Annotated in this window: 88 protein-coding genes and 2 riboswitches (2 of these 90 running past the window's edge); of the genes, 46 read left to right on the top strand and 42 right to left on the bottom strand. The window is 52.1% G+C overall.

Annotation, left to right across the window (positions count from 1 at the left end):
• Together ACKU4E_RS09505 and ACKU4E_RS09500 are read right to left on the bottom strand one after the other, a co-directional pair.
• Positions 1-816, bottom strand: partial view of a bifunctional 3-deoxy-7-phosphoheptulonate synthase/chorismate mutase type II gene (locus tag ACKU4E_RS09505; protein ID WP_320170837.1) — the 5' portion only. 276 nt of this gene lie to the left of the window's left edge; the window shows 816 of its 1,092 coding nt (coding positions 1-816); its start codon is at positions 814-816; its stop codon lies off the left edge, out of view.
• Positions 817-1,329: 513 nt separating this feature from the next.
• Positions 1,330-1,731, bottom strand: a complete 402-nt coding sequence (locus tag ACKU4E_RS09500; protein ID WP_320170836.1) for an Hpt domain-containing protein — start codon at positions 1,729-1,731, stop codon at positions 1,330-1,332.
• A 253-nt stretch (positions 1,732-1,984) separates the two neighbouring features.
• Here ACKU4E_RS09500 and ACKU4E_RS09495 point away from each other — a divergent pair, with 253 nt between their 5' ends.
• The 3 genes from ACKU4E_RS09495 to ACKU4E_RS09485 are packed head-to-tail and all read left to right on the top strand — an operon-like array spanning position 1,985 to position 6,018.
• On the top strand, positions 1,985-3,910 hold the full coding sequence (locus ACKU4E_RS09495) for an ATP-binding cassette domain-containing protein (RefSeq protein ID WP_320170835.1): 1,926 nt from the start codon (positions 1,985-1,987) through the stop codon (positions 3,908-3,910).
• A 39-nt stretch (positions 3,911-3,949) separates the two neighbouring features.
• The gene (locus ACKU4E_RS09490) at positions 3,950-5,311 is read left to right on the top strand and encodes a potassium transporter TrkG (RefSeq protein ID WP_320170834.1); all 1,362 of its coding nucleotides are present in this window, start codon (positions 3,950-3,952) and stop codon (positions 5,309-5,311) included.
• Positions 5,312-5,361: 50 nt separating this feature from the next.
• Complete coding sequence (locus ACKU4E_RS09485) at positions 5,362-6,018, top strand: TrkA family potassium uptake protein (RefSeq protein ID WP_320170833.1); 657 nt, start codon at positions 5,362-5,364, stop codon at positions 6,016-6,018.
• 5 nt (positions 6,019-6,023) lie between these two features.
• Here ACKU4E_RS09485 and ACKU4E_RS09480 read toward each other — a convergent pair whose 3' ends face one another.
• Positions 6,024-7,004 carry a tetratricopeptide repeat protein gene (locus ACKU4E_RS09480; protein WP_320170832.1) on the bottom strand — a complete coding sequence of 327 codons (981 nt, stop codon included), beginning with the start codon at positions 7,002-7,004 and terminating at the stop codon, positions 6,024-6,026.
• A gap of 109 nt (positions 7,005-7,113) precedes the next feature.
• Between ACKU4E_RS09480 and ACKU4E_RS09475 the strand changes: the two genes are divergently transcribed.
• The 4 genes from ACKU4E_RS09475 to traT all read left to right on the top strand — a co-directional run bounded on the left by ACKU4E_RS09475 (position 7,114) and on the right by traT (position 15,586).
• A complete protein-coding gene (locus ACKU4E_RS09475; protein ID WP_320170831.1) occupies positions 7,114-7,968 on the top strand; it encodes a glutaminyl-peptide cyclotransferase in 855 nt (284 codons plus the stop codon).
• Positions 7,961-12,265 carry a BadF/BadG/BcrA/BcrD ATPase family protein gene (locus tag ACKU4E_RS09470; protein ID WP_320170830.1) on the top strand — a complete coding sequence of 1,435 codons (4,305 nt, stop codon included), beginning with the start codon at positions 7,961-7,963 and terminating at the stop codon, positions 12,263-12,265. Before ACKU4E_RS09475 ends, ACKU4E_RS09470 begins: the two co-directional genes overlap by 8 nt.
• A gap of 335 nt (positions 12,266-12,600) precedes the next feature.
• The gene (locus ACKU4E_RS09465; protein WP_320170829.1) at positions 12,601-14,838 is read left to right on the top strand and encodes a S1C family serine protease; all 2,238 of its coding nucleotides are present in this window, start codon (positions 12,601-12,603) and stop codon (positions 14,836-14,838) included.
• Between the two features lie 10 nt (positions 14,839-14,848).
• Complete coding sequence (traT, locus tag ACKU4E_RS09460; protein ID WP_320170828.1) at positions 14,849-15,586, top strand: complement resistance protein TraT; 738 nt, start codon at positions 14,849-14,851, stop codon at positions 15,584-15,586.
• Positions 15,587-15,629: 43 nt separating this feature from the next.
• On the opposite strand, the gene ACKU4E_RS09455 is transcribed toward traT, so the two are convergent.
• Positions 15,630-16,625, bottom strand: coding sequence for a glycosyltransferase (locus ACKU4E_RS09455; RefSeq protein WP_320170827.1), 996 nt, complete (start codon positions 16,623-16,625; stop codon positions 15,630-15,632).
• A gap of 77 nt (positions 16,626-16,702) precedes the next feature.
• The gene (locus ACKU4E_RS09450) at positions 16,703-17,053 is read right to left on the bottom strand and encodes a pilus assembly protein PilZ (RefSeq protein WP_320170826.1); all 351 of its coding nucleotides are present in this window, start codon (positions 17,051-17,053) and stop codon (positions 16,703-16,705) included.
• A gap of 199 nt (positions 17,054-17,252) precedes the next feature.
• Between ACKU4E_RS09450 and ACKU4E_RS09445 the strand changes: the two genes are divergently transcribed.
• From ACKU4E_RS09445 to ACKU4E_RS09435, 3 genes are all read left to right on the top strand, one after another.
• Positions 17,253-17,813, top strand: coding sequence for a DUF4136 domain-containing protein (locus ACKU4E_RS09445; protein WP_320170825.1), 561 nt, complete (start codon positions 17,253-17,255; stop codon positions 17,811-17,813).
• Positions 17,814-18,086: 273 nt separating this feature from the next.
• Positions 18,087-18,264, top strand: a riboswitch (cobalamin riboswitch).
• A 75-nt stretch (positions 18,265-18,339) separates the two neighbouring features.
• The gene (metE, locus tag ACKU4E_RS09440) at positions 18,340-20,613 is read left to right on the top strand and encodes a 5-methyltetrahydropteroyltriglutamate--homocysteine S-methyltransferase (protein ID WP_320170824.1); all 2,274 of its coding nucleotides are present in this window, start codon (positions 18,340-18,342) and stop codon (positions 20,611-20,613) included.
• Positions 20,614-20,743: 130 nt separating this feature from the next.
• Positions 20,744-21,619 carry a methylenetetrahydrofolate reductase gene (locus tag ACKU4E_RS09435; protein WP_320170823.1) on the top strand — a complete coding sequence of 292 codons (876 nt, stop codon included), beginning with the start codon at positions 20,744-20,746 and terminating at the stop codon, positions 21,617-21,619.
• A gap of 222 nt (positions 21,620-21,841) precedes the next feature.
• Here the strand turns inward: ACKU4E_RS09435 and ACKU4E_RS09430 are convergent, their stop codons facing one another.
• Together ACKU4E_RS09430 and ACKU4E_RS09425 are read right to left on the bottom strand one after the other, a co-directional pair.
• Complete coding sequence (locus ACKU4E_RS09430) at positions 21,842-22,504, bottom strand: hypothetical protein (RefSeq protein WP_320170822.1); 663 nt, start codon at positions 22,502-22,504, stop codon at positions 21,842-21,844.
• A gap of 89 nt (positions 22,505-22,593) precedes the next feature.
• Positions 22,594-23,910 (bottom strand): M48 family metalloprotease, encoded by a 1,317-nt coding sequence (locus ACKU4E_RS09425; RefSeq protein ID WP_320170821.1) that lies wholly within the window; start codon positions 23,908-23,910, stop codon positions 22,594-22,596.
• A 139-nt stretch (positions 23,911-24,049) separates the two neighbouring features.
• Here ACKU4E_RS09425 and ACKU4E_RS09420 point away from each other — a divergent pair, with 139 nt between their 5' ends.
• A complete protein-coding gene (locus tag ACKU4E_RS09420) occupies positions 24,050-26,353 on the top strand; it encodes a hypothetical protein (RefSeq protein ID WP_320170820.1) in 2,304 nt (767 codons plus the stop codon).
• A gap of 10 nt (positions 26,354-26,363) precedes the next feature.
• On the opposite strand, the gene ACKU4E_RS09415 is transcribed toward ACKU4E_RS09420, so the two are convergent.
• The gene (locus tag ACKU4E_RS09415) at positions 26,364-27,008 is read right to left on the bottom strand and encodes a LysE family transporter (RefSeq protein ID WP_320170819.1); all 645 of its coding nucleotides are present in this window, start codon (positions 27,006-27,008) and stop codon (positions 26,364-26,366) included.
• Between the two features lie 285 nt (positions 27,009-27,293).
• On the opposite strand from ACKU4E_RS09415, the gene ACKU4E_RS09410 reads away from it, so the two are divergent.
• The gene (locus ACKU4E_RS09410) at positions 27,294-27,947 is read left to right on the top strand and encodes a trimeric intracellular cation channel family protein (RefSeq protein ID WP_320170818.1); all 654 of its coding nucleotides are present in this window, start codon (positions 27,294-27,296) and stop codon (positions 27,945-27,947) included.
• A gap of 214 nt (positions 27,948-28,161) precedes the next feature.
• Here ACKU4E_RS09410 and ACKU4E_RS09405 read toward each other — a convergent pair whose 3' ends face one another.
• Positions 28,162-29,892, bottom strand: coding sequence for a bacteriohemerythrin (locus ACKU4E_RS09405; protein ID WP_320170817.1), 1,731 nt, complete (start codon positions 29,890-29,892; stop codon positions 28,162-28,164).
• Positions 29,893-30,118: 226 nt separating this feature from the next.
• Complete coding sequence (locus tag ACKU4E_RS09400) at positions 30,119-32,800, bottom strand: response regulator (RefSeq protein ID WP_320170816.1); 2,682 nt, start codon at positions 32,798-32,800, stop codon at positions 30,119-30,121.
• A 332-nt stretch (positions 32,801-33,132) separates the two neighbouring features.
• Here ACKU4E_RS09400 and ACKU4E_RS09395 point away from each other — a divergent pair, with 332 nt between their 5' ends.
• From ACKU4E_RS09395 to ACKU4E_RS09385, 3 genes are read left to right on the top strand one after another with little or no spacing between them, the layout of a single operon-like run.
• Positions 33,133-33,684 carry a TlpA disulfide reductase family protein gene (locus ACKU4E_RS09395; RefSeq protein WP_320170815.1) on the top strand — a complete coding sequence of 184 codons (552 nt, stop codon included), beginning with the start codon at positions 33,133-33,135 and terminating at the stop codon, positions 33,682-33,684.
• Positions 33,685-33,704: 20 nt separating this feature from the next.
• The gene (locus tag ACKU4E_RS09390) at positions 33,705-34,274 is read left to right on the top strand and encodes a peroxiredoxin (protein ID WP_320170814.1); all 570 of its coding nucleotides are present in this window, start codon (positions 33,705-33,707) and stop codon (positions 34,272-34,274) included.
• A 55-nt stretch (positions 34,275-34,329) separates the two neighbouring features.
• Complete coding sequence (locus ACKU4E_RS09385) at positions 34,330-36,015, top strand: EAL domain-containing protein (protein ID WP_320170813.1); 1,686 nt, start codon at positions 34,330-34,332, stop codon at positions 36,013-36,015.
• A gap of 218 nt (positions 36,016-36,233) precedes the next feature.
• Here the strand turns inward: ACKU4E_RS09385 and ACKU4E_RS09380 are convergent, their stop codons facing one another.
• The 11 genes from ACKU4E_RS09380 to ACKU4E_RS09330 form a co-directional block, all read right to left on the bottom strand.
• On the bottom strand, positions 36,234-37,208 hold the full coding sequence (locus ACKU4E_RS09380; protein ID WP_320170812.1) for an FAD:protein FMN transferase: 975 nt from the start codon (positions 37,206-37,208) through the stop codon (positions 36,234-36,236).
• Positions 37,201-39,315 (bottom strand): FAD-dependent oxidoreductase, encoded by a 2,115-nt coding sequence (locus tag ACKU4E_RS09375; RefSeq protein WP_320170811.1) that lies wholly within the window; start codon positions 39,313-39,315, stop codon positions 37,201-37,203. Before ACKU4E_RS09375 ends, ACKU4E_RS09380 begins: the two co-directional genes overlap by 8 nt.
• A gap of 25 nt (positions 39,316-39,340) precedes the next feature.
• Positions 39,341-39,916, bottom strand: coding sequence for an RnfABCDGE type electron transport complex subunit A (locus ACKU4E_RS09370; RefSeq protein WP_320170810.1), 576 nt, complete (start codon positions 39,914-39,916; stop codon positions 39,341-39,343).
• A gap of 15 nt (positions 39,917-39,931) precedes the next feature.
• Positions 39,932-40,618, bottom strand: coding sequence for an electron transport complex subunit E (locus tag ACKU4E_RS09365; RefSeq protein ID WP_320170809.1), 687 nt, complete (start codon positions 40,616-40,618; stop codon positions 39,932-39,934).
• A 9-nt stretch (positions 40,619-40,627) separates the two neighbouring features.
• Positions 40,628-41,197 carry an RnfABCDGE type electron transport complex subunit G gene (rnfG, locus tag ACKU4E_RS09360; RefSeq protein ID WP_320170808.1) on the bottom strand — a complete coding sequence of 190 codons (570 nt, stop codon included), beginning with the start codon at positions 41,195-41,197 and terminating at the stop codon, positions 40,628-40,630.
• Between the two features lie 3 nt (positions 41,198-41,200).
• Positions 41,201-42,172 (bottom strand): RnfABCDGE type electron transport complex subunit D, encoded by a 972-nt coding sequence (locus tag ACKU4E_RS09355; protein WP_320170807.1) that lies wholly within the window; start codon positions 42,170-42,172, stop codon positions 41,201-41,203.
• 184 nt (positions 42,173-42,356) lie between these two features.
• A complete protein-coding gene (locus tag ACKU4E_RS09350) occupies positions 42,357-43,496 on the bottom strand; it encodes a 4Fe-4S dicluster domain-containing protein (protein ID WP_320170806.1) in 1,140 nt (379 codons plus the stop codon).
• Positions 43,497-43,501: 5 nt separating this feature from the next.
• Positions 43,502-43,978, bottom strand: a complete 477-nt coding sequence (locus ACKU4E_RS09345; protein ID WP_320170805.1) for a cytochrome c3 family protein — start codon at positions 43,976-43,978, stop codon at positions 43,502-43,504.
• Positions 43,979-44,805: 827 nt separating this feature from the next.
• Positions 44,806-47,814, bottom strand: a complete 3,009-nt coding sequence (locus tag ACKU4E_RS09340) for a PAS domain S-box protein (RefSeq protein WP_320172628.1) — start codon at positions 47,812-47,814, stop codon at positions 44,806-44,808.
• Between the two features lie 155 nt (positions 47,815-47,969).
• Positions 47,970-48,758 carry an ABC transporter permease gene (locus ACKU4E_RS09335; RefSeq protein WP_320170804.1) on the bottom strand — a complete coding sequence of 263 codons (789 nt, stop codon included), beginning with the start codon at positions 48,756-48,758 and terminating at the stop codon, positions 47,970-47,972.
• Positions 48,759-49,448: an ATP-binding cassette domain-containing protein gene (locus tag ACKU4E_RS09330; RefSeq protein ID WP_320170803.1), complete on the bottom strand. Its 690-nt coding sequence runs from the start codon at positions 49,446-49,448 to the stop codon at positions 48,759-48,761.
• A gap of 345 nt (positions 49,449-49,793) precedes the next feature.
• Between ACKU4E_RS09330 and ACKU4E_RS09325 the strand changes: the two genes are divergently transcribed.
• The 4 genes from ACKU4E_RS09325 to ACKU4E_RS09310 all read left to right on the top strand — a co-directional run bounded on the left by ACKU4E_RS09325 (position 49,794) and on the right by ACKU4E_RS09310 (position 54,929).
• On the top strand, positions 49,794-50,153 hold the full coding sequence (locus ACKU4E_RS09325) for a DUF805 domain-containing protein (protein WP_320170802.1): 360 nt from the start codon (positions 49,794-49,796) through the stop codon (positions 50,151-50,153).
• A gap of 180 nt (positions 50,154-50,333) precedes the next feature.
• Positions 50,334-51,383 (top strand): ion channel, encoded by a 1,050-nt coding sequence (locus ACKU4E_RS09320; RefSeq protein WP_320170801.1) that lies wholly within the window; start codon positions 50,334-50,336, stop codon positions 51,381-51,383.
• Positions 51,384-51,608: 225 nt separating this feature from the next.
• Entirely contained in the window at positions 51,609-53,537 is a 1,929-nt protein-coding gene (locus ACKU4E_RS09315; RefSeq protein ID WP_320170800.1) for a DUF3365 domain-containing protein, read from the top strand.
• Between the two features lie 219 nt (positions 53,538-53,756).
• Positions 53,757-54,929: a multidrug effflux MFS transporter gene (locus ACKU4E_RS09310; RefSeq protein ID WP_320170799.1), complete on the top strand. Its 1,173-nt coding sequence runs from the start codon at positions 53,757-53,759 to the stop codon at positions 54,927-54,929.
• Positions 54,930-54,974: 45 nt separating this feature from the next.
• Here ACKU4E_RS09310 and ACKU4E_RS09305 read toward each other — a convergent pair whose 3' ends face one another.
• Positions 54,975-55,283: a putative quinol monooxygenase gene (locus tag ACKU4E_RS09305; RefSeq protein ID WP_320170798.1), complete on the bottom strand. Its 309-nt coding sequence runs from the start codon at positions 55,281-55,283 to the stop codon at positions 54,975-54,977.
• A gap of 141 nt (positions 55,284-55,424) precedes the next feature.
• On the opposite strand from ACKU4E_RS09305, the gene ACKU4E_RS09300 reads away from it, so the two are divergent.
• Positions 55,425-55,919, top strand: a complete 495-nt coding sequence (locus ACKU4E_RS09300) for a methylated-DNA--[protein]-cysteine S-methyltransferase (protein ID WP_320170797.1) — start codon at positions 55,425-55,427, stop codon at positions 55,917-55,919.
• 12 nt (positions 55,920-55,931) lie between these two features.
• Here the strand turns inward: ACKU4E_RS09300 and ACKU4E_RS09295 are convergent, their stop codons facing one another.
• The 3 genes from ACKU4E_RS09295 to ACKU4E_RS09285 form a co-directional block, all read right to left on the bottom strand.
• Entirely contained in the window at positions 55,932-57,023 is a 1,092-nt protein-coding gene (locus ACKU4E_RS09295) for a tetratricopeptide repeat protein (protein WP_320170796.1), read from the bottom strand.
• A 194-nt stretch (positions 57,024-57,217) separates the two neighbouring features.
• Positions 57,218-57,601, bottom strand: a complete 384-nt coding sequence (locus tag ACKU4E_RS09290) for a pancreas/duodenum homeobox protein 1 (RefSeq protein ID WP_320170795.1) — start codon at positions 57,599-57,601, stop codon at positions 57,218-57,220.
• A gap of 97 nt (positions 57,602-57,698) precedes the next feature.
• Positions 57,699-60,632 carry a PAS domain S-box protein gene (locus ACKU4E_RS09285; protein WP_320170794.1) on the bottom strand — a complete coding sequence of 978 codons (2,934 nt, stop codon included), beginning with the start codon at positions 60,630-60,632 and terminating at the stop codon, positions 57,699-57,701.
• Positions 60,633-60,808: 176 nt separating this feature from the next.
• On the opposite strand from ACKU4E_RS09285, the gene ACKU4E_RS09280 reads away from it, so the two are divergent.
• Together ACKU4E_RS09280 and ACKU4E_RS09275 are read left to right on the top strand one after the other, a co-directional pair.
• Positions 60,809-61,801, top strand: coding sequence for a DUF523 and DUF1722 domain-containing protein (locus ACKU4E_RS09280; RefSeq protein WP_320170793.1), 993 nt, complete (start codon positions 60,809-60,811; stop codon positions 61,799-61,801).
• 44 nt (positions 61,802-61,845) lie between these two features.
• On the top strand, positions 61,846-63,186 hold the full coding sequence (locus ACKU4E_RS09275) for a deoxyribodipyrimidine photo-lyase (protein WP_320170792.1): 1,341 nt from the start codon (positions 61,846-61,848) through the stop codon (positions 63,184-63,186).
• Between the two features lies 1 nt (position 63,187).
• On the opposite strand, the gene ACKU4E_RS09270 is transcribed toward ACKU4E_RS09275, so the two are convergent.
• Positions 63,188-64,084, bottom strand: coding sequence for a substrate-binding domain-containing protein (locus ACKU4E_RS09270; RefSeq protein ID WP_320170791.1), 897 nt, complete (start codon positions 64,082-64,084; stop codon positions 63,188-63,190).
• A gap of 607 nt (positions 64,085-64,691) precedes the next feature.
• Here ACKU4E_RS09270 and msrB point away from each other — a divergent pair.
• The 7 genes from msrB (at position 64,692) to ACKU4E_RS09235 (ending at position 72,131) form a co-directional block, all read left to right on the top strand.
• Positions 64,692-65,699, top strand: coding sequence for a peptide-methionine (R)-S-oxide reductase MsrB (gene msrB, locus ACKU4E_RS09265; protein WP_320170790.1), 1,008 nt, complete (start codon positions 64,692-64,694; stop codon positions 65,697-65,699).
• Between the two features lie 205 nt (positions 65,700-65,904).
• Positions 65,905-66,750 carry a glycosyltransferase family A protein gene (locus ACKU4E_RS09260; RefSeq protein WP_320170789.1) on the top strand — a complete coding sequence of 282 codons (846 nt, stop codon included), beginning with the start codon at positions 65,905-65,907 and terminating at the stop codon, positions 66,748-66,750.
• Positions 66,751-67,076: 326 nt separating this feature from the next.
• Positions 67,077-68,360, top strand: a complete 1,284-nt coding sequence (locus ACKU4E_RS09255; protein ID WP_320170788.1) for a hypothetical protein — start codon at positions 67,077-67,079, stop codon at positions 68,358-68,360.
• Positions 68,361-68,539: 179 nt separating this feature from the next.
• Positions 68,540-69,340, top strand: coding sequence for a DUF3100 domain-containing protein (locus ACKU4E_RS09250; protein ID WP_320170787.1), 801 nt, complete (start codon positions 68,540-68,542; stop codon positions 69,338-69,340).
• Positions 69,340-69,798 carry a hypothetical protein gene (locus ACKU4E_RS09245; RefSeq protein ID WP_320170786.1) on the top strand — a complete coding sequence of 153 codons (459 nt, stop codon included), beginning with the start codon at positions 69,340-69,342 and terminating at the stop codon, positions 69,796-69,798. The genes ACKU4E_RS09250 and ACKU4E_RS09245 overlap by 1 nt, the downstream gene beginning before the upstream one ends.
• Positions 69,799-70,944 carry an amidohydrolase gene (locus ACKU4E_RS09240; protein ID WP_320170785.1) on the top strand — a complete coding sequence of 382 codons (1,146 nt, stop codon included), beginning with the start codon at positions 69,799-69,801 and terminating at the stop codon, positions 70,942-70,944. It abuts the gene before it with no gap.
• A gap of 254 nt (positions 70,945-71,198) precedes the next feature.
• Positions 71,199-72,131 carry a multidrug resistance efflux transporter family protein gene (locus tag ACKU4E_RS09235; RefSeq protein ID WP_320170784.1) on the top strand — a complete coding sequence of 311 codons (933 nt, stop codon included), beginning with the start codon at positions 71,199-71,201 and terminating at the stop codon, positions 72,129-72,131.
• Between the two features lie 103 nt (positions 72,132-72,234).
• Here ACKU4E_RS09235 and ACKU4E_RS09230 read toward each other — a convergent pair whose 3' ends face one another.
• Together ACKU4E_RS09230 and upp are read right to left on the bottom strand one after the other, a co-directional pair.
• Positions 72,235-73,488: a uracil-xanthine permease family protein gene (locus tag ACKU4E_RS09230; RefSeq protein ID WP_320170783.1), complete on the bottom strand. Its 1,254-nt coding sequence runs from the start codon at positions 73,486-73,488 to the stop codon at positions 72,235-72,237.
• A gap of 124 nt (positions 73,489-73,612) precedes the next feature.
• Positions 73,613-74,239 (bottom strand): uracil phosphoribosyltransferase, encoded by a 627-nt coding sequence (gene upp, locus ACKU4E_RS09225; protein WP_320170782.1) that lies wholly within the window; start codon positions 74,237-74,239, stop codon positions 73,613-73,615.
• A 329-nt stretch (positions 74,240-74,568) separates the two neighbouring features.
• On the opposite strand from upp, the gene coaE reads away from it, so the two are divergent.
• From coaE to cobI, 11 genes are all read left to right on the top strand, one after another.
• Complete coding sequence (coaE, locus tag ACKU4E_RS09220; RefSeq protein WP_320170781.1) at positions 74,569-76,236, top strand: dephospho-CoA kinase; 1,668 nt, start codon at positions 74,569-74,571, stop codon at positions 76,234-76,236.
• Positions 76,237-76,854: 618 nt separating this feature from the next.
• Positions 76,855-77,586: a rhomboid family intramembrane serine protease gene (locus ACKU4E_RS09215; RefSeq protein WP_320170780.1), complete on the top strand. Its 732-nt coding sequence runs from the start codon at positions 76,855-76,857 to the stop codon at positions 77,584-77,586.
• 191 nt (positions 77,587-77,777) lie between these two features.
• Positions 77,778-78,779, top strand: a complete 1,002-nt coding sequence (locus tag ACKU4E_RS09210) for a J domain-containing protein (protein ID WP_320170779.1) — start codon at positions 77,778-77,780, stop codon at positions 78,777-78,779.
• A gap of 12 nt (positions 78,780-78,791) precedes the next feature.
• Positions 78,792-79,106 (top strand): chaperone modulator CbpM, encoded by a 315-nt coding sequence (locus tag ACKU4E_RS09205; protein ID WP_320170778.1) that lies wholly within the window; start codon positions 78,792-78,794, stop codon positions 79,104-79,106.
• A 473-nt stretch (positions 79,107-79,579) separates the two neighbouring features.
• Positions 79,580-82,198, top strand: coding sequence for an ATP-dependent chaperone ClpB (gene clpB, locus ACKU4E_RS09200; RefSeq protein WP_320170777.1), 2,619 nt, complete (start codon positions 79,580-79,582; stop codon positions 82,196-82,198).
• A gap of 377 nt (positions 82,199-82,575) precedes the next feature.
• On the top strand, positions 82,576-83,658 hold the full coding sequence (gene mnmA / locus ACKU4E_RS09195) for a tRNA 2-thiouridine(34) synthase MnmA (protein ID WP_320170776.1): 1,083 nt from the start codon (positions 82,576-82,578) through the stop codon (positions 83,656-83,658).
• Between the two features lie 80 nt (positions 83,659-83,738).
• Positions 83,739-83,940, top strand: a riboswitch (cobalamin riboswitch).
• A gap of 101 nt (positions 83,941-84,041) precedes the next feature.
• Complete coding sequence (locus tag ACKU4E_RS09190) at positions 84,042-84,944, top strand: sirohydrochlorin cobaltochelatase (protein WP_320170775.1); 903 nt, start codon at positions 84,042-84,044, stop codon at positions 84,942-84,944.
• Positions 84,945-85,004: 60 nt separating this feature from the next.
• Positions 85,005-86,027, top strand: coding sequence for an iron ABC transporter permease (locus ACKU4E_RS09185; protein WP_320170774.1), 1,023 nt, complete (start codon positions 85,005-85,007; stop codon positions 86,025-86,027).
• The gene (locus ACKU4E_RS09180) at positions 86,024-86,800 is read left to right on the top strand and encodes an ABC transporter ATP-binding protein (RefSeq protein ID WP_320170773.1); all 777 of its coding nucleotides are present in this window, start codon (positions 86,024-86,026) and stop codon (positions 86,798-86,800) included. The genes ACKU4E_RS09185 and ACKU4E_RS09180 overlap by 4 nt, the downstream gene beginning before the upstream one ends.
• Positions 86,801-86,864: 64 nt before the next feature.
• Positions 86,865-87,653: an ABC transporter substrate-binding protein gene (locus ACKU4E_RS09175; protein WP_320170772.1), complete on the top strand. Its 789-nt coding sequence runs from the start codon at positions 86,865-86,867 to the stop codon at positions 87,651-87,653.
• A complete protein-coding gene (cobI, locus tag ACKU4E_RS09170) occupies positions 87,654-88,364 on the top strand; it encodes a precorrin-2 C(20)-methyltransferase (protein ID WP_320170771.1) in 711 nt (236 codons plus the stop codon).
• Positions 88,365-88,517: 153 nt separating this feature from the next.
• On the opposite strand, the gene ACKU4E_RS09165 is transcribed toward cobI, so the two are convergent.
• The 13 genes from ACKU4E_RS09165 to ACKU4E_RS09105 form a co-directional block, all read right to left on the bottom strand.
• Positions 88,518-91,469, bottom strand: a complete 2,952-nt coding sequence (locus ACKU4E_RS09165) for a PAS domain-containing protein (protein ID WP_320170770.1) — start codon at positions 91,467-91,469, stop codon at positions 88,518-88,520.
• Between the two features lie 396 nt (positions 91,470-91,865).
• Positions 91,866-92,810: an aminotransferase class IV gene (locus ACKU4E_RS09160; protein ID WP_320170769.1), complete on the bottom strand. Its 945-nt coding sequence runs from the start codon at positions 92,808-92,810 to the stop codon at positions 91,866-91,868.
• A gap of 161 nt (positions 92,811-92,971) precedes the next feature.
• Positions 92,972-94,321, bottom strand: coding sequence for an MATE family efflux transporter (locus tag ACKU4E_RS09155; RefSeq protein WP_320170768.1), 1,350 nt, complete (start codon positions 94,319-94,321; stop codon positions 92,972-92,974).
• Positions 94,322-94,479: 158 nt separating this feature from the next.
• The gene (locus ACKU4E_RS09150; RefSeq protein ID WP_320170767.1) at positions 94,480-94,857 is read right to left on the bottom strand and encodes a CGGC domain-containing protein; all 378 of its coding nucleotides are present in this window, start codon (positions 94,855-94,857) and stop codon (positions 94,480-94,482) included.
• A gap of 164 nt (positions 94,858-95,021) precedes the next feature.
• Positions 95,022-95,537, bottom strand: coding sequence for a NifB/NifX family molybdenum-iron cluster-binding protein (locus ACKU4E_RS09145; RefSeq protein ID WP_320170766.1), 516 nt, complete (start codon positions 95,535-95,537; stop codon positions 95,022-95,024).
• A gap of 343 nt (positions 95,538-95,880) precedes the next feature.
• Positions 95,881-96,948 (bottom strand): 3-isopropylmalate dehydrogenase, encoded by a 1,068-nt coding sequence (leuB, locus tag ACKU4E_RS09140; protein WP_320170765.1) that lies wholly within the window; start codon positions 96,946-96,948, stop codon positions 95,881-95,883.
• A gap of 87 nt (positions 96,949-97,035) precedes the next feature.
• Positions 97,036-97,530, bottom strand: coding sequence for a 3-isopropylmalate dehydratase small subunit (gene leuD, locus ACKU4E_RS09135; protein ID WP_320170764.1), 495 nt, complete (start codon positions 97,528-97,530; stop codon positions 97,036-97,038).
• 59 nt (positions 97,531-97,589) lie between these two features.
• On the bottom strand, positions 97,590-98,849 hold the full coding sequence (gene leuC / locus ACKU4E_RS09130) for a 3-isopropylmalate dehydratase large subunit (RefSeq protein WP_320170763.1): 1,260 nt from the start codon (positions 98,847-98,849) through the stop codon (positions 97,590-97,592).
• Positions 98,842-100,389 (bottom strand): 2-isopropylmalate synthase, encoded by a 1,548-nt coding sequence (locus ACKU4E_RS09125; RefSeq protein WP_320170762.1) that lies wholly within the window; start codon positions 100,387-100,389, stop codon positions 98,842-98,844. Before ACKU4E_RS09125 ends, leuC begins: the two co-directional genes overlap by 8 nt.
• 168 nt (positions 100,390-100,557) lie before the next feature.
• The gene (pssA, locus tag ACKU4E_RS09120) at positions 100,558-101,325 is read right to left on the bottom strand and encodes a CDP-diacylglycerol--serine O-phosphatidyltransferase (protein ID WP_320170761.1); all 768 of its coding nucleotides are present in this window, start codon (positions 101,323-101,325) and stop codon (positions 100,558-100,560) included.
• Between the two features lie 415 nt (positions 101,326-101,740).
• Entirely contained in the window at positions 101,741-102,625 is an 885-nt protein-coding gene (locus ACKU4E_RS09115) for a VacJ family lipoprotein (protein WP_320170760.1), read from the bottom strand.
• Positions 102,622-103,953 carry an alpha/beta fold hydrolase gene (locus ACKU4E_RS09110; RefSeq protein ID WP_320170759.1) on the bottom strand — a complete coding sequence of 444 codons (1,332 nt, stop codon included), beginning with the start codon at positions 103,951-103,953 and terminating at the stop codon, positions 102,622-102,624. Before ACKU4E_RS09110 ends, ACKU4E_RS09115 begins: the two co-directional genes overlap by 4 nt.
• Positions 103,954-104,035: 82 nt before the next feature.
• On the bottom strand, positions 104,036-104,464 hold the full coding sequence (locus ACKU4E_RS09105; protein ID WP_320170758.1) for a hypothetical protein: 429 nt from the start codon (positions 104,462-104,464) through the stop codon (positions 104,036-104,038).
• Positions 104,465-104,802: 338 nt separating this feature from the next.
• Between ACKU4E_RS09105 and ACKU4E_RS09100 the strand changes: the two genes are divergently transcribed.
• The 3 genes from ACKU4E_RS09100 (at position 104,803) to ACKU4E_RS09090 (ending at position 107,622) form a co-directional block, all read left to right on the top strand.
• Positions 104,803-105,564 (top strand): transporter substrate-binding domain-containing protein, encoded by a 762-nt coding sequence (locus tag ACKU4E_RS09100; RefSeq protein WP_320170757.1) that lies wholly within the window; start codon positions 104,803-104,805, stop codon positions 105,562-105,564.
• A 142-nt stretch (positions 105,565-105,706) separates the two neighbouring features.
• Positions 105,707-106,333, top strand: coding sequence for a hypothetical protein (locus ACKU4E_RS09095; RefSeq protein WP_320170756.1), 627 nt, complete (start codon positions 105,707-105,709; stop codon positions 106,331-106,333).
• Between the two features lie 152 nt (positions 106,334-106,485).
• A complete protein-coding gene (locus ACKU4E_RS09090) occupies positions 106,486-107,622 on the top strand; it encodes a GGDEF domain-containing protein (protein ID WP_320170755.1) in 1,137 nt (378 codons plus the stop codon).
• A gap of 203 nt (positions 107,623-107,825) precedes the next feature.
• On the opposite strand, the gene ettA is transcribed toward ACKU4E_RS09090, so the two are convergent.
• Entirely contained in the window at positions 107,826-109,508 is a 1,683-nt protein-coding gene (gene ettA, locus ACKU4E_RS09085) for an energy-dependent translational throttle protein EttA (RefSeq protein WP_320170754.1), read from the bottom strand.
• Positions 109,509-109,759: 251 nt separating this feature from the next.
• Here ettA and ACKU4E_RS09080 point away from each other — a divergent pair, with 251 nt between their 5' ends.
• The 3 genes from ACKU4E_RS09080 to zupT form a co-directional block, all read left to right on the top strand.
• The gene (locus ACKU4E_RS09080; protein ID WP_320170753.1) at positions 109,760-112,078 is read left to right on the top strand and encodes a methyl-accepting chemotaxis protein; all 2,319 of its coding nucleotides are present in this window, start codon (positions 109,760-109,762) and stop codon (positions 112,076-112,078) included.
• A gap of 409 nt (positions 112,079-112,487) precedes the next feature.
• Positions 112,488-114,458 (top strand): cation:proton antiporter, encoded by a 1,971-nt coding sequence (locus ACKU4E_RS09075; protein WP_320170752.1) that lies wholly within the window; start codon positions 112,488-112,490, stop codon positions 114,456-114,458.
• 76 nt (positions 114,459-114,534) lie between these two features.
• A protein-coding gene (gene zupT / locus ACKU4E_RS09070) for a zinc transporter ZupT (protein ID WP_320170751.1) crosses the window boundary here: on the top strand, positions 114,535-115,343 show its 5' portion. It continues 58 nt past the right edge of the window; 809 of the gene's 867 nt are visible here — the first part of the coding sequence; the start codon lies at positions 114,535-114,537; its stop codon lies beyond the right edge, outside the window.

Below are 115,343 nucleotides of genomic sequence, written 5' to 3'. Positions count from 1 at the left end.
GTGGACGAATTCTTCATCTTCCACAGAGGCATGTTTGGGCTTGAGTCCGGCCAGCACCTTGCCGAGATCTTCGGGGGTGAACTGCTGCTTGCTGTCGCTGAGTGCTACATCAGGGTTGATGTGTGACTCGATCATCAGGCCGTCAAAGAGCAGGTCGAGTGCTTTCTGAGCAACGCCGGGGATAAGCTCCCTTTTTCCGCAGAGATGGCTCGGGTCGCAGATAATGGGCAGAGTTTCACAGCGGCGGCGCAGTTCAATGAAAATTCTCCAGTTGGGGGCATTGCGGTATTCGCTGGGACGGGCGGAAGAGAAACCGCGATGAATGGCACCGAGTTTTTTCACCCCGGCCTTGTTCAGGCGTTCCAGGGCGCCGATCCAGAGCTCAACGTCCGGGTTGATGGGGTTTTTGACCAGCACGGGAATATCGGTTCCTTTGAGGCTGTCGGCAAGGGCCTGGACCGCAAACGGGTTTACGGTGGTTCTTGCGCCGACCCAGATCATGTCCACACCGTATTTGAGGCAGAGTTCCACGTGTTCGGGATTGGCGGTTTCGCAGGAGATGGGCAGCCCGGTCGCTTCCTTGGCTTCAACAAGCCACTTGAGACCTTCTTCGCCCATGCCTTCAAAGCAGTTGGGGCGGGTGCGCGGTTTCCATATACCGGCGCGCAGGATGTGTACGCCTTTGTCGGCAATACCTTTTGCGGTTTCAAGAAGCTGTTCGCGGGATTCGGCGCTGCATGGACCGGCTATGATCAGCGGGCCGTCGTTGTTGAATCCCCAAGAATCCAAACCTGTTATATCGAGTTGAACGCTCATGACTCTGACCTCCATGAAGTTTGAATGTTGATGGAAAGTCCGGACCGGATTGATTTTGAATCGGGAAAAACTGCAATGGTGTAATCCGGAACTGCCGGATTATGCAGAAAACAGCATGGGTAAAATCGGCCGGAATGAAAAGATGTGTGCCGGGCCAAAGCTCGGCCTGACAGGAGCAATCAAAACAAATTGTTAATGAATAAGAAATCCGTAAACCTGCCGGGGAGGCGGTGTCGGCACAGGTTTGCTGTCCGGCCTGACGTAATCAGGAGCACAGAACCTTGAATCTGCCTGGATATCTTGGAAGGTCCATAACACCGTAACGCCCTAAGGTAAACACCAACTAACCCGTTTTTGCGTATTTTAACCGCATTTGCGCTTTGAGGGAATACTTGAAATAAAAAGAGAGCTCAAAAAGGAGTTGGCGCCGTACAGCGAAAACAGATCGGACGCCGGTATGAAGGCTGAGAGATCCTGCGGTGTATTATTGTGAAGCTTGTGGTCCGGCTAAATTCAGCTTTCGTTGGAGAGGGCGCGCTGGACCGAAACCTCAAGCATTGTCTTTTGCAGGCGGATGCTTTTTTCGTTGCTGTTGAGGACGTCTTCGGTTAAAGACCGCAGCTTGTCCACGGATTCCAGTGAAGCGGTGATGATCAGTTCTGTGGGGATAAGCCCTTCGGAGCGGATCATTTCAAGAACGTTTTCAAGCTTGTGGGAAAGTTCTTCAATGCGGTAGAGTTTAAGCAGGTTGGACCCTGCCTTTACGGAATGGGCATCCCTGAAAATGGAATTTATCAATTCCGGAGGGCAGCCGTCGGAATAGTTCTCCAATTCGAGCAGGCCGGATTCGATATTGTCCAGCCGTTCCAGTGTTTCTTCCTGGAATATGTCAAGCAGCCTGTCGCCTGTGCTCATTTCCTTACCAACTCCGGTTCATCTATCGTATTTGTCCGGATGCGCTCAACCGGACAACGCTTAACTGCCTCATGCAGGTGGTTTCGTCAACAGCTTGTAACAGATAAGGCGGGAGAACCGAACCTGAAAGCTTTTCTTTTCGGCGACAAAATTCTACACTGCCGCCCTCTTTGTAATGAATACTATATAATATGATTATGCATGTCTTCAATAATATAATGGTTTTTACCAATTAGTGAGCGGAGTTGTCCAGATGGCTTTAATCAGCGTAAACGATGTTTCCATGTCTTTCGGCGGGCCTTTGCTGCTGGACGGAGTTTCCTTTCAGGTGGAGGAAGGTCAGCGGATTTGTATTGTGGGGCGTAACGGAGAGGGCAAATCCACCCTGCTGCGGCTCATGAGCGGAGATCTGGTCCCGGACGCCGGTACCATTGCCTGCCAGAAGGGAACTTCGGTCGCCCGGCTTTCACAAAAGGTCCCGGAAGTTCTTAAAGGAACCGTTTTCGAGGTTGTCGCCGGAGGACTCGGTGAACTCGGTCAGGCCTTGTCCCGTTATCACACGGTAAGCCTTGAGGTGGCGAACGGAGGAGATGTTTCCAGACTTTCCGAGATTGAGGAAGTCATGGAAAAGCATGGAGGGTGGGAAGCTCTGACCACTATTGAAATGGTCATTTCCCGGTTGTCGCTCAGTGCCGAAATGCGCTTCGAGAACCTGTCCGGCGGACTCAAGCGTCGGGCGCTGCTGGCCCGTGCGCTGGCCAGCGCTCCGGATGTTCTGCTGCTTGACGAGCCCACCAACCATCTGGACATAGATTCCATTGCCTGGCTGGAAGAGTTTATCCTCAAGAATATCAAGACCCTGATTTTCATTACTCACGACCGTATGTTCCTGCGCCGTATAGCAACCCGTATAATCGAGCTGGACCGCGGGAACCTTGCCGACTGGGCCTGCGATTACGATACCTTTTTGAAGCGCAAGGAGGATCTGCTCGCAGCCGAAGAGAAGAACTGGTCCGAGTTCGACAAGAAGCTGGCCCGCGAGGAAGTCTGGATACGGCAGGGCATAAAGGCCCGGCGTACCAGAAACGAGGGCAGGGTGCGTGCGCTGAAGAAAATGCGCGATGAACGCAACGTCCGGCGTGAACGCACCGGCAGTGTCAGCATGGAAATTCAGGAAGCCGATCGTTCCGGCAAGATGGTCGCGGAGGTTGTCGGCGCGACCTATTCGTGGGACGGGAATCCCGTTTTCAAGGGCCTGACGACAACCATAATGCGCGGTGACCGCGTAGGTATAATCGGACCCAACGGTGCGGGCAAGACAACGCTTATAAACGTGCTGCTGGGCAGGCTCAATCCGGATAGCGGGAGTGTCCGGCTCGGTACCAAGCTTGAAATTTCGTATTTTGACCAGCACCGCGAGCAGCTTGACCCGGACAGGTCCGTTCGCGACAGCGTGGCTGACGGAAACGACACCGTGACCATTAACGGCCGGGCCAAGCACGTCATGGGCTATCTCAAGGATTTTCTGTTTTCGCCGGACCGGGCCAATTATCCGGTCAGCGTTCTTTCCGGCGGAGAGAGGAACAGGCTGCTGCTGGCGAGACTGTTCACCAGACCGTCCAACCTGCTGATAATGGACGAACCTACCAACGATCTGGATGCCGAAACCCTTGAACTGCTTGAGGACCGGCTGATGGAATATCCCGGAACCGTGATTATCGTCAGCCACGACAGGGCGTTTCTGAACAACGTGGTCACCGGGACACTGGCGTTCGAGGGGAACTGCAAGGTTCGGGAATACATTGGCGGATATGACGACTGGGTACGCCAGCGCCCTGAAAAGGAACCTGAAGCCAAGCCGAAGACAGCCAAACCGAAGAGCAGAAAATCGCCGGACAGTCGTCCTGAAAAACTCAGCTATAAGGAACAGCGTGAATTCGAAGCGCTGGAGGCAGAAATTCTGGAGCTCCCCGGCAGGATAGAAGCTTTGGAGTCCGCAATCGAAGATATTCAGACTCGGATGGCCGACCCGGAATTCTACAAGAAGTCGGCAGAGGAAATGGCCTCGGCCCAGAAACAGCTGGAAGAGGCTGAGGCCGAGCACGAATCCGCTTTCGCCCGCTGGGAAGAAGTGGAAGAAAAACTGGCCGTGCTCCGGGAACGCACCGGCAGGCAATAGCCTTGCCATATCCCGGTCTCAGGCGTAGAAACTACGGTTATGAATTCAAAAGCGTCCTCACCTTTCTGGATGCCCGTCTATGCATTTCTGGCAGCAATAGTTGTCGGCGGGCTGCTCCTGAAACTTGATGTCTGTCATCCTGGAAGGGATCTTTCCTTCATAGATGCCTTTTTTACCGCCACCTCGGCGGTTTGCGTCACCGGGCTGGCTGTTGTGGATACCGGGACTTTTTTCAGCCACGCCGGGCAGTTGGTGATCCTTGCACTGATTCAGCTCGGAGGGCTGGGCATAATGACCTATGCCAGTCTGGTCATCTACCTGCTCGGCAAGAAGGTCAGCGCGTCCGACCGCATCGCGGTCAGCCAGACCCTTATCCACGATCCATCGTTCAATATCGGCCATTTTATTGTCGGCGTTGTTGTTGCGGTCCTATCCATAGAAGGCATAGGAGCCATTCTGCTCAACAGGCTTGATCCGGTCGGGTTTGATTTTTATTCAGCGGTGTTTCATTCCATATCGGCATTCTGCAATGCCGGATTTTCGCTTTACTCGGACAGTCTGACCGCATGGAGGGACAACCCCGGCGTCAACGCGGTGTTCATGGCTTTGATCATCATGGGCGGACTCGGATTTTACGTAATGACCGAGCTTTGGCAGAAACTGTGCGACCTGATCCGTTCCCGTAAAAGCAAGGTTTCGGCTCACGCCATTTCGTGGCACACCAGAATAGTGCTCGAAACATCGCTGTTTCTGATTATTGCCGGGGGAGTGGTGATCTATTTCATAGAAAACCTGAAGGCCCGTGCCGTCAGCAGTGAAGGAGTGGGCACACTTGCCGCCCTGTTCCAGTCGGTCACCTGCCGTACTGCCGGATTCAATTCCATGGATATCTCGTCAATGACCAACATCTCGCTGCTGATCATGATCGGGCTGATGCTCATCGGAGGGTCTCCCGGATCATGTGCCGGCGGCCTCAAGACAACTACCTTCAGGACCTGGCTGGGGTTCATCATATCCAAGATCAAGGGGCACTCGCAGGTAAAGGTCGGCTGGTACGCACTTAGCGAGGAGAGCGTCAACCGCGCGCTTACCCTTTTGACCATTGCCAGCGTGATTCTGGGCTCGGCCATAATCGCCTTGAGCATAAGTGAAGGGAACTACCTGCCGCACACCCGGGCCAGGGGACATTTCATAGAACTCACTTTCGAAGCCGTTTCTGCTTTTGCCACAGTCGGGCTGTCCACAGGGGTAACTCCCACATTGAGCGGTGCAGGAAAGATGATTATAATCATGTTGATGTTTGTCGGTCGTCTGGGACCTGTCTGGCTGCTGACGGCAATCAACAGCTGGCAGAGCGAACCCCGCTACAGGCTGCCGGAAGATGACCTGCCCCTCGGGTAGATATGAATCGGCATGCCGCCGCAAGGCTGCATTGCATCAGGAGAAAGCAATTGTCAGAAAAAATTGAAGTCGGAGTTATCGGTCTGGGCAAATTCGGTCTGGAACTGGCCATCACCTTGCGCAAGCTGGGACACAGCGTCACCGGCATAGACAGCAGCGAGGAACGGGTCAAGGCTGCAAAGCCATATCTTGCGCAGGTTTTTGAAGCCGACGGCACCGATCCGCAGACATTGGAACAACTCAGTTTTCAGGATTTCAACTACGTGGTGGTTTCCACCGGCGACTCCATGGAGGCAAGCATTCTGGTGGTGCTCAACCTTCAGGAAATCGGGGTCAACAAGATCTGGGTCAAGGCCATCAGTGAGGCGCACAAAAAGGTGCTGAGCAAGATGGGGGTGGATTTTGTCGTCTTTCCGGAACATTTCGCTGCCAAACAGCTTGCCCATAAGCTGGCCACACCCGGAATGGTGGAATATCTTTCCATGGGGCAGGACATACTGATCAAGGAGCGCGAGGCTGCCGACTGGGCGGGCAAGACGCTTATCGACCTTAATCTGACCAACAACTATCAGGTACAGGTCATCGCCATCAGGAAGGCCGGATCGGATGACCTCGACTTTGTTCCCAAGGCAAACGACCCGCTGGACAAGAGTGATGTGCTGATCATGATCGGACAGCGCGAGAACCTGCTCAAACTTCCGGATTAGGAAAATTACATGTCGTCGAGGTTGTACATGTCCTTTTCTATTTCATCCAAGCGCATGTCCTCTTCCTCAATGGCGATCATGCGATCCCTTATTTCGTGAGTCTTCTCGATTGCGTCGTCCAACTCTATTCCGGCGGCCAGCTGCATCTTGCGAAGCAGGGTAAGTACCTCGCTGCGCAGCGTGCTTCCGTTTTTGTCCGAGCCCATATCGCGGAGCATTCCGTCATCAACAGACGTCCGTTTGATAAGGTAGTGGCAGAATTTTACAGCTTCCTTCACTCCCCGGTTCTTTTCCAGACACATGGTCAGGTAACGGATGCAGTTCTGCCAGTCCCCGGCCTCAAAATGGGTTCGGGCAATGTTGAAAAACAGGTTTTCGTCATTTGAATCCAGATCCACACCGCGTTTGTAATATTCGAGAGCCTGACGGTACATACCGTTTTTGCGCATGGATATCCCGAAATCGTTGAACATGTGCTTGTGTTCAGGCTGGAAGGCGGATTTCATCTCCAGAACCTTGGAGAATATTTCAAACGCCTTTTCCGCATCTCCCTTTTCCAGGTAGGTCAGCCCCAGTCCGAAGGTGGCGCGGACATTGTTTTCGTCAACGGCCAAAGCGTCGGCGTATTCCATCTCCGCGCTGTACAGCTCGCCCCGTTCCCGGTGGGCCTCCCCTCTTTCCAGCCTTTGGTCCTGTTTTTCCATGGCGGGGCGGACATGCTGCTGCCAGTAGTCGAGTTCAAGGGCGTAGTCCGCAGAGAATTCTTCTGCGCTGACAGTTCTGGACGGTCCTGCCGGGACGTTGCTTTCATTGAGTTCCTGCAGTTCGAAGGAATCCTCGTCCAACTTGCGGGCCAGCCAGTATATTTTGTCTTCACCCATTCCCGCTTCGGAACGCATGGAAACCGCTGTTACCAATTCCGGGCCCTTATTTTTCTTTTTGCCGGACGACGGTTCATATTTGAAAAAAGTAGCATCTGCTGCCATGTTGTGAATGCCTCCGATCCTGCGCGAATCACGACGTTTTCCGGACCGGTGGTTTCCGTGCGCAGGGCGTTGCGCGGTGTGTTGTTTCCATCCCGGTCTCTTGCCATCCATGGCGGAACTTTATAAGAAAACCACGAGAGTTCCGCCGATGCCAAATAAAAATACATTACTATTTCTGCTTGCAGCCAGTATAATTGTGCATTTTACCGTCGTAAATTGCCATGCGCAGATTATAACGTGCGCTCCCGTCGTTCCCTGCCGTATGATCAGGCATTTTCCCCACGACATCAACTCATTTACTCAGGGCTTATTGTACCATGCCGGTTCGTTTTATGAAAGTACCGGTAAACACGGACGTTCCGGAGTAAAAATTATCGATCCCGAGAGCGGGGAGGTGCGTGGAGAGGAAAGGCTGGATAAACGTTTTTTCGGAGAAGGGTTGTGCTTCTGGAATGACCAGCTGTACCAGCTTACCTGGCGAGAAGGAAAATGTTTTGTGTACGATTCCAGATCCCTTGCGCGTAAGGGCGTGTTCAAATATCGCGGGCAGGGCTGGGGGCTGACCACGGACGGAAAATTTCTGTTTCAAAGCAACGGTTCCTCATTGATTACCCTGCGTGACCCCTACGATTTCAAGCGTATCAGCAAATTGCAGATAAGCGATGGCGGAAGGAAGGTTTACCGCATAAACGAACTGGAATATATTTCCGGTATTATCTACTGCAACATATGGCAGGAAGACCTTATCGCGGCAGTTGACAGCCTCAGCGGCAGTGTCCTTTTCTGGCTGGATATTTCGGACCTGAGGCCCTTGGCCGGTCCTGAAGCCGAGGCCGCAAACGGAATCGCCTGGGACAGCGAAGGTAAGAGGCTTTTTGTTACCGGAAAATTCTGGGACAAGATATTTCAGATTGAACTGCCGACAATTGCGGGAAAAAAGGCGTCCGGACATTTATATGATTAAATCGCTTGGTATCTGTGCCGGAGCATCAACCATCGGCTTTGTCCTTGTTTCAATGAAAAACGGACAGCCTGAAGTTGCCGAGGTCCTGTCCCTCAGTCATGAAGGAGACCCCGCGGGAACGGTTCTCAGGGGGCTTGAGCAGATAGGCTCTCTGAACACTGTACGCACGGCTGTGACCGGGCGCAAGTTCCGTCATCTCCTGAATCTCCCGTCCATCCCTGAACCGCAGGCCGTGGAACTCGCTTTTGCCGTCAGCGAACCGGCTGTACGCGAATGCCGGACCCTGCTCAGTGCCGGGGGTGAAACCTTTATGGCCTATCTGATGGACTCGGACGGTATGGTTGAAACCGTGCATACCGGCAACAAATGCGCTTCCGGGACCGGGGAGTTTCTGGTTCAGCAGCTCGGACGTATGGGGCTGGGCCTTGAAAGCATGAAGGATATGGACCGTGACGCGGTGGCACACAAGGTTTCCGGCCGCTGTTCCGTTTTCTGCAAGAGCGACTGCACCCATGCCCTGAACAAGGGAGTGAAAAAGGAAGCCGTGGTCGCCGGACTCGCCCGGATGATGTCCGGAAAATGTGTGGAACTGCTGCGCAAGCTCCCGTCCGGAAAGGTGGGGCTGATAGGCAACTGTTCACGCAACGGTTTCATGGTAAGGGAGTTGCGCCGGGAAATTTCCGAACTTGTGATTCCCGAATACGGGCAGTGCTTCGAGGCATTGGGGGCGGCCCTCTGGGCGGTCGGGCACGGCGCATTGCTTCCGGATGATAAACGGTCCCTCATCCGCAAGGGAAGCACCGGATTTACCTGCCTGTCTCCGCTGAATAATTTTATGGACCGGGTTGAATTTCATTCCGGAGGACGCTGCGCGTACCGGGAAGGGATGGAACTGTCCCTCGGGCTGGATGTAGGGTCCACCACCACCAAGGGGGTGCTGGTGGACATGGAAGGATGCTGCATTGTGGCTTCCAGCTATCTGCGCACCGACGGGGACCCGGTGGGTGCCTCCCGGCGGGTCTATGCCGATCTGGCCGCGCAGGTGCCGGGCGGGACTATTGCCACGGTTATGGGCGTTACCGGCTCTGGGCGCAATATCGCCGGGCTGCATGCCGGAACCGGCGGCATAATCAACGAGATAACCGCCCATGCCGCCGCCGCTGTTCATTATGATCCGGGAGTGGATACCATTTTCGAGATCGGCGGACAGGATGCCAAGTACACCTGGCTCAAGAATTCCGTGCCTTGCGATTACGCCATGAACGAGGCCTGCAGCGCCGGAACCGGTTCCTTCCTGGAGGAGAGCGCAAGGGAAACGCTGGGAATAGCGGTTGACGATATCGCGGACATTGCCTTCCGAGGAGAGAATCCTCCGAATTTCAACGACCAGTGTGCTGCGTTCATTGCCTCGGATCTGAAGCTTGCGGCGCAGGAGGGCGTTCCCCTCGAAGATATGGTTGCCGGTCTGGTGTACTCGGTGTGCATCAACTACTCCAACAGGGTCAAGGGCAGCCGCACTGTCGGCAGCACGATTTTCATGCAGGGCGGCGTCTGCTACAACCGGGCCGTGCCTGTGGCCATGGCCGCGCTGACCGGAACCCGGATCATCGTCCCGCCCGATCCGGGATTGACCGGAGCATTCGGGGTTGCCCTTGAGGCCGTCCGCCGCACGGAGCAGGGGGTGCTTGAAAAGGGCGTTTACGACCTCCGGGAACTTGCCGCGCGGGAAGTGACCTACAGGAAACCTTTTATCTGCGGCGGTGGCGGACGCGATTGCGACCTGCGTTGCTCCATAGCCCGCATTGAGGTGAACGGAAAGGTCTTTCCATTCGGCGGCATCTGCAACCGTTACGATAATTCCGGCGCTTCCGGAAAATTGAATAGTGGGACCGTGGCGCATGGGACTTCCGAACATGGATCCGCTGGTCGCGGGACAGTTGGAGATGAGCCGATAGAGCCGGCTGAGGACCTTGTCACATGGCGGGAAAAAAGGGTCTATCGGGATTACCTGCCACCTGTTTACGGACAGCCCGTGGTCGGCATGAACCGTTCGCTGCTGATGAATACGTGGTTCCCGCTGTTCAACTCCTTTTTCCGGGGACTCGGCTTCAGCGTGCGTATCCCTGAATCCGTGGATCAGGAAGCGATTGAGCGCAAGGGCGCTCCGTTCTGCCATCCCGTGGAACTGGCCCACGGCAGCATGGGGACGCTGCTCGAATTTGATACGGATTTCATTTTTCTTCCGCACCTGCGCTCCATGCCGCTTAAGGGCGGAGATCGTTCCTGCGCCTGCGTGCTGGTGCAGGGGGAGCCCTACTACCTGCGCTCCGCTTTTCCCGAACTGGAAAAACGTATTGTTCTTTCCCCGGTTCTGCACATGCAGCAGGGACAGGAGCAGCTTCGTGCAGCCCTGCTGGATACCGCGTCCCGCATGGGTGTTTCCGCAGGGCGGGCCGCCCGTGCATTTGAGGAGGCCGTTGCGGTACAGGAGCGTTTTTTTGAAGACCTGCGCGCAAAGGGCGAGGAGTTCCTTTCCTCGGTCGAGTCCGTGCCGGAAGGAAAAGCCGTTGTGCTTTTCGGACGGGCCTATAATGCCTTTACCGCTCTGGCCAACAAATCCATCCCGGCAAAGCTGGCGACAAGGGGAGTCTCGGTTATTCCCTGCGACATGATTCCGCGCAGCGGGGGATGCTCCGCCGATCTGAACATGTACTGGGCCACCGGCGAGCAGATTATGGATTCCGCCGCCTTTGTGGCCGGACATGATAAACTTTTCGGGGTCTACATAACAAATTTTTCCTGCGGTCCGGATTCCTTTCTGCTGGGACATTTCAGAAAAATGATGGGGCGCAGACCCTCGCTGACCCTTGAACTGGACAGCCACACCGCCGACGCCGGAATAGAAACCCGTATCGAAGCCTTTCTGGATATAGTTGACGGCTACAACCGGCTGGACCGCGAACCGGAACGGAAGAGCGTTTTCCGACCGGCCCGTTGCGAGTTCCGGGACCGCAGAACCGGTCTGGTCGATTCCGAAGACCGCTGGTACGCGGTAAACGATCCCGAGGTGACCCTGCTTATTCCCAGTCTGGGCGAGATAAGCACGGATTTTCTGGGCGCGTCCATGAGTCGGGACAACATCCGCTATGTCGTGCTGCCCCATGCAAGCGAACATGGGCTCAAGATGGGGCGCAACAACTCTTCCTGCAAGGAATGCCTGCCCCTGCAGCTGACCGCCGGAGCACTGCTTGAATATCTGGAAAAGCACAGTGCACATGGCAAGCTTCTTTTTCTCATGCCCAAAGCCAAGGGCCCGTGCAGGTTCGGGCAGTATTCCGTTTTCGTGAACGATCTGATCGAGCGGCTGGAAATTCCCGACCTTGCCGTGTTTTCCCCAAGTTCCACCAACGGTTACGGAGGGCTTTCCACAAAAGTGACACTCGGCATGTGGCAGGGAATAGTCGCCGGTTCAGTTCTGGAAGACATTCATGCCACCATACTGACCGCAGCAAAGGATCGGGACAAGTCTCTTGAACTTTTCCGGAGTGTGCGTGGTGAAATGCTCGCCGCCATGGGCAGTTGGAAAGAATTTTCCAAGGCATTGCGCAAGGCGGCCGTGGACCTTTCCGCAATAGAGCTGGAGAGACCGGTGGAGGAGTATCCGGTAATTTCGCTGCTGGGGGAAATCTATGTCCGCCACGACCCGCTGGCCCGCCGTTCCCTGCCGGAACGTCTTTCCGAACAGGGCTTCATAGTCCGCGTGGCCCCGGTGCTGGAATGGATGAAATACACGGACTGGTTGAACCGCAAGGGCATCGAAGGCAAGGCCGGACTGGGAACCGTGATCACTCAGGGTATCAAGGGATATTTCGAGAAGCGCATTCGTTCCATACTTTCCGCCAGCGGTCTGCTGCATTTTCCCGGACCCGATGTGGGTAAGGTGGTGCGCACGGCCGGACCTTTCATTTCCGAGCAGCTTACCGGAGAGGCTGTCCTCACCGTAGGGGCCTCCCTGCATGAAATCATGTCTCCGTCCTGCGGGGTGATTGCCATCGGTCCTTTCGGGTGCATGCCCTCGCGGGTTGCCGAGGCTGTTTTAAGCGAGAAATTCCGGGCGGTATCGGCTGGGGGCAAGGCCACATCCATGCTGGATGATGATTCCCGGCTTCCCTTTCTGGCCATCGAGACTGACGGGAATCCCTTTCCGCAGCTGATTGAGGCCCGGCTGGAGGCCTTTTGCCTGCAGGCGGCCCGGCTCCATCGGCGGATCAGAAAAATGAATAAAAGTAAGCACTGATTGTTTTCCTGTTTGATGCGCTTCGCTCTTTTGATAATTTGATTTCGCCGCTGGCGGCCAAAGGGGATAATCCATCTCTGCTCTCCACATCCCTAAGACTCGAAGCAAAGCCTCTCGCCTAAGGGCTGATGGGCCTTTGGAAACCCTAGTGGCTTCAGTCTATTCCCTTGAAAATAATTACGTTGATCAAACTTTTTGCGGAGCTAAGGCAATAACCATATTCAAAAATTAATTCATTCTAATCCTTTCTTTAGTTTATCTTGATATAGCATATACGTATGTGATATCTCCTTTCAGAACAAAACGTCTGAAAAAGCGTTTTTTTGGAGGGTGAGGTGAATCGGAGATTTTTGTTTGTCGGGCTGCTGGTGCTGTTTGTCTTTGTGAGCGGCTGCCGGGCATCACGTTCAATAAAGAAAGGCATTGAGGATTACGCTAAAGCCTCCACCCCGGAAGAGAGATTCGAAGAAGCCCTGGACAGGAACAAGCTGGATCTTGCCGAAGAAATCTGGCTGGAAAACAGGGATTATTTTCTGGAAAACCCCGATTTGCTTGCCCGGGCAGGCAAGGCTGCCGGTGTTATCCGGGACCGGTACACTCCGAAGGTTTCAGCCGCCACTACCAATCTGCTTTCCGTCCGCTGGCCGGTCAAGTCCGCACAATGGCCCCTTGTGCGGTTGAAGATGGACAATGCCAGAAATCTCATCGACGAAATCGAAACCAATGCCGTTCTCACGGAACTGGACAACATCCCGCCGGGTCTGGACAAGTTGAAAACCCTGCTCCGGGAAAGGGAGCAACAGATCCGCACCGATGTCCCGAACCGGTTCAGAAAGTATCCCCTGCTGAGCGCGCCTTCCTTTTTCTCCATATATCCCGTTTCCGTTGATGCCGAGGAGTTGCTGAAGTCGCAGGCCGCCTTCCTGGAAAGGACCATGGCCGATGCCTCCCGTAAGGAAATAACCCACATGGTACAGACCTACGGCGACATCATCCCCCCGGAGACTCTGCGTACTATGGAAGGGCGGTATTTCCGCTCCCTGCTGAGCCAGGAGTCCGGCAAGGGCAGAACATCATTCCGCACGGTCATAAAGGCCATGATGAAAGCCCGCGAGCAGGGCTTTCCGATCACCGAAGTTCCGGATTGCAAAATAGCTTTCCTGCGTGTGACCAGTAAGAGCATGCTCATGGAGCACTGCATAGAGTTCGGGCTCGGTTTTGATATGGACCTGCCGGTAAAGGCGGAGCAACTGGCGGCCAAAACCATGTACGACTCCAATACTGCCGGGGACGCGGATATAGTTGTTCTTATAAACGAGACAGCTTCCAAACTGGACCGTAAGACCTACAAGCCCACAATCATGCGCAGCAAGGCCATTATCGGTTACCGGGAAAGCTACAATCAGGAATTCGATCAGGCCCAGATGGTGTTGGAGCAACATCGGCTGAAGCGGGAAGAACTCAACGACCGTGCCAATGTGAATATGGTTTTCGGGCTTATCGGCGCGGCACTGAGCATTCCCATAGCCAATGCTGCTGACCGTGAAGAGGAAAAATACAACTCGGCACTGGCAAACGCCACCAAAATTCCGCGAATGGTGGAAAAGCCGATTTATCAGAACTACAGCTATCAGGTGATACCCCTGAATACTGCCAAGGTGGCATCGGTGCAGTTTGTGATCATTGATCGCAAGGCCCGGACGTACTTTGCCGATGTATTCAATATCGTTCAGAAAAGAACTTTCAGAGTGGCTTACGGCGTTAATGCCGATGACCCGAGCCGGGTTCGCATTCTGAGCAGCTACAATACCGACAAGGAAGTCAGAGACTGGGAAATACAGCCTGTTGATGTGAAGCTGTCCGAACTGCTCGGCTATTATCTCGAACACAGGGAAAAGGACCGCAAATACAGCAATGTCGCGCAGATTCGCAGGGTGATACTCAATAATCGCAACAAGGCCCTCGAAGAGTTCTATGCCGACAAATACGGCTCTGATACCGGAAACGATCCCCGTTTTGATTCCACTGTGGTCATTATGCAGTACCGGGGCGGGTATGCACTCGGCAGCGGGTTCTTTGTTACCGACAATATAATTCTGACCAACAACCATGTGGTGGCAGGCAGTGATTACGCCGAAATTCAGCTGCATAACAACATGGAAACCTACGGCCGCGTTATTGCCGTGGACACTTTTCGGGATCTTGCGCTCATCAAGGTGGGGATAAGGGGTAAACCGGTCAGGTTTTACACTAAGAATAGCATTCCTGCCGGAGTGACTCTGGAGGCCATCGGCCATCCTCTCGGCTACAAATACACCATTACCAGAGGCGTTTTCAGTGCCTACAGACAACTGAAGAGTCACATGGTCCCGTCCAAGGACCGTAAAATACGGTACATCCAGACCGATGCGGCCATAAACAACGGTAATTCCGGGGGCCCTCTGTTCTACAAGGACAGGGTGGTAGGAGTGAATTCCTGGGGTTTTGATGAGGCAGACAACATTTCGTTTGCCGTGCATTATTCCGAGGTAATAAAATTTTTAAAGCAGTACGGCATAAAATATCGCACATAGGAGCACCACGTTGAAGAGAATACATTTTATGCAGGTTGCGGTTGTTGTGCTGGCCGTGATGTTCATGGCCGGGTGCCAGAGCAAACAGCGCATGGGAATGGTCCGGGACCAGAGAACCGGTCTTCTGTACGGCTCAATTACCAGCAGCAGTTTTGTGATTGATCCTTCGCAGTTCGACAGTCCGCGTCTGAAGCTGACCATCCGGAATACCTCCGGTGATCCGGCCGTAAATCTGAAAGCCCTGCGCAAATCCCTTGAGGCAGCATACCGTTCCAAAGGATATAAAATTGTTGCAAAGGGCAAATACTGCGTTCATCTGGATATAAACCTGCGCTATTCGGGCCAGATGTCCACGGATATTGCTGATGATGTGAGTCTGTGGGGTGCCGGTGGCGGCGCATATCTCGGTGCGAGGATGGGACAGTCAACGGATTCCATGGTTATGGGCGCTGCGTCCGGTGCAGCCGTGGGAGCGATCGTGGGACAGTATGCCACTCAGGACACGTATGTGATGATAGCTGACGTTGTTCTTAGTCTGGTGGATAAGTATGCCCGGAAACGCTCATACGTAATCGAGTTCGGCGATACCCGGTTCAAAAGGGCTGATGAGGACACCGGTTTCACTTCATACAGAGCCAGTGAGCGGACGCAGGTGGCTGTCTATGCAGGGGGCGACAGTACCGGGCAGAGCAAAATCGTGCGCGGGGTGACGCTCCGGTTCAAGCGGATTCTGGAAGATATAATCTGATCCGGATATGTTTAACTCAAGAATACAGCGCACATCAACGTTTTCATCCCCGTGCTGCCGAGAGATATTTTTCCTGAAATTCCGGTGTGCCGATCTGTTCGGCCCAGTGCAGGTAGATGGATTTAAGGAAATTCCGGCGCAGCAGCGGTGCGGCTTTGATGCGGTTTTCAATGGCCGCTTCCACATTCATTCCGCTGATAATATTATGAAGGGTGGTTGCCCGGTGGATTATCCGGTGCGATTTTTCGATAAGTTCGTTTCCCTGTCTGGCTATTTTTTCGCGCAGACCGTCATTTGAAAGCAGCATCTGGAGTTTGGCGTTCAGGTCTTCGGCGTTTTCCGGTTCGTATGCGACAAGGTGCACCCCGTCTTCAAAGAGGTCGAAGAGTCCCTGTTCTATTCTTGGAGTAAGCAGACATGCCCCGCAGGCCAGTGCTTCGAATACCCGGAAGTTGAGGTCTCCGCGCTCGGCAATGTTCAGGACCACACGGGCCTTGGGAAACAGCTTGCGGTATTCGCCCTGGGTTACGTGCAGTCCGGGAACCAGCTTGGCGACTTCGTTCAGGAATTTCATGCGTGCCGGGGTAAGGTCCGGGTCCACTTTTCCCACAAAGAGCAGGTCCCATTCCTTTTCCATTTCCAGCGGCACATCGTTGTCCATGACCACCGGCGGAAACCAGGTCAGGCGCGATTCCTTCAGCCGGGGAGTGAAGCGGTCCAGATGATCCTTGAGGCTGACCAGACAGATGTCGAACCCCTGGGCGTAGAGCGGGTACCAGCTGTGGATGTGAGTGTCGATGCAGTGAAAAACAGTGAGGCATGGAAAATTTTCCACTCCGGCCAGAGGCGGGGCAATGGAACGGTCGGCGTAAACAACTGCGTACGGTTTCTGCCCGGTAATGCGGACAATCTCTTCCCAGGTGAATACCTGCTGTCCGCGTATGGGGATGTGTACTGTCCTGTACCCTAGTGAATCCATGCCTGTGCGGAAAAATGTGTTGCCCACCCAGGCGATTGTTTTTTCTGCCTCGTTGTTCATGGATTGGAAAATAGCAGCTTGCCGGATTATTTGAAAGCCGGTTTTTATGCCCTCTGCCGCAATGTTATCCGCCGGGATTATGAAAGCATGGCCAGAATGTCCGGCTCTGCGAATTCAAGCTGGGGAACGAATCGCACCCCGCAAAAACCTGCTTCTTTCCAGACTGTAACCGCTTTCTGACTGCTTAGAAAACCGATCCTGTCATTGAAAATGCATCCGCGGATGAAGATTTCATCCAGCGGGCTGATTTTGCAGCGGTCTTCATCGCAGTTTATGCTCAGTTTCATTCCCTGCTGGGATATGTCTACAATGGTTATGTCCAGTTCTCCCTTTCCGGACAGGGCTGCAACATCACATTGTCTGCAGACATTGTTGATTCTTGAAAGATTGATTCTGTTCGTAGATCTCCGGTCCTTGTTTACACGCATGATACCCCTCCTGATTCAGCGAAATGGCAGCTTATTCTCGGCGCAGGGGAAAATGAATTATTTTATTCTTCAATGCCCGTGAATGCTTTTAATCCTTGGCTAAAACAGCTAAACGGGTTAACTAGTTAGAATATGGGTAATAGTAAAGGCGTGTTTGGCTTGATCAGGCTTGCCATAGCAGATACAGCAGGAGTTAACCGTGAGGAAGTTACTGGCAATTTTCACTTTGTTGGCCATTTTGCTTTCAGGGTGTGTATATGTTGATATGAGTGTTGAGAATAAACCGACTCCGGGAGTTGATTTCAGCAAGCTGAAAACCTTCGGGTTCAAGAAGCGCAGCGAATCACGGAAGGAAGTCGAGGACATGCTGCTGAACTCAGCAAAGCTGGAGCTTGAAGCAAAGGGTTTTACATACTCCGCGACCAACCCGGATTTTCTGATTGTCGTCGGTTTCGGGTCCAAGTCCTATATGGAAAGGGGCGTAAGCTATTCCCGGGACTCGGTGGAATATGATTTCATCAGCAAGAGTTATTCGGATATAGGGGTGAATCCTGCCCCGGATGCTTCGCGCCAGGACAACACGGTCAGCATTTTTCTGGTTACCCCGGACAAGACCTATCTGTGGAAGGGACTTGCAACCAGCTCCGATTTTGAAGGCATCGGCGTGGTTGGCAAATGCCTGGTGAAAGGTGCATTGACCCGCTTCCCCGGAGTTGACGGCACATACCGGGAAAAGTTCAATGTCAGCGACTGCCCATAGGCGGCATTTTTATACGGTCAGTTTATCAGGCTCCCGGAAGCAGTTCCGGGAGCCTTTTTATTACATGGCGTTGTTTTATCAACCCCGCAAAAAAAAGCATTTATGAGTGTGGTTTTGACCTAATAAGTTTCCATGCGCACCATCTTCCATCCTTAGGGCTGGTTAAATCAGCCGCAATCAATCCACCAGACTGAAATTTTAAAAACATGCTTGACTTTGATTATGGTTGTTGGCATCTTTTGATCACTATATAACAATATTTTTATATATTGACGTATTGTTTAAATCCGCAGGAAACGGAAGACGGTGGAAATCCGTCGCAGGCGCGCTGCTGTAACCGGGCCCGTAAATACGGGAAAAGGGCACGGTCCACCGTTATAACGGGAAGGACCGGGTCATGCGTCAACACAGCCCGGAAGCCAGAAGACGTCCTGCGGGTGTCGGTGCCGAGACCTCGCGAACAGGTCCGTAAAAGGGGAAATCCCCCGCCGCCAACTGGCGGAAATCGCAACCATGGAGAAACGAAATGCTGACGCACACACTGGGCTACCCTAGAATGGGCAGTAACCGGGAACTGAAGAAAAAACTGGAAGCCTACTGGAACGGATCAGCCGGAGCGGATGATCTGGCCCTGACCGCAAGGAAACTAAGGCTGGCACACTGGAAGACCCAGTCCGAAGCAGGGATAGACCTGCTGCCTGTGGGCGACTTTTCATATTATGATCATATGCTGGACAACGCCGTACGGTTCGGGGCTTTCCCGGAACGGTTCGGTGTTGCCGGAGAAAGGGCCGGTCTGGACGACTATTTCAGGATGGCCCGTGGCGAAACCGGAGAAAACGGCGTCCCGGCCATGGAGATGACCAAATGGTTCGATACCAATTACCACTACATTGTTCCGGAATTCAGGGAAGGCCAGCAGTTCCGCCTTGCCGATGAGAGCATTCTGGAGCAGGCCGCGGAAGCTGTTGCGGCAGGCCACAAGGTCAAGGCCGTTCTGCCGGGACCTTTCACTTTCCTGCTACTCGGCAAATGCGCGGATCGTCCGTTCGACAGGCTGTCGCTGCTGGAGAACCTCATCCCCGCCTATTGTGAACTGCTGGAAAAGATATCGACCGTATGCGAATGGGTGCAGCTGGATGAACCCGTGCTGGCCCTTGACCTTGACCCGGAAGTGCGCGGGCTGTTCGGGCCGGTCTATCGGACCTTCAGGGAAGCTGCGCTGAAGCTTAAAGTTATGGTGGCAGTTTATTTCGGAGGATTGGGGGATAACCTGGAAACCGCAGCCGGTCTTCCCGTGGATGCCCTGCATGTGGACCTTGTCCGCGGCGGACAGGATCTGGCCCCGCTTCTTGAATCCTTGCGGCCGGGACTTTCGCTTTCGCTTGGGGTGGTAGACGGGCGCAACATCTGGCGTGCCGATCTCGACAGGGCGGTGGAGCTTGTCAAAAAGGCGGCGAAAAAGCTTGGCTCGGAACGGGTCATGGTCGGTCCATCCTGCTCGCTGCTGCATGTTCCTTTTGATCTTGAGCTTGAAACCGGGCTTGATGATGAAATTAAGTCCTGGCTTTCTTTCGCCCGGCAGAAATGCGTTGAAGTCGGCTGCATTGCTGCGGCGGCAACGGGAGGCGATGTTGATGATATTCTGACCGAGAACCGCCGTATACTGGACGGTCGCCGCAAAAGTGTCCGGGTGAATAATCCCGATGTTTCCGCCCGGCTGAAATCTCTAGGTGCCGAGGCCTTCAAGCGTCAATCTACTTATGCCGTCCGTTCCGGAGTGCAGCGCAAGGCCCTTGGGCTGCCATTGCTGCCCACGACAACGATCGGTTCCTTTCCCCAGACTCCCGAAGTCCGTGCGACCAGAAGAAAATTCAAGACCGGTGAGATCGACCGGGATGAATATGTGCGTTTCATGCGTGCTTATATTGAAGACTGCGTGCACCGTCAGGAAGAGGCCGGTCTGGACGTGCTGGTTCACGGAGAGCCGGAGCGCAACGACATGGTTGAATATTTCGGTGAGCATTTCGAAGGGTTCTGCTTCACTTCCAACGGGTGGGTGCAGAGCTACGGCTCCAGATGCGTTAAACCGCCGGTGATTTACGGAGATGTCTCAAGGCCGCAGCCGGTTACCGTGGACTGGATAAATTACGCCCGTTCCGTTTCCGATCGTGAGGTCAAAGGCATGCTGACCGGACCGGTCACGATCCTCTGCTGGAGTTTTGTGCGGGATGACTGCCATCGCAGCGAGGTATGCAGGCAGATAGCTCTGGCCGTGCGTGATGAAGTTTCCGACCTTGAAAAGGGCGGTGTTTCGATCATTCAGATTGATGAACCAGCCCTGCGCGAGGGACTTCCCCTGCGCCGGTCGGAACAGGATGAATATCTCCGCTGGGCCGGGGAATCCTTCCGGCTGGCATCATCCGGCGTTGCAGACCGGACCCAGATTCATACCCATATGTGCTATTGCGAATTCGGCGACATCATGGCGGCAATTGCCGGGCTTGATGCCGATGTGATCAGCATAGAGGCCAGCCGCAGCCGCATGGAGCTGCTCGGCAGCTTCCGGGAATTCAACTATCCCAACGAGGTCGGTCCCGGCGTCTATGATATCCACAGTCCGGCGGTCCCTTCAGTTGAAGGGATAGAAGAGCTGCTTGAAAAAGCCCTTGAAGTCATCCCCGCAGAGCGTTTGTGGGTCAACCCGGATTGCGGCCTCAAGACCCGACGCTGGGAAGAAGTGGAACCAGCGCTTGAAAACATGGTCCGCGCAGCCCGCAATGTCCGGGAGAAAATCTGAATGCCTCAGACGGCGAAATAAGATTATCAAAAGCGCGAAGCACATCAAACCCAGTCCCTATCTTCTTTCCGAAGGCCGCTTCTATGCGGTCTTCGGTCAGGGGAGACAAAACATAATGGAGAACCAGACAATGCAAGTGGTAAGGAATATTCAGGAGACCGACCGTTTTTTCTCGTTCGAGTTTTTTCCCCCCAAGGACAAGGAAACATGGCCTGCATTTATGGAAAAAGCCGGTCGTCTGGCCGATCTTGGTCCTCTGTTCGTTTCCGTTACGTACGGAGCCGGAGGATCGTCCCACGACAACTCTCTTGAAATCTGCGGTATTCTCAAGGGGGAAATGGGAATAGATATTCTGGCCCATCTTACTTGTGTCGGGGCGGGTGAAAAATCCATAGACCGGTTTATCGACCGGTTGGGGGAGTGCGGTGTAAGCGATATTCTGGCGCTAGGAGGAGACGGAAGGGCGGAGGAAGACGCGAGCAGCCGTTTTTCTCACGCCTGCGACCTTGTTGAGTATGTGAATGAAAAATTTCCGTCCATCGGACTCGGCGTGGCCGGTTATCCCGGCGCACACCCGGAATCTCCATCTGTGGAGCAGGATTTGAACTGGCATTGCGGCAAGCTTGCCAAAGGTGCTGATTTTACCGTGACCCAGCTTTTTTTCGATAACCGCCGTTATTTCGATTATGCGGACAGGCTGTCCGGGCTGGGGGCGCATGCCCCGGTCATCCCCGGAGTTCTGCCCATCCGGTCGCTTGCCTCTCTGCGCCGGATTATGTCCCTGTGCGGGGCGGCCATTCCCGGTGATCTGTATTGCGGGGTGGAAAAGGCGTTTGGGCAGGGCGGTGACGAGGCAGTCATGGAGTTCGGATTCGATTTTGCCCGCAGGCAGATAGCCGACCTGTTGGATAAGGGCGCGCCCGGCGTGCATATCTACACCCTGAATCAGGCGGACCTTTGTGAAAGGCTGATAGGAAGCCTGAAAGATGACGGATATTTCAGCTGATGCGGACTTGGAAAAACATAGTTATTGCCTTAGCTCCGCAAGGCTTGAGTTTAGATTAACGGTTTTCAAAGCAACTTCCCTAATCTAATAGGGGTTCCAAAGGGTCGCGGACCCTTTGGCTGCCAGAGGCGAAATTAAATTATCAAAAGCGCGAAGCGCATCAAAAAAAACAATCCCCCCAGCTTTAGGGCCGGGGGGATTGTGCCGTTAAAAGGGGGCGGTCTAGAAGAAGCCTTTCAGGGTGTCTGCGATGCTTGCAGCGGTTTTTACCCGTGCCGGACCGTTTTCGATTATGAAAGGCAGAATTTTGTCCGAATAATCGCTAAGGCCGGAAAGCAGTGATTCGCTGAGCCCCTTGGACGAGGGGGAGGATATGAATTCCTTGATTTCTGTGTACAGGGTCTTGGCCTCACTCACGGAACTGTTTCCGGAAGTATAGGCGGAAGACGCATGTGTGTATGCTTCCTTTGCTTTGGTTAAACTTTCCGGATTGGTGAGGATGCCGGTCAGCTTGTCGGACAGCGAGGAACTGGTTGTTGTCGAGTCCATGCTTTCGGAAAAGGCAACCATCTTGATGAGTTTGGTGATTCCTGATTCCGATTCGATTGATCCGAGTTTGGAGGTGAGTCCGGAAGTCGAATCCGGGTTGACCAGGCTCATGGTCGCGGTCTGGGCGCTTACCAGATTTTCAGTGCAGTCGGAAAATCCGCTGTAGACGTCTTTGGCCCTGCTGAGCAGGCTTGTTCCTTCCGCAGCGCTTTGCGCACTTTCAGCAGTAGAGGAAAGATCACTCAGGCTGAATGCCTGTGCCGCAGCAAGCGGTAACAGCAGGTACGCTGCGAAAAAAAATACGCTAAGAGTCAGTATGGAAGAGTTTTGTTTCATTGTTTTGCTCCGAATTAATTTTTTCCCGATAATACTTAAAAATGGAAAGCATATCCATTAGAAAAGACGGTTTCTGAGGCCGGTGGCCGTTACTGGCGCACATATCCCCATGAGAGCAGTCTGCTGTAGGCATGTTTTGCATAATCTCCCTGACCGGAAGCCCTCAGGAACAGGCTGTATTGTTGGGCTGCCATGGCTTTGTTGCCGATGGCTTCGTATGAGAAACCCGTATAGAAATTGGTCATGGGGTTTCCGGGCAGGACTTTTTCATAGGCGGTGAAGTTGTTCAGGGCCTGTTCAACCCGTCCTGTCTTGAGGTTAAGCATGCCCAGCATATGCAGTGCCTGCGCTTCTTCGGGATTCTTTTCTTCCGCTTTGCGGGCATAGGCCAGCCCTTCATTATTCTTGCCCATTGCCATCATGCACTTGGACATGAGCAGCAGTCCTGCGTAATCTCCGGGGGCAATGCTCAGAGCCCGGGAAAAATGTTTTTCCGCTTCGGTGAATGCCTTCCGGCGCATCTGCGCTTCTCCTTTCTGCATTTCCTCTATGGCCGGTTTGATTTTCAATACCGGGGCGATGTTGTCCATGTAGCGCTCATGAAGGAGTTTTCCACGTCTGTCGGAATAGGTTGTATCGCGTTTTTCAATGGCGGTTGCCAGACGTTCGGAACTCATGGGATGGGATGCGAACATCTGCTGTACAAAAGACGGCTGGCTTTCGTTCAGTCTGTTCAATTCCTCCATCAGCCCGACCATTCCTTCCGGGTCGTAGCCTGCGTTATCCATATATTCCATTCCCAGACTGTCCGCCTGCCGTTCATCGGAACGAGAATAGCTGGCCAGCAGCAGGCCGGCACCTATCCCTCCGAGGCCAGCGGCCAGCGGAATCAGGTCCCTGTTCTGGGTGGCCACCACCCCTGTCCCGATAGCTATTACCCCCTGTATCGCCATGGATGAACTCATTCGGGACGCTGTATGCCGGGCGCATACGTGGCCTATTTCGTGGCCGAGCAGGGCAGCCAGTTCGGCTTCATTGTCCAGAGTGAGCAGAATTCCTCTGGTGCAGGCGATGCTTCCGCCCGGGAAGGCGTAGGCGTTGACGTAAACCGCGTTTACGCAGCGGAAAGTGTAGGGCATGTCCGGGCGGTGGCTGGTCGCGGCCAGTGAAGAACCCACTTCACTGATGTAGCTGTTGACCGTTTTGTTCTGCACCGCACCGTAGTCGGCTGAAAATTGATGCGGGGAATTCTGGTGGTCCATATCAATTTCCTGCTGCGGGGATATCAGCATCAGTTGCTGTTGTCCGGTGACGGGATTTATTGCGCAGCCTGCCAGCAGCCCGAGGGTTCCCCCTGCAGTGAGTTTCAGCGCTGTCCTGCGGGAAATTATCCTGTTTCTTACCATCGTTCCTCCACGGATTTTGTCATAAATATATACACGCCGAACTGAATTTGCAATGTGGCCTGTTTCGTCCGTTATGCTGGACATGCACGGATTCGCGTAATAATCATATTAGAGATAATCTCAAAGGTGGAGTCGAAACATGCGTGATTCTGTGGACCGGGTTTATGAGAATTTGCCTTTCGGTACTGAACTCAGCTTTGCGCCGCTATACCGCAAGGCCAGAGATATCTACGAACGATCGGAAAATTATTATGGTCGGGAAGTGGGCCGGATTCTGGAATCCATGGAAAAGCCCGGCGGCCTTCTTGATTCATTTTCCGAAGACGATCCCGGCATATTTGCCGATGAAATACGCTTTCTGATGGGGTTTGTTTTTCCTGAACTGGACGACGGCAATGTCCTGTGCCGGGCCATGCGTCCGTTTACACGGAAACATTTTTTCAGTTCGGCCAGATACAGGGAGCTCTTCGAGGACCGCGGGGGAGAACTGGTTCTCAGCGAGAGTCTGGAAATGCAGATTCTGACCGATCTCGCCGGGGAGAACCTGCTTTTCGCATACACCATGCTTTTCGATATCTATTATGATCTGGACCACGAGATGATGGAAGCGGTCATGAAAATGGTCGACCCCGGAAGCTCAATCGACCGGTATTTCCTGACAGAATATTCTTTTCGTTTTGTGGAAGTGGACGCAGCCGGACTTGAAATACTGCCCCGCGAACAGTTCTCGCGCCTTTTGATAATGAGGGACCGCAAGACTCTTGAAAAGCTGATGCCCCTGGACGGCCTTGTCTTCAGGGGAATCATCACGGTCCGGTATGTGGAAGTTACCGAAAAGGAGAATATTTCCCGGCTGAAGTCGGACCTGATGAACAGCGGGGCTCTGCGCAATCCGCAGGCAGTGGAGTCCGTTGCCCACAGGCTGGGTTCCATCCTCCGGGTTGAGGACCTGCGTGCGGGCTTCTTTTTCCGTTACAGAGTGGTTGAAGGAAATACGGACTGCACTCTGCGCAGCGTGTTCAGAGAGTATCCTGGCGATGTTTCGGAACTGCTGGATTTCGTTTACGGCCAGCTTCTTGATACAGGCGAAGCGTATTTTGTGCCGGAAGTTCTGGAATGCGGTGATGAGGGAGTCGGAACGTTTCTTCACGATTCGGGGATTCGAAGCATCGGCCTGATCCCGCTCAAGGAAAATGGTGAAGTAATTGCTGTTCTGGAACTGGCTTCCGGTTCTTCGGAGATGATCAGCAGCAGTGGTGTCCGCAAAATATCGGAACTTCTGCCGGGCCTTAGCGTGGCTGTGCGCCGGGAAATGAACTACCTGGAATCAAGGGTGGACAGCGTTATAAAGGAGTTTTGCACAGCCATTCATCCAAGTGTCGCCTGGCGGTTCGAAGAGGCGGCCTTCCGCTACCTCAACAGACTGGAAAAAGACGGCAGCGCTGATTTTGAAAATATTGTTTTCAAGGACATCTATCCGCTTTACGGGAGCATGGACATCCGAAGCTCTTCGGAACAGCGCAATCTGGCCATCCAGAACGATCTGCTGGAGCAGTTGGAACTGGCATCGGAAACACTGGAAGACATCTATAAAAACAGAAGTATCCCCATAGCCGATTATTTTATTTCCACTCTTGGCCGCTTCAGGGATAAGGTTGCGTCAGGCCTTGATTCCGGTGATGAAATTTCCGTTATTGAATTTCTGCAACAGCGCGTGGAACCCTTTTTCCGTTACCTCAGGGATAACTCCGAAGCTCATTCGGCAAGGATTGATGAATATTTTGAAATGATGAGTCCCGGCATGGGAATCATATACCGCCAGCGCAGGGATTATGAGGAATCCGTGTCCATGCTCAACACGGTCCTTTCCGAATTCCTTGAAGATGCGGAAAGGAAGGCTCAGGACATCTTTCCCCATTATTTTGAAAAATACCGCACAGACGGAGTGGAGTATAATATCTACATCGGGCGGGCCATGACGGAAAAATTCCATTTCGAGGATGTCCAACTGAAAAATCTGCGGATCTGGCAACTGACCAAGATGTGCGAAATGTCCCGTCTTACCGAATCCATGCTGGATCAAATGAAGATTCCTCTTTCCTGCGCACCGCTCATTCTGGTGCATTCCGCTCCCCTGACAATCCAGTTTCGCGTGGATGAGAAAAGATTCGAGGTGGAAGGTACTTATAACATCCGTTACGAGATCATCAAAAAGCGTATAGACAAATCGACTATTCTAGGTACGGGCGAAAGGCTGACCCAACCCGGCAAGCTGGCGGTAATTTACACGCAGGACCGTGAATGGCGTGAATATCTCAGCTATTTCGAATATCTGGCGGATAAAGGGTATGTCAGCGGCGAAGTGGAGCATCTTATCCTTGAAGACCTGCAGGGGGTACACGGTCTGCGTGCCCTGCGGGTGGACCTGCTGCCGGCAACTTGAAAGTCGGGCGTTATCCGTAAATGAAGATTGCTCCGCCCAGAAGCAGCAGGATCGTCCCGGTGGCTTTGTTGAGGACGGACGCGTGGCAGCCGTAGATCCTTTTCATGAAAGGTGTGTTCAGGAAGAGCAGAAACAACACCCAGCCTACCAGCGCTTCCCCGACTATGACTGAACCGTATACAATCTTTTCCGTCAACCCGGAATCAGGGCCGGTAAGCTGCATGAATACACTGAGGATGAAAAGGGTCACTTTCGGATTCAGCAGGTTGCAGAACAGTCCGTCTCTGAACCCCTGACCGAAAGTCGCCGCCGGTGCACATACTTCCCCGTCCGTCAAAACGGTTGTGCTTTTGTCCATAAGGCAGCGGCAGCCGATATAAATCAGGTACATCGCTCCTGCATACCGCAGGACTTCGAAAAGCAGGTGGTTGCTTTTAAGGAGCAGAGCCAGACCTAGAATGGAAAGACTGACATGGAAAGCCAGCCCTGTGCATACTCCAAGTACACATCCGTAGGCACTGCGTGATCCTGAAAAAAAACTGCCGGATGTAGAATTCCCGCTCCCGGAGTGGTGAATGAGAAGCATCATATCCGGTCCCGGACTCATGCGGGCCAGAAAGCAGACGGTCAGTAAAGTCAGAACGGATTCAAGCATCAGAGTCTCCTTGGCAGTCATTTTGTGTACACAAAAGCTGGCCGGAAGGGAATCCGCAATGTTTTCATAACAGCTTTGCCGGGAAGCCTGGGAGACGCATAACGGTCAGTGTAGTATTGTAGTATGATTATTTGCGTGGTAATATAATCTAACTGTCGATTATGTTGAAAAATATCTCTCCGGTGCTGAGCGAAATGTATCTGCGGAAACCGTGCAGGGCATTGATTAAGCCTCAGCCTTCAGGTACAGATCGCTATCGGAACAACACTGAACATGGAAGGACATATGACAGGGGATAATTCCGCTTTCATCAATACCGCGATTCACGTCTTCAATTATATGGGTGACGCAATTTTCGCAATCAGCGGAGCGCTTGCTGCCGGGCGCGAGCGGCTGGATATTGTCGGCTACGTTTTTATCGGTGTTATCACCGGTATCGGCGGAGGTACTATCCGGGACCTGCTTCTGGGGCGCACTGTGTGGTGGGTCAAAGACCCCAGCGAGATGCTGGTCTGCGTGTTTGCCGCGCTCCTGACCTTTTTCTGGCCCGGCCAGGCGCGTAAGGGCGGCGCTGTCGCACTTGTGTGGTCCGATGCCATCGGCGTGAGCGCCTTTTGCGTGGTGGGCAGCAGTATTGCTCTGCAAACCGGAGCCCATCCCGTCATCGCCGTGCTTATGGGCATGATAACCTGCATCGGCGGCGGAGTAATCCGTGACGTGCTTACCACTCGCCGTCCCATGATCCTGCGCGGAGAGCTTTACGCTGTGGCCGTGCTCGCAGGAGCAGCCACTTACGTTCTCCTTGTGTCTACAGGCGTTCCCGGACCTATGCCATCCATCTGCGGATTCTTCATCACTCTGGTGATCAGAAGTCTGGCCATTATATATTCCATCCGTCTGGGCCCTCCGGGGGAATTCCTGCGTATCGGTGATAACTGAGTACTGCCGGATATGTGCGGATTACGCAGGGGAGAGCTTCTCAAAAACAAGCAGAATGTTCAGTTCTATTGGATATCGATTCCGGCAATCCGGGCAGCATAAGGGCGTTATTCCATCCTCCCCATATTCATGAGGCGGACGGATACGTCTTCGCCTGTCCGGGTTGCCGGATGTAATGTTGTGTAATTATCTGAAAAGATTGAGTTGTAGCTTCCTATCTAACTCCGTGGCTGTTGAGGAACGCGGTGTACTTTCTGTCGTCACCCTGAATGTGCTGTATGAGCCAGTCGGTAAGAAACTGCATGACTTCCATGGTCACTTTGGCCTTGCCGCTTTTCAATTCTTCGTCAAAGTCCTGTACCTGGCTTACAAATTTCTCGTGGAGTTTCTTGTGGCCCTTGGTTGCAGGGTAACCGTACTTGTCAAAAAGTTTTTCTTCGCAATTGAAGTGCTCAACCGTGTAGTTTTTCAATTCTTCGACCAGTTTTTTCATGACCCGTTCGGAAGCCCGGTCACGCATGGCCTTGTGCAGTCCGTTGATCATATCCACCAGTTTTTTGTGCTGTATGTCTATGGCCCTGATTCCAACAGAATAGGCGGAGTCGCTCCAGGTAATTAGCTCACTTCCTGTTGCGGATTCAAGCTCGCCTGTTGCCATTCCGTGGATGAGGGTATCCAGTTCCTGAACCAGCCCGGAAACGGCTATGAGCACTTCTCTGGCTTCGTCCATTCCGTCCGCTGTTTCCTGAGCCACCCTTGTTACTTCCGAGACAGCGCTGTTGATCTCTTCACTGGTGGCGGACTGTTCTTCGGACGCAGTAGCTATCGAGTCCACCTGTACCGAAGTGGATTCGATGATATTTACGATGACCTCCATATGCCGTCCTGATTCAGCGGCGATCTCCGCTCCGGATACAATATCCGCTGCGGCCCGTTCAACCGAGACAACGTTGGTCTGTGCGTGCTGCTGGATGTCGGTTATGGCGTCTCCGACCTCTTTTGTGGCGACCATGGTTTTTTCGGCCAGTTTACGCACTTCGTCCGCAACTACGGCGAATCCGCGTCCGGCTTCCCCTGCTCTGGCCGCTTCAATGGCGGCGTTGAGGGCAAGCAGGTTGGTCTGGTCGGCAATATCGTTGATGACGTTTATTACCTGTCCGATGCTTTCAGCGCCGCGACCGAGCTGGGCCATTGTTTCCTTGAGAGAAAGGACCTCCTGCTCAACTTTGCGTATGGCGGTAACTGCGGAGTCGACTCCTTCCGCGCCGGTTGCGGCATTGGCTCTGGATTCTTCGGCGTTTCCAGCCGCAAGTGATGCGTTTTTGGCAACCTCAAAGACCGTGGAGTTCATTTCTTCCATTGCCGTGGCTGTTTCGGTCATACGGTCACGCTGAATCTGAACACCCTCGCCCACGGCTTCAATGCGTTCTATCAGTTCATTGATGTTGGAGAATATAGTTACGGATGAACTTTTGGCTTTGTCTGCTACTTTGCGCATGGAGTCCAGCAGTCTGGTTGTTTCTTCTTCCTTCTCTTTGCTAAGCGCCAGAGCCTGTTCGCTTTCTTCCGCTTTCTGCTGGGCTGCACGGCGTAATTCCGTGGCCTTTTTACCGGCCTCTTCAAGACCGTTGATCATTGAGCAGATAGCTTCTTTAAGATCGAGAAGTTCGTATTTGAAAACTCCTTCGCAGTCGCTGAGCTTCTGACCCTTCGCGATTTCTACTGCATAATTATGAAGCTGTCTCAGGGGTTTGCGCAGGTCCCGGCGGATGCTGATGTATACCAGCGTGGAGACCGCAACGCTCAGGATGGTTCCGCTGACAAGTACGGTTGCCGCGGTGCCTGTTATGATTTCAGGGCAGAGCAGCCACAGAACCAGGGCCAATATAACAGGGATGAGTCCGAGCAGGACTACGGAAAATTTGAGACGGTCTGAAATATTCATAAAATTTCCATTGAGTTTGGTTGGGTATGGTATTGTATACGTGCAGAAATCTTACAGAGTATGCTATTGATAACATGACTGCGCTGTTCTGGTCACGGGCAAAATAAGCATCTTCTTGTTACTAATGATAAGCATTACTAACACTGAAAAAATTAGAATGCCAGCTTTTTAATTTCGGTCTGCCAGTTGCATTGCAGGTCTTTACAACTTTATAACCAACCCGGGCTTATCCGTTGTCGGTTCTGGAAAAGTTGAGGTTGCTTCCAATTTTCTGAAGGGCTTCTTCCAGCCGTGCGCGTTCGAAGGGTTTGGTAATATATTCATTTACCCCGGCTCGCATTGCAGCCTCAACATCCGAACTGGTCGCATGAGCGGATAATGCTATGATAGGGATGGAGGAAACGCTTTCAAATTCCGAAGCGAAACGTATGCGTCTGGTGGCTTCTATGCCGGTCATTTCCGGCATCTGGATATCCATAAGCACGGCATCATACGGCTGTCTGGCGATCTGGGCCAGACACTGTCTGCCGTTTTCAGCGCAGTCTACATCATGACCCATTTTTTCCAGAATATGTTTGGCCATGAACATGTTTACCTTCTCATCTTCCACCAGCAGCAGTTTCAGCTTTCTGTCTAAATGGCCGGACAAGGGCTCTTCTTCATCTGTGTCTTCAACCTGTATACAGCTACCCACGGATACGCAGAACTGTACTCTGGTTCCCATGCCCGGTTCACTTTCAATTGTCATACTCCCGTTCATCAGGGACACCAGTCTTTTGACTATGGATAGCCCGAGACCGACTCCCTGATATTTGCGCGTTCTGGACCCGTCCACCTGTGTGAAGGACTCGAAAATGTCTTTTATTCTGTCGTCGGGGATACCTACCCCTGTATCCGTTACGGAAAGGAACAGCCTTTCACGTGATTCTTCAGGAGATGGGAGTGTAAACGATTCAATTGAAATCAAGCCCGTTTCAGTGAATTTTATGGCATTGCCGAGCAGGTTAAAGAGAATCTGCCGCAGCCTGCCGGTATCGCCGAGAAATTTTTTATTCGTACCCGGATGCACATTCCATGTAAGCTGCAATCCTTTTTCATCTGCCTGAACACGAAGGAGATCCACGCATTGGCGCAGGAGGTTTTCAAGGTCGAAAGGTTCCTCCCGGATATCAAGCATGCCGGCTTCTATCTTGGTAAAATCGAGCAGATCGTCAATAACTCTGCGCAGGCTGTTTGACGACTTAAGGGCGATATCCACATAGCCGGCCTGGCCTTCACTCAGGTCGGAAAGTTCCAGCAGTTGCAGCATGCCCATTACTCCGTTCAGGGGAGTCCGCAGTTCGTGGCTTATATTGGCCAGAAAATCATCCTTGACCACATTGGCCCGCTCCGCCATTTCCTTTGCCGTCAGCAGTTCGTGTTCGGAATTTTTGCGTTCCGTTATGTCGGTGAAAAATCCGGCCAGATATGTTTTGCCGATGAGTGTGAGCACTGCGGTACTGAAATCCGTCAGCACAATTTTTCCGTTCAAGGTCCTGAATGCCATTTCCTGCGTTGTTCCGCCCCCGGAACGCAGGTGCCTGTTCAACTCTTCGCGTACTCGTGGACAGTCTTTACTCGGGTGCAGATCGCATAGCGTTACTGTGGACAGAGAGGTTGTCGCTATCTCGAAAAGAGTCATAAAAGCCGGATTGGCGAACAGTATTTCCAGTGTGTCTGGATTTATGAGCGCTATCCCTCCGGGATTGTGCTCAAGTATGATTCTGTGCCTTTCTTCGCTTTCGGAGAGTTGGGCAAGGGCTTCGTTTTTTTCTTTTTCCCTTTTATTGAGCATGGCGATCATATTGTCCCATGTTCGGGCAAGGTATCCTATTTCACCGTCGTCATAATCTATATTGCTTGGGGGGATAGGTTTATCGCTGCCTAGATTATGGGCTATAACAGCCATTCGTTCCAGATTTCCGGCAATTCCCCGCCCTCCTACAAACCATGCTATCAGCAGTGCCAGTGTGAGAGATGCAAAAGTTGTGAGCAGCCCGCGTATCAGCACTGAGTCGGTATTGCTCAGCGCAGCAGAAGAATCCCGTCCCATGAACATGTACATGTACGGCTCGCTGTCAGGTGTCAGCCGTAACGGGGTCGAAGCGATTATCCTGTCCACTCCGGACGAATCTTTCAGTTCCATGGTAGAACTGCCCTTCGCCGCCCGGGCCTGATCGAAAATTGTTTTTTGAATGGGTTGTCCTATGGAAAGGCCTTTCGGCATGGGGTGCCTGAAAATTCTTATTCCATATGCATCACAGGCCCCGAAGAAAAGTCCTGACTGGAAAGAGCATTCATCGAAAAGTCTGCTGTAGTCATCAAGACTTACACCTATAAGCATGACTCCTGCATAGGTGCCTTCATATGTTGTGATAGGCATGGCAAATGGAAAAATGGACATTCTGGTCTGTTTTCCCACCATGAACTGTCCTGCAGAAAATGAGCCTGTCTGCAGTGCTTCCCTGAACTGTTTGCGGTCTGAAAAATTAAACTGTCTGGCCTCGTCGGTGTCCCTGCCCGCTGTTACTACATCTCCCTTGGTATCTACCAGGATGACGTTTGTGAACATCGGATTTTCCTGCAGAATGGTTGTCAGGATTTCATGGATTGTATCCCGTTCCATTTTTTTTACTGCAGGCATGGCTGCTACTGTCTGGAGCAGCGTTTTGGTGGAATCGGTGATTCTCTGCTGGACATGACTGAAGCTGTTCAAATAAATTGTTGTATCAAGTTTGAGAGTATCAAGTGTTTTTTGGCGCTTTTCCCATTCCGTGCCGAAATTGAGCATGAACGCGGGGAGAGTTGCCAGCAGTACCAGAAAGACCAGTTTCTTTCTTACTGAACCATGAAATATCCTGAATTTCATAGCGGTAAAGCTCCCCTGTTACAAAATTAAAAACCGGAATGCGGTGAAAGCAATAATTATAATGAATTATGCCTTAGCTGGACCAAATCCTCCATGATGAATTAACGGCCTAAACCGTTTTTGAGTGTTACTATAATAGCATGAGAACAGCGCGCATTCAACACAGATCGTAATTGATTTAATTTATCCACAAGCATTGGCTGCCGATTGTATTATGTTTTAAAGGCTTCTGAGCAGACATTAATCTGTGTCAAAGTATGGGCAAAGAATTATGGCTGGACATCCGTGTCGCAGGACATACAGTTTCATGAAAACAAAAGAGGAATCTAATCATGCTGCTACGAATAAAATTTTTGATATTGTTACTTCTTGCCATGGCCGGTGCGGCCTATGCCGGACATCTTGATCCGGGGGCAAATTTTCCCGATGCGGAACTCAATGGTGATTTGACAGACGGTCAGCGCAGGTATCTCGGCCTGAAGGGTGACGGGCCCTGGAAAATTTCGGACATTGACGCAGGTTATGTGCTGGTTGAGATTTTCAGCATGTATTGTCCGCATTGTCAGAAGGAAGCGCCGGAGACTAACCTTCTTTACACAAAGCTTCTTAAGGCCGGAAAATCCGGTAAAATTGTCATGATCGGTGTCGGAGTAGGAAATTCGCAGTTCGAAACTGATTTTTTCCGGGATAAGTATGCGGTGCAGTTTCCTCTGTTCCCCGACCCGGAGTTGAAGATACATGCCGATGTTGGCGGTCCGGGAACGCCGTGCTTCTATCTGGTTGAAAAAGATGGGGCAGAGTTGCGAACCGTATTTTCTCATGAAGGGCGTATGGGCGGTATGGAAACTTTTCTTGATAAGTTGAAGAAGGTCATCGGGAAATGAAAAAAAAATGGATAATATGTATGTTCGCGGCTCTTTCAATTCTCCTGTCTGCTGTTGCACAGGCGGATGTTTCAGCGGAGCAGATTTTTGATCCCGGAAAACTCAAGCCCGTGGACAGTTCCTTGAAGGTCCGCGTTGGCGATATGGCTCCTGATTTCACGCTCCCGTCAATCAATGGGGACAAAATCAGACTTTCGTCCTTCAGAGGGCGCAGGAATGTGGTTATTTCTTTTGTCCCTGCGGCGTTCACTCCGGTTTGTTCCGGCCAGTGGCCGGGATACAACATTGCACGGGAACTTTTTGAGAAGAATGACGCCGTGCTGCTGGGCATCACTGCCGATAATGTCCCTTCGCTTTATGCCTGGACCAGACAGATGGGTGATAACGGAGTCTGGTTTCCGGTCCTTTCGGATTTCTGGCCGCATGGGAAGACCGCTGCGAAATACGGCGTGCTGCGGGCTGGAGGAATCGCCGAGCGGGCCGTATTCATAATAGATAAACAGGGGATTGTGCGTTATGTGGATGTACATGACATCAACAGCCGTCCTGATCTCGGGGTACTTGTTCGGGAACTTGGAAAACTGAAATGATTCCGCCTTCCTTTGAATTGTTTACAGCATTTTGTATTGAGTTTAATAATACCGTATGCATAATTTGAATGAACCTGACCATGCGATTTTTTTTGCCTGCCTTTCCAGCGGACTGATCCTGCTTTTGAGCGGAATATGGGTTTATATCCGCCAGATCGGCATGCTGCGCACAAAAGAGCCTTTACTGTACCGCCGGGTACGTAAGAGTTTTTTCCTTCTCATCGGGCTGATCGCCTCCTTCGTGGCCGGGTATTCGATAGTCCTGATGGGTGAGACTTTCCACTACCGTTTTGATTTCAATTCAATTTTCGGGCCCATACTCTGCCTTGGCAGTATTTTCGTCTTTGCCACCGCCTATCTCACTGTCCGTGTCTTCGGGAATCTTTTGAAATCACGCGAAGCCCTCAAACGTATGGCATACCGTGATTACATGACCGGCCTTCCCAACCGGCGAATGCTGACTGAACAGATACAGTCGGCCATGGACTGCTGCAAGGAAGATCCTTCCCGGCGCTACAGCGTTGTTTTTCTGGATATGCTTAATTTCAAACGGGTCAATGACAGCTTCGGCCACTATACCGGGGACAATGTGCTCGTGGATATATCGTCCAGACTCTCCGAGGCGGCAGGCAGGAATTCCGTTGTCTGCAGGATCGGCGGTGATGATTTCGTAATCCTGCTTCGGGATATTGATTCATGCCGGAGTCTGGCAAGGCTGACTGAAATCAGGGAAAAATTAAGCAGACCTTATGAAATAGGCGGTGTCGAGTTCAAGCTGGATGTCAGTTACGGCATGTACATTCACCGGGGAAATGATGAGGAACTGGGGCCGGATGAAATCATCAACCGCGCCAATATAGCCATGCGCAGATCGAAACAGCGCGGTAAGAATATCCTTTCGGTGTTCACCAGGTCCATGTATGCGTCCTCTTTGGATATCATTCAGTTTGAAAGCGACTTCAACGCGGCTTTGCAGCATGATCAGTTCGAGGTGGTGTATCAGCCGCAGTATGATATACAGGGCGGGATTTTCCTCATCGGATTCGAGGCTCTGGTGCGTTGGCACCATCCTGAGAGAGGATTGGTCAGTCCTGCGGAATTCATTCCCATGGCGGAAGAGACCGGACTTATCGTCAGACTGGATCGTCATGTAATGGAAAAGGCCTGCTCCATGTGGTCCGCGTGCATGAGTGTAAGCGGAGTTTGTCGGGGACTGCATCTTTCCGTCAACATGAGCGCGAAGAACATTACGGAACCGGCGCTTGTGAAGTATGTCTCCGAGACCATAGAGAGAAACGGGATACCTCCGGGAAGTCTATACATAGAGCTGACGGAGTCCGCTTTTGTGGCTGATCCGGGGTTGGCCGCAGCCAAGCTCAGGTCTCTTCTGGCTCTTGGGGTGCATTGTTCCATAGATGATTTCGGTACCGGCTATTCTTCGCTGGCATATCTGAGTACTTTCCCGGCAAGAAGCCTGAAGATCGACAAGAGTTTTATTGACGGACTGGAATCCGGCGGCGATGGAAAGCAGCTTGTGGACTCCATAATATCGCTGGCCCACGGATTGGGAATGAAAGCGGTTGCGGAAGGAGTGGAAACCGGAAACCAGCTTGCCATACTTCGCGAGCTGGGCTGCGACACGGTACAGGGATTTTATCTGGGCCGGCCGATGCCCGGAAATGAAGCCGAAAAACTGGTTCTGTGCAGCGACAGTGAAAACGTAAGCGGCCAGGAAGAGTGAGCTTCCTGGCCGCTTAGCTTTCATGGGAGTGAGGTTGGTTTTCCCGTATGTATGTTGACTCCAGAACCGCAGTGCCTGTTGATGCCCTAAACCGGGCGGTACAGGGGCCCGGTTTAACAGGTGTGTGCCGTTATTTGGGATAGGAGGTTTTTCACGGCAGCTTCTGCGGTTTGGAACAACTTGTTATTATGAAATTTTACTGACACAACTCGGCGGGACTAAATGCCTACCAGCTTCTGCCAGCTGCGCGAAAATGTTTTTTTGCCGTCCTGCGCTAGCATGAGGCCGCCGCAGTTTTTCTGGCCGTTGATGAAAAGTTCCGCCTTGCGGGTATCCATTAGGAAAGCTGCGGTCGAAAGCGCGTCCGCTTCGGCTGATGTGGGGGCGGTTACAGATACGCTTGCCCAGGGCTGAGCGGATTTTTCGTTTACGAAGGTTTTCCCTCCCGAAGTGGATACAGCCGCGTCCTTGAGCGTTATGACAGCCTGAAAATATTCCTTTTTCCACGGTCCGGTTATGGCAACTATCCATGGCTGTCCGGGAGTCCTTTCGCCTTTTGCGCGGATGTCGCTGCCTGCGTTGACCAGATGGTTTTCAATGCCCAGGGACGACAGCATTTCCGATGCCCGGTCAACAATGTATCCTCTTCCTATGCCGTCCAGATTGATCTGCACGTCTTTGCTTTCAAGTCGCATTTCATTTCCGTTTTTCCTGATGGCTGCGGAAAAATGAGCAGACCTGTCGGGTTGTGTTTCCTGTGTCACCTGTTCTGCGGGGACGGTAGGATCAAATACTCCGTTGGAGCGCAGATAGTGGGATCTGGCATGGTCAATCAATTCGACAAATTCCGGAGAGGGGTTGTCCAGCCTGCCGGTCCTGTTGAGCCTTGATATCTCGGAATCGGTATTGCGACGGTCAAACAGAGCGGCCAGCCTTTCCATTTCGTCAAAGGCGGCCTGAATTCCCTTGGCGGCTTCCTCGGCCGATTCATGTACGGCTGATATGGTGACGTCCGTACCCATTATGAAACGGGTCCGGCTGATCTCGCTGCTGCGGCCTCCGATGCGTAAGATATCGGCTATGCGCATGGCCGCGGAGACCGGGGTGGCCGCAAGGGCCGCCCCGAATCCCGTGGCACTTATCGCCTTGACGAATAAACGTCTATTGAAGGTCGCATTAAGTGGATTAATCATTATGAAGTTCGCTGAATTTATGAACGTCTGCGTCAGCGGCATATTCCGATCCGGCTTCGGCATCGTAGCAGGTCAGACCGCAGCGCAGGCAACGGCTTCCTTCCTTGCGGGCCGCTTCGTACACAATGGATCCCTTGACCTCTTCCTTGAATGTGTTCCGGCGTTCCTCTACGGATATTTCGGGAACCTTGATTCTTGGGATTGTGTAGGTGACTTCCATGTTTTTGAGAATGGACTCGGGAATAACCCTGAGCTGCGGATTCTGCGGGTCCGGAATGTCGCCTTCGGTCACGTAGTGATGGATGGCCCGTGCGGCTCTTCTTCCGTCAGCCACGGCCTGGATCAATATACTGCGGCCTGTGTACGCTTCACCGCCGACAAATACGTTTGGTATGTCGGTACGCAGTGAAGAACCGTCTGCCTTGATTCCGCCTGTCTTCTTATTCAGGTTGAAAAGCGGATCGCCGTTTTCATCCTTGAACGGAGCGGTGTCCACCGTGCGGTCGGTTGCGGTGACGATTATGTCCGCATCAATGATGCGTTCAGTGCCGCTGACCGGCTTGGGTGTTCCTGCCGCCTTTTTGGGGTCATCATACTGAACTTCGCAGAATTCAATCCCGGTAACCTTTCCGTCTTCCGCAATAACGCGGGTCGGGCTGGTAAGGTACATGAGGTCTGCGCCGAGTTCGGCAGCACGTTTAACTTCGTTCTTGTTGGCGGACATCTTGCGCTGAATGCATCCGATAAGTGCGGTTACATCGCAGCCGAGGCGTGCGGCACTGCGCACTACATCCATTGCGGTATTGGTTTCACCCACAACAACAAGTTTTTTACCCTTGAGGTCGGTGATGTCCCTGCCGACTTTTTCCAGGAACGAGATTGCGTCTAAAACATTTTCAGCATCATCGTTTTCAATGCCCAGTGCAGGAACCTTCCATGCACCGGTGGCGATGAAAACAGCTTCGTATCCCTGCTCTTCCAGAGACTTGAGCGTGATGTCCTTACCGAATTCCACGCCGGTTTTTACATCTACACCAAGATCAAGGATAGACTGGATTTCCCAGTCCACGACTTTGGACGGAAGACGGTATTCCGGTATGATCCCTTTCATCATGCCGCCGATTGCCTCACGCTTTTCGAACAGGCAGGGCTCGTGACCTATGCGGCGCAGGAAGTATGCGCAGGAAAGTCCCGCAGGACCGGAACCGATGATCGCAACCTTATGTCCGCTCGGAGGGTTGCAGTCCAGCTTGATACGTGAACCGGAGTTCATTTCCCAGTCGGCCACAAAGCGGTGCAGGGTATGGATGGCAACACCGTCATCGGCGATATTGCGGCGGCAGATTGTTTCGCAGGGAGCAGGGCAGAGACGGCCTACTGCCAGCGGAAGCGGGTTGCGTTCTTTCATGGTTAAAAGAGCACCGCGCATGTTGCCGTTTTTCATCTGGTTTATATATGTGCGGACGTCTATCTGGGCCGGACATTTCTGCATGCAGGGAGCCAGGCAGTCGTCTATCTGGTTGAGGTGCAGCAGGTCCATGGTCATGCCGCTGATGCGGATGGCTCCGGTGGGGCATACTTCCGCGCATTTGCCGCAGGAGCGGCAGGCGTTCATGTCTACGACCGGGATGCCGTCGTCGTTGAGGCGGATTGCGTCGAAAGAGCACACTTTGACGCAGGACCCCATTCCGATGCAGCCCAGTCCGCATATTTTCTCCCCCCCGTAAAGCAGGGCCTCCGCGCGGCAGTCTTCCACCCCTTCGTATTCAAAGAGCAGGTTGGCTCTGGAACCGCCGGTGCAGATGTTACCCGCAACTTTGGGCTCCTTGAATGCTGCCTCAACCCCCATGATGGCGGCTATGTTCTGGGCTATTTCAGGTCCGCCCGCAACGCAGATTTCCGGTTCGGCGTCACCCTTGACCACTGCCGCTGCAGCGGCTGAGCAACCGGGGAAACCGCAGCCTCCGCAGTTGGCGCCCGGAAAGCAGCCTTCCACTTTGGCTATGCGGGGGTCTTCTTCGACATGCAGAACCTTGGATGCTGCCGCAAGTATGCCTGCTGCTGTGAATCCCAGCAGAAACAGAATAACAATAGAAGATGTAACCATTTTATCTCTCTCCTTGACTGTCCGGTTAAGCTGCCATGCCCTTGAAGGCGAAGAACACCAGGGACATGATTCCTGCCGTTACCAGGGCGATGGGAACGCCTCTGAAAACAGTCGGAACCGGCGCGATATCCAGTCGTTCGCGGATTGACGAAATAATGACCAGAGCGATCAGGAAGCCTATGCCCGAAGCGAGTCCGAACATGACCGACTTGATGAAGGAGTAGCCGTTGCGCTGGACCATGATAGCCACGCCGAGCACCGCACAGTTGGTGGTGATCAGCGGGAGGAACAGGCCCAGGGATTTATACAGTGGCGGTATGGCCTTTTTGAGGAACATCTCGACAAACTGGACAAGCGAGGCAATGACCAGAATGAAGACGATGGTCTGCAGGTATTCGATGCCGAAAGGCACCAGCACATACTGCTGCAGGGGCCAGGTGATGGCGGTAGCCATGATTATGACGAATATGACCGCTCCGCCCATTCCCATGGCAACATCGGTGGATTTGGAGGTACCCATGAAGGGACAGGACCCGAGGTACTGCACCAACACGATGTTGTTGATAAAAATGGCGGAGATAAAAAGCATGAAGTATTCCATTTCCTGCGTCCTCCCCTACTTGTCCTTGAGATTCTGGATTGCCCCGCAGGCTCCGCAGCCGGCGCAGGATGAATTCATCACATCGGGCGGAGTTTCGCCCTTTCTGCGGCTCTGGTACCTGTTGAAGGCGTTCATGCCGGCAAGGATGACCCCCAGGGCTACGAAAGCGCCCGGTGCCTTGACCATAAGCTCTGCCGGCTGGAAAGAGGACCACATGACCTGCGCTCCGAAGACCGTTCCGCTTCCGAGGATTTCGCGTATGGCACCGAGAAAGGTCAGCGAGGCGGTGAAGCCGAGTCCCATTCCCAGAGCATCGGCAATGGACAGCAGCACACCGTTTTTGGAAGCGAAGGCTTCCGCGCGTCCCAGTATCAGACAGTTTACAACGATCAGTGGAACAAAGATGCCGAGGCGCTGATAGAGCGGGTAGACATATGCCTGCATGAGCAGTTCAACGGCAACGACCAGCGAGGCCGTGATAACGATGAAGCAGGCTATGCGAACCTTGGCAGGTATGATTTTCCTGATCGCCGAGATGATCAGGTTGGACATGGTCAGAACGAATACGACCGCAAGGCCCATTCCAAGACCGTTTTCGGCAGTGGAAGTTACGGCCAGCGTGGGGCAGAGCCCCAGCAGAACCCTGAACGGAGGAAGTTCGGCCCAGAGTCCTTTTGCAAATTCTTTTACTAAGCGGCTCATGGTATCTCCTTAGGATTTCTTCCAGATCAGGTTGATTTCCGGCTTGATGGACTGGTAGATTTCAATAGCCTTGCGTACCGCGTCCACTGTACCGGTGGAGGAGTAGGTGGCTCCGGCAACCGAGTCTATGTCACCGCCCTTGGCTACCAGCTGCATGGAGCCCAGTCCGTGTCCTTTGAACCTGCCAGTGAATGACGGTTCGGTAACGCGGGTTCCAAGTCCGGGAGTCTCCGTCTGGGTGGTGATCCCTATTCCGAGAAGCTCATCCTTGTTCACATCGAATCCGACCATGACTCCGATATCTCCGGAATAACCGGGGGCAAAGGATTCAAGAGCCACGCCGACCAGTTTTCCGTCTTTCATGGCCGGAAATACGGTGACGTCTTTGATGGTCATGCGTTCCTTGATGGGGTCGTTGTCGCGGTTTTCAAGAACCGAAAGAAGAGCCGGGCCCTGTACATAGGTCAGAACCTGCTGTTCTATCTGTCCTTTGGTCGCCTGCTTGAGGTTGACCAGTACTGCTCCGGATGTGGCGCAGATGATGGAGAGAACCACGATCATATGAATTATTTCGCGCATGGTTTATCTGCCTCCGAAAGGTTTGGGACGCACCCGGTCGAGCAGGGGAGTCAGGATGTTTGCCACCATGATGGCAAAGGGAACGCCGTCGGGGTAGATGCCGTAGACCCTGATGATGATGACCATGATCCCGGCGATGAGCCCGTAAAGGACCTGCGGAATGATGCCTACCGGGCACGATGCCACGTCCGGCGCCAGGAAGAAGGCCCCGAACATGACCGAACCGGTCAGCAGGTGGAAGAGCGGGTCGGCGTACATTTCGGGATTGATCATCCAGAAGATAGATGCTGTAGCGGCAACACCGATCAGAAACGCAGCAGGAATGAATATGCGAACCCATCCGGTGGCTACGAGGAAAATTCCCCCGGCCAGCACGGCTATGATCTGCGAAGCTCCGAACCCTCCGAGCTGACGGCCGAGGAACAGGTCCGTATAGTCGAACTGTCCGAGCGAATCGATTCCGAAGTGCTTAAGCTGGTCAAGCGGAGCGTTGATGGCGAATGTTGCCAGGTTGAGGTCTATGTCCATGGCGGCAGGCCAGGAGACGCGGCAGAAAGCCCATGCCACAAGCGGGGCACAGACCGGATTGGTTCCGAACCCGCCGAAGACTGTGCGGCCGAGTACGATGGTGATTGCCGCTCCGCAGGCCACCATCCACCACGGCGCGGTGGCAGGCAGCAGAAAGGCGAAGAGCAGCCCTTCGTATAGGGCGGTGAAGTTATCAACGTTTATGTCCCGATCCTGCATTTTCAGACAGAGGATCTCTGTAAGTACTGCAACGGCACCGGCAGTTCCTGCCGTGGCAAGAGCCGGCAGGCCGTACATGTTGAATGCCGCTAGCAGAGCGGGGAGCAGCGCCAGAAGATGGTACTGCATCATCTTCGTTACGGTTCGTCTGCTGCGCCAGTGCGGAGCGGGCGAGACCGTAAGTCTGACCGAAATGTCGGACATTGCTTTGATTACTGGAGGAGTCATATGTAAACCCTTGAAACTTTGGTTTTTATTGTTCGTCCGGTTTGTCCCTGTATGATTGTCCAATCAATAGCGGAGGCCTGGTATTCCGGCGTCCCTCTATTCAGGGATATCCATGGGGCTTTCCCCGTGGCCGTCAACGAAAGTGCCTGTGAGGCATTTTCATGCCCGGCAGGCTGTCTTGAGCCTACTCTGAATGTCCGCTGGCCCGGAGCTGATCCTTTGCAAAGCGGATGTACTGCAGAATAGGTCTTCGAACCGTACAGTTGAAGGAACACAGCCCGCACTCGAAACAGCTGTTCAGATGGTGCTGCTCGGCCTTGTCGAACATTTCATATTCTGCGTAACGGCTGAGCAAATTCGGCTGCAGGCGGCCGGGACAGCTGAGCACACACTCTCCGCAGTTTATGCAGGTGGCATCCTCAATGGATGGAAACGCTCCGGCTGTGATGACAAACAGGCCGTAGTCTCCCTTTTTTACACCTTCATCCAGACTGTAGACAGCTTCCCCGCGGAAGGGGCCGCCCAGTACAACCTTGTCTCCTGACTTTACGGGCAGATCCAGTTCGTTAAGCAGGTGGCTGATCGGTGTTCCGAGCGGGACGCGGTAATTGCGCTTGTTGACGGTCATCAGCGTATCGGTCACCGGAAGTCCGCTTTCTGCGGCGAGACCGATGTTGTAGAGGTCCATCACGCTGATCACTTTGGTGTCGGCCGGGAATTCCTTCCCTGTTATTTTTTTCACAACCAATGCGTCCAGAGAACGCGGATATTTCGGTTTTATGAAGAATGTTTCCGCACCGGTAAGGGAATAGGATGTTCCGGAAGCTACCGCCAGCACCGTCTGCACAGGGGTGATCATGGACTGGGCTATGCGCAGACCTGTCTCGATCACATCTTTTTCAGTTTCAAGGAGAACCTCGGCCACAGTGATTCCCGGTTCGGGATTGAGACCGTTGATGACCAGCCTTTCGCTGCTTGAGGCCAGGGGAGCCGTATCAATCCCCAGTCCCTGCAGTGTGCGCAGCAGATCCTTGCCCGGGCCCATGGACTGCACATCCAGAGGCTCGACAGCGGTTCCGGCCGCATCGCACTGGATGGTCATGTTATGATAATTTATTTTGGAAACCTTGCCGGACGCTGACGCATGGTAGGCTCCACCGTATTTTGAAGGGTGCTCGGCGATCATGTCGCCACGGGCAAGGCTCTGTCCCTTTTTGGTGTTCAGGACGAGGTTGCGCACCCGGATGTTCAGTTCTGCCGGCGCGGATATTTCGCTGATGGCGTCTCTGGCATCTGATTCCAATGAATAATGAATCTTGAGCATCTAAACTACCTCGCGTGGCACGTGTAACAGGAGTTTTCGCCGTAGGGACCGCCATCGTTTTCATGACAGCTCATGCACTGGGTGTGGAAGGCCTCAGACCGTAAAGGAATATTTTCGGTATCCGGCCTGTCCTCTTCGGCAAGGGGACCGGTGGGAACATTTTCATGGCAGCGAAGGCAGGCTTCGGTGTTCGCGAAGTTCTTCTGGTGTGCCTTGCGGAATTTTTCATCAAACGCCTTGGGGTGACATGAGCCGCACGGAAGAGGCTTGTCCTGTCCGATCTCGTCATGGTGACAGTCGGAGCATTCGTAGCCGAAATCTTCTGTGTGGGTAACGTGGGTGAAGATTACTCTTCCGCCGCTGTTGTCCAACACAACTCGAACCGGGGTTTCCGGTTCTGATGGCGGGAAGAGAAATCCGGCCGCAGCAGCAATGAGGCATACAGCGACGATAAGTGTTATGGGTATATATCTGTTCTTCAACGGATCAATCCTTAAAACTTAGAATGATTCTTGAACTGGCCTTATGGCCTGGAAACTACCGGTAGAAACTGGATGTGCTGTTTCAGTGCAGTTTCGTCCTCCGTGAAAACTTAAATGGTATGTGGAACCCGTAACCTCAGCCGCCGGAATCTCCGAATCCACGAAAATTTCCGGTATATCCCTCTTTTTCATCCTGTTGCGGGGCCTTCTTGGGGGAAGGCCCTTACCGCTTGGACGGTAACAACGGTCGGCATCTTAGATTGGTCAATCAGTCAAGCAGATATTCTCTCTGCGTTGCTTATTTACCCGGGCCGTTATTTCTCCAAAGAGCCTGAGCAATCTTGATGTCAGTCGACCTGTTGCGACGGTTGGAAGCTATATCAATGATTATGATTGGTCAATCATACAATGATAGACAGCAATATACATACCAGCCCATTCGAAGGCTGTTTTTTAGCGCTTGTTTTTGGTGTTTAATTGCCTGTAAATATGGAGAAAAATAAAATCGAGTGAGTGCTTGTGTCAGAGGCGGGGTAAAAATTTTTATAGATTCGCGTGAGCATGTTTGTGCTTTTTTGCACAATATTCTGAAAAAAAGGACTCCGTAAAAACGGACAACCGTCACAAGGCTGCAATGGTACTGTTTCAGGCGATGTCGAGGCTCAATAGGGGGAGTCCTGTTTTTCGGACAGTCGCAATCTGCCGGTGGCTTGTAGCGGAATTGCCGTCCACCGGGCGCGTGGTGTGAGGACCGACTGCAATAGGCAGGCGGAGGGATTTACGGGAGATCTTATTGAACGTGCTGCACTGTCACTGGCAACAGGAAATCAATCGCACCTGCTGACCACTCTGTTACGGCCTTCGTTTTTGGCCTGGTACAGGCAACGGTCAGCCTGCTTCATGGCTTCTTCTATGGTGGGGCTCTCACTGGGTATGCAGGTCAGGCCTATGCTTACGGTAAATTTCACAATATTTTTCCCACAGCGAATTTTCATGTCGCCCAGAGTTGTCCGCAGTCGCTCAGCAACCTGCCGGGCCGAATCCATATCGCCCTGAACCAGCACGGCTGCGAATTCTTCTCCGCCTATTCTGCCGAAAACGTCCGAAGTCCGCAGGGTCTTACGCGAACATTTCACAAGCTCCTGCAGTACGCGGTCACCCACTTCGTGACCGTAGGTGTCGTTGATAAGTTTGAAATGATCGATATCAAGCATCATGAAGAACAGGCTTCCGCCGTAGCGCTTGAAGCGGTCTATTTCTTCCCGTGCGCGCTCCAGGAAAAATCTTCGGTTGCTTGCCCCGGTAAGCGGGTCTGTGCTGGCCAGCCTTTTCAATTCTTCGACCATTGATTTCTGCTCGGAGACATCGCGGGCCACTGCTGTGATTTTTCCGCGCTCCTTGTCCGGGTGGAGACTCCACGAAATCCAGCGCCAGTTTCCGTCTTTGTCCCGGAACCGGCTTTCAGAGTCGCGGACCTCGATTCCCTCCATGAGGCTTTCCATTGATATCAGTGAACGTTCACGGTCGTCAGGGTGGGTGAAGTCTATCCAGCTTCTGCCTTTCAGGTCATCTTCAGACCAGCCCAGTGTTTTGTGCCAGGAGGGATTCAGTTCCAGAAAGCGGCCTTTGAAGTCTGCGATGCTGAGCAGATCAAGAGAGACCTCGAATATGTTTTTGCGGTCTTCCTCTGCCAGCTTGACCGCAGTGATATCATGAGCGGCTACGGCTATGAGTCGTCCCTTTTTGTCTATTGAATCTATCATCTGATATGTGAGGGAAAAAAAACGTCTGCCCGCGGCCGGTAGATTGATCCAGGTCTCATGTGATTGCGGTCTGCCTGCAAATGCCATGTCAATGCGGGGACTGAAGCATTCCTTGAACAGATCATGGCCGATGAACTCCTGCACGTGCCTTCCGATGAAATAATCCGGAGAATACCCGAAGGCTTTGGCATATGAATCATTGACCATAACATATTCATAATCGGCATTTACAAGGAATATCAGATCCGGGGTTACGGCTATGACCCTTTCATATCTGCGCAGCTGTTCCTCAAGCTCTCTTTGATCCGTGATATCCTGTGTTATGCCGATTACGGATTGCGGGCGACCGCCCGGGTCTTCCATGGTAAGCCCGCTTGCTTTCAGATAGCGGGTTTTCCCTTCCGGCCGGATAATGCGAAATTCCCATTCAAAATGTCCGTTATTTTCAATTGCATCGCTCAGAGCTATCTCCAGTCCGGCCAGGTCGTCCGGATGAATCATTTTCATCCATGCGGTATATGTTCCGGAAAACCGGTCTCGCCTGCACCGGTATATTTCGAACATGCGCTCGTTCCAGATAAGTTTTCCGGATGCAATTTCCCATTCCCATACGCCGAGTTTTCCGGAACGGGTTGCAAGCGCCAGTCTCCCGGCATTTATTCTCAGCTGTTTTTCCGCTGCTCGACGGGATTTGATTTCGCGGCTTATCTCTTCATTTTTTCTTTTCAGACCGGCCAGAGCCTCACTGAGTTTTTCGGTGCGTTCGAAAACCTCAATTTCCATTCCTGCATATGCTTCGCGGAGGGCTTCATCGGCCTGCTTGCGGCGTACCACGTTCCACATACCTTCCATAAGCATGGTCAACTGGCGCACGTCTTCATTAGTATAGTCGTTTTCCTTGTTGCCTACTCCGGCAAGCAGCACAATGCTGTCCCCATCGAAAAGGGGCACATTCATGTGCCTCTTGATTTGAATATGGCCTTTCGGCAGCCCTTTTTTGCCTGCGCAATTTTCGTAGTCGTTGGTGATTACGGGCTGGCGCAGTCTTATGGCATCGCCCCATATTCCCGTATCCTCGACACGATAGGTGTATTGAGGATTATTTACAGAACATTGCGGCATCACTCCTTCCGACCACGCATGAATGGTCAGTTCCGTTTCATCATCGTTCACAAAGTAAATGTATCCTATCTCGCTTTCGGTAACACTTACCGCCGCTTCAAGCGCGTAGTCATATATTGATGGAAGGGAAGCATCCACCATCCGTGAAATAGAGGACAGAGCTTCGAATCTGATCTCGTCAAGCCGTCCTTTCATCATCAGGTTCTGCTGTTCGCTCAGATCGGCGGCAACGCACATGACTATTTTTGAATTCCCGACTTCAACGGAGGTCAGGGATACATTGCAATCAACCAGAGTGCCCCCCTTCAGTCGGAACTGCCAGAGGAACCTTTGGCCTTTTCCTTCAAGAACATCAGCCATGGAGGAGAAAAAAAGTTCGCTGGAAACGCAACCTCCGGGCTGCAGTCTGGGAGACAAATCCATGAAACAGGTGTTCAGCAACCTGCCTTTGGAACTGAAAAATAGTTTTTCCGCCTGCTTATTGCATTCCGTGATTCTTCCGTCTTCATCCAGCAGGAGTATCGCGTCTGAAGATGAGTCGAAAAGGCTGGAGAATTTCTTTTCGCTTGCCATCAGTTGTTCTTCCGCTTTCCTGCGGGCCGAGATATCACGAATGATGGCTATGTGGACTTTGTGTCCGGATTGTTCAAATACGGAGACATTGACACAGGCAATTATGTTTTTCCCATTGCGGGTGTGGAGAACAGTTTCAAAACCACTTACCTTGCCTGAATCTTCCAGAATGGACAGCAGATCCCCTCTTTTGTCGGGCTCTTCGTAGTATTCAAGAACGTTACTCGGCACAGAATCTTCACTGCCGTATCCGAACAATTCTTTCGCATTGTCGTTGTAAGCCAGAAGATCCCCGTTTGGAGCCGTTATTACTATGGCATCGGGCGAGGCATCCATGAATTTCCTGCATACCTCGTTTGTTTCGAAAAGAGTCTTCACTTTGTCCAAATAGAAAGCCTTTTTCAGGATGATTGAATTAAATTACAAGATTGAGAAAAACTACTATTACTGTATAGAACATACCATGAAACCGATGGAAACGCCATCCTCTCACTGCATAATCATAACTCCGTTTTTGTCTCCTTACATGCCCGCTATTCTGTTCTGACCAGTAAAGACATTGAAGAAGAAAAGCACCTGCGTCTTACAAGCAGCAGAACAATGATGGAAGAAAGGGCTGTGGAGGCCACCATCATGAACATGACAACAATCTGGTAACGGACAGCCTCTTCCGGGTCTGCCCCGGCCAGAATCTGGCCGGTCATCATTCCGGGCAGGGCAACAAGTCCGACCCCCATAAGCGCATTTATGGATGGAATCATGCCCGCCCGCAGCGCGTTGCGGAAAATTTCTTCCGTAGCCTCCCTGTAGTCTGCTCCGTGGCAAAGCTGCATTTCAACTTCCTCGCGCCTGTTTCTGAGTTCAGAAAAAAAGCGTTCAAGGGAAAGCGACAGGGCATTCATGGCGTTACCGGCAATCATACCGCCGATGGGGATGAAATATTGCGGTTCCCACCAGGGCGTGGCTCCGATGACGAAACGGGTGACGATCACGGTAACCAGTGTAAAGCTGACCATTACCGCCATGCCGGTCGGTATTATGTAGGAGATGCTTTTTTCCCGAACCCGTCCCCTGATGATGTGGACAGCGAATACCGTCATCAGGGCATAGAGAGCTATTACGGGTAGTGCTGCCTGCAAACCGAAAATTATTTTCAGCAGGTAGCCCATGGTCAGCAACTGAACAAATGCCCTGACCACACCTATGGCAAGGTCCTTTTCCAGTTTCAGCCGGTAAAAAATGGAAAGTGCGGCGGAAACCGTGACCATGCTGGCCGCGGCAACCAGCTGCCCCCATGAAATATGGATGAATTCAGCTCCCATTTACGCAACCTCCACACGACCGTTATCCACGGTCAGAAGCATATGTTCGCAAGCCGGTCGATAGTTTGTATGATTGACCATGAGCACGGCAATTCCTTCTTCCGAAAGATGCTCAGCGGTTTTTTCCACCAGCTCCCGGCTTTTACTGTCCAGTGCACTTGTAGGTTCATCAAAACATAGAACCGCCGGGTGTGTGAGCGCAGAACGGATAAGGCACAACCGCTGGCGTTGTCCTACCGAAAGACCTGCGACATTTGTTTGCAGACCTATTTCTCCAAGTCCCAGCCTTTCCAGCCATTCTGTCATTTCCGGGTCATCAGGTTTCGGTTTTCCTTTTCTTATACGCAGGTTGAAGGGCATCAAAAGGTTTTCTCTGATTGTTCCGGGAAGGAGCGTCGGGGTCTGCTGGACCAGTCCTATGCGGGAGCGCATCAGCGGTGGATAGATTGATTTAAGCTGGGTTCCTTCAAGCAGAATGCTCCCGGTACAGGCTTCTTCCAGCCTGACCGCCAGCCGCAGCAGGGTTGATTTTCCTGCACCGGACGGACCGGTGATGAGTGCGAACCCTCCGGCAGGAACGGCAAATGATACGTTGTCAAAACCTTTTCCGCCGGGCCAGTGAAAACCGACTTCTCTGAATTCCAGAACCGGTTGCTCTCCGTCCTTAGTTGTCTTGGATGATGTGGGCATTGTGCTGCCTTTAAGTTGATTGCAGGGTAAAGGATAGTGGTATCATACCAAGTCCTTATCTTATACTTTCTGACTTTATACACTGTCGAATGTCAATTATGAAAAGGATTAATGATGGTTTGGGATTTAGGCCCGATTTTTCCTTTCCGTGTATGTCGTACCGACATGTGCAGTTGATTTTTCAAAAAAAATCTAAAGTGAAAAGCCTTGACACATACTGAAATAGAACCGAAAAGTTGGCGGACGTAAATAATCGTTGATTGATGCCTGTATCCGGGCATGGCGGGTTGCTTTTTGATTTTGAAAGGGGAGGGTGTTACGGCGCCTTTCGCGGAGGAACTGTAGATGAAAAAATATTTTAATATATGGAAAAATTTTAATAATTTTTATTCGACTGCAACAAGGAACGAGTTCAGTTATTTTGCGTTGATCCACGGGGCAATAATATGTCTGCTGATCCTTCTGGGCTACGGGGTTGAGCATCCGTTTGCCTCCAAAGTAATAGGGACTTTGGGCGGGCTTTTCATTGTTTCTTCCATACTTCCTTGTGCGGCGCTGATTGTTCGCAGACTCAATGCTCTTGGCAAGGATCGCAGACTTGTTTTTACCGCTCTTGTACCGGTTGTCGGGCTGCTTTACCTGATTGTGCTCTGCATGAAGAGTGACGGGGCAAAAGAATCGGAGCGATTTCTGATCCCCGGATAAACCTGCTTGGAAATAAACGCACTGCTTCTTTAACACACCCGTTCATACTCAATGCAGACGTTTGTGTTAAATTGTCCGCAATATTGCCTGTCCCGAGTTGTCATACCCCGTCCGGTCCTGCTAAAATAGAAACTGCTGTCAATTGTTGACGCAACCAAACTTAACAGATGCCCGGCAATCATGAAAAAGAGCTTCCTGTGCCTGTGGGCGGGGCTGGCTGCGTATGCGGCTGTTATCCTGCTGATTTATTATTTCGAGTCATCCGGTGACAACTCGAACATCAAGACTGTTTTTGATGCGTTCTGGTATTCGCTGGTGACCCTTACGACTGTCGGGTACGGTGATTTCTATCCGACATCCAGTGCCGGAAAGATTGTCTCCATGACCATGGTGCTCGGAAGTATCGGTATTCTGGGGTATTTCATAGGTAATTTGACAGACCACATTCAAGGGTTGGCGGAGAGAAGAAAGATGGGTTTTGACGGAACGGAATTTACCAATCATGTGATCATAGCGGGCTGGAATGAATTTTCCGAGGATGTCGTAAGCCAGCTGGTCCATGCCGGAAAAAGAGTATGCATTGCGACCGACAACAAGGACCATATCGATTTTATCTATGAAAGTTTTAATCGGGACAAGGTGTTCGTCATTTATACCGATATGAACTGCCGGGAGTGTCTCAAAAAGGCCAATGCCTCGGAAGCGGTTTCACTCATGCCCAATCTGGGAGACGACACCCGGAACCTTGTTTTTGTACTCAATGCCAAAAAATTTTATCCGCATCTTTCCTGCGTGGTGACAATTGATAATTCCGAGCTGAAGGAAACCTTCACCAGCGCCGGGGTGAGTTTCACCATCTGCCGCAATGATATTTCGTCCAAGATCGTTGCCAGTTATATCTTTGAGCCGAGCGTTGCCAGGTTCAATGAGGATATCCTTTCTTCCGCCACCGGTAACGGCGACTATGATGTTCAGCAGTATTATGTGAAAGAGGGGAGCCGCTTTTCCGGGATGCGCTACGGTGATATCTTTGATGAGCTGAAGGAAAGATTCAATGTCCTGGCCATCGGGGTAAGTCGTGGAACCGGTGGGGATCAGGACCTCAATAAACTGCCTTCCCCCGGATTCGAGGTAGTTGCCGGGGACTACCTCATTGTTCTCACTTCAGGGCGGTCCGTGGAAAGTCTTAACCGGCTGTTCGGTTGTTCCGAAGGTATTTATTACACATAGTCACCTGTAAGCTCCTTTTTGCGAAATGGAATATATCTTGTTCCAGATGCTTCTTTCGGTCCTTAACTCTCTATTTCCGTGCAGGTAAAATTTCAGACTTTGTCTGTATGCCATAGCCCGAAAAAACTTATTCGTTTCTGTTGGACATAATTTCCATTTGTCGGTTATTGTCAATCGTGGACTGTTCCAGTCCCGGCATATTCTGACTTAGAGGGATTTGCGGAAATGTTCAGCAGGCAGGAAAACAGAATATTCAGTGCCCGTGGTTCGTTACACGGGTACAGGGCTTTTTTCTGGCTGATTTTTGCTGTCTGGACAGTTGCGGCAGGAGCTTTTCTGCAGATCAGTCTGAACCGTTTGTACGGGCATGCCCTGGAGTCTGCCAGGATTCAGGCTCGAACATCCATTGAAAAAGATATCATCTACCGCCGCTGGAATTCAATGTTCGGCGGTGTTTACGCTCCGCTTGGTGAAAAGCTTCTCCCCAACCCCTACCTTGACCTGAAAAACCGTGATCTTGATGCCGGCAACGGTTTGAGGCTCACTAAAATCAATCCTGCGTATATGACCAGACAGGTCCATGAACTAGGGGAAACCGCTTCGGGGTTGATCGGCCATATAACCAGCCTTAACCCCATCCGACCGGAAAATAAGGCTGACGACTGGGAACGGGAAGCTCTTGACCGGATTGAAAGGCATGGAGCGAAAGAAGTGAGCGGTGTCCGGACGATGGACGGAAAGGAATATATGCGGCTGATGATCCCTCTGGTTACGGAAGAAAGCTGCCTGAAATGTCATGCCGCACAGGGATACAAGGCAGGCGATGTGAGGGGAGGAATTAGTGTTTCGGTTCCCCTCGGGCAGGTAATGTCCGCCGCTCTGGCCGGGCGAAGGGGCTTTGTGGGGGTGACTCTGCTGGCCTGGGCGTTGGGCGGCCTGATGATCTACAGTGCGGCCGGACTCAAGAAAGCTGAACTCGGCTCCCGCCTGAATGAGAAAAAATACCGGACCCTTGTCGAAACAATGGGTGAGGGCATCGTTTATCTGGATCAGGGCGGTTTTGTCCTTTTCTGTAATTTTCCTTTTGCCCGCATGCTCGGTTATGATCCGGACGAACTTCGCAGCATGCCTTTTCACCGTCTGCTGAATGAAGACGGTTTCGAGGAATATTCAAGCAAGGTTGACGGATTACCGAACGGCAAACTGGATTCGTTTGAGCTTCCACTCCGCAGAAAGAACGGGGGTGAAGTGACCGTGCTGTTCTCCCCGCGTATTCTCCGTAGCGAATTGAATGAATCTACCGGTCTTCTGGCGGTCACGACCGATATTTCAAGACTGAAGAAGATGGAGCATGAGATGCTGCGGCAGCAGCGGTTGAGTTCCGTCGGAATGCTTGCCGGGGGGATTGCCCATGAAATAAGCGCTCCGCTGAAGTATCTCGAAGTCAACTCGGCCTTTCTGCGTCGGGCGTTTGCCGCCCTGAATAATTTGGTTGGCAATATGAAACAGGAGGGGCATGGAGGGGCTGAGTCCGGTCTCCCCGAAGCCGGGCTGGAGGAGAGTGATCTTTCTGCAATCATGCAGGAAGTGCCGGGGGTTCTGGATGAGAACGACAGCAGCATAATGCATATTTCAGACATTGTTGCTTCAATAAGCGAACTCGCAACCACCGGGCCTGCTGTTTCTGAACCGGAGGATATAAACAGTCTGATCCGCCAGTGCGTGGACATTACCCACAGCACCTGGGACGGTATTGCGGTAATGGATCTTGATCTTGCTCCGAACCTTCCGGCTGTCAGCTGTATTTCACGGGACATAATCCATGTCTTGATAACAGTGATAATTAATGCCGTGGAAGCTATAACCATAAGACATTCCGGTAGTGACATCGTCAGGGGAACCATAAGAATTGCCAGCGGCAGGGTCGGTTCAGATGTCAGAATCGTTATCTCGGACAATGGCATAGGTATTCCCAGGGAGAATCTGGGCAGGATATTCGAGCCCTTCTTTTCCACCAAGAAACAAGGAAAGGGTACCGGCCAGGGGCTAGCTGTGGCCGGCAGAATAATGAGCGAGCACCACGGCAGTATTTCTGCCGAAAGTTATGAGAAAAAAGGGGCTGTATTTGTTATTTCCCTGCCGCTCAGAACCTGACAGGGCGTTGCGATTTTTCTTCCGGTTCAGCCGTATTTTTTGCTGTGCTTCATTCCAGCTCCGGGGAGAATAAGTATAATTGCGGTTGACCTTCGGTGCGGCTGTACCTTATACCTTCTACTCCGAACTCAGCACTTTCAGTCTATTTTTGCATCAGCAGATATCTTTTTCCTCTGACAGCCAACCCGCGTTACGGGTGATTTTGAAAGGTGTGTTTTCATGCCCAATTTTCTTTTTATTACCATGCTCGCCGCTTTCCCGGCCATCTCCACCGACATGTACCTCCCCGCCCTGCCGACGATACAGGCTGAGTGGGGCATACCGTTGTCCTCGGTCAATCTGTCGCTGGTGGCATTCTTTCTTGCATTCAGTTTTTTTATGCTGATATACGGCCCGCTTTCAGACAGGTTCGGGCGCAAGCCGGTGCTTGTGGTCGGTGTGGGCATCTATGTGGCCGGGTGTCTGCTCTGTGCCTTGTCCGTCAATATCTGGATGCTTGTTGTGTCCCGCATAATTCAGGCTGCAGGTGCTGCCTCCGCCTCCGCTTTGTCCATGGCTCTGGCAAAGGATCTTTATTCAGGCACTGAGCGGCAGAAGGTGCTGGCATATATCGGCGTTATTATTCCCCTCTGTCCGATGGTAGCTCCCATGCTTGGGAGTATTACTACCAGGTATTTGAGTTGGGAATGGATATTCGCCTGTCAGGCGTTGCTGGCTTCGGTGGCTTTTTTGGGCGCGCTGGCCTTCCGTGAACCGGACTTTGAGAAGACCAGCGGCGGAGTACTGGAAATGCTGGCCCGTTATCCGGTTGTGTTTAGAAACCTGCGTTTTACTGTCTACTGCTTTGCTTTTGCCTTTGTGAGTATAGGTTTTTTCGGTTTTCTGGCCGGCTCAGCGGATATTTACATTTCGGGGTTCGGACTCAGCGAGCAGCAGTATGCCATGTTTTTCGGCTTGAACGCCTTTGGATTCATGGCCGGATCATTTGCCTGTTCCCGACTTTGCGTGGGTTACTCATCCATGGCCATATTGAAATTTTCCCTTATCGGGGTGCTTTGTGCTGCAACAGGGATATATTTTCTGGGCGGTGACAAGGTGATGTTTTTTATTACCATGATTCTGATGACTTTTTTCATCGGTTTAAGCAGACCGATAAGCAACCATATGATCCTCGAAACCGTAGACCGGGACATCGGTGCTGCATCTGCCCTGATCACGTTCAGCAGTTTCATATTCGCTGCCGCAGCCATGGAAATCATCTCGTTTGACTGGGGATCCAAGATTGAAATGATAGGCAGAATGGGCATCGTGGGGGGATTGGTTCCCCTGATTTCACTTTTTGTTTTATCCAGGGGTAGCGGGAAAAACGGCACGCGTGCTGCAGAGCGGTAGAATTTTTCAGCGAACGCGTACCGGAAAATGTAATATGTTCTTACATTATTTCGATTGGTTTTCTGGAATGGAGTCCAGCAGTTCCAGCATCTCAAGTTCATTCTCGATCACAAACGGTTCCATTGCGGCTCCCAGTTTTTTGAAGTGATCCGAACCCGAATGTAAGTCAAACGCGGCCTGATCCTTGAATTTTTCAATGAAGCGGTATTTCCCGGTAACTCCGGCAACCTTGTGCAGCCGGTATTCAACAGCGCCTTTTTCGCTGGCCGTTTTTCTGACCAGTTCCCTCAGGATATCCTCAAGGTCTTTTTCTTTTCCTTGCGCAGCCTGAACTGTCGCGGTGAGAATTATCATGGTGTTCTCCGTATTTTGTTTTAAGTTGCTGCGCGTGGAGCAACAGCAGTGCTTTTTTGCTGCAGGTTATAAAAATTGTGTAAGCCGTACGGTGCGATAGCTTAAATGAAAACCGGCGGTATGTCATTGCAGGAGATTTTGATGAAGAATATATATTACAGCAGGTTCACTACTTCTCTATGTGAAGTTGTCGTTTCCGGAAACGGAGAAAGTCTGACTTCCCTGCACTTGAATACCGGCAGCGGGGCCGGACCGATCGAAATTCCCGACCATTGGATCAGAGACGACTCCATGTTCAAGGAGGCCGTGCGCCAGATAAACGAGTATCTTGCCGGTGAACGCAGGAATTTTGATCTTGAAATTGCCCCGGAGGGGACTGATTTCCAGAAAATGGTCTGGGCGGAGTTGTGCCGCATTCCATGGGGAGAAACAAGGACGTACAGGGAAGTGGCGGAAAATATAGGCAAGGCGAAGGCCTTCAGGGCTGTGGGGGCTGCTAATTCGAAGAATCCGTTGCCCCTGATAATACCGTGTCACCGCGTGGTGGGCTCAAACGGAAGTCTTACCGGATTCGCTATGGGACTGGATCTTAAGCGGAAACTGCTTGAACTGGAAGGAATTGTCTGCCCGTCCTGACCTGCTGCCCGATCAGTCTCCGTTGTCGATAATTACCTTTTCGCTGCCGGAAGCCGGAGTGGAAGGTCCGGGTTTGCTCTGCTCTTTTTCCATTATCCTGATGATCTGGCTGTGCAGGGCCTTGGCCGGTTCAAGCGACGAATCAAGGCGCAATGAAAGTTCCGTATAGTTCAGGGCGCTTTCATAATCCTTGGAGTACGTATAGGCTCTGGCCATGTTGTAATAGAGGTTGGCATCATTTGGAGTGAAGGTGCAGGCCTGATGGTAGGCCCTGATGGCGCCGTTGTAGTCGCCCTCTTTCCGCAGCTTCACCCCCAGACGGTTGAACGGGTTTACCGCTTCCGGCTCGTTCTGCAGAATTTCGATGAAAAGTTCCTTCACATTATCCAGATTGTCCTGAATTGCGTAAATGTCGGCAGCTCTGGTCAGGAACTCCTGATAGTTGTCCATATCGCCTTTGCCTTTATAGGCGTCGGCCATGCCCTTATACGCTTCGGCGTACATTTCGTTCAGAGCTATGGCTTTGTTGAAGGCGATGATGGCCTTGCCGTATTTTTCCTGCGAGAGATAGTTCAGGCCTTTTTCGAAATATTCTTCTGCCGGGTTCTTTTGGGCTTCGGCGAGTTCCTCTACAATTTCTTCGAATCCGGTTATGGCCTCGTCAAAACTTCCGTTCGAAACCATTTCCCATGATGCGCTCAGCAGTTCACGTTCAATTTCATCCGGCGTAGCGCTCATGTAAGCTGCATAGAGATGCCGTTTCATTGTTTCCATGCTGTATGGACGCAGAACGTATCCTCCGCAGCCTCCGGAAATCGCATTCAGAACCGAATCCTTGCGCTGGTCGGTAGTTACCATGATTACAGGGAGTGACCTTGAAGCCTGGCGCTTCAGGTTTTTCAGGCAGGCGAAGCCGTTTATATCATGCAGATCCTCATCCACCAGAGCCACATCGATGGCATTTTCCTTCAGGCCGGCGGAGGCTTTTTCCCAAGAAGAATACACGCTGATCTCGGTCGCTCCAAGACCGACCAGCGCCAATCTGTCATTTGAGACATGTTTTGAATTGTTGGAAAATATACCGTATCTTAAATTTTCAAACATTCCCCGCTCCTGAAAAAACAAACAGCCCTACCAATACTACAGGCTCAGAGGGTATGATTCAACCTTATTCAGCCCTGTTCCTACTGAATTTTCAATTATAACTGTTGCCGGGTGAAAATCAGGCCGGACTCCACGAGTGCAGAAGTCCGGCCGTAACATTTCGTCTTCCACGGAAATAGATTCCGGTACGTTGCTCAGTCCAGTCTTACCGAAAGAGGTATTACATGCAACTCTCTGCTCATTTCTCTGGTAGCACCCAACTGCCAGGAAACGTTTTCCGGCCTTCCCAGAGCTTCGCCGATCTTTTGAGCCATTCCCTGAATATTAATGATAGGGTGGCGCGAAAAGACCTGCGGCAGCCCGTAGGTCAGATTGCAGGCCAGGCAGCAGCCCGGGCGCTGTCTGAGTTGAAGCTCAAAGTCAACCCCGTTTTCGGATTCTCCTTTGTAGCTTAGCGAAATATCGTAGCTTCCGTCCTCGGCGTCACCGAAAAGAGCTTCAAAGAATTCGTCTGTTCTGGTTGCCGGAAAAAGTTCATCCAGCATCTCCCGGTTGAAAATATCTGCGTAGTTAGGCATCTATCCCGCTCCATTCTTGGTTTATCCTGTTATTTTATCATCCGCCAGACAGGATAAATGCCTTTGAAACCGAGTTTATGTCAATACAACAACTGATTCAGCGGGGATCTACGTCCCGCAGGGCTCTTTCGAGTTCATCCCACTCAAAGGGTTTGCAGATATAACCGTTCATTCCGCTTTTCTCCGCTTTCCGGCGGCTTTCGGCGTTGGCGTGCGCGGACAGGGCCACGATCGGAATATCACTGAAAACTCGGTAGGCTTCTTCCTGCCGGATTTTTCTGGCGGCTTCAAGTCCGTTCATTACCGGCATCTGAATGTCCATCAGGATTACATCCACTTTGTTCTCTGCCAGCATTCTCAGGCACTCCTGCCCGTTTTCCGCACAGACTATTTCGTGTCCCATCTGTTCCAGTATGCGCCGGGCCATCATCCTGTTTACCATTTCGTCCTCCACCAGCATTATTTTCATCGGAGCTGCCGGTGAAACGGAGCCCTCTGTCTGTTTTTCCTTTTTGCCGGGAGCAGTTCCGACCGGGATTTTTACGCTGATGGATGTTCCGCGGCCCAGTTCACTTGTGATGTTTATGGAGCCGTCCATGAGTCCTACAAGCCTTTTTACAATGGAAAGCCCCAGCCCTGCACCTTTGTAACGTCTGGAAAGAGAACCGTCGACCTGAGTGAAGGATTCGAAAATCGTATCCAGCTTGTCGTCCGGAATCCCTATCCCGGTATCGGTTATGCGGAAATGAAGCATCCTTTTGTCCGGGGTCATTTCCGGAAGAGTCTCAACTTCAATGCGGACAGAACCGGTCTCGGTAAATTTGAGTGCGTTTCCCAGAATATTGAAGATCACCTGCCTGAGTCTTCCCTCGTCACCAACGTAATCCATATCCTCATCTATCTTCATCTCGCAGGTCAGGGCGATGCCTTTGTCTCTGGCCTGGAAATCGAAAAGGTTCACGCATTCGTCCAGCAGTCCTTTAAGCGAGAATGCGGATTTGATGAGAATCAGTGTGCCGGCTTCCATCTTGGAGAGGTCAAGGATGTCGTCCAGCACCCGCAGCAGGTTGCGTGAGGATTGCAGGGCGATATTAATACTGTTTGCCTGATCTTCAGGCATGGCGGCACGCTGCAGCAGCTGAAGCATGCCCATCACTCCGTTCAGGGGAGTTCTTATCTCATGGCTGATGTTGGCCAGAAATTCATCTTTGGTCTTGTTGGCGGCAATTGCATTTTCCTTTGCTCTGGACAACTCCCTTTCGTTTTTAAGCCGGTCCGTAATGTCCAGCACAATGGAAATGAGTCTGGTTTCCCCTTTGAACTGGAAAGGACCGGAGAACACCTCCACGTCCCGTACCTCTCCACCGGAGATACGGTGTTTGAAAATGAAGCTCCGCTGGTTTTTTTCCCTGGCTCTGGTCATGGCCGCATTTACTTCAGCCCTGCTCATGGTGTTAAGTTCGTAGATGAATTTGCTGCATAGTTCCGTCCGCGGCATTCCGTACATTTTTTCGGCAGCACTGTTTGCTGCCAGTATTTGTCCGTCGGTCGGGTCTATTATGAACATTACGGAGTTGTTTTCTTCGTAAAGAGCCCTGAACTGCTGTTCGCTTTCCTTTATGGCCGAGTCGTATTTTTTTCTTTCAATTGCTATGGCTATCTGGTCCGAGCAGGCCTCAAACAGTTTTAGGTCCTCATCCGTATATTTGTCGCAGCGGTCATAATGCTGGACGATCAGAGTCCCTATCGTGGTTCCGCGTATTTTCATGGGAACGCCGAGCCATACTTCCGGAATTTCCGTGGTGGGAACATCGATTACCCTTTCTTCCTGCATAGCCAGGATTTCAGCCTTTTCCAATTGGGTTATCCTGTTTTTCCGGAGGGGAAGAAGGGGAAGTTGCCTGTTGTCCGGATCGTCTATGTCTCGGATGGACGGGCAGGAGACTGAAATTTTGTCAAAGCAGTATTCGAAAGTCAGTTGCCGGCGATTTTCGTCAATGAGAGCGACATGGAAATTATCGGCCCGCAGTTCCTTAATCATGATCTGATGGATGGAAGCGAGGAGTTCCTCCAGATTGTCGGTAGATTGGGAGTGGCTCAGGATATCGTATAGAACAGAGCGGATATGTCTGGACTGTTCCAGTTTCAGTTCCGTGCTAAGTTTTTCACTCAGGTCTTCGGCATAGACAGCAGCTCTTGTTACGCTGTTTTTTTCAATTATCGGGTAGATGGTGTGGAAAATATGACTTTCATTCCGTTTGTCGTTGAATTTGATAATTTCTCCACTTCTTACAGCCTGAGTGAGTTTCTGTTTTCTGGCGGCGGCAAGATCCGGTGCAATATAGTCATAAATGTTTGTTCCCACCATCTGTTCCGGAGTTGAGCCCAGATTGTCGGCGACTGTTTTGTTTACGTATAAAACAACTCCGTCCGGATCGACCATGAAAATGGACTGGTGGCTGGCATCAATAAGCCCCCGGAGATTATTCTCCGCCTGTACTGCCTTACGCTCTGCTATTTTTCTTTCTTTTGCCTGAGTTCTTAGAGTGTTGTTTATTGTCCTCAGGGCTGCAGTTCTTTTTTCCACCTCCGCTTCCAGAGTGGCAAGATGTCTTTCCTTAACTTTTTCCGCTTCCTTGCGTGCTCTTATGTCACGGCAGATGGCCAGGATCATCTCCTGACCTTCATACATGAATTTTCTTGCGTTGATTTCCACCGGAATGAGGGTGCCGTTTTTGGCATGGTGAGAGGCCTCAAAAAGAGCCGGTCCGGCGGCATATCTGACTTCGACCGGGGTTTTCCACGTCTCGGATTCCGGAGTGTCAAGATCCATTACCGTCATGCCGAGCAGTTCATCCCGTGAATACCCCAGCCTGTTGCAGGCGGCCTTGTTCACATCCCTGATCAGTCCTCTGCTGCCGTCCGGGAGTACTTCGTACATGATTACGGAATCTTCCAGAGAATCAAAAAGAGTACGAAATTTAATTTCGCTTTGCGATAATTGGGATTTTAGTGTTTCAGAGTCCTGCATAGAGCGTCCGGTGCTTTAGCTTCGTGTTGAGGGATTGATTCATTGTATACCGATGCGGGGTATTTTGTCATCGTAATTTCTAAAAAGGCTGCTCTGTCGATCAGTGAACAGTTGTTTATGGCCGGGGAAAAGTGTTACATTATCCCGAATTGTTTTTAATATCTAAAGGAGCAGGTATGGGAGAAAACAGCAGCGGAGACGCCAGAATAAAACTGGGAATAGCCAGATGCCTTCTTGGGGAAAATGTCCGCTATGATGGCGGACACAAGCTTGATACATATCTGCGGGACGTTTTAGGACAGTATGTGGAGTGGGTTCCTGTCTGTCCTGAAGTTGAATGCGGAATGACTGTTCCTAGGGAGGCTCTGCGCCTTGCAGGTGATGTCTCGGCCCCGAGGCTGGTCGGGCGCAGATCCGGTGAGGATTGGACCGAGCGTATGACTGAATGGGGCTGGACGCGGCTGGATGCATTGGAAAAAGAGGGGCTTTGCGGATATATTTTCAAACACGGGTCTCCCTCAAATGCAATGGGGCGGATGAAGGTCTTTCAGGAAAACGGAAGGGTTCTGTATACTGGCCGGGGCATATGGGCTGCCATGGTCATGGAGCGTTTTCCATGGATGCCCTGCGAGGATGACGGCAGGCTGCATGATGCTCGCATAAGGGAAAATTTCATAACGCGAATCTTCACCCTCAAGCGCTGGAAGGATGCCGTTGCCGGAGATGTGACCGTAGAAGTTGATAAAGGAGTTAAAAGAGGCGCGGTCGTGGATTTTCATACGCGGCACAAAATGCTGGTTCTGGCTCATAACGAGAAAATATACCGGGAAATGGGCCGGCTTGTCGCGTCCACCGGAACAATGGCGCCTGAGGTTATGGAAGCACAGTATCTGGAACTGCTTTTAAAGGCGTTGAATTTTATGCCCACGGCAAAGAAGCATGTAAATGTTCTGGATCATGCTATGGGATATTTCAAAAAGGATATCAGTTCCGATGAAAAGGCGGAGCTGAAAGAAGTGATAGAGCAGTATCGTTGCGGGCTTGTTCCACTTATTGTACCAATTGCCCTGCTCAACCATCATGTGCGGAAACATGGCAAGGATTATCTGAAAAAACAGTATTATCTCAATCCGTTTCCCGTTGAACTGATGCTGCGCAACCACGTTTGATCGGGTAAAGCTTATCCGTAATACTGTTTATTTCGAGGCTGAGAATGAAACATATAGACAGTCGCAGAATATATGCCCTGAATCGTGCAGGTGATACCGTCGGTCCTGTTGTGTACTGGATGAGCCGGGAACAGCGCGTGCGTGACAACTGGGGACTGCTGCATGCCCGGTTTGCGGCCGGTGAATCCCGTCAGCTTGCGGTCGTGTTCTGCCTTATGAAATCATATCCCGGAGCCGCTCTGCGGCATTACGACTTCATGCTCCGCGGCCTTGAGGAAGTGGAATCCTCCCTGGCTGAACTGGGAATACCGTTTCTGTTGCGAACGGGTAATCCTGAATCGGAAATCCCGGCACTGGCAGGCGAAATCGGAGCCGGGTTGATCGTTACCGACTTCGACCCCCTGCGTATAAAACGGCAATGGCAGGGACGTATTGCGAAACAGCTGGAAATTTCGCTTCTGGAGGTGGACGGGCATAACGTGGTCCCGGCCAGATTTGTAAGTGATAAACGTGAATATGCGGCCCGGACATTCCGGCCGAAGGTTCAAAAACTTCTGCCGGAATTTCTGACAGATTTTCCCGATCTTCTTCCCATGCGGGGAGAGTCTTTACCGATCGCCAGAACTGATTGGGGGGCGGCGCGGGATTATATTGATGTGGATCGGGGCGTTGGCCCTGTATCGCTGGTTCCGGGGGAGAGTGCCGCGCGTAACCGGCTGGAAGGATTTATTTCGAAGCAGCTTTCTTATTATGCGGAGCAGCGTAACGACCCTAATGCAGATGCTGTTTCAGGGTTGTCTCCTTATTTCCATTTCGGGCAGCTTGCTCCGCAGCGTGCGGCATTTGAAGTTGCGCACAGCGGGGTGGGTATGAATCAGGAAGCGTATCTGGAGGAGCTTGTTGTGCGCAGGGAACTTTCGGATAATTTCTGCCTGCACTCGCCGGCATATGATTCTCTGGAAGCCGCCCCGGAATGGGCACTGAAGACTCTCGGAGAATGCACCGGAGATTCACGCAGCTATGTTTATTCGCAGGACGAATTCGAGCGCGCGGCAACACATTCCGCCCTTTGGAATGCCGCGCAGAATCAACTCCTGCGCAGTGGAAGCATGCACGGATACATGCGTATGTACTGGGCCAAGAAAGTGCTTGAATGGTCGGCATCGCCGGAAGCGGCGCTTGATACCGTTAATATGCTTAATGACCGTTATGCTCTGGACGGGCGTGATCCCAACGGATACGTCGGCGCGCTGTGGTCCATTGCGGGATTGCATGACCGGCCGTGGAAGAAACGTCCGGTATTCGGTTCCGTAAGATATATGAATGAGAAGGGCTGTCGCAGAAAATTTGATGTGGACCGGTATATTGAACGGTGGGGGGCTTGAATCAGTTGAAGCAGATAGGGCAGGCCGCTTTTTCCTCCTCATCGGCTTTGCGCAGGCAGCGCAGGATTTCATTGCGGTCTATATTTTCTCTGGTAAGTATTTTTATCGGGCATTTCATTGTGGCGGGCACCTCTTTTCCCTCCAGCAGTTCCATTGCCGTGCGTACGCCCATATAACCCATGGCAAATGGAGTCTGGGCGATTACAACGTCTACAAGCCCGGTCTTCAGGGCCGAAAGCAGTTCCTCGGTGTAATCGAAGGCAACAAACGGTATGCCCGTGATGCCGAGTTTTTTCAGCGCGTACAGGACTCCTTCCGAGGAAACTTCGCTGTCGGAAAATATTCCGGACAGCGGAATACTGCTTTGCAGTATTTCCTCCGCAGCAAGCTGGGCCTCCATTCTGGTTCCTTCCTGAGTGTTCAGCTTTATAACCGTGGTGCCCGGCGATAATTCGTGGACGGCATCTATGAATCCCTGCTCCCTGTCGGATATGGAACCATTGTCCGGAACATTGCCCATAAGCAGAAGCGATCCTTTCCCTTTCGTCTTTTCCAGCAGAATTTTTGCACCTATTCTTCCCGCCTGATAATTGTCCGTGGCAATAAGGCTGTCTTGACGGTTGGCTGATGTTCTGGAGTCTACTATTACGACTTTGATGCCGGCCTTGATGGCTTTGTCGATACTTTCGTTGAGTCTGTTTTTGTGGGCCGGAGCGATCACCATAGCGTCCACATGTTTCGCTGTATAGAATTCAATCAGGTGTTTCTGGGCATCGGATTTGTTCTCCACTCTGGGGCCACGCCATATAATCCTTGTATTGCTGTCGCTTACCGCTGTGTGCGCCCCCATGCACACAGTCCTCCAGAAATGCGGAAGTGTCGCTTTCGGGATGAACACAATTACCTGCTCTTCCCCGGCAAGGCAGGGAAAGGGACAAAGCAGGAATGCTGTAATAAGGAAAAGTAATATTTTTGTTTTCAACCGTTGAAACATATGTAACTTATTGTGATTTAAGGCTATGCATGGCTGTTGAGTTGATTCAGCAATCCGCATGTCGTGCCGTTTTAATTTATTGGTGACATTGAACAAGTTCAATTATTATGGAGCATCTTATGTTCCGAACTGTTCGTCTTTGCTGTTATCTGTGTAGATTGTAATAGTGCCGCTCTTACAAATATGTTTCTTGCTAATATACGTGTTTTTCGGTCCCATGCAATGTAATTTGAAATATACAGCAGTCCCGTAGTTTTCATCCGCTATTAGATCAACCTTATCTCTCAATCTGCATGTCGGGTATCGCTCATGCTTATATGTTGTGCAATTCCGATCATTTTCAGTGTCATACTTGACATGGAGATTTATCATCTTAATTTAATATAAATTACTATTACTAATAAATGAGAATGCCATGAAACATGCAGGTTCGTATTTGAAGCTGATCACAGCGGGTTTGCTTGGAGTCGCATTTGCTCTGGGATTTTACTCGGTAATAAAGGAGGCTGAGATGGTAAAAGCTGGCGAAATTGCAACAGCGACACTGGCCGGAGGTTGTTTCTGGTGTGTCGAGGCGGATATGGAAAAGATTGACGGCGTGATTGACGTTGTTTCCGGATATACCGGCGGGGACGTTGAAAACCCGAGTTATGAGCAGGTCGGCACAGGCACTACAGGGCATCTTGAAGCTGTACAGGTTCGATTTGACACGGCGAAAGTCGGTTATGAAACGATCCTTGAGGTCTTTTTCAAACATCATGATCCCACCGATCCGGGAGGTTCGTTCAATGACAGAGGCAGCCAGTACCGTTCCGCGATTTTCTATCACGATGAAGGCCAGAAGGCCCTTGCGGAAAAGGCCGTTGCCGATCTTGATTCTTCCGGGGTGTTTTCCCGGCCGGTAGTGACCGGAATACTTCCATTCAGCAGGTTTTATCCGGCTGAAGAATATCATCAGGACTACCACAGGAAGAATCCGGCGCGGTATACCTGGTATCGTTTTCTGTCCGGCAGGAATTCATTCATAATGGAGCATTGGGGAGGTTCCAATCCGGAGAAGGGTTTTGCCATAGAAAACGGGGAGGTTGAAGATAACGGAGATAATAATCTGCAGCAACGGCTGACTCCGCTGCAGTTCGATGTTGTCAGGAACGATGCTACAGAACCTGCTTTCAATAATGAATATTGGGACAACAAGCGTGAAGGAATATACGTGGATATCGTTTCCGGTGAACCTTTGTTCAGTTCTGCTGATAAGTTCGACTCCGGAACCGGATGGCCCAGTTTTACCCGTCCCATTGATCCCGAGGGCATTGTCGAGCGGGTGGATGATTCCTTTTTTATGAAAAGGACCGAAGTCCGTTCGCGGAGAGCCGATTCGCATCTTGGCCATGTGTTTGATGACGGCCCACGGCCAACCGGGCTGAGATACTGCATAAATTCAGCGTCTTTGAGGTTTATCCCCCGGGAAGAGATGGACCGTAACGGGTATGGAGATTATCTGCACCTCTTTGAGTAGGAATTGATACGTTGATGCTTGCCGGGCCGCCTTCGGGCGGCCTCAGTTTTTTTATCGGGAAGGCAGAAGTCATTGTGCCATATATCCAGTATGGAATAAAAACATTCTAAACAGGTGAATAGTTGTGTATTCTGCGGTGCTGGAGTGGATGATGTAGAGCCATTCTGTCGGAATATCCGAGTAGTTGCTCCGTAATGCTTCTATAGTGTTTTTAAATCTTGCAGACCGGGACGGATTCATGTGCCTGATTTCCATTGTCATCCCGAATTATAATTACGGCAGGTTTGCCGACCGTTTTTTCAGTTCGCTGGCGGCGCAGACCTTTTCTCTTGCTGATGTTCAGATCCTGTTTGTGGATGATGGAAGCACTGATGATTCCATGGAGCAGGCCGTAAAGTGGTCCGGGAGGCTGGAGTGCGCGAGTTTCGAAATTCTGACCCCTGCGCGCAGCGGACGTCCGGGGCCGGTCAGAAATTACGGACTGGAAAGGGCGCGTGGCGAATATCTTTGCTGCCTGGACCCGGATGATACATTCCACCCCGAGTTTTTGGAATCCTGCCTTGACGTACTTCGCCGTAATTCCGGCGGACACATCGTGTATACCGACTACTTGGAGAAATCGTCCGAAAATTCCCGTGAAGTTTTTCTTCCCGAATTCAAGCCTGTCTATCTCAGAACCCAGAATGTCATACCCTCGGCAACAGTCTTTCACCGCAAGGTCTGGGACAGCGGAGCAAGGTATCCCGCGAATACCGCCTACGAGGATTGGGATTTCTGGATTCAATGTGTCCTGGGCGGATTCCGGTTTCGGCATATTTCCGGGGTCCGGTATACTTACGAAAGGCATGAAGCCGGTTTTACCGGCCTGGCGGAGCAGGAAGACGGGCGTGCAAAGGCACAGATAGTGCTGAACAACCCTGAATTCTTTCATCCGACGGTCGTGTGCTGGGCACATGATTTTTTTCGCGGCAGGCCGTACGCACCTGCTTTCAGCCGCGGGCGCATACCCTCACCTGAAGATGTTGTGAAGGTATTGAAATTATTTGAATAGATGTAGTTATGTATTCAATTGGCAGTATAGTGTTATTGTAATAGATGTAATTTTGTACGTGTTAGGGTGATATTTATTTTTTGAGATTTTATCTGATATTAATTTTCTTATTTAGAATTATTTCCGCTTTTAATTTCGCATATAGAATTAAACCACTTTTATAATTAGGTGCTCTCCAGCCCCAATTATTTACCCCCTCTTGACACGATCAGTCTGCATGTGCACAATTTTACAAATTTTGGACATATTAGTGACATTTCCGAAAATATCGAAATACAAGCTGTCTCTCCGGATTGCCCCTGATCCCTCAGCACACAGGTTGATTAATGAAAATTGGCTGCATAGGTCCTTCGGACTCCGTTCACCTCGTGGAGGAGGTTGTTTCCCGGCGTTGTCCGGATGTCGAGTTGCGTACTTACGTACGTGAACGGGCGGAAGATTCGTGGGAAGTTCTGGAACAGTGCCAGCGGGAGACTCAAGGGACTCTATTCACCGGTATTGCCGTGCAGGAGGGAGCCAAGGCCAGGGGCACCGTTTCCAAACCCTACGAGCACATCCCTCGTGGTGGATACAGCCTGTTGCGGGTGCTGTCCGAAATGCACCGCAGCGGTATCATGTCCGGTAAACTTTCCATTGACGTGGTCAGTGACGACATCCTTGTGGAAGTGGTCAAGGAGTTCGGAGTCGAGCTTGAGAGTATCCATTCCATGCCTTTTGCCATTTATCTCAACGAACAGGATTATTTTGACCGTCACGTGGAACTTTATGAATCCGGTCAGGTGGAGGCCATTGCCACCGGTTTCGGCTACGTCTTTAATGAACTGAAGAAACTGGGTTTGCCTGTCTTCCGGCTGTATGCAAGCAATCTGCAGATTCACGATACGGTCACCCGGCTTGTCAGCCGCATACGTACCCGCAGCCTGCGTTCGGCAGGCATAGCCATACAGCTCGTCCGGTTGAACTCAATCTCCCGCAGTTCCATCAACCAGTATGACGATATGAAGAACGGCGGGCGGTTTTATCTTGAACTGCTCGAATATGTCAGGGCAATTCAGGGCAGTCTGTTCAATTTCGGAACCGAGGAACACGTCATATTCGCCACGCGGGGACTTATTGAAAGTGAACTGCACCGGGCGCATTTCCTGAGGCTTCTTGCCTGGGGCAGGGAACGCAACATTATTTTTTCTTCCGGGATAGGGATCGGCGCCACGGCCTTTGAGGCGGAAAAATCGGCTCGCAAGGCGCTGGACAACGCTTCTCAGCTTTCCAGAGGAGGCTTGTTTGTTGTTGAAGGCGCCCGGATCAGAGGACCCATAGGGGAAGCGGACGAGCTTGAATATTCCACTCATGTGGTGGATGACAGGCTTTTGGACATGTCCGGAAAGATCGGCATCAGCCCCAGTTATCTGGCCAGAATCAAGGCCCTGATGGAAAAGACGCGCAAGGATACTTTTGATTCCTCGGATCTTGCTGCCTGTCTCGGCATAGGTGAGCGGAGCGCCCGCAGGGTGCTCAAGAAATTTCTGGACAGCGGGTATGCCGAATTCAACGGCAGCGAGGCTGCCCGCAAGGTCGGCCGTCCCAAAAAGATGGTTCGGCTTCTCATATAAGTCAGGATTTTTTTAGGCGCATTTTCGGACATATTTATGTCGTGTCCGAAAATATGTCTGTCCCCTTAAACGAACCCCGGACAACGGGGCCGGGGGTGTGCTGGAGGACCTGTCCGCTGCGGACAGTATTGCACTAAATCAAAAGGCCGCTTGTGCGGCCGCAACAGTGGAGTGTTTTTATGAACGATGCTGTGAAGAACGTGAAACTGCACCTGGTGGTACTCGTGCTGGTGGTGGTTTCGGAACTGATCGGAATCATTACTTTCAAGGTCGGCCCCGGTAAGCTTGTTCTGCTGCCCATGCTGTATGCAATGTTCATGGGTATTTTTCTCGGGCCCAAATTTCTGAAAGTCGTCAAGGAAAAGGAAATGTTTCAGGCCAGCACACTGGTCGGCCTGACCCTGCTTCTGCTTATGGCCCGTTACGGAACCCTTGTTGGTCCGAAATTCTATGATATCCTCAAGGCCGGTCCGGCTCTTGTCCTGCAGGAATTCGGTAACATCGCCACCCTGTTCATAGGTATCCCCATCGCCATGTATCTCGGGCTCAGGCGCGAAGCTGTAGGTGCCGCACATTCCATTGCCCGTGAGCCCAATGTCGCTCTCATCGGTGATATTTACGGCCTTGATTCCGCCGAAGGGCGCGGAGTTATGGGCGTTTACATCTGCGGAACCGTTTTCGGAACCATCTTTTTCGGATTGATGGCTTCCCTTCTTGCCGCCTTCAACATTTTCCATCCCTATGCACTGGCCATGGCCTCCGGTGTGGGCAGCGCGAGCATGATGACCGCTTCTATCGGGAGTCTCAGTGCCGCCTATCCTGCCATGGCCGAGCAGATTCAGGCTTTCGGCGTGGCCAGCAACACCCTGTCCGGTATTGACGGTGTCTACATGTCTCTGATTATTGCCCTGCCCCTGTCCAACAAATTGTATGCCTACCTGTACAAACTCAAATTCAAGACTTCTTCGGAGGCCGCGTAATGACTAAAGCACAGAATCTTTTAGAATCGTTAATCGTGCTCATCATCGTGAGCATAATGGTCCTGATCGGCAACCAGGCCGGTTTCAGCAACAATATGGTCGAGGCCCTGCCCGGTATGGGCATCCTGCTCCTGATCTGTATTGCCGGTGTGGCTACAAATATGTTCGTGTTCAGGAAAATACCTTCCGTACTTTTCGTCATCACCTACGGGGTTATTGTCACCCTGCCCGGAGTTCCCCTTTCTGAAACCGTCAACGCATACGTAGCCAAGGTCCACTTTCTGGCTTTGACCACACCCATTCTTGCCTATGCCGGTGTGGCTATCGGTAAGGATCTTGATGCGTTCAAGAAAAGCGGTTGGCGTATCGTTGTGGTCAGCCTTTTTGTTATGATTTCCACTTATATTGCATCCGCGGCCATCGCCCAGGGTGTGCTCAAGTACATGGGAGACATCTAAATGGGGATTAATCCCGAAGTACTTGCGCTGTTTGATGAAATGAAGGCCGTGCGCCGCCAAATCCACCAGAACCCGGAAGTTGGACTGGATACGGTGGAAACCGTCAGGCTGATCAAGTCCAGACTGGACGGATACGGGATTTCGTATTCCGATATCGGTGTGAATTCCCTTGTTGCCGAGATAAAGGGCGGTGAGGGAGATACGACAGTGGCCTTCCGTGTGGATATGGATGCCCTTGCGATGGACGAGGAGAACGATTTCCCCCACAGATCGCAGACTGCCGGAAAGATGCATGCCTGCGGGCATGACGGCCACTGTACTTCGCTTATCACTCTGGCCGCATACCTTTCCGAGCACCGTGATTTCAACGGAACCGTTCTGCTGCTTTTTCAGTCCGGAGAAGAAGGGTATGAGGGAGCCCTGCGGGTAATAGAAGACGGCTTCTTCGAGAAATACAAGGTCGATTATATGTTCGGCTTTCATGCCTGGCCGGGTGTTGAGCCCGGAAAGATCGCCGTGCACAGCGGCGCCTGCATGGCCTCCGAAGACCGTTTTGAAATTCACGTTACCGGCAAGAGCGGGCACGCATCCATGCCGCACGTCTGTAACGAGCCCTTTGCGGCTGTGGCCGACATCATCAAGGGAGTGCAGACCATTGTTCCGCGCAAGGTCCCTTCCCATGAACGCGGTGTTGTCTCGATAACCCAGGTCCACGGCGGCAGCCTGCGTAACGGCATCCCGGACAGAGTTCTGGTTCAGGGCAATGTGCGTACCTGCAGTGAGGAAATCAGGGATCTCATAGAGGATTCCGTAGGGCAGGTGGCCGATGGCGTCGCAATTATGTACGGCGTGGAGACTGAACTTGATTACGTGCGCAAGCATCCGGTGCTGGTGAACACTACCCCGGATATCGCTGTTCGGGCGGCTGCGAAAGTTGTCGGCGAAGAAAATGTCCTCACAGGTCTGGAATCCTCCATGGCCGCCGAGGATTATGCCTTCTTCATGCAGCACACCAAGGGGTGTTATGTCTGGATAGGAAACGGCCGAGATTCAGCTCCGCTGCATAACAGCCGCTTCGACTTCAACGACGAAATCCTGCCGGTTGCGGCAAGTTTCTTCCTGGCTGTTATAGAAGAGCTTTTGTGACGGTGTGCGGGTTTGATCCCGTATGCTGCCTATAAAGCGCTTCCGGTTTCGTTATATAGGAAAAAGGCTGAAACTCGCGTACTTCGGTTACGTTCGGTTTCAGCCTTTTCGTATTGAGCCCAAGTAAAAAATACAGAAAGTCTTCGGTCTGATTTTTCGCTATATATCCTGTTTCCTTTATCTGTTCGGTGGACTTTCCATTGCCTATTGGATACTCATTCAGATTCATTATCAAAATATTCCGGAGAAAAGCCATGAAGATTATCCTGACCGGAATTCTGGCAGCCCTGTTTTTCAGTTCCACATTCATTCTCAATCGTGCCATGAGCCTTGAAGGCGGCCACTGGGTCTGGTCGGCCAGCCTCAGATACGTCTGGATGCTCGTACTGCTTTGTGCCGGTCTTCTTGTCCTGCGCCGTAAGCTGCTGGTTGAATCGTTTGATCTGTACCGACGTCATTTCGTTTTCTGGACCATTGCCGGGGGAATCGGTTTCGGCGTTTTTTACGCCCTCCTGTCATTCAGCGCCTCTTACGCTCCGGGCTGGGTCGTTGCCGCCACATGGCAGACAACCATACTGGCGACCCCGATAGTTCTTCTCGGTTTCGGGCGGAAGATTCCTTTGCGGGCCATGCTGCTTACCCTGATAATCTTTGCCGGGGTCCTGCTGGTGAATATTGAAAGTGTGGAGCAAAGTTCATGGAACGCCGTGCTGCTCGGTGCGCTGCCTGTTCTGGTTGCGGCCTTTGCCTATCCCCTGGGGAATCAGTTGGTATGGGAGGCCCGCAACGGCGGAGGAAAGCTTATCCCCCGGCTGGATTCTCCTGCCATGGATGATCCCTTCTGCCGGGTGCTGCTGCTTACCCTCGGTTCGCTGCCGTTGTGGGCAGTGCTTATCGTGGCGGTTGAACCTCCGGTTCCCTCAACAAATCAGTTGCTGAACACGGCTCTTGTGGCTGTTTTCTCCGGGGTGGCGGCGACCAGCCTTTTTCTCTATGCACGCCACAAAGCAAGGTCTGCGGCCGAACTTGCCGCAGCAGACTGCACTCAATCCATGGAAGTGGTCTTTTCACTGCTCGGAGAAGTTCTGTTTCTGGGCGGAGCCCTGCCCGGCCCCCTTGGCTGGGGCGGAATTCTTCTGACCATGACCGGGCTTGTGCTTTATTTGAGAGTTCAGAACGTACGTTAGCCAGTTAAAAAAACATACCCGGACAGCTTTCACCGTCCGGGTATATCTCTTCACAAGCCTCTATATAAATCAACCGGACAATCCGGTTGATCGGACTTCGTTATTATTCTGATTTGGCCGGTCTGGGCAGGATGAGGTTGAGAACAACCCCGAGTATGCCTGCCAGCCCGATTCCGCCGAGACGGAATTCATCGCTGAACGGGGTAGGTACGGACATGCCTCCGACTCCGAAAATGACGATGAGGGCCACGATAGCGAGGTTGCGCGGTTCCATGAGGTCTTCACCGGAACGCACAAGAGTGTTCATTCCCACAACCATGATGGCGCCGAACAGAAGGACCATGATGCCGCCCATGACCGGTACGGGGATGGTTGCCAGAAAGGCTCCGACCTTGCCGCAGAATGCGAGCACTATGGCCACTATCGAGGCCCAGGTCATGATTGCGGGGTTGAATGCCTTTACCAGTGCTACAGCGCCGGTTACTTCAGAGTAGGTTGTGTTCGGCGGTCCGCCAAGGCAGGCGGCAAGAGAGGTGGCCAGACCGTCTCCGAGCATGGTGTTCTGTATCCCCGGATCTTCCACGTAATTTTTCCCGGCGACAGAGCTGATAGCCAGAATATCCCCGAAGTGTTCAATGGCCGGAGCAATTGCTACCGGAACAATGAACAGAACAGCCTGAAGGTTCCATTCAGGAAAGGTGAAGTTGGGCATGGCGATCCACGGAGCGGCGGCCACAGCTTCAAAGCTTACAAGGCCGAGGAAGATGGATACAAGATATCCGGCCCCGATACCGCATAAAATAGGTATAAGTTTCAGCCAGCCCTTGCCGAACAGGGATGCGGCAACAGTAACGGCCAGAGAGGTCATGGAGAGGATTAATGCTGTTTTTTCGGGAACAAGTATGGCCGAGCCGTCACCTGTTTTCCCGGTGGCCATGAATACCGCTACCGGAGCAAGTATCAACCCGATGACCATGATGACCGGTCCCGTGACGACAGGGGGAAGAATTCTGCTGAGCATTTCAGTCCCTTTCAGACGGATCAGAAAACTCAGGATTACGTAGAACAGACCGGCAGCGGCCAGCCCGCAGAGGGTGGAAGGAATCCCCCAGGTCTGCACTCCGTAGATGATGGGGGCGATGAAAGCAAAGGAAGATGCCAGAAAGACGGGAACCCTTCCTTTGGTTACAATCTGGAACAGCAGCGTACCGGCTCCGGCGGTGAACAACGCAACGTTGGTATCCAGACCGGTAAGAAGCGGGACAAGGACAAGCGCTCCGAAAGCCACGAAAAGCATCTGTGCGCCCAGAACAAAATCTCTTGCCCTGAAGTTGTAGTCTGTACTGCTCGTACTCATTACTATCTCCCTAACTGTATTTATAAAATGTTTTTATCCCGTGCGACAGGCCATATGCCTCCATGACCGGGCGCAACGGGGGTGAACGGCCAAAAAAAAGGCACCTTCCGGTGCCTGGAAAAAACTATTTGGTGCCGAATATCTTGTCTCCCGCGTCTCCGAGACCCGGGAGGATGTATCCTACATCGTTGAGTTTTTCATCGATTGCCGCGACATATATGTCTACATCCGGATGAGCGGTCACAATTTTTTCAATGCCCTCGGGAGCTGCCACAAGGAAAAGTCCCTTGATGTTTGTGCAGCCCGACTTCTTGAGCAGGTCTATTGTAGCCATCAGTGTTCCGCCGGTTGCCAGCATCGGATCAAGTATGAGCGCGATGCGTTCATCGATGTTGCTTGCGAGCTTGACGTAATATTCAACCGGCTGCAGAGTTTCCTCGTTCCGGTAGAATCCTACAACGCTCACACGGGCTCCGGGAACCATGTCAAGGACACCGTCCATCATGCCGAGCCCGGCCCGGAGAATGGGAACCACGGTGATTTTTTTGCCTTTGATCTCCTCTACTTCAACATCTCCGGCCCAGCCTTTGATGGTTTTCTTTTCCGTTACAAGGTCCTTGGTGGCCTCGTAGGTGAGGAGTCTTGATATTTCCTGAGCCAGTGCGCGAAAGCGGCTGGTACTGATGCCGTCTTCACGGAGAATGCCGAGCTTGTGTCTTACCAGAGGATGGTCTACCACATGAACCGCCACGGTGCCTCCTGTATGCCATATTGTTGTTATAAGTCCAAAAAGCTAAAACTTTATATTTATACTCAGCACTGGTCGTGCCGTCAAAACATTTTTGTATATAGTTTGGCTAACGAGCCTTCGGCATGGTTTATATAAGCAACCGCCGATAATCACAGAAGTAAACGGACAGGTCTGCTGTCCGGTCAGACAGCATCCTGCAGAATACGGAAAGTTTTCGTGGACTGCACTGCGGCTGTTGTACCTTATTATATAAAAAGATACTGATTAATCTTTGCTTGATCTGCTTTGTCAGCCGCCGGCTGACTGAATTTGAAAACGGGATAAACTGCATGTGTGATAATGAAGCGTTTCCGGAAAATGAAGAGCTTTTAGAAGATGAAACCACCCAGGCCTGGGAGCGGACTGCCTCTGCTTTCGACCGTAATGTGCGGCTGGATAAATTCTGGGGTACAGCCCTTGAAGAGGATGGCGTTTCACGCGGCAAAGTGCAGGACTGGATAAAGTCCGGCGGGGCTACTGTCGACGGGAAGGTCTGCACCAAGGCCAACCTGAAGCTTTCCGGGGGGGAAAGGCTTACTCTTGAAGGGGAGAGCGCATCCGGGACCCTGATTCCTGAAGACAAGCCTCTTGAAATACTTTTCAACGACGGCAGCATTGCAGTGGTGAACAAGCCTGCCGGGCTGACCACTCATCCAGCGCCGAGTTGTCCCACGGATACTCTGGTGCATCGGCTGATCCATCATTTCCCGCAGATTGTGGACATGGACCCGTGGCGACCCGGAATTGTACACCGACTGGACAAGTTCACGTCCGGACTGATCTCCGTTGCGCTCAACGAGCATGACCGGCTGGCAATGTCCGCGGCTTTTGCCGATCGGGAAGTGAAAAAGACCTATCTGGCAATCGTGCACGGAGTCCCGGAACGCGAATTCGGAGACATAGACGAGCCCATCGGGCGGCACCCGGTACACAAGACCAGAATGTCCGTGCTGATGAAGGGCGGGCGTGAAGCCCGGTCAAGCTACACGGTTCTCTGGAGCGATCCTGCCGGTCGGGCAAGTCTGGTCCGGGTCAGGATACATACCGGGCGAACCCACCAGATCAGGGTTCATATGGCCCATATCGGCCATCCTCTTCTGGGAGATCAGGTCTACGGGGCCAGGGAACATGCGCTCATGGTCCGGGAAAATCCGAAGCTGGCGGAGTTCGCCGGGCGGCAGATGCTGCATGCCCACAGCCTTTCCTTTACGCATCCCGGAACCGGTGAACGGCTTGATTTTCTGCTTCCACCGCCCGATGATTTCGTTACCCTGCTGAAGGAACTGAACCGGTCCGTTCAGCGGGTCGGGCTGATCGGTATGCCGTGCAGCGGAAAATCCGCCGTGCTCAGGGAGTTTTGGGAGCAGGGCATACCCGTGTTCAGCGCGGATGTCTCTGTAGCTCAGGCATATGAAAAGGACGCTCCCGGCTGGGAGCTTATCCGTCAGCGTTTCGGTAATCGTTTTATTGACGCGGAAACTGGGAACATTGACAAACCGGCCCTGTTCAGCTCCATGTGCGAAGACGAATCTGTCCGCCGCGAGATCATGGATATAATCCACCCCATCGTCCGGCACGAGGCGGAGGAGTTTTTTGTCGAAAATGTCTCCAGTCCGCTGGCCGTAGCCGAAGTTCCGCTGCTGCTTGAAGGCGGGTGGCACACCGAGAAACTGGTGGACGTGGTGGTCGGCGTGCATTGCCCTGAGAGCAGGCGCACCGGTGAGTTGCGTGAAAAGCGCAGTCTGCCCGCAGAAACACTGGCTGTGTTCGATTCCTGGCAGTGGGATGAAAAATCCAAGCTGGCCTGCTGTTCTGCTGTAATAGAAAACGATGCCGGACTTGATAAGCTTAAGTCCGAAACAATGCGGGTGCTTGGTGAGCTTGCGGCGCTGCGCGAGCAGAAGGAAGATGATTTTTCGGCCTTGCTGCACAGGCTGTTCAGTGAAAAAGAAGGCTGATCTTTTTCGAGTGGGCATTGACATGTTGTGAGCAGTCATTATTATTTAAGTGTGACCCGGAGCGATGGTCAGGACCGTAGACGGAAGAATGAACACATATTAGTAGTAAGGGCGAAAGTCCATTTTACATAAGAGAATTCTACGCAAGGTCCAACCCCGCTTCAGGTTTGAGGCTCAGTGTTTTGGGAGTGAGTCCTTCCGGTTTACCTACCAGCTCAATCTCGTCATTTCCCCGCCGCATATGCGGCGGGGATTTTTATTAGCCTTGGTATGGCTTCGGCGATAGATGTCCGGTTACTCTAGAGATCAAGACACTGATTAGCAGTCCCCCTATCCGGTCTTATCAAATAACGATTTACTATCAGTGCAACAATTTTTTTGATAGCGTTGCCTTATTGTCGCGAAATTTCGGGCAGCGTGACGGATTGCAGGATTCCAGCTAAACCGTCAGGTATTCCAAAGGGTCGCGGACATCTCTGCTCTCCATATCCCTAAGACTTGAAGCATAGCTTCTCGCCTAAGGGCTAATGGGCCTTTGGCCGCCAGCGGCGAAATCAGATTGTCAAAAGCGCGCAGCGCATCAAAATTTCATACAGGAAAATCGGAGAACGCGACCACATGATTCCAATCCGCGACAATGTCCCCTGCCTGACTACTCCGTACGTGCTTCGCGCAATCATGATCATCAATATAGCGATTTTTATTTTTGAGCAGACGCTTACTCCGTCCGGGCGGCTTGTTCTGTTTCACCTGCTGGGTGTGGTCCCGGCAAGGTTCTTCAACCATGAATGGGCGGTTGCCGCAGGTTATCCGGATGCCGGGACCCTGCCGCTTTTCACCTACATGTTTCTGCACAGCAACTGGCTGCACATCATTTTAAACATGTGGATGCTCTGGATATTTGCAGACAACATTGAAGACGCGGTGGGGCATGTCCGGTTTGTAATATTTTATCTGGCCTGCGGGCTTGCGGCTATTGCGACCCAGATGGCGATAGACCCGGCGGCCAGCGCACCGGTTATCGGGGCCTCTGGAGCAGTGGCGGGGATAATGGGCGGTTATCTGTTGCTTTACCCGCACGGCAAGGTGCTGACACTTTTTCCGGTGGTGATCATTCCGTTTTTTTTCAAGATACCGGCATGGCTGTTTTTGCTGCTGTGGTTTGCCATACAGGTTGTTTCCGGAATTACGGACCACTTTGCTGGGGCTGCCGAAAAAATAGCCTGGGCGGCCCATGCCGGTGGTTTCATCGCGGGTATGCTGATGATCAAGCTGTTCGTGCGCAAGGATCGCTGCGTTTACTGTTACGTCCGGGACAAGAAGGATTATGAACTGCCAGAGGATTTCTGAAAATATTTCATGAATCATATCCCTTCAAACAGTAGGATTATTGTCTGCTTTTCAGACGATTCGGGCAGGATAATCCCTGCTGCAGCAATCTAAATTCAATCATTACGCTTGACTTGATTCATCCGTGAATTATTTTGGTAGAGTGACGGACAAAGACTGATCGTCCAATCACTTAAGGAGTTGTTCTTAATATGAGCGTGAAATATAAGGATTATTATAAACTTCTGGGAGTTTCCCGTACAGCTGAAAAGGAAGAAATTTCCAAGGCTTTCAAAAAGCTGGCCAGGAAATATCATCCGGACCTGAATCCGGACAATGCCGATGCGGAACAGAAGTTCAAGGAAATCAACGAAGCTTACGAAGTCCTCAAGGACCCCGAAAAGCGCAAGATGTACGACCAGTTCGGTTCGGATTGGGAGCACGGACAGAATTTCCGTCCGCCTCCGGGCTATGAGAACGCGCATTTCGGCGGCTTCGGCGGTGCTGGCGGAGGTGATTTCAGCGACTTCTTTGAAACCATATTCGGCGGTGGCGGAGGTTTCAGCGGAGCAAGCTTCGGCGGAGCATCGGGATTCGGAGGCCAGGGCTTCGGAGGACAGAGTTTCGGCGGTGCCGGTTTTCAGCAGCGTCCCCGCAAGGGAACTGATTCCGAAACAACACTGCAACTGACTCTGGAAGAAGCTTACAAGGGCGGTTCCAAGTCCATTACCGTGCAGGAAAGGGCCACCGGTCCCGGCGGGCATCCCATGGTCCAGTCCAAGACGCTGGATGTGAACATTCCGGCGGGCATCAAGGACGGCCAGAAGATCCGTCTTGCCGGACAGGGCTCACCGGGCCCCAATGACGGGCCGCGCGGCGACCTGTACCTGAAGATCCGGCTGGCACCGCACCAGTATTTCAAGGTGGAAGACAACAACGTCATCCTTGATCTGGACCTGACCCCGTGGGAAGCCGCTCTGGGCACCAGAGTAAAACTGCCCACCCTGGAAGGAATGATCGAGATGAACATTCCCGCAGGAATCGGGAGCGGAAAGAAACTGCGTGTAAAAGGACGCGGCATGGGTTCCGGAGCCAGAAAGGGAGACCAGTTCGTGCGCATCATGATACAGGTTCCCAAGGGCGATTCCGAGGAAATGACCAGACTCTGGCAGGAAATGGCCGCAAAGTCCGACTTCAACCCCAGGCCGTTCTAAGGGAGGCCCGACATGGAAATTAAGAAGAGATCCGAAGCACAGCCTCCCAGCAGTTCCAAACGGCTGGTCATAGAGCAGGTGGTGGAAATGACCGGGCTGGAGGAGACCGCCGTGCTGGAGCTTATCAGCATGGAGTGGGTCCGCCCCGGAACCACCGGAGACGGACAGTTTCTTTTTGAAACCCGTGATCTTTACAGACTGGGTAAGCTTTCAAGACTCTGCAAGGATCTTGAAATCACCACCACCGGAGGGTCCATCATTGTGGACCTGCTGGAACGGGTGGAAAAACTCGAAGCCCGCATCGAGGAGATGCGCAAGCTGATATGATCTGAACAGGTCGGGGATTTCCCCGCCTGATCTGCCGGAAAAGGCAATCTCCGGTCGGTTATATGAGGTGCCGTTCGTCTGTAGTGTTGAAAATACAAATAAGCCTGAACTCTTGAATAAATTTATGACGATTTATTATTCAAGGCGGCGAAGCCTCGCTGAAAAAGTTTAGGATTCTTAAACCCTTTTCAAAGGGTTTAAGGCCCCCGGCAGGGTCGCCGAAGGCCATTTGACATATAAACAGACAACAAATGTTTTTATAAAGCATTGCCGCAAGGTTAAACGCAATGACTTGCGAACCCATAACAGGATTCAGACTCCTGCCCCGTGTGCCGGAATATTTCAGGTGGAGGATCAGCCCTCCTCTTTGAAGATCAGTAGCAGTGCGTCCGGATTTCAGAGCCGAAGCGGCCTGAATGTGAGTTGTGAATCTTGAATGCGAGTCAACTACATAAAATAAAAGGAGACTCTATATGGATCCGAACAAATTCACAAAGAAAACCAACGACGCTATTGCCGAAGCACAATCCATTGCTGTCAAAAACGGACAGCAGCAGATAGACGTGGAACACCTTCTTCTTGCTCTGGTGGAGCAGGAGAACGGCATCGTCGCAAAAATTCTCGAAAAAAGCTCCATTGATCCCGCAGCCTACAAATCAGCTGTGGAAAGGGAGATAGACAGGCTGCCCAGCGTAAGCGGACCCGGTGCGCAGCCGGGGCAGGTCTTCGTCACCCAGCGGCTCAACCGGGTGATGGTCGAGGCCGAGTCCGTGGCCAAGCGCATGCAGGACGAGTTCATCAGCGTGGAACACCTGTTCCTCGCTATTATGGATGAGCACGGTTCCACCGGTGCCGGGCGGGTCAACAAGTCCTTCAACCTCACCAAGGACAAGGTGCTGGAAGCCATGACCTCTATCCGTGGCAACCAGCGCGTGACCACCGATAACCCGGAAGCAACCTACGATGCGCTCAAGAAATACGGTCGTGACCTTGTGGAAGAGGCCCGCAAGGGCAAGGTGGACCCGGTCATCGGCCGTGATTCCGAAATACGCAGGGTCATCCGTATACTTTCGCGCCGGACCAAAAACAACCCTATTCTCATCGGTGAGGCCGGGGTCGGCAAGACCGCGATCATCGAAGGGCTGGCCCAGCGCATAGTCAAGCAGGACGTGCCTGAAGGTCTGAAGGACAAGACCGTGTTCATGCTGGACATGGGCGCCCTTATTGCCGGTGCTAAGTACCGTGGTGAATTCGAGGAAAGGCTCAAGGCCGTACTCAAGGAAGTTCAGGAATCAGAAGGGCGGATCATCATTTTCATTGATGAAATCCACACCATCGTGGGCGCAGGCAAGACCGACGGCGCAATGGATGCCGGTAACCTGCTCAAGCCCATGCTGGCCCGTGGTGAACTGCACTGCATAGGTGCCACGACCACCGACGAGTACCGTAAATATATTGAAAAGGACCCGGCTCTTGAAAGGCGTTTCCAGACCATTCTGGTGGAAGAGCCCACGGTTGAGGATACCATTTCCATTCTGCGTGGTCTCAAGGAACGGTTCGAGGTCCATCACGGGGTTCGCATCAGCGATGCTGCTCTGGTGGAAGCTGCGACTCTTTCCAACAGGTACATCACCGACCGCCAGCTTCCTGACAAGGCCATCGACCTTATCGATGAAGCTGCGGCCATGATCAGGACCGAGATTGATTCCCAGCCTTACGAGCTGGACAAGATCAACCGCCAGATCCTGCAGATGGAAATTGAACGCGAGGCCCTCAGGCGTGAAGAGGATTCAGCTTCCCGCGAACGTCTCTCCAAGCTGGAGGACTCCCTGACCGAGTTGAAGATCAGGCAGTCCGAGCTTATGGAGCAGTGGGAAAAGGAAAAAGGGTCCATCGACACCATCCGCGACCTCAAGGCGCAGATCGAAAAGACTAGGATCGACATTGACGAGGCCCAGAGGCACGGGGATCTCAACCGCGCTGCGGAATTGAAGTATTCCACCATGCCGGGGCTTGAAAAACAGCTGGCCGCCATCGAGCAAGACATAGAAGGTGACCCCGAAACCGCTGCCGACAGCGTGCGGCTGCTCAAGGAGTTTGTGGGGCCTGACGACATTGCCGGAATCATCGCCCGCTGGACCGGTATCCCGGTCAAGAGGCTGGTCGAGGGCGAGCGCGAAAAGCTGCTGCGCCTCGAAGAGATCCTGCACGGCAGGGTTATCGGTCAGGACGATGCGGTCCGCGCTGTTTCCGAAGCCGTGCTGCGTGCGCGTGCCGGGCTGAAAGACCCGTCGAGGCCCATCGGTTCGTTCATCTTCCTCGGCCCCACCGGGGTGGGCAAGACCGAGCTGTGCAAGGCCCTTGCGGAAGCTCTCTTCGACAGCGAAGAAAACATCGTGCGCATGGACATGTCCGAGTACATGGAAAAACATGCGGTAGCCAGACTCATCGGAGCCCCTCCGGGGTACATCGGTTATGACGAAGGCGGACAGCTCACCGAGGCCATCAGGCGCAAGCCGTATTCGGTAGTGCTCTTTGATGAAATCGAGAAGGCCCACAGCGATGTGTTCAACGTGCTGCTCCAGATTCTGGATGACGGCAGGATAACGGATTCGCAGGGTCGTACCGTGGACTGCAAGAACACGATCATCATCATGACCTCGAACCTCGGTTCCCAGCTCATGCTGGAAGGAATCGACAAGGCCGGGGAGTTCCGGTCCGGTGTTCAGGAAAGTGTCATGAACGTCCTGCGCGGACATTTCAGACCCGAATTCCTGAACCGTGTTGACGAAACCGTGCTTTTCAAGCCGCTGCAGGAAACCGATCTCGTCAGGATTGTGGATCTGCAACTGGCCGGGCTGCGCGGCCGTCTGGAAGAACAGAAGATGTTCATGGAAGTCTCCGATGCGGCCAAGGCCTTTATCGCCCATGCCGCCTACGACCCGGTCTACGGGGCAAGACCGCTGCGCCGCTACATTCAGGCGCATGTGGAAACCCCGCTGGCCAAGAAGATCATCGGCGGAGAACTGCGTGAAGGTCAGACGGTCAATATTGATGTGAGCGACGAAGGACTTGTTTTTTCTGCTGTTTAAATCGGTTTTTTAGGAAGCATTGATTAAAGCCATATTGTTATTATGATGATTGCTTTCGCTTAACAAAAATAGTTGGTTTAACAGGTTGTTTTTACAACTATAACTTTAAACAACTAGGGATTCCAAAGGGGATTATCCATCTCTGCTCTCCATATCCCTAAGACTCGAAGCATAGCTTCTCGCCTAAGGGCTAGTGGGCCTTTGGCTGCCAGAGGCGAAATCAAATTATCAAAAGCGCGAAGCGCATCAAAAAATAGTTTATTCAATTAAAATCGGCCTCCGGCTGCCTTTCGGGGCGTCCGGCTGGGGGCCGTGAAACTTCAGCCAACCTGTCGGTAAAGCCTGTATCCCGCAGGAGTCGGCAGGCGGAGATCCGGATGGGATCAGGTCTCATTTATCCTGAATTGAGAGAAGTCGCGGCAGGGCGAAAGGTCGCCATGGCCGTGAGCGGCGGGGCGGACAGCCTGCTTTCCCTTGTTCTGCTCAAGGAGAGCGGGGCGGATGTGCTGGCCGTGCACGGTTGTTTTCTGGGCAGGGAAAAATCCGCTGCCGCAGTCTCCGGGCTTGAAAAGCGTTGTGCGGAGCTTGGAGTCGAACTGCACGTATTCGACCTCACCCGTGATTTCGATCGGATGGTGATAGAGCCCTTTGTGCGTGAGTACCTAAAGGGCAACACCCCGAATCCCTGTGCCCTGTGCAATCCGGAAATCAAATTCGGCGTTCTGTGGACCGCCGCCCGTAATCTGGGCGCCGAGCTTCTGGGCACCGGCCATTATGTACGCATGGCCGTACACGATGAACTCGGCAGCGTGCTGGCCAGAGGGGCCGATCCGGGCAAGGATCAGAGCTATTTTCTCTCGCTTGTTCCCCGCAAATTCCTGATGGACGGAGTTTTCCCGCTCGGAGAACACAACAAGGACCGGACCTACGCCGAACTTGCCGAAAGGGGTGTCGAAATTCCCCTGCCCTCGGAAAGTCAGGAAATATGTTTTGTCCCGGATGATGATTACCGCAGCTTTCTTATCGACAGGGGTGTGAAGCTGCCGGGACCCGGCAAGGTGGTTCTGTCCTCCGGAGAAGTGCTGGGGAGTCACAAGGGATTGTGGAGATACACGCAGGGGCAGCGCAAAGGGTTGGGCATAGCCTGGAAGGAACCCCTCTATGTGCTGGACAAGGACCTGAAGCGCAATCAGCTGATAGTCGGACCGCGCCCGGAACTTGCCTCCGACGGCTGCTTAGCGGGGCAGTTCAATTTTCTGGTCGAGTTCGGGCAGTGGCCTGAAGAAATTTACGTCCAGACCCGCTACCGGCAGCGTTCCAAACCCGCACGGGCGGTAATGAAGGGTGCCCGCGTAAATTTCGCTTTTCTGGAACCGCATTCAAAGCCGACACCGGGGCAGATCATAGCCGTTTATACCGAGGACGGAGCCGTGCTCGGCGGCGGAATAATTCTGTCCTGATTTTTGGGTTTCCGTATGGCCCCCGGAGGGCTCCCAAGTCACATTCAAACCGTTTGTTGACAGCAATACCATATACATAATATCAAGCTTTTGCCTGAGGTGCTCCTGCGAGCTTGATAGGGAATCCCGTGTGAATCGGGAACGGACCCGCCGCCGTGAGTCCTGTTTAGTCCTGCCCCGTGGACCGGTTTGCAGCCGGTTCTGCGTGCCACTGAATTTTTTCGGGAAGGCCGGGTAAGGATGGGACGAGTCGGAAGACCTGCCCTGGCACTATAATTACCATTTTGCCGGGTAACGGGGCTTTTATCCGTCAAACAGGCCGTACTCCTCGGGGAGTGCGCTGCCGTTCCATTTATTAAGCCCCCCAAATTCAGGAGACTGTTATGCAGTATCGTTTTGGGGACAGATTCAGAATTCTCCCCGCTCTTGTTCTCGTTCTTCTGTTGGCCCTGCCGTCATTTGCTTTTGCCGGACACGGAGATGCCGCTCCGGTCAAGAAGGGTATCCTGCTGGTTGCTTTCGGTTCCAGCATGCCTCAGGCTCAGGCTTCTTTTGATGCTATCGACAAGGCCGTCAAAAAGGCTTTCCCCGATGTTCCGGTCCGCTGGGCATACTCCTCGGCCATAATCCGTCATAAACTCGCCAAGGAAGGTAAACTTATCGATTCCCCGGTGAGCGCCATGTCCAAGATGATGGATGAAGGGTTCACCCATGTTGCGGTACAGTCGCTGCACACCATTCCCGGCGAGGAATACTGCGGTATTCTGGAAACCGTGGAGAAATTCGAGGGAATGCCCAAGGGCATGACCAAAGTGGTAGTGGGTAAACCGCTGCTCTATTCCAACGATGATATGCAGAAAACCGTTGCCGCCGTGCTGAGCAGCATTCCCAAAGAACGCACCAAAAAAGACGCTGTAGTGCTTATGGGCCACGGAACACCTCATCCCGCAAACATTTATTATCCCGCTTCACAGTATTACTTTTCCAAGGCCGACCCGAACATCATTGTGGGTACTGTCGAAGGGACACCAACTCTTGACGATGTGAAGGCCATGCTCAAGAAACGCAAGGTCAAAAAAGTATATCTCATGCCTTACATGTCTGTTGCCGGCGACCATGCCCGTAACGATATGGCCGGAGATGAGCCCGATTCCTGGAAGTCCGAACTGACCAAGGCCGGATTCAAATGCGTGCCTGTACTCAAGGGTACTGCTGAGTATCCCGCTGTTCTGGATATCTGGATGGATCATCTCAAGGTCGCTTACAAGCACCTCGGGAACAACTAGTCAGCACTTATGGGACAGGCGGTGCAGGCGGATATATCCGCACGGAGACGGAAACAGGCAATGGTCCTGCTGACCATTCTTGTTCCGGCTTCGATCTTCGCCGCCTGTCTTTTCGGCGCATATGATGTCGGGCCGCGACAGGTTCTGGATATTTTTGCTTCGGCAATCGGTTTAAGTGCAGGGAATTCGGATTCAGCTGTATCATTCATAGTGCTGGACCTGCGTTTCAGCCGGGTCTGCCTGTCCTTTCTGGTGGGCATGTCCCTTGCCGCTGCGGGTACAGTCTATCAGGGCATCCTGCGCAACCCGCTGGCCGATCCCTTCACTCTGGGGGTAAGCAGCGGTGCGGCTTTCGGTGCAAGTCTGGCGATTTTCGCCGGATCAACCATGCTCGGTGCCGGACTCTGGCAGAGATTCGGAAACCTGTTCCTGCCCATAGCCGCCCTTGTCGGGGCCATGGCCGCTCTGGGAGCGGTGCTGGTGCTTGGACGCATCGGAGGAAGATTGCGCCGCGAAACCATGGTGCTGGCCGGTATTGTCGTGGCGACCTTCCTTTCCGCTCTGATCTCCCTGCTTAAATCACTGGACGAGGAGTCTGTAAGCTCTATCGTTTTCTGGATAATGGGTAGTTTTCAGGGCCGCGGGTGGGAACACCTGAGCCTGTTCTTGCCGTATTTTGCCGCCGGAATGATTGCGCTGATCTATTATTCACGCGAACTGGATATCCTTTCGCTGGGCGAAAATCAGGCCCGCCATCTGGGCATGGACGTATCGCGGGTTCGCGCTGTTCTGCTCATCGGTTCGGGGTTGCTGACCGGTGCGGCTGTGGCCGTTTCCGGGATCATCGGTTTCGTAGGGCTTATCGTGCCGCATCTGGTGCGCATGTTTCAGGGCGCGGAACACCGGCCTCTGCTGCTTTCAGCGTCCCTGCTGGGAGGATTGCTTCTGGTCTGGTCCGATGTAATTGCCCGTTCCCTGCTTCCGGGTGGGGAGGAACTTCCTGTCGGCGTGGTCACAGCCCTGCTCGGCGGACCTTTCTTCTGCCTGGTGCTGCGGTCCGGTTTCCGGGAGGGCGGGCAATGATCGGCGTGCGTGATCTAAGGGCCGGGTATTCCGGGCGCGAGGTGCTGCACGGCATCAGCCTCGATTTTCCGGCAGGGTCCATGAGCGCTGTTCTCGGTCCCAACGGAAGCGGCAAGACCACCCTTGTGTCCGCTGTTTCCGGTGTGCTTGCGCCGTTGTCCGGTGCGGTGGAGGTCGAGGGAAAGGATGTACGCAGCTACAGACCGCGCAGGTTGGCCGAGCTTATGGCCGTACTCCCGCAGAAAGTGGAACCGGCGTTCGGGCTAAGTGTCAAATCCATGGTCATGATGGGCCGCTATGCGCGTTCCGCAGGGTTCTTCGGTTATGATGAGGATGACTGCGCCATCTGCGACAGAGCCATGGAGAGGGTCGGCATAGCTCATCTTAAGCATCGTCCCGTGTCCGGTCTATCCGGCGGGGAATTCCAGCGGGTGCTGATGGCCAGAACCATCGCCCAGCAGGCCGGAATAATGGTGCTTGACGAGGCTGCATCGGGAATCGATGTTGCCGGAAAGATAGAGCTATTCGATATGCTGCGCTCGCTCAACCGCGATGGCGCCACGGTTATCTGTGTTATCCACGACCTCAATCTGGCGGCCCTGTACTTTGACCGGCTGATTTTCCTAAACGATGGCCGGGTGGTTCTTGACGGTCCGCCCTCGGAAGTCATCAACGGAGAGAATATTTCAAATGTCTACAACGCATCGGTCACTATTGTGGAGCACCCCGAACTCGGTGTTCCGCAGGTGCTTTTTTCTCCTGGCCGCGATTAGCTTTCTGGCGGCCGCATGCCCGGCACGGGCACAAATAACTGTAACGGACGATTTTGGGCAGCAGGTGGTACTTAAGAGACCCGCCAAGCGCATAGTTGCCCTGTATGGATCATTCAATGAAATACTGTGCGCCATGAATCTTGGCGACAGACTGGTGGCCCGTACCGCCGCCGATCACTATCCTGCGAGCATCGTGAAGCTGCCCTCGATCGGTACCCATATGCGGCCAAACCCGGAACTGATCGTGGCCCTGAAGCCGGATCTCATCCTCCAGATGGCCGGAAGACCGCAGGCCGCCGCCGCGCTTGAGCCTTTGCGCAAAAGAGGAATTCCCTGCGCCATGTTCAAGGTTTCATCTTTTGAGGACCTTTTTTCGGTTATAGCAAGGATAGGCTCGCTTACCGGGGAACCCGGCCGGGCGGATTCGCTTGTCGACTCAATGAAGGAAAAACTGGACCGGGCCGCGAAAATGCGATCCGCGACCGCAACCCGGCCCACGGTATTTTTCGAAGTACGCTATCCTAACCTGCTGGCGGCCGGAAAAGGTTCCATTGTATCGGACATCATAGACAGGTCCGGCGGCAGGAATTGCGTCGACGGCAGCAAGAAGATTGTGCGCATGGGCGAAGAGGAATTGTTCCGGCTCAATCCGGATTGCTACGTTTACCAGACCGGCAGAATGAATCCATCCCCGGTAACTCCTGCGGACAGGCCGCATTTCATGAAGCTCCGTGCTGTTGCCGGAAACAGAGTCCTGCAGGTGGATGAATCCATGTTTTCAAGGCCCGGCCCCAGAAATGCCGATGCCGTAGAAATTCTTGCCGAATTTTTGTTTAAAGGAAAAGAGAAATAAATGTCGAATTCATGTAAAATATACGGAATCGGGGTCGGCCCCGGCGACTCGGACCTGCTTACAGTTCGGGCCGTGAACATATTGAAAGAGGTCGATGTTGTCTTTGCCGCATCGTCTTCCAAAAACGATTTTTCGCATTCACTTAAAATAGCATCCGAATTCATTCGTGATGATTGTGAAGTTGTGCGACTCGGATATCCCATGACCCGTGATAAGGCCGTGCTGCAGGCCGCTTGGGAGAAGAACTGCGAAATCGCGCTTGAACTCCTTGCCGAGGGCAGGACCGGGGCCTTTCTGACACTTGGCGACCCGCTCATCTATTCGACATTCGGATACATGATGCAGACCATGAACAGGCTTTATCCTGAAGTGGAATTCGAGGTTGTGCCGGGCATAACTTCCTATCAGGCTGCTGCGGCCAAGTCCCGGCAGGTGCTGGTCGAGTCCGGTCAGAACCTGCTGCTCACTTCCGGGGTAGCCGATCCTGAAATGTTCCGGGAAACCCTGAACAGTGTCGACAATGCCGTAATCCTCAAAGCCTACCGCAATTTTCCGGAACTGCGCAGGACTGCGGAAGAACTGGATGGTATGGATGTGAAGTTTTATACCCGGTTGGGACTGGAAGGCGAAGCTGTGTACGATAACATTGCCGATGTCCCGGAAAAGACACACTATCTGTCACTGATGCTGCTGACATCCAGGAAAGAATAACTGTCTCCCGGAATATTTTTGTCAGCCAAAGAAACCCAAAGTGCCCACTGCATTTCTGAAAAAGCCCCCCCTTGCCGTATTCTAGATACGGCAAGGGGGGCTTTTCTTTGTTTTTTAGAGAATTATTCTACAGGTTATTTATACGCGCACACATCAGATAATGCATTCATCGGCGAAACCGTACCCGTTTTTACCTGACTTCTTGATTCTGTACATAGCGCTGTCGGCCTGTTTGATTACGCTTTCAACATCCTCCGCGCCTTTGCATTCCCCGCAGATGGAGATGCCGACACTTGCTCCTATGCAGATTTCAGTGCCACCATACTGCCATGGAGTTCCTATGGTTTTTACTATTTTTTCTGCCACCAATCCTGCATCATCCCGTGATTTGAGTTCCGTGAGGACAACAAGGAATTCGTCCCCGCCGATGCGTGCCACGGTGTCGATTTCCCGTACGCATGATTTCAGCCGCAGAGCTACTTCCTTGAGCAGGGCGTCGCCGGCATCGTGCCCCAGTGTATCATTCACATTTTTAAAACCGTCCAGATCGACGAAGCATACGGCGGATAGTTGTTTTTTTCTTCTGGCGATTGAAAATGCGAGTCCGATGCGATCCTTTACCAGACGAAGGGTCGGCAGACCTGTCAGGGTGTCGTGGTTGGCCAGGTGAAGGATTTCCTCCTCGACCCGTTTTTTCTCGGTGATGTCCTGCCGTGTTCCGGACATTAGCAGTGGCTTTCCGTCCTCGGTCCAACTGGCAACCTTGCCACGGTCCAGCACCCATATCCAGTCACCGTTTTTGTGTTTGATTCGGGCTTCACATTCGTAATACTCAAGTGTGCCGTTGAAATGCTTTTCCAGTAAGTTGCGTACAAGTGTTATGTCCTCGGGATGGCAAATCTCGGTCCACTTATCAATGGTCGTAGGCAATAGTTCGTCCAGCTCATAGCCGATCATTTGGGCCCAGCGTTCATTGAAAATAGTTTCGCCTGTCTGGACATTCCATTCCCAGGTTCCGGTATTTGTGCCCCGGATAATATCCGCGAGTCGTCTTTGCTGTTTGTGCAGTTCTGCCAGAGTTTTTTTATAGCGGGTTATATCCTGATTAACGCCGAGGGCGCTTGTCAGTTCGTTGGACTTGTTTTTTATGACTGTAAAACGGACCAGAATGTGCCTGACCTCTCCATCACGACGAATAATGCGGTGTTCAATCTGGGCGGGCGTGCTGTCATATTTACGTTGAAAAATATCTATGATGGTTGAGAAGACCATTTCCATGTCATCCGGATGTACGAAATTGCGGGCATAATCCTCCGTGGACATGGTCAGGCCGCCTTCCTGTTCGCTGCTGGTCCCGTATATAAGGTAAAATTTGTTATTGAGCGTAAAAATATTTGTGCGCAGGTCCAGTTCCCACTGGCCCATAACAGCTATTTCCAGTGCCATTTCAAGTTTCTTTTCGCTGGACCGGAGAGCTTTCTCCGTTCGACGTTTTTCCAGCAGAATCAAAACATTAGACACATATGCTGTAAGCTGGAAAGCATCCTCTTCAGTATATTCTTCTTTTTTATTGGCCACTGCTGCCAGCGCTGCAACTTTATCATTACGGATGATGGGGATAACCAGTACGCGTTTAATCGGAACATGGCCCTGCGGCAATTCCCGGCTGGTCTTTTCGGTTTTTTCATAATCGTTGATGATGCAGTAACGGCGTTCACGCAGTACCGTGGACCATATACTGCCTTCGTGGATTGAAAACAGGGCCTGTGTATCACTTATTGCACAGCCTTCCGCAACGTCCGGGGACCATGCCTGCAGTGACAGGGTTTTCAGCGAGTCATCCATTAATCCTATGAAAGAGTACTCACTGGAAGTCATGGCCTGTGCCTCACGCAACATCAGATTATTGAGCTCGGAATACTCGGCCTCGACCATGCGCGAAATCTGCCATAATGCATCCAGCTGAGTTCTGAGGCGGAATTTTTCCTTTTGGGCCTGACGGCTCTCTGTTATATCGCGAAATTCAACTACGCGAAGTTGCTTGTCTTTATAGAAAATATTTCGCGCTTCGACCTGCAATGGATATTCCTCACCGTTTTTACGCAGCCCCATTACTTCGTATGGTTTTTCATAACCTGAAAGGACTCTCTGCATGACCTCGTTGCGCGAACCCGGGGATACCAGCAAAAGACCGTCCATGCCATGTAGTTCTTCCTGTGAATATCCTGATATTTCAGAAAGCCTGTGGTTGGTATCGATAATTGTTCCCTGGTCGTGGATAATGATGCCGCCGGATGTCGCTTCATTCAGTGCTTTGTAACGCTCCTGGCTTTCTTTAAGGGCGCTTCGTGCTTCATGTGCTTCTGTGACATCCTGATGTGTGCCAATCATCCGGATGACCTGCCCGTCTTCAGCGGTGCGTAAGACTTTGCATTTGGAATTTATCCACCGGTAGCTGCCGAGCTTGCTTCGCATGCGAAACTGCAGATCGAACGCGTTACCGTGCTCAATGTGCTGCAGAATCTTTTTTTCCGTTCCCGGCAGGTCCTCGGGGTGGAGAAGCTTCTTCATTGTTTCAGGTGTGTGGGGAAGTTCGTCCGGATCATAGCCAAGCATGGTAAATATAGTGGCATTCAGATACATTTCATTTCTGTCCGCCCTCCATTCCCAAACACCCATATCGGCGATATCAAGTGCCAGCGCCAGCCTGTCCCGCTCTTCATCCGTTTTTGATTCTGTATTTTTGCGCTCCGTTATATCCGTAAAGAAATCGAGTGTTGCAGGTGATCCTTCCCAATTGATCCGTATCCCGGACAGTCCAAGCCACAGTATGCGCCCTGTTTCGGTGACGGCCTTTAATTCTAATCCTTCCGGCGTACCAAGTCCGGAGGTCAGATTTGAATGGTACTGGTCTACCTGCTTTGCGTGGTCCGGGTGAATATGTGCGCATAGGTCTTTGGAAATCAGTTCCTCTCGGGAGCATTCCAGCAACGCGGCAAGCTCTGCGGTACACAGACATACCTGCCCATTCCGGACGATGGCGAGATATTGCCTGGCCTCGTCCAAAAGAATTCGATACTGCTTTTCCTGATCCTGTGAGAACATGCTTGAATCTTTGCCTGTTTTATGGGTGCACGGTTTGCCTGTTAATCATGTCCTTTTGATTAACGCTACCTTTGGACAATAGCATAACAAGAACTACGTGAATATATAAACGAATAAGTGAAAAAATGCGAGTCCGGTTCAGCTTGTGCGAACAGGAAAACATTTATGCCGGCTGGAGAATCTGACACCAGTAGTTTCTCTGCGGACAAGACGGCCATGAAAGACAAGTACGCTGAATAAAACCAATGTGAGGCAGTTCCTTGCAGAAGGAGCTGTGACTGAGGGGCAGCAGGCTGTCCAGGCGGGTTGCCGTGCCTGCATTACCGGGGATGCAGAGACCTTGACTGATGGCACAACCTGAAGACGGACTCTGTCCGCCTTCAGGATGGAATATTCTTATTTGATCGGTGTGCCGTTTTTCTGCAGGTCTTCCCTGAGCAGTTGGCGCATGCGTCTGGAGATAGGTCCGGGACGCACATCGTGGACAGGCTTTTTGTTGTAGCGAACGATGCCTGCCGCATCAATGGAAGTCCCGCAGACGATGACTTCCTTGGCCAGCAGTATATCGCCTTCGGAAATTGCCCGGTAGTCTATTTCGGCTTCATCGGCGATGAGTTGCAGGGCTCGTACAAGGGAAGTTCCGGCCAGTGCGTTGGTGAACTGCGGGACCAGTATTGTCCCCTTGCCGTCCACTATGCAGGCGCTTACCGTGGCCCCTTCGGCCAGGAAACCCATTTTGTCGAAGCATAAGGGAATGTCGAATCCCTTTTCCGCGGCTTCCCGTCTCATGAGCACATTGGGCAGGTAGTCTATGGATTTTATGGTCGCAAGGTATGGCTGCTTGGCCGGGATGGATGTCTGGAAGGCTGTCAGTCCTTTTTCATACCATGATTCCGGTTTCGGCTCGTACTTGTAGACTACTATGTAGAGCGAGGGAACCGGGCATTCCGAAGCATCAATTCCGAACCCTCCGCATCCCCGGCCCAGGAGGACACGCACCAGCCCGGTTTCCACCCCGGAAGCTGCGGCCACCTGCATGATTATGCCGGGCAGTTCGTCCCACCGGCAGGGCGGTTCAAGGTAGATTGCCTCGGCCGAGCGTTTAATCCTGCGCATGTGCGGATCAAGCTGATACATCTTTCCGTCGACGAATTTGATCGTCTCGAACACCCCGTCTCCCCGGTGGACCAGATGGTCGTCCCAGGGCATGAGCATCAGCCTGGGGTCGGTGCAGACCAGGCCGATCCTGTGCTCGTAAAAGGCGCATATCTTTTCTGTTCCGGCCCGCATGGCAGCGAGCATGGCATCGATATATTCTTCGCTTTCAACTTTCCTGATCAATTTATGACTCCATGTGTCTTTTCCCCTGAGGGACAATAACCGCCATGTTTACGAAGAACTTATTTCATCGCAAACAGAGTTCATGTACTGGAAAAAACCTGTTGTCCGCAAGCTCTTTGAGTGCCGCAGGTTGATGGCCGCTCAAGCGGTCATGAAGGAGCTTATTCATGCAGGGCGAGAGGCCCGTCTCCGATTCCGGGCCAGATGCGGATCATTCCCAGCAGCGCCCGGAGTGTTGTCCACAGACCGGTTACCACCCATATCCAGAAAAGCATGCGGTCCGGGTGGATGAAGTCCACAACAAAAAGGGCTGCGGAGCTTATCAGCACTGCTATGAGCATTGCGTTGCGCAGATAGCGGAAATCTCCTGTGCCCAGATGGATTCCGTCCGTGGCAAACGAAAGCGCGTTTACGGGCTGGAGAATAGTAACCGCAACCCATGCAGGGGCGAAAACCATGGCCGCTTCTTCCGGGACCAGCATCCAGACCACCTGCTGCTGGCCGAGGAACATGGCTACGGAAAGAACCGCTCCGGTCCAGAAGCTCCATTTACAGACCAGTGCAGCCACTTTTCTGGCAGATACACGGTCCGCACTGCCTATGAAGTATCCCACCAGAGATTGTCCGCTGATGGCAAAGGCGTCCAGAAATAGGGCCAGAAAAACGAAAAACTGCCTGATTGCCTGATGCGCCGCACCGGAATCCGCTCCGGCTCTAGTGGCGAATCTGGTGCACAGCAGCAGGAACAGACATACGCAGCCGGTTCTGACAAACATGTCGCCGCCGATGACAAACAGCCTGCGGGCGTCAGCCAGATTGAATCCGAGGCTGACCCCGTAATGTTTTCTGACTACCAGCAGCGCCCATACTGCTCCTATCCACTGGCTTATGGCGCTTGCCAGAGCAGCCCCGCCGACGCCCATTTCCGGAAAAGGGCCGATGCCGAAGACCAGCATCCAGTCCAGCGGCACGTTGATGGCGTTCATGCCGACCGCAACCCATAGCGGCGAGCGCATGTCCTGAAAACCGCGCATGGCTCCGAAACAGGACAGGACTACCAGTACGGCCGGAGCGCCCAGAAGACGGTAGGACATGTAATCCACGGACAGTTCCCGCACCGGTCCTGATCCTCCCATCATTCCGGATATGAAACTGAGGACCGGAAAACCGAAAATCGCCAGCAGGAGACCCAGCACGGCGGATATCTTTACCGCCAGCCAGCAGAAAGAAGACGATCTTTCCGTGTCACCCTTTCCCAGAGCATGGGATACTTCGGTCTGGGTTCCTACTCCCAGAAAACCGAATACCCAGAATATGGACGAAAAAACCATTGTTCCGATACCCAGCGCGGCCAGCGCTTCGGCACCCAGCCGGGAAACGAAGGCCGTGTCCACAAGCCCGGTCAGCGGTTCGGCGATCATGGAAAAAAGGACCGGTACGGCAAGTGTCAGCAGGGTTTTGTTAGGATTTTTTTCAAATGAGTGGGGGCCATCGGGCAGAATTTCGGACATAATGAACTGTTCCCTGATAAAAAAAATATGAAGCAGGAAGGGGTGGACTGGAAATAAACAAAGAGCCAAAACCCGGCATGGAGATATGCCGGGAACTGACTCCTCAAAAAGCTATAGTTCAGTGCTGCACAGGGAGCAATATATATTTGCGGGGGTGATTATTTGAAGGTTTCCACCGAATAACCTTCGGGAAGATGTGCCGTTCCCTTTATAACCGGAATGCCTGTTTCTGTAGCCGCTTTTTCGGCAAGATCGTCAATGCCGTCGCAGAATCCGTTGCCGAGCTTCCAGCTTCCATCCTGTTTACCGGAGAAAGTGCAGGTGACTACATGTACAGCCTCGGCTCCTTTGGCCTTCATTATTCTGACCATGTCAGTGAAATCGTCTCCTGGGCAACGGCAGGTGAAGACTCCGGCCAGTGAACATTCATCGTAGCCGCCAAATCCCTGCAATTGTTCATCGTGACATTTTATGCAACTGGTCAGCGGGCACTTGCGCTCGTTTTTTTCACAGCGAATTATCCCGATTTTCGTCATTAACAGCCTCCTGTTTTTTCGTGAATCCGGACTGCCGTACACTGCAGATCACTCCATGAGCATCAGACCGGTATCGTCGGAGTCCTTTTTCCTCCGTTGAAGGCGATACCGGCCCTACTTTGCGGCTCATGAGCAGCCTGTCATTCACGTCTGTTCATGTTCAGTTAAAACTGTCCGCGTCCGCGTCCGCCCATTCCGCGACCTCCGCCGCCACCGCGTCCGCCGCCCATGCCTCTTCCTCCTCCCATGCCCATGCCGCGGCCGGTGCCGCCCATGCGCCTGCAACCTGTTCCGGTGCCGGATGCTCGCATGGAACCGGGGGCCATGCCCTGGCCTGCCGGCTGCGAGGATGAGGTGACATTTCCGTTTTCGGCATACTGTTCGGCCAGTTCCCGTACTGTTCCACCGGAAACTTCAACCATCTGTATGCCGCCCTGATTCAGCGCCTGTGAGGCCTTCGGTCCGAAGGAACCGGAGATTACCTTGTTTACGCCGTTTTCAGAGAGCATCTGAGCGGTCTGGATACCTGCACCCTGAGCCAACTGGCTGTTGGCCGAGTTTTCAATAAATGAAAATTCTCCGGTGTCGGTATCATAAATTATAAACCCTCCGGCCCTGCCGAAGCGAGGTTCGAGGGGACCGTCAATATTGAAACTGTTTGCACTAACTGCAATACGCATGGCGTCCTCCATGAAATTAATAGTTATTTTCAATTAACTATGCATAAAGGATTCCAAAAAAAATAAATATGTTTTTACAGCTATTTATTTAAAAGTGTGTTTCGTAAGGGCTCAAAATAAGCCCGAAATGGAGGGCTTTACGGCGCGTTTTAATTCCATAACCGTGTTAGGAATTGCCATCCACAATCGAATCAGGTGTAATTTTTAGATGGCTTCGTACTGAATAGTGGTGGAGAATTTGTGCGGAGAGGGGTTGTGGTAAAGCTGATTTTTTTAAGGACGTGCGGGCTGAGCAAACAGAAAAAACCGGGAGTTCCGCAGAACTCCCGGCGCAGTACAAAAATTAGAGATTGTTGATAACGGCTTCACCCATGGCCTTGCAGCCTACGAGCTTTCCACCTTCATCCATGATGTCGCCGGTACGCAGCCCATCGGAAAGGGTTTTTTCTACTGCTTTTTCAATGCAGTCTGCTTCGGCGGTCATGTTGAAGGAGTAACGCAGCATCATGGCGATGGAGAGGATGGTTGCCAGGGGGTTGGCCTTGTCCTGTCCGGCGATGTCCGGAGCGGAACCGTGGATGGGTTCGTAGAGACCGGGGTTGGATTCGCCAAGGGATGCGGAGGGCAGCATGCCGATGGAACCGGTGATGACTGCGGCTTCATCGGAAAGGATGTCGCCGAAGAGGTTGCCGGTTACGATCACGTCAAACTGGGAAGGATCGCGAACAAGCTGCATGGCGGCGTTATCCACATACATGTGGCTGAGTTCTACGTCCGGGTAGTCCTTGGATACTTCGATGACGATTTCGCGCCATACGCGGGAAACGTCGAGAACGTTGGCCTTGTCTACGGAGCAGAGACGTTTGTTGCGTTTGCGGGCTGCTTCGAATGCGAGCTTGGCTATGCGTTTTACTTCGTGTTCGTAGTATACCATGGTGTTGTAGCCCATGCGCTCGCCGTTTTCTTCCTTGGTGCCGCGGGGTTCACCGAAGTAGATGCCGCCGGTCAGTTCGCGCACGACCATGACATCAATGCCTTTGGCAACGATATCAGGGCGCAGGAAGCAGGCGTCCTTGAGCTGGGGAAAGAGGGCGGCGGGGCGCAGGTTGGCGAAAAGGGAGAGCGCCTTGCGGATGCCGAGCAGACCTTTTTCAGGACGGATGGAGGGATCGATGGTATCCCACTGCGGGCCGCCTACAGCACCGAGCAGTACTGCGTCGGATTCCTTGCAGGCTTTTACTGTTTCCTCGGGCAGGGGGCCGCCGGTGGCGTCAATTGCTGCACCGCCGATGAGGGCTTCGGTGGTTTCGAATTTGTGTCCGAATTTTTCGCCGATAACCTCAAGGACTTTGATTCCCTGAGCTATGATTTCCGGTCCGATACCGTCACCGGGCATTACGCATATTTTCATTTTATTATCCTGTGATTTGATTATATTTTTCCCGCGCAAAGCGGTGCCGTGCGCGGGATGATTACATGTAAACCGTGTTCCGGCGGCTTATTTGGACAGACGGGCCTTGACGTATTCGACCAGGCCGCCGCAGTCCAGAATGCCTTTCATGAAAGGCGGAACAGGGGCGCAGGTGATTTCTACGCCTGTGGTCAGGTTTTTGATCAGGCCCTTCTCGGCATCGACTTCGAGTTGGTCGCCGTCGCCGAGTTTGGCGAAATCATCGCCGACTTCAAGCAGGATGAGTCCCATGTTGAAGCCGTTGCGGTAAAAGATACGGGCGAAGCTCTTGGCTACAACGACCGGGATTCCTGCTCCGAGGATGGAAATGGGGGCGTGTTCGCGGGAGGAACCGCAACCGAAGTTTTCATCGGCCACCATGACGTCGTTTTTGTTTACCCGTTTGATCCAGCCTTCTTCAAGGCCTTCCATGCAGTTGGCACCCAGTTCGTCCGGGTCGGTGGTAACCAGAAAACGTGCGGGGATGATGGCGTCCGTGTCTATGTGCGCCCCGACTCTGTGGGCAGTACCTTTGATAGTCATATTCTAATTCTCCTGCGGAGCCTTGCGACTCCGGCTTGGAAGCTTGAAATCGGTTAACGCTACAGGGCTTCGGGGTCGCAGATTTCACCGGCAATGGCTGATGCGGCTGCAACAGCGGGGCCGGAGAGGAACACTTCACTTTCCAGGCTGCCCATGCGGCCCTTGAAGTTGCGGTTCGTGGTCGCGATAGCCCTTTCGCCGCCGGCCAGGATACCCATGTGGCCGCCCAGACAGGGACCGCAGGTTGCGGGGCCGACAATGGCTCCGGCTTCCATGAAGGTTTCGATGAGTCCTTCTCTGAGAGCCTGTTTCCAGATGCTCGGGGTAGCGGGCAGGACGATGAGGCGGACATTCTTGTTCACCTTGCGGCCTTTGAGCACTGCGGCGGCTTCGCGCAGGTCGGAAATGCGGCCGTTGGTACAGGAGCCGATCACCGACTGATGGATTTTCATGTTCCTGACTTCATCAACGGGCTTTACGTTTTCCGGCAGGTGCGGACAGGCGATCTGCGGTTTCATGCCGGTAACATCGATTTTGACAACGCGTTCGTAGGTTGCGCCTTCATCGGGACGGAGTTCTACGTCTCCGGTGCGGCCCGCGGCCTTGCAGTATTCGAGGGTCTTGGCGTCCACGGGGAACAGGCCGACCTTGCCGCCTGCTTCAATGGCCATGTTGGCGATGGTCATGCGGCCTTCAATGGACATGTTGTCAACAACGGAACCGCTGAATTCCAGTGCCTTGTAGAGAGCGCCGGAAACACCGATGGTGCCGATAAGGTTGAGGATGTAGTCTTTGGCACCTACGTATTTACCGGGAGTGCCTTCTATTTCGACCTTGACCGTGGGCGGAACCTTGAACCAGGTCTCACCGAGGGCCATGCCGCCGGCGATATCAGTGGAGCCCATGCCGGTTGCGAAAGCTCCGAGCCCGCCGTAGGTGCAGGTATGCGAGTCCGCGCCGATGACGATGTCACCGGGGCCGACCAGACCAAGCTCGGGCAGGAGGGCGTGCTCAACACCTACATCCCCGCCTTCGTAGTAGTGGGTAATCTCTTTTTCATGCGCAAACTCGCGTACGACCTTGACCTGTTCTGCGGAGTCGATGTCCTTGTTGGGAGTAAAGTGGTCGCAGACGAGAGCAACCTTATCCTTGTCGAAAACCTGATCGGCGCCCATGGCCCGGAAGGATTTGATGGCAAGGGGGGCGGTAATATCGTTGGCCAGTACGAGAGATACGTTGCAGCGGACAATCTGGCCCGCTTCTTTTACTGTTTCGTCGGTATGCGCCTGCAAGATTTTTTCAGCTAATGTTTTAGGCATTCTGTTTCTCCTGTTTCATGCGTTCAACCCTGTTTATGGCATTGATGTAGGCCTTGGCGCTGGCGACTATGATATCTTCGTCAGAGCCTCGCCCGATTGATTTCACACCGTTGTCGGTTATGTGTACCATTACAGCACCCTGCGCGTCGGAACCGCCGGTGACTGCGTTTACGGAATAAAGTTCCAGGTTCGGGGTTCTGCCGACCATCTTGTTGATGGTTGAGAACACCGCGTTGATGGGACCGTCTCCGAATCCTACTTCCTGGATGGTTTCCGGGTTTTCCTTATCCTTGCTGAAGTTCTCCAGAACTATAGCCGCGTGCGGTGAAACACCTGCGGTGCCGGAGAATACCGAGAGTTCCTTTACCCGGTACAGGTCGTGGATACGATAGGCTTCTTCAAGCACCAGCGCTTCCACGTCCTCGTCGAAAATTTCCTCTTTTTTGTCGGCCAGTGCTTTCACTGCTGCAAATACGCGTGCGATCTGCTCTTCATCGAGCTCATAGCCCATTTCGCGGAGCTTGCTACCCAGAGCGTTGCGGCCGGAATGCTTGCCGATGACGATGGAGGTTCCCTTTTTGCCGATGGATTCAGGGGTCATGATCTCATAGGTCTGGCGGTTCTTGAGCATGCCGTCCTGATGGATTCCGGATTCATGGGCAAATGCGTTGGCTCCTACAATTGCCTTGTACGGAGATATGGGCTGTCCGATGGTGGAAGCCAGTCTGCGGCAGGACGGGAAGAGCTGCTCGGTAATAATGGAAGTTTCCAGATCATAGTAGTCTTTGCGGGTGTGCAGGGCCATGATCACTTCTTCCAGAGCCGCGTTTCCTGCGCGTTCACCTATACCGGAGAGGGTCACTTCAGCCTGTCTTGCTCCGGCCTTGATGGCCGAGAGGGTGTTGGCCACGGCCAGACCGAGGTCGTTGTGGCAGTGGACACTGAATATGGCCTTGCTGCTGTTGGGAACGTTTTTGAGCAGATATTCGATCAACCGTCCGAATTCTTCGGGCTGGGCATAGCCGACTGTGTCGGGAATGTTGATGGTGGTGGCACCCTCGTCAATTACAGCTTCAACAATCTGGGCCAGAAAGTCCCAGCGGGAGCGGGATGCGTCTTCGGCGGAAAATTCAACATTGGGGGTCAGCGAAGCTGCGTGGCGCACGGCCTTGCGGGCCATTTCCAGAATCTGATCCGGTTCCTTGTTGAATTTGTGCTTCATATGGATATCGGATGTGGCGATGAATGTATGGATTCTGGGGTTTTTCGCATATTTTACCGCTTCGTAGGCTCTGTCGATATCCGCGGTGAGAGCCCTGCACAGTCCTGCGACCTGAATATCGCCAACGGACTGGGCTATTTTCTTAACGGCCTCGAAATCACCCTGACTTGCGGCGGGAAATCCGGCTTCAATGATGTCCACACCGAGTTTTTCCAGTTGCCGTGCCATGGTGATTTTTTCGCCCATGTTCATGGTTGCACCGGGGGACTGTTCTCCATCACGCAGGGTTGTATCGAAAATAAAGACTTTATCGGACATGATTTATACTCCTATGAAATTCCCGCAGAAGGATGAAACTTCTGCATGATATACCATTATACAAGGTAAAGTAACTTGATTCTGCCTAAACTACCGAGAATTACCGTCCCCAAAAGAATTATGTTAGCGCATAAGCTGCAAGAAAGTTGTGAAAACTTGCTTAAGAGCTTATGACAATTCTTTAGAGGACTTTCCTAGTAGCTTACTGCTTCTGCGGGATAGAAAGAAAACAGTGTAAATAGGGCCGGAAATAATATATCCGGCAAAAATAATGAAACCCAGGAACTTGGGTTGAGAGGCAACCATTGCGAAAAGGGCAATGACGGTTACCATGGCGCTGAAGGGATGGGCCTTGAACATTCCAACTTCTTTGAAGGAGTTGTAACGAACAGTGCTCACCATGAGAAATGCGAGACAATAGACCAGGATCAGTGTGAACATGGGCAACACTGCCTGGGCGATGCCTTCGGGGATAAAGGGGCGGAACAGTATCAGAGTAGCCAGTGTGCAACCTGCCGCGGGAATGGGCAACCCGATGAAATGGGCCTTGGAGGTGGTTGCGGCCTGAACATTGAAACGTGCGAGTCTGAGCGCTCCGCAGGCCACCAGCAGAAAGGCTGCGAGCATGCCGAGTCTGCCGAACTGGTGCAGTTGCCATTGGTAGATCATGAACGCGGGAGTAACACCGAAAGCGACCACATCAGCAAGTGAATCCAGCTGAACGCCGAATTCGCTGCTTGTTCCGGTCAACCGGGCCACCTTTCCGTCGAGACCGTCAAACAGACAGCTCACCAGAATGGCCACAGCACTCATTTCGTATTGGCCTTCCACAACCCAGTTCATCGAGAGAAAGCCACAGAAAAGGCTCGCCACGGTGAGGAGGTTGGGCAGGATGTATACGCCCTTGTGCTTCGGTAATTTTCTTTCCTTTGCCATGAATCAGTTCAATTTGTGTCGGTTTCGCTTTCGTTTCGTCGGGGTTGACTGTCAACCTTTCGGAGCCGAATCGTTTCAACAGTCACGTATCCGTTACTGTCAGTCACGGGAGTCTTATTACCTTTCCGGGGAATAAAGGTCAACCCGGCAATTAACTATAATCAAGCTTTATGGTTTAATATATTGTAAACATTGTGGTTTTATAAAAAATAAAACTTGATTTTTCAATCAATAACCGTCTCCAGCCCATGGAGTAATTCCGTTTTATCGGGGGTGATGGATATTCAAAATGTGTCAATTGTACGGATTGTAAACAAAAAAAGGTTTATTAAAGAAAGATTGTGTTTGTTTTGTAGGGGTGTGCGTATAATGTTCAGGAAGACGTCGTTAGCTCTGAATTTTCGAAGCGTGTTCCCTAATCGACGGGGTATTGTCCGGATTCTGCTTCCTTCGGAGTTTCGAAATGTTTTTTCATGTAAGGTTTGCCCCCGAATTCCTTTCCGTATTCGAGCTTTTTGAGATCCAGCTCTCTTTTGGTGGTATAGAGGAAGCGGATGAGATCATACTCGAACGGGGAACCTGTCTGGTAGTAACGGAAAGGCACATTGGCGCGCAGATTGAGTCCGCGTATGGTGGCTTCACCTATGCCTATCGCGGTTCTGCCTTCCTCAATTCCGGCCAGATCATAGACCCAGTTCATTTCATACCAGAGCAGTGCAAAGTCACCGGTCCAGCCGACTGTGTCCCTTACATTGGACGGTCCCAGCAGCGGCAACACGAGATACTGTCCCGGAGGCACACCCCAAACGCCCAGTGTATCGGCAAACCCGGTTTCCTTGCTGGGCAGCCCCATATCTTTCGCGATATCCATAATTCCGAGCAGTCCTATGGACGAGTTGATCACAAATCTGGACAAAGCTGTAAAAGTTCTCTCTCCACTGGCCTGCAATATCCCGTTGGTGAACGATTTTACTTCGTTCAGATTGTTTATGGCATTGCTGACTCCCTTGCGAACTGGTGAAGGCAGTACCATGGTATAAATGCCTACCGCAGGAAGATATATGGTGCGGTCGAATTCGGCGTTGAAGGAGTAGATATACCTGTTCATCGTCCCAAGGGGGTCGTGGACCTCAAGGAAATCCAGGTCGGCTTCTTTTCCTGCGTTGTCTGCTCTCGATACAGGGGCGATGAATCCTTTGGGAGCCAATGCCAGATCCGGGTCGGTCTTGCTGATTGTCGCGCACCCGGCGATGAGCAGGAGCATGGCAGCAAAAATTACGGCGTGGGAGATTCTGTTCATTGTTTGAGCATCTCCTGCGCCTTGAGGGCGAACGGCTTGAACATGAGGTTGCCGCAGTGTCCGCCGTGATGGAAAAGAACCGCGCGGTCCCCGAAGGTTTCCCGTATGAATTTAAGATCGGCTTCACTCAGGATTATGTCGTCATCGTTGCCGAGAACCATAATTTTCTTGTTTTCTGCAAGGTAGTCGCGGATGGAGTGGAGATCGCAACGCTTTACGAGATCCCCCTTTGTGGTTCCGGGGGTGTTGAACTGCAGGTAGGGCAGAAGATATTCGTCAATATAGTCGGCAAATGATATGGCCGCAGCCGTGCGCAGATACGGCATCAGATTGTCTCCCGTGGTCAGGCTCTTGTTCACCGGGACTATGTAACCGGCGTTAAGGCAGACGTCCGAGCAGAATATCATACTTGCCGAGCTCATGCGGAAAGATACCGCAATGATTGCCCGCAGGTCCATGTTGGAAAAATTGGTGTGGTGTGAGAGGTCGTAGAGAAAGTTGTCATCCAGGTCCACGACACTGGTATTCACGTAAATTTCGGAAAAGGCCTCAATCAGTTCGTCAATGACCTGCCGCGGAGTCTTTGTGCCCAGATTTTCCGGGCTGAGCCAGGAGTCAAAGCGCAGGGCGGACGTGTACAGGTTTACCGGCGGGTTGATCATCAGCACGCGGCGGAACCGGAAGTCGTGGCGGTCCTCGTCAAGCCTGGCTACAAATGCCGAGTGCATTGCTCCGAGGCTGTAGCCGGTCACGTTCCAGCTTTTGATCTTGTACACACCTTCAAGGTCGGCCTTGATCCATTTCATAACACGGTAAAGGTCTTCCACGTCATAAGGAACATATCCCGGCGCGGCATACTCCGAGATTCCGACAACAAAATTCATGTGCGTGGGGGAGGAAAGGGCAACGACATGGAACCCGGCCTCATAGAAAAGCTGGGTCAGAAATTTCATCTTTACGGAGTCGTGTTCCGATCCTGTTCCGGCAATGATGAATACAAGCGGAGCCTCCTCTTCCTGCATGGCCGTGGTGTAGTAAAAGGCGTCGTTATACCAGAATACGTCCGGAATTCTCCTGTTCTCGACAACAATTTCACACTCGGACGTGTCTGCCGGATGTTCAAAGCGGTGAATAAGTTTCGGCGGTGTTCCGAAAATGGTGGCCTTGTAAGGATCTGCGATGGGAAAAGTCTGATTCGATACCTGTTCCGGATTCTGGACCGGTTCCTGTGCATGGAGCGGAATGCATGGGAAAAAAGCAAAGAATAAGGCCAGCATCATGAAAGCTGTGCACTGGAGTGTTTTACTGTTCGATTTTGCTTTTTCCATGATGCAACAGGTAGCAGTTACGGAGTTTTTTGTAAACGGGAGAGAGCGGAAAGGCGCAGCCGTTTCACCGAATATTTACCTGTCAGTCTGTCTGGACCAGCATTCTGGGTTCGGGGAGGCAATCGACTATCCATTTTGTCCACTCTTCGTGGCTGACAAGTTCCATTATCTTGGCTGCTACCTCATGGCCTTCAAAGGGTTCCTTGTAATCGTCCAGGACTACAGCCCCTTTGAATACCGGGGTATATTCACCACGGGTGAATGGCTCAATCGTGAAATCAAACATATCAATGAGATAACCGTCCAGATTTCCTCTGGCTATCCAGTCAAAAGTAATTTCATAACCCGGTTTTGCGTGTCTGGAAAAACCCTTTACCCAGGCTTCTTTTTCAATGCCCCTATCCTCGTTACCCATTTGGAAGCATTCATCGACGACCTCAACATAAGGTTCGAGTGAAATGATTTCCCGGGCGAGATCCTGAAATTGTTTCAGAGTAAGAATTCTATCCATGCCTGTCGGTCCTCATATGTGTTTGGAATGGCGTGAAGGGCTGAATAACTTTTTCATAGTCCGAAGCCAACAGCTTTTTGGTCGCCGACCTGTACCCTTTTCAATTCTCGTCCGTGTAACGATTTCATGACAATTCCGGCGTGTTGTTGACTGGATGAAATCAGTGGGTATGGTCGAAATTATGTCGGTAACTGCTCACTGTTTCGATCAGTATTTACACATTGCGTAATAACGGTATTTCGAAGTAGTTTGTATTTTGACAGGAGGAGTCCATTCCTCAGTATTGTGATTGAAAATACGAGAGTCTGACAATATCCGATGGTTGTTCCGGAGTTTTTATGTTCCTGCCCCGTATTCTTAAAATATTCCTTTTCCTGCAGGTGCTTTGTTTGTGTCTGCCTGCCTTCGCGTATGCAGGAAAAACCATATCTCTTGCCTCCATTGACTGGCCTCCGTATACAGGCAGGAATCTTGAGGGCGAGGGCGAAAGTGCAAAACTTGTCCGTGCAGCTTTTGCCGCCATGGGCTACGAATTGAAGATTGTCTTTGTTCCTTGGAAACGGGCCATGCGCATGGCGGAGAAAGGCCGACAGGTTGCAGGATATTTCCCGGAGTATTACTCTCCCGGTCGGGCAGAAAAGTTTATTTTTTCCAAATCATTCAATTGCAGTCCCGTGTCTCTGGTCACGCGCAGGGACAATATGCTGAAGTGGGACGGAGTAGATTCACTGGCAGGGCACAGGATCGGTTTTGTGTCCGGATATGTTAATACTCCTGCTCTGGATGTAGCCGTGGCCAACGGAACAATTCTGGCTGATTATGCTTCTTATGATGAAAGCAATGTTTTGAAAGTTGCGGCAGGAAGGGTAGAAGGTGCGGTTATTGATCCCTATGTTTTTCGGTACCTGGCCGAGATGTCTCCGGCAGTCAGCGCGGTCAAAGAAGAACTTGTTGTTTCAGGTACAAATTTCGGAGTCAATGAGCTCTATATTGCCTTCAGCCGTGATTCCATAGGGAGAAGATGTGCGGACATATTTAATAAGGGGCTGATGATAGTTCGTGGAAAAAGCGGCAGGGTTCCCTGCGAAAAGAACAAGTAGCGGTCTGCTCCGGTTTATCACGTTCGCGACCCCGGTGTTCTTCGGTCGGATTGTCGATCTGCCCGAAAGGGTGTATGCAGATTCCGTGTTTCCTTTTTCTGTACCTGTATGTTGGTGATAATATAACTTTAAAGGTGTGGCCGTGTCGGCAGTTGATTTTTCTCCTGGGGGTATTGAAAAAGCCTCTCTCCATTTTCTGGCACTCGTTCAGGGTGAAAATCTTCATGGTGATGCACCCCAGGAAGTCCCCTGCTGCGGAGATCTCCTTGTTTTTTCAGGGCTCGATATTGTTCAGGAACGTGGCAGACTCCCTGTTCTGGCTCTGGATTTCGAAGTCGGGCAGAAACATCTTGAAATTGATTTTTTCGGCCACATCGCACCGGCAAAATTATTCAGGTACGTAATGACTGAAAATGGAGCCCCTTTGGCCGAATATTTTTTTTGCAAGCCGGGAGCTCTTCACCAGTCTATCATCGGCGCAGAAATGGAAAGTTTGTTCCCTGCTGTTGTTGACGCAAGGGTTGTCTGTTCTTCATTATTTTTATGTCGGTCCTGTTGCGGTCTGGGTGGAGTGTCTCCCGATGATCTAAAAAAATATTTTTCCAAAATGAAGTCCATTTCACGTTTTGAATGGATTTTGGAAAATTATGCAAAATCAGGCTGCGACATGGATGAAACGTGGTCCGCGACTGTTACGGGATGTTCCGGCGCCGATATTAAGTTGACTGCAAATTTGGTAAACGGTGTTGTCCGTGAAGTTTTGTTCTGATTTATTTTGATTGCAGTATACAGATTTCGCCAATCCCTGTTCACTCCTGTAGATTTCTTTCGTTTTTATATTTTAGCATCCTCCGGCCCGGCTTGACTTGAGTTTTCAGGGTCGTTAAACAAGCGACCTGCTTTTCTAAGAAGGGGTCGGAAGTGGGAGTATACAGTTGGTCGGGAGAATTCAGTGATCGGGTAACCGAGCAAGCCTTTCAGCGAGCCAAGTGGCCATGGGTGAGGATAAGGCTTTTATTTCTCTATTCATTCACAATAGCTGCTTACCTGATTGGCATCGGTGCCGATTTTCATGAATTCGGTCAGGGGCCTAGGTTTGCCGCGATGCTGGCAACACGTGCGGGCGGATGTTCTTTCAGTATTGTCGCGTTGCTTCTGCTGCTGGCGGATAAGGTGCGGCTGCGTGTGCAGTATGCGGCCATGTCCGTATGCATGTTTCTTTTTCTTGCGCTTGAATCCCGTGAGCTTGTGTTCAAATTTGCCGATGTCGGATCTCTGAGTGTTCCGTCTGCGGTGTTCATGGTCCTGGCCTACTACATGATTCTTCCTCCCCGGCTTTTTCCTTCTCTTATAGCGGGCATCTGCGGGTCTGCGTTTTATCTTGCCTCCTTAAGTTCTGTTGTCCCTGTTCCGAGCGGCTCCTTTATCAACTCCTCACTTTATTTTTTTCTCGCCAACGGTTTCGGCGCATTTTTCGTGTATTCATTCGGTCTTTCACTGCGCAGGGAATTTCATGCCCACGAGGAATTGAAGAGACTTGTCGAATATGACGAGCTTACCGGAGTATGCAGCCGGAGACGGGTTCTTGAGGCAGGAAATACCGTGTTCAAGACATCGCGGCGCTACAACAATCGAATGTCCGTTTTGATGATGGATATAGATTATTTCAAAAAAGTGAATGACGATTATGGCCATCACGCCGGGGATGAAGTTCTTCGCGAGACCGCCAGTCGGTGCAGGAGCGTTTTACGGTCCGTTGATTTTATCGGGCGTCTCGGTGGAGAGGAGTTTGTGATAATTCTTCCGCAGTCCGGGCTGCACCAGGCCATGAAAGCCGCCGAAAGGTTACGGGAAAAAGTCTGCGAAACCGAATTTGAGGCAGCAGGGGCAAGGTTCGGCGTTTCGGTGAGCATCGGTGCTGCCGAGCTTAGAGGACACGAAGATTTCTCAATACTGCTGCAGGAGGCAGATGCCCAGCTTTACCGGGCCAAACAGCGCGGCCGCAATCAGGTTTGTCCTGTGCAGTTGCGGGTTCTGGAATGCGGAGGATGTCCATAGATTTCATATGGGTGTTGGGGGCTCAATTCCTCCCTCGGCTTTTGTGTTCCAACTGCACCATGTGTGCTGCATGGCAACAAAATTTTCTGGTAAATCGAATCAGCATTGCCGGATAAAGGTAATATAATCTGTTTCGTAATAAAAAAGGGAAGCGATAAAAACATCGTTTCCCTTTTTTTATTGTTATGCTTTGCAAAGCTGATCTATCTGGTCAGCTTGCGGTATTTGATGCGATGCGGCTGATCTGCGTCCTTGCCCAGTCTTTTGCGGCGGTCTTCTTCGTATTCGGAGTAGGAGCCTTCAAACCAGTATGTGGAAGAATCTCCTTCAAAAGCCAGAATATGTGTGGCTATGCGGTCGAGGAACCAGCGGTCATGGGAAATTACCAGTACGCATCCTCCGAAGTTGTTCAATCCTTCTTCAAGAGCGCGCATGGTGTTGACGTCAAGGTCGTTGGTCGGTTCGTCAAGAAGCAGTACGTTTCCTCCTTCCTGAAGCATGAGGGCCAGGTGTACGCGGTTTCGTTCACCACCGGAAAGGACCTTGCATTTTTTCTGCTGCTCGGAACCGGTCAGGTTGAATTTGCCGACGTAGGCCCGTGCGTTTATCTCACGGTCGCCCAGTTTCACAAATTCGTTACCCCCGGAAATGACTTCGTAAACGGTCTTTTCGGGGTCCAGTGCATCGCGGTGCTGGTCCACATGGGTCACCTTTACTGTTTCACCCACGAGAACCTCTCCACCATCAGGTTTTTCCTGACCGGAGATCATCTTGAACATGGTGGTTTTACCCGCACCGTTGGGACCGATAATGCCTACGATGGCTCCGGCAGGAACCATGAAGCTTGCGTCCTCAAGGAGTATCTTGTCGCCAGCCTGCTTGCGTACGTTGCGCAGCTCGATAACCTGTTTTCCGAGTCGCGGTCCCGGCGGGATATAGAGTTCGAGCTCCTTGGAGTATTGATCGTTGCTCTGGTTTGCCAGATCTTCGTATGCCTTGATGCGGGCCTTGCTCTTGGCGTGCCTGCCCTTGGGCGACATTCTGATCCATTCCAGTTCGCGGGCCAGGGTCTTGCGCCTTTTGTCGTCAGCCTTGGCTTCGTTGGAGAGTCTTTTTTCCTTCTGTTCCAGCCAGGAGGAGTAGTTGCCTTTCCAGGGGATTCCGCGGCCTCGGTCCAGTTCCAGAATCCAGCCCGCCACATTGTCCAGAAAATAGCGGTCATGGGTAACGGCTATGATGGTGCCGGCATAGCTCTGCAGGTGACGTTCCAGCCAGGCTACGGATTCGGCGTCAAGGTGGTTGGTAGGTTCATCAAGGAGCAGGATATCCGGCTCCTGCAGCAGCAGACGGCAAAGCGCTACACGGCGTTTTTCACCGCCGGAGATTACTGAAACAGGGGTGTCGGCCGGAGGGCAGCGCAGGGCGTCCATGGCCATTTCAAGACGGGAGTCCAGGTCCCATGCTCCACAGGCGTCCATTTTTTCCTGAACCTGAGCCTGACGTTCAAGCAGGGCGTCCATTTCTTCCGGTTCCATCGGTTCGGCGAATTTTGCGTTTATTTCGTTGAATTCGTTTACCAGCGCCGCGACCTCGGAAACTCCTTCCTCGACAACTTCGCGTACAGTGCGGGTTTCATCCACCAGCGGTTCCTGTTCCAGATATCCGATTGTATATCCGGGAGAAATGTGTGTTTCGCCTTCAAACCGGTCATCGACTCCGGCCAGGATTTTCAGGAGTGAACTTTTACCGGACCCGTTCAGGCCCAGCACGCCTATTTTGGCGCCGTAAAAATAGGATAGTGAAATATCCTTCAGGATAGGTTTCTTGTCATAAAATTTACTGACTCGGACCATCGAATATATGATCTTATCAGGTTCATTACTCATTTTATACCTCGTTCAGGGATGTTCGTTTCGGGATGTCCCCCTTTTGGCAGAAAATCGGTCGGCAGGCAATGACATACGCAGTTGTCACTTTTGAGCATCCATTCTGGGAAACAGTTCTGAACATCAGTTTGTAACTGAAATAGTTACTATGGTTTTATTGTCTTTAGTCCACTGTTTGTGCTACGGATTTTGTCAGGGTTGGAAAAGTGGTGCTGTTCCCTATAACGTCAACTTTGGGGGGAAGACTGTAGATGAAAGTCAAGAGTATCAATACGGTTATTGCGGTGGTTGTATTTATTTTAATCACCCTGACCATATCATTATGCGTGTGGTGGGTATCCATGAGCACATATACTGCTGTTTTCAAGGAACAGAAAAATGCCATGGAAAACATCGCTAATGAATCTCTCAGTGCCCTTGATCTGTACATGGGGCAGACCTCGGATGTGGCAAAACTGATTGCCGCAGGCCAGCCTGCCAGAGAAGCCCTTCAACTCGGAAATATCCTTCCGATAGACGGGCTTTTCAAATCTCTTATGGATTCGTCCAAGGATTACTGGGCTGCGTTTATTTTTGACCGTAACGGCAAGGTGGTGGCCGGGTACAATGCCAAGGGAAGCAATATGGCCGGGGCTGACAGGTCTTCTCGCGGATATGTCAAAAAAGTACTTTCAGGAACTGATTTTTATATTTCCGATAATATTCTGATTTCGAAGAGCGGCGGAGGAATTCTTATTTTCGCCATAGCCTGTGCCGTGCGCGATGCGGCAGGAAACATAGTCGGCGGGGTCGGAATTTTCCCTAAATGGGAGCGTTATACTTCTTCTTTTATAGATCCTGTCAGGATTGGAAAGGACGGCTACAGTTTCATGCTTGACAGCAGAGGGGCTGTCATAGCTCATGCAACAGACAAGAGTCTGTATCTTCAGGATATTTCTAAATATGACTTTGCCAGAATTGCTTTGGAACAAAAAAACGGTGGAGTTGAGTACGAGTGGAACGGAAGGAAAAAATATATGCAGTTCAAAACCTATCCCAATACCGGATGGGTGGTAGTCATAAGTGCATATATGGACGATCTGACCGCTGCGGCAACATACCAGCGTAATGTACTCATAATCGGGGGAGTTCTGGTTGTAATTTTCCTGAGCGGGGTTATGTTCGTTCTGTTGCGCAAACTGGTCCTGAGGCCCATAGGCAATATACTCGACTATTCCACGGAGATTGCTTCCGGAAATCTCAAGGCCGAGCTTGACGGAACTTTCCGTTACGAATTCAGTGCCCTTTCCGCGCAGATTCAGGCGATGGTCGAAGAGTTGAAAGTCAAACTTGGATTTTCAGAAGGAGTCCTCAACGGGTTGACCATTCCATGCTCCATTATCGGCCCGGACAAAAAGATAATATGGGCAAACCAGTATGCATGCGATCTTATCGAATCCAATCTGTCCCCGGACAGCGTCATCGGGCTTACCGCCGGTGAGTTCTTCATGGGAGATCCCTCCAAGGAAACACAGTCCGAAAAGGCGTTGGCCGAGAATACCAGGTTAGAAAAAGAGGTTGATTACACCACCCTGAAAGGGACACCGAAGAGGATAGCCATGTCGGCCACACCGTTTTTTGATGTGGACGGAAACCTTCTCGGTGCCATCACTATCCTGATAGACATGACTGAGATAAGAATGCAGGCCCAGAAAATATCGCAGCAGAATGAGCGGATTACCGATGCTGCGGCCGAGGCAGAGAGCATTTCCGGAAATCTGTCCAGCGCGGCGGAAGAGCTTTCCGCCCAGATTGAGCAGTCCAATATGGGCGCTCAGGAACAGCGGGACCGGGTTGCGGAAACGTCCACGGCAATGGAGGAAATGAATGCCACCGTGCTTGAGGTTGCCAGAAATGCGGGGACCGCTTCCGAGGATGCAAACAATGCCCGGCGCATGGCTGAAGACGGCGCTAAGGTCGTGCAGCAGATGATTGAAGCTGCCGACGGTGTCCGGATTCAGGCGGACGGTTTGAAACATTCCATGGAACAACTCGGTGTAGAGGCCTCGGCCATTGGAAATGTCCTGAGTGTTATCAACGACATTGCAGACCAGACCAACCTGCTGGCACTGAACGCGGCAATCGAGGCCGCCAGAGCCGGTGAAGCAGGCAGGGGTTTCGCCGTTGTGGCGGATGAAGTCCGCAAACTGGCTGAGAACACCATGTCCGCAACCGGAGAAGTGGGCAATGCCATCAGCAAGATTCAGGATATGACAAGGCAGAACATTTCGGCCACAGAGGATGCGGCAGGATCGGCCCTTCGCAGCAGCGAGCTGGCAAATGAATCCGGCCAGACTCTATCGGAGATTGTTCAGCTTGTAATAAATGCTTCCGACCAGGTTCAGGCCATTGCTGCCGCAGCCGAACAGCAGTCGGCGACAAGTGAGGAGATAAACAGGGCTACTGAAGATATCAGCAGGATTTCGCTTGAAACATCGCAGGTTATGAGCGAGTCGGCCAGAGCCGTGCAGGAAGTTGCTGAAATGGCAGCTAAACTCAACTCTGTTATCGAAAATATCCAGCCTGAATAAGGTCCATTTGACTCAATTGAAAGCCACTTCGGCCTTAACGGGCGGAAGTGGCTTTTTTATGTCAGTAGCGGTTATCCGGCCGGTTCGTCTTGCAACTCTGCCGATGCGGGTATAAAATCCGGGCGATTAGGGAAACGTGAATTAAAGCTATACTGATATGGTTATTTTTTTAGCTCAGCAGACCTTTGGGATTTAAAAGGCTACTTACAATGCAGCCGTTTTAAACTATAAGGGATTCCGAAGGGGCGCGGACATCTCTGCTCTCCATATCCCTAAGACTCAAAGTGAGCTTCTCGCCTAAGGGCTAACGGGCCTTTGGCTGCCGGGGGCGAAATCAAATTGTCAAAGGCGCGAAGCGCGTTAAATGGAAAATTCACCAGTGCTTCCTTAACCTGAATGGAGAATTGTTGTGGGAATTGCTTCTGATCTGGTCATACTTATCGTTGCCGGTCTGCTCGGCGGGATGATTGCCCGGCTGCTTCGTCAGCCGCTTCTGCTCGGATACATTATTGCCGGTGTACTGGTCGGCCCGCACACCGGAGGGGTCACCGTTACCGATGTTCACGATATCGAGCTGCTGGCGGAAATCGGTGTCGCCCTGCTCCTTTTCACGCTGGGTATCGAGTTTTCCATCAATGAACTGAAACCTGTCCGCCATGTAGCCTTGATCGGTACCCCTCTCCAGATAGTGCTGACCATGCTTGTAGGGTACGGGACAGGTACGCTCATGGGCTGGGATACCGGACTTTCCATCTGGTTCGGCGCGTTCATTTCCCTGTCCAGTACCATGGTGGTCCTTAAGACACTGGAAAGCCGGGGGCTTATCGGGACGCTGTCCAGCCGGGTGATGCTCGGAATGCTGGTTGTGCAGGATCTTGCCATCGTACCCATGCTGATAATCATGCCTCAACTCGGATCAGAGGAATTCGGCCTGGATGATCTGGGGATGGCCGGACTCAAGACTTTTCTGTTTCTTGCAGCCATGTTCCTGTTGGGAACACGGATAATCCCGCGGATCATGAAAATTGTAGCCGGCTGGAACTCGCGTGAAATGTTCATGCTCACCTGCAGTGCCATCGGTCTTGGTATCGGCTACGCAACGCACATGCTGGGGCTTTCTTTCGCCTTCGGGGCCTTTGTTGCCGGGATGGTGCTCAGTGAATCCCGCTACGCCTATCAGGCCCTGAGCGATATTCTGCCCCTGCGCGATATTTTCAGCATGGTCTTTTTCGCTTCCGTGGGAATGCTCATCGACCCGATGTATGTCTGGCACAATCTGCCGGTAATAATACTCCTTTCCTGCTCCATACTTGTGGGAAAGGGAATTGTTTTCGGGGCGGTTTCCTGGATATTCCGCTACCGTAACGTTATTCCGCTGGCGCTGGGACTGGGCATGTTTCAGGTCGGCGAGCTCTCTTTCCTGCTTTTGCAGCAGGGAGCCGATTCCGGTTCTTTTCCTTCGCAGTATTTTCCGCTTTTCATGGGAACGGGGATTCTGACCATGTTGCTTACGCCGTTCGCAGCATCCCTTACAGAACCGATATATTCATTTCTGCGCAGTCACAGGGAAGAGGACCCTCTCCAGACTGTCAACATCCCCGAAGAGGGGCTGGAAGGGCATGTGGTTATTCTCGGATTCGGGCGGTTCGGATCTTATGTGGCCGGAGCGCTGGCCGGAGTGGGAGTTCCGCACATGGTTGTGGAACTTAATTCCAACAAGGTGGAACTGGCCGCAGAGAAAGGAGAATGCGTTATCTACGGTGATGCCGCGCAGGAGATTGTGCTGGAAGCGGCGGGAATAACAAAGGCCAGCAGTGTGCTCATGACCATACCTTCAATACATGGCTCAACTGCAGTGATAGAAAATATACGCCGTATAGCCCCGAATGTACCGGTCACCGCGCTTTCCCGTAACCCGGAACATCTGGATGTGCTAAATTCACTTGGGGTTCGCCATATCATCATGCCCGAATTCGAAACCGGGCTGGAGATGGTCCGCCACACCCTGTTCCTGCTGTCCCTGCCCCCGGCGGAAATACAGAATGTAATGGATTCCATGCGCAGGGAAAGGTATACGACAGATGTGGAGCTCAGCCATCCCAAGTATGCCCAGCTTTCACGGCTAAGCAGAGCAGCGGAATCCATAGCTCTCAATTGGGTAACGATCAAGGACGGCGCCGAGATTGTAGGTAAATCTCTTGCCGGAAGTCGTATTCGCACTGTAACAGGGGTGTCCGTAACCGGTGTCCTGCGCGGTGAGGATTTCGAACTCAACCCTAAGGGTGATTACCGTTTCGAACCGGGGGATATTGTCGGAGTTCTTGGCGGAAAGGATAATATAAGGCAATTCAAAATATTTGCCGGGGAAAAAGATTCATGAATTTACCCAGCTGTCTGTTCTTGTTCATTCTGATTCCCGTCCTGTTCCGGAAGGTAAAACAGCATAGGAGATAGGGATGTTCGCTGAGAACGCAATGTTTGCATTGGGATTGACCCTGCTGGCCGGGCTTTCCACCGGCATAGGTTCGACCCTGGCCTTTTTCGCCAAGAAAACGAATACCCGTTTTCTTTCCCTTGCTCTGGGATTTTCTGCCGGGGTCATGATTTATGTTTCTTTCATGGAGATAATGGTCAAGGCGCGTGTCGCCCTGCAGGCCGATCTCGGAGACGTTGCCGGGGTCTGGGTTTCGGTAATCTCTTTTTTCGGTGGAATTGGGTTGATTGCCCTTATCGATAAGTGGGTTCCGTCTTATGAAAACCCGCATGAAATGCACCGTGTCGAGGAACTGAGCCCCGCCGGGGCTTCTGCCGCGTTCGAGTCCGGAGAGATGCCGGATATAGGCAACGGACTTGATTCCGAGGCCGGCAGAAAAAAGCTGCTCCGCATGGGTACCATGGCCGCTCTTGCCATCGGCATCCACAACTTTCCCGAGGGACTGGCCACTTTTACCGCCGCACTGAGCGATCCGCATCTGGGAGTTGCCATTGCCGTGGCCATAGCAATCCACAATATTCCTGAAGGAATAGCTGTTTCGGTTCCCATTTATTACGCCACCGGGGACAGGAAAAAGGCTTTTATCTATTCCTTTCTGTCCGGTCTTGCGGAACCGGTGGGGGCTGCCGTCGGGTATCTTCTGCTTATGCCGATCATGTCCAAGACCGTATTCGGAGTTGTTTTTGCCGGAGTTGCAGGTATCATGGTTTTTATCTCGCTGGATGAACTGCTTCCGGCTGCTGAAGAATACGGAGAGCACCATATGTCCAT

The sequence above is a fragment of the Maridesulfovibrio sp. genome (assembly GCF_963677005.1).
GTDB lineage: Bacteria > Desulfobacterota > Desulfovibrionia > Desulfovibrionales > Desulfovibrionaceae > Maridesulfovibrio.
This window is presented reverse-complemented; position numbering and strand designations above follow the sequence as displayed.

What these genes read in the sequence shown, in the direction of transcription:
- ACKU4E_RS09350 (WP_320170806.1), bottom strand. Translation starts at nt 43,496, where the DNA reads ATGCTCAAGATTCATTATTCATTGGAATCAGATGCCAGAGACGCCATC.
- ACKU4E_RS09365 (WP_320170809.1), bottom strand. Translation starts at nt 40,618, where the DNA reads ATGAGCCGCTTAGTAAAAGAATTTGCAAAAGGACTCTGGGCCGAACTT.
- ACKU4E_RS09275 (WP_320170792.1), top strand. Translation starts at nt 61,846, where the DNA reads ATGAAACATATAGACAGTCGCAGAATATATGCCCTGAATCGTGCAGGT.
- ACKU4E_RS09455 (WP_320170827.1), bottom strand. Translation starts at nt 16,625, where the DNA reads ATGAACAACGAGGCAGAAAAAACAATCGCCTGGGTGGGCAACACATTT.
- pssA (WP_320170761.1), bottom strand. Translation starts at nt 101,325, where the DNA reads ATGGCAAAGGAAAGAAAATTACCGAAGCACAAGGGCGTATACATCCTG.
- ACKU4E_RS09210 (WP_320170779.1), top strand. Translation starts at nt 77,778, where the DNA reads ATGAGCGTGAAATATAAGGATTATTATAAACTTCTGGGAGTTTCCCGT.
- ACKU4E_RS09285 (WP_320170794.1), bottom strand. Translation starts at nt 60,632, where the DNA reads ATGCAGGACTCTGAAACACTAAAATCCCAATTATCGCAAAGCGAAATT.
- clpB (WP_320170777.1), top strand. Translation starts at nt 79,580, where the DNA reads ATGGATCCGAACAAATTCACAAAGAAAACCAACGACGCTATTGCCGAA.
- ACKU4E_RS09450 (WP_320170826.1), bottom strand. Translation starts at nt 17,053, where the DNA reads ATGCGTGTAAACAAGGACCGGAGATCTACGAACAGAATCAATCTTTCA.
- ACKU4E_RS09425 (WP_320170821.1), bottom strand. Translation starts at nt 23,910, where the DNA reads ATGGTAAGAAACAGGATAATTTCCCGCAGGACAGCGCTGAAACTCACT.
- ACKU4E_RS09180 (WP_320170773.1), top strand. Translation starts at nt 86,024, where the DNA reads ATGATCGGCGTGCGTGATCTAAGGGCCGGGTATTCCGGGCGCGAGGTG.
- leuB (WP_320170765.1), bottom strand. Translation starts at nt 96,948, where the DNA reads ATGAAAATATGCGTAATGCCCGGTGACGGTATCGGACCGGAAATCATA.
- ACKU4E_RS09190 (WP_320170775.1), top strand. Translation starts at nt 84,042, where the DNA reads ATGCAGTATCGTTTTGGGGACAGATTCAGAATTCTCCCCGCTCTTGTT.
- ACKU4E_RS09430 (WP_320170822.1), bottom strand. Translation starts at nt 22,504, where the DNA reads ATGAAACAAAACTCTTCCATACTGACTCTTAGCGTATTTTTTTTCGCA.
- ACKU4E_RS09115 (WP_320170760.1), bottom strand. Translation starts at nt 102,625, where the DNA reads ATGAACAGAATCTCCCACGCCGTAATTTTTGCTGCCATGCTCCTGCTC.
- ACKU4E_RS09300 (WP_320170797.1), top strand. Translation starts at nt 55,425, where the DNA reads ATGAAGAATATATATTACAGCAGGTTCACTACTTCTCTATGTGAAGTT.
- ACKU4E_RS09390 (WP_320170814.1), top strand. Translation starts at nt 33,705, where the DNA reads ATGTTCGCGGCTCTTTCAATTCTCCTGTCTGCTGTTGCACAGGCGGAT.
- ACKU4E_RS09410 (WP_320170818.1), top strand. Translation starts at nt 27,294, where the DNA reads ATGACAGGGGATAATTCCGCTTTCATCAATACCGCGATTCACGTCTTC.
- ACKU4E_RS09305 (WP_320170798.1), bottom strand. Translation starts at nt 55,283, where the DNA reads ATGATAATTCTCACCGCGACAGTTCAGGCTGCGCAAGGAAAAGAAAAA.
- cobI (WP_320170771.1), top strand. Translation starts at nt 87,654, where the DNA reads ATGTCGAATTCATGTAAAATATACGGAATCGGGGTCGGCCCCGGCGAC.
- ACKU4E_RS09405 (WP_320170817.1), bottom strand. Translation starts at nt 29,892, where the DNA reads ATGAATATTTCAGACCGTCTCAAATTTTCCGTAGTCCTGCTCGGACTC.
- ACKU4E_RS09240 (WP_320170785.1), top strand. Translation starts at nt 69,799, where the DNA reads ATGGGGATTAATCCCGAAGTACTTGCGCTGTTTGATGAAATGAAGGCC.
- metE (WP_320170824.1), top strand. Translation starts at nt 18,340, where the DNA reads ATGCTGACGCACACACTGGGCTACCCTAGAATGGGCAGTAACCGGGAA.
- ACKU4E_RS09315 (WP_320170800.1), top strand. Translation starts at nt 51,609, where the DNA reads ATGTTCAGCAGGCAGGAAAACAGAATATTCAGTGCCCGTGGTTCGTTA.
- coaE (WP_320170781.1), top strand. Translation starts at nt 74,569, where the DNA reads ATGTGTGATAATGAAGCGTTTCCGGAAAATGAAGAGCTTTTAGAAGAT.
- ACKU4E_RS09380 (WP_320170812.1), bottom strand. Translation starts at nt 37,208, where the DNA reads ATGATTAATCCACTTAATGCGACCTTCAATAGACGTTTATTCGTCAAG.
- ACKU4E_RS09375 (WP_320170811.1), bottom strand. Translation starts at nt 39,315, where the DNA reads ATGGTTACATCTTCTATTGTTATTCTGTTTCTGCTGGGATTCACAGCA.
- ACKU4E_RS09100 (WP_320170757.1), top strand. Translation starts at nt 104,803, where the DNA reads ATGTTCCTGCCCCGTATTCTTAAAATATTCCTTTTCCTGCAGGTGCTT.
- leuD (WP_320170764.1), bottom strand. Translation starts at nt 97,530, where the DNA reads ATGACTATCAAAGGTACTGCCCACAGAGTCGGGGCGCACATAGACACG.
- ACKU4E_RS09435 (WP_320170823.1), top strand. Translation starts at nt 20,744, where the DNA reads ATGCAAGTGGTAAGGAATATTCAGGAGACCGACCGTTTTTTCTCGTTC.
- ACKU4E_RS09320 (WP_320170801.1), top strand. Translation starts at nt 50,334, where the DNA reads ATGAAAAAGAGCTTCCTGTGCCTGTGGGCGGGGCTGGCTGCGTATGCG.
- ACKU4E_RS09355 (WP_320170807.1), bottom strand. Translation starts at nt 42,172, where the DNA reads ATGACTCCTCCAGTAATCAAAGCAATGTCCGACATTTCGGTCAGACTT.
- ACKU4E_RS09205 (WP_320170778.1), top strand. Translation starts at nt 78,792, where the DNA reads ATGGAAATTAAGAAGAGATCCGAAGCACAGCCTCCCAGCAGTTCCAAA.
- ACKU4E_RS09245 (WP_320170786.1), top strand. Translation starts at nt 69,340, where the DNA reads ATGACTAAAGCACAGAATCTTTTAGAATCGTTAATCGTGCTCATCATC.
- ACKU4E_RS09490 (WP_320170834.1), top strand. Translation starts at nt 3,950, where the DNA reads ATGAATTCAAAAGCGTCCTCACCTTTCTGGATGCCCGTCTATGCATTT.
- ACKU4E_RS09235 (WP_320170784.1), top strand. Translation starts at nt 71,199, where the DNA reads ATGAAGATTATCCTGACCGGAATTCTGGCAGCCCTGTTTTTCAGTTCC.
- ACKU4E_RS09250 (WP_320170787.1), top strand. Translation starts at nt 68,540, where the DNA reads ATGAACGATGCTGTGAAGAACGTGAAACTGCACCTGGTGGTACTCGTG.
- ACKU4E_RS09470 (WP_320170830.1), top strand. Translation starts at nt 7,961, where the DNA reads ATGATTAAATCGCTTGGTATCTGTGCCGGAGCATCAACCATCGGCTTT.
- ettA (WP_320170754.1), bottom strand. Translation starts at nt 109,508, where the DNA reads ATGAGTAATGAACCTGATAAGATCATATATTCGATGGTCCGAGTCAGT.
- ACKU4E_RS09475 (WP_320170831.1), top strand. Translation starts at nt 7,114, where the DNA reads ATGGCGGAACTTTATAAGAAAACCACGAGAGTTCCGCCGATGCCAAAT.
- rnfG (WP_320170808.1), bottom strand. Translation starts at nt 41,197, where the DNA reads ATGCGCGAAATAATTCATATGATCGTGGTTCTCTCCATCATCTGCGCC.
- ACKU4E_RS09145 (WP_320170766.1), bottom strand. Translation starts at nt 95,537, where the DNA reads ATGCGTATTGCAGTTAGTGCAAACAGTTTCAATATTGACGGTCCCCTC.
- msrB (WP_320170790.1), top strand. Translation starts at nt 64,692, where the DNA reads ATGGTAAAAGCTGGCGAAATTGCAACAGCGACACTGGCCGGAGGTTGT.
- ACKU4E_RS09330 (WP_320170803.1), bottom strand. Translation starts at nt 49,448, where the DNA reads ATGCCCACATCATCCAAGACAACTAAGGACGGAGAGCAACCGGTTCTG.
- ACKU4E_RS09290 (WP_320170795.1), bottom strand. Translation starts at nt 57,601, where the DNA reads ATGCCTAACTACGCAGATATTTTCAACCGGGAGATGCTGGATGAACTT.
- ACKU4E_RS09165 (WP_320170770.1), bottom strand. Translation starts at nt 91,469, where the DNA reads ATGTTCTCACAGGATCAGGAAAAGCAGTATCGAATTCTTTTGGACGAG.
- ACKU4E_RS09325 (WP_320170802.1), top strand. Translation starts at nt 49,794, where the DNA reads ATGAAAAAATATTTTAATATATGGAAAAATTTTAATAATTTTTATTCG.
- ACKU4E_RS09280 (WP_320170793.1), top strand. Translation starts at nt 60,809, where the DNA reads ATGGGAGAAAACAGCAGCGGAGACGCCAGAATAAAACTGGGAATAGCC.
- ACKU4E_RS09335 (WP_320170804.1), bottom strand. Translation starts at nt 48,758, where the DNA reads ATGGGAGCTGAATTCATCCATATTTCATGGGGGCAGCTGGTTGCCGCG.
- ACKU4E_RS09105 (WP_320170758.1), bottom strand. Translation starts at nt 104,464, where the DNA reads ATGGATAGAATTCTTACTCTGAAACAATTTCAGGATCTCGCCCGGGAA.
- ACKU4E_RS09230 (WP_320170783.1), bottom strand. Translation starts at nt 73,488, where the DNA reads ATGAGTACGAGCAGTACAGACTACAACTTCAGGGCAAGAGATTTTGTT.
- ACKU4E_RS09150 (WP_320170767.1), bottom strand. Translation starts at nt 94,857, where the DNA reads ATGACGAAAATCGGGATAATTCGCTGTGAAAAAAACGAGCGCAAGTGC.
- ACKU4E_RS09110 (WP_320170759.1), bottom strand. Translation starts at nt 103,953, where the DNA reads ATGGAAAAAGCAAAATCGAACAGTAAAACACTCCAGTGCACAGCTTTC.
- ACKU4E_RS09370 (WP_320170810.1), bottom strand. Translation starts at nt 39,916, where the DNA reads ATGGAATACTTCATGCTTTTTATCTCCGCCATTTTTATCAACAACATC.
- ACKU4E_RS09495 (WP_320170835.1), top strand. Translation starts at nt 1,985, where the DNA reads ATGGCTTTAATCAGCGTAAACGATGTTTCCATGTCTTTCGGCGGGCCT.
- ACKU4E_RS09125 (WP_320170762.1), bottom strand. Translation starts at nt 100,389, where the DNA reads ATGTCCGATAAAGTCTTTATTTTCGATACAACCCTGCGTGATGGAGAA.
- ACKU4E_RS09155 (WP_320170768.1), bottom strand. Translation starts at nt 94,321, where the DNA reads ATGTCCGAAATTCTGCCCGATGGCCCCCACTCATTTGAAAAAAATCCT.
- ACKU4E_RS09415 (WP_320170819.1), bottom strand. Translation starts at nt 27,008, where the DNA reads ATGCTTGAATCCGTTCTGACTTTACTGACCGTCTGCTTTCTGGCCCGC.
- leuC (WP_320170763.1), bottom strand. Translation starts at nt 98,849, where the DNA reads ATGCCTAAAACATTAGCTGAAAAAATCTTGCAGGCGCATACCGACGAA.
- ACKU4E_RS09400 (WP_320170816.1), bottom strand. Translation starts at nt 32,800, where the DNA reads ATGAAATTCAGGATATTTCATGGTTCAGTAAGAAAGAAACTGGTCTTT.
- ACKU4E_RS09310 (WP_320170799.1), top strand. Translation starts at nt 53,757, where the DNA reads ATGCCCAATTTTCTTTTTATTACCATGCTCGCCGCTTTCCCGGCCATC.
- ACKU4E_RS09255 (WP_320170788.1), top strand. Translation starts at nt 67,077, where the DNA reads ATGAAAATTGGCTGCATAGGTCCTTCGGACTCCGTTCACCTCGTGGAG.
- ACKU4E_RS09500 (WP_320170836.1), bottom strand. Translation starts at nt 1,731, where the DNA reads ATGAGCACAGGCGACAGGCTGCTTGACATATTCCAGGAAGAAACACTG.
- mnmA (WP_320170776.1), top strand. Translation starts at nt 82,576, where the DNA reads ATGGGATCAGGTCTCATTTATCCTGAATTGAGAGAAGTCGCGGCAGGG.
- ACKU4E_RS09185 (WP_320170774.1), top strand. Translation starts at nt 85,005, where the DNA reads ATGGTCCTGCTGACCATTCTTGTTCCGGCTTCGATCTTCGCCGCCTGT.
- ACKU4E_RS09385 (WP_320170813.1), top strand. Translation starts at nt 34,330, where the DNA reads ATGCATAATTTGAATGAACCTGACCATGCGATTTTTTTTGCCTGCCTT.
- ACKU4E_RS09215 (WP_320170780.1), top strand. Translation starts at nt 76,855, where the DNA reads ATGATTCCAATCCGCGACAATGTCCCCTGCCTGACTACTCCGTACGTG.
- ACKU4E_RS09480 (WP_320170832.1), bottom strand. Translation starts at nt 7,004, where the DNA reads ATGGCAGCAGATGCTACTTTTTTCAAATATGAACCGTCGTCCGGCAAA.
- ACKU4E_RS09395 (WP_320170815.1), top strand. Translation starts at nt 33,133, where the DNA reads ATGCTGCTACGAATAAAATTTTTGATATTGTTACTTCTTGCCATGGCC.
- ACKU4E_RS09420 (WP_320170820.1), top strand. Translation starts at nt 24,050, where the DNA reads ATGCGTGATTCTGTGGACCGGGTTTATGAGAATTTGCCTTTCGGTACT.
- ACKU4E_RS09295 (WP_320170796.1), bottom strand. Translation starts at nt 57,023, where the DNA reads ATGTTTGAAAATTTAAGATACGGTATATTTTCCAACAATTCAAAACAT.
- ACKU4E_RS09080 (WP_320170753.1), top strand. Translation starts at nt 109,760, where the DNA reads ATGAAAGTCAAGAGTATCAATACGGTTATTGCGGTGGTTGTATTTATT.